At 51.4% G+C, this 115343-nt stretch carries 97 protein-coding genes and 2 riboswitches (2 of these 99 only partly in view); of the genes, 45 read left to right on the top strand and 52 right to left on the bottom strand.

The genetic code is table 11. The features are described 5' to 3' along the window. Together FOA19_RS21205 and FOA19_RS21200 are read right to left on the bottom strand one after the other, a co-directional pair. Positions 1 to 306, bottom strand: partial view of a type III secretion system chaperone family protein gene (locus FOA19_RS21205; RefSeq protein ID WP_149092836.1) — the 5' portion only. It extends 102 nt beyond the left edge of the window; 306 of the gene's 408 nt are visible here — the first part of the coding sequence; its start codon is at positions 304 to 306; the stop codon falls past the left edge of the window. A gap of 40 nt (positions 307 to 346) precedes the next feature. Next, on the bottom strand, positions 347 to 562 hold the full coding sequence (locus tag FOA19_RS21200; RefSeq protein WP_149092835.1) for a hypothetical protein: 216 nt from the start codon (positions 560 to 562) through the stop codon (positions 347 to 349). A 305-nt stretch (positions 563 to 867) separates the two neighbouring features. Between FOA19_RS21200 and FOA19_RS21195 the strand changes: the two genes are divergently transcribed. After that, a complete protein-coding gene (locus FOA19_RS21195) occupies positions 868 to 1644 on the top strand; it encodes a helix-turn-helix domain-containing protein (RefSeq protein ID WP_149092834.1) in 777 nt (258 codons plus the stop codon). Positions 1645 to 2114: 470 nt separating this feature from the next. Here the strand turns inward: FOA19_RS21195 and FOA19_RS21190 are convergent, their stop codons facing one another. After that, entirely contained in the window at positions 2115 to 3857 is a 1743-nt protein-coding gene (locus tag FOA19_RS21190) for an AMP-dependent synthetase/ligase (protein WP_149092833.1), read from the bottom strand. Between the two features lie 518 nt (positions 3858 to 4375). Next, positions 4376 to 4481, top strand: a riboswitch (SAM riboswitch). Positions 4482 to 4874: 393 nt separating this feature from the next. Between FOA19_RS21190 and FOA19_RS21185 the strand changes: the two genes are divergently transcribed. After that, complete coding sequence (locus FOA19_RS21185) at positions 4875 to 7478, top strand: M14 family metallopeptidase (protein ID WP_149092832.1); 2604 nt, start codon at positions 4875 to 4877, stop codon at positions 7476 to 7478. Positions 7479 to 8369: 891 nt separating this feature from the next. Here FOA19_RS21185 and FOA19_RS21180 read toward each other — a convergent pair. Together FOA19_RS21180 and FOA19_RS21175 are read right to left on the bottom strand one after the other, a co-directional pair. Beyond that, on the bottom strand, positions 8370 to 9749 hold the full coding sequence (locus FOA19_RS21180) for a RagB/SusD family nutrient uptake outer membrane protein (RefSeq protein ID WP_149092831.1): 1380 nt from the start codon (positions 9747 to 9749) through the stop codon (positions 8370 to 8372). Between the two features lie 9 nt (positions 9750 to 9758). Further along, positions 9759 to 12770, bottom strand: coding sequence for a SusC/RagA family TonB-linked outer membrane protein (locus FOA19_RS21175; protein WP_149092830.1), 3012 nt, complete (start codon positions 12768 to 12770; stop codon positions 9759 to 9761). 425 nt (positions 12771 to 13195) lie between these two features. Then, a riboswitch (SAM riboswitch) is annotated at positions 13196 to 13300 on the bottom strand. 705 nt (positions 13301 to 14005) lie between these two features. On the opposite strand from FOA19_RS21175, the gene FOA19_RS21170 reads away from it, so the two are divergent. After that, complete coding sequence (locus FOA19_RS21170) at positions 14006 to 14491, top strand: phospholipase D-like domain-containing protein (RefSeq protein ID WP_190300505.1); 486 nt, start codon at positions 14006 to 14008, stop codon at positions 14489 to 14491. Between the two features lie 11 nt (positions 14492 to 14502). Here the strand turns inward: FOA19_RS21170 and FOA19_RS21165 are convergent, their stop codons facing one another. From FOA19_RS21165 to FOA19_RS23465, 3 genes are all read right to left on the bottom strand, one after another. After that, positions 14503 to 14844 carry a hypothetical protein gene (locus FOA19_RS21165; protein WP_149092828.1) on the bottom strand — a complete coding sequence of 114 codons (342 nt, stop codon included), beginning with the start codon at positions 14842 to 14844 and terminating at the stop codon, positions 14503 to 14505. Positions 14845 to 14961: 117 nt separating this feature from the next. After that, entirely contained in the window at positions 14962 to 15294 is a 333-nt protein-coding gene (locus FOA19_RS21160; RefSeq protein ID WP_149092827.1) for a hypothetical protein, read from the bottom strand. 19 nt (positions 15295 to 15313) lie between these two features. Then, positions 15314 to 15478: a hypothetical protein gene (locus tag FOA19_RS23465; protein ID WP_190300504.1), complete on the bottom strand. Its 165-nt coding sequence runs from the start codon at positions 15476 to 15478 to the stop codon at positions 15314 to 15316. A gap of 380 nt (positions 15479 to 15858) precedes the next feature. On the opposite strand from FOA19_RS23465, the gene FOA19_RS21155 reads away from it, so the two are divergent. The 3 genes from FOA19_RS21155 (at position 15859) to FOA19_RS21145 (ending at position 18944) form a co-directional block, all read left to right on the top strand. Further along, the gene (locus tag FOA19_RS21155) at positions 15859 to 16794 is read left to right on the top strand and encodes an isoaspartyl peptidase/L-asparaginase family protein (RefSeq protein ID WP_149092826.1); all 936 of its coding nucleotides are present in this window, start codon (positions 15859 to 15861) and stop codon (positions 16792 to 16794) included. 341 nt (positions 16795 to 17135) lie between these two features. Next, positions 17136 to 18086, top strand: coding sequence for an isoaspartyl peptidase/L-asparaginase family protein (locus tag FOA19_RS21150; RefSeq protein ID WP_149092825.1), 951 nt, complete (start codon positions 17136 to 17138; stop codon positions 18084 to 18086). Positions 18087 to 18572: 486 nt separating this feature from the next. Beyond that, complete coding sequence (locus tag FOA19_RS21145) at positions 18573 to 18944, top strand: endonuclease domain-containing protein (protein ID WP_149092824.1); 372 nt, start codon at positions 18573 to 18575, stop codon at positions 18942 to 18944. Between the two features lie 338 nt (positions 18945 to 19282). Here the strand turns inward: FOA19_RS21145 and FOA19_RS21140 are convergent, their stop codons facing one another. From FOA19_RS21140 to FOA19_RS21125, 4 genes are all read right to left on the bottom strand, one after another. Then, positions 19283 to 19576, bottom strand: coding sequence for a hypothetical protein (locus tag FOA19_RS21140; protein ID WP_149092823.1), 294 nt, complete (start codon positions 19574 to 19576; stop codon positions 19283 to 19285). A gap of 268 nt (positions 19577 to 19844) precedes the next feature. Next, the gene (locus FOA19_RS21135) at positions 19845 to 20243 is read right to left on the bottom strand and encodes a hypothetical protein (RefSeq protein WP_149092822.1); all 399 of its coding nucleotides are present in this window, start codon (positions 20241 to 20243) and stop codon (positions 19845 to 19847) included. A gap of 25 nt (positions 20244 to 20268) precedes the next feature. After that, positions 20269 to 20778: a GAF domain-containing protein gene (locus FOA19_RS21130; protein ID WP_149092821.1), complete on the bottom strand. Its 510-nt coding sequence runs from the start codon at positions 20776 to 20778 to the stop codon at positions 20269 to 20271. Positions 20779 to 21141: 363 nt separating this feature from the next. Beyond that, positions 21142 to 22182 (bottom strand): chemotaxis protein CheB, encoded by a 1041-nt coding sequence (locus tag FOA19_RS21125; RefSeq protein WP_149092820.1) that lies wholly within the window; start codon positions 22180 to 22182, stop codon positions 21142 to 21144. Between the two features lie 309 nt (positions 22183 to 22491). Between FOA19_RS21125 and FOA19_RS21120 the strand changes: the two genes are divergently transcribed. Further along, entirely contained in the window at positions 22492 to 25473 is a 2982-nt protein-coding gene (locus FOA19_RS21120; RefSeq protein WP_190300503.1) for a CheR family methyltransferase, read from the top strand. Between the two features lie 47 nt (positions 25474 to 25520). Next, a complete protein-coding gene (locus tag FOA19_RS21115) occupies positions 25521 to 28607 on the top strand; it encodes a PAS domain-containing sensor histidine kinase (RefSeq protein ID WP_149092818.1) in 3087 nt (1028 codons plus the stop codon). Between the two features lie 744 nt (positions 28608 to 29351). On the opposite strand, the gene FOA19_RS21110 is transcribed toward FOA19_RS21115, so the two are convergent. Together FOA19_RS21110 and FOA19_RS21105 are read right to left on the bottom strand one after the other, a co-directional pair. Next, complete coding sequence (locus tag FOA19_RS21110) at positions 29352 to 29687, bottom strand: STAS domain-containing protein (protein ID WP_149092817.1); 336 nt, start codon at positions 29685 to 29687, stop codon at positions 29352 to 29354. A 63-nt stretch (positions 29688 to 29750) separates the two neighbouring features. Further along, on the bottom strand, positions 29751 to 30101 hold the full coding sequence (locus tag FOA19_RS21105; RefSeq protein WP_149092816.1) for an STAS domain-containing protein: 351 nt from the start codon (positions 30099 to 30101) through the stop codon (positions 29751 to 29753). Positions 30102 to 30396: 295 nt separating this feature from the next. Here FOA19_RS21105 and FOA19_RS21100 point away from each other — a divergent pair, with 295 nt between their 5' ends. Next, positions 30397 to 31047, top strand: coding sequence for a response regulator (locus FOA19_RS21100; protein ID WP_149092815.1), 651 nt, complete (start codon positions 30397 to 30399; stop codon positions 31045 to 31047). Between the two features lie 397 nt (positions 31048 to 31444). Here FOA19_RS21100 and FOA19_RS21095 read toward each other — a convergent pair whose 3' ends face one another. Then, positions 31445 to 31636, bottom strand: coding sequence for a hypothetical protein (locus FOA19_RS21095; protein ID WP_149092814.1), 192 nt, complete (start codon positions 31634 to 31636; stop codon positions 31445 to 31447). Between the two features lie 433 nt (positions 31637 to 32069). On the opposite strand from FOA19_RS21095, the gene FOA19_RS21090 reads away from it, so the two are divergent. Then, complete coding sequence (locus FOA19_RS21090; protein ID WP_190300502.1) at positions 32070 to 33065, top strand: cation diffusion facilitator family transporter; 996 nt, start codon at positions 32070 to 32072, stop codon at positions 33063 to 33065. Positions 33066 to 34055: 990 nt separating this feature from the next. Here FOA19_RS21090 and FOA19_RS21085 read toward each other — a convergent pair. Beyond that, positions 34056 to 35150, bottom strand: a complete 1095-nt coding sequence (locus tag FOA19_RS21085) for an endonuclease/exonuclease/phosphatase family protein (protein WP_190300501.1) — start codon at positions 35148 to 35150, stop codon at positions 34056 to 34058. A gap of 639 nt (positions 35151 to 35789) precedes the next feature. Then, a complete protein-coding gene (locus FOA19_RS21080) occupies positions 35790 to 36893 on the bottom strand; it encodes a PA0069 family radical SAM protein (RefSeq protein WP_149092812.1) in 1104 nt (367 codons plus the stop codon). Positions 36894 to 37191: 298 nt separating this feature from the next. On the opposite strand from FOA19_RS21080, the gene FOA19_RS23460 reads away from it, so the two are divergent. Beyond that, the gene (locus tag FOA19_RS23460) at positions 37192 to 37653 is read left to right on the top strand and encodes a hypothetical protein (protein ID WP_190300500.1); all 462 of its coding nucleotides are present in this window, start codon (positions 37192 to 37194) and stop codon (positions 37651 to 37653) included. A gap of 99 nt (positions 37654 to 37752) precedes the next feature. Here the strand turns inward: FOA19_RS23460 and FOA19_RS21070 are convergent, their stop codons facing one another. From FOA19_RS21070 to FOA19_RS21045, 6 genes are all read right to left on the bottom strand, one after another. After that, complete coding sequence (locus FOA19_RS21070) at positions 37753 to 38154, bottom strand: c-type cytochrome (RefSeq protein ID WP_149092811.1); 402 nt, start codon at positions 38152 to 38154, stop codon at positions 37753 to 37755. A gap of 4 nt (positions 38155 to 38158) precedes the next feature. After that, complete coding sequence (locus FOA19_RS21065; RefSeq protein ID WP_149092810.1) at positions 38159 to 38803, bottom strand: SCO family protein; 645 nt, start codon at positions 38801 to 38803, stop codon at positions 38159 to 38161. Further along, positions 38800 to 39222 (bottom strand): hypothetical protein, encoded by a 423-nt coding sequence (locus FOA19_RS21060; RefSeq protein WP_149092809.1) that lies wholly within the window; start codon positions 39220 to 39222, stop codon positions 38800 to 38802. Before FOA19_RS21060 ends, FOA19_RS21065 begins: the two co-directional genes overlap by 4 nt. Before the next feature lie 547 nt (positions 39223 to 39769). Next, positions 39770 to 40762 (bottom strand): hypothetical protein, encoded by a 993-nt coding sequence (locus tag FOA19_RS21055; RefSeq protein WP_149092808.1) that lies wholly within the window; start codon positions 40760 to 40762, stop codon positions 39770 to 39772. Between the two features lie 113 nt (positions 40763 to 40875). Next, the gene (locus FOA19_RS21050) at positions 40876 to 41142 is read right to left on the bottom strand and encodes a hypothetical protein (RefSeq protein WP_149092807.1); all 267 of its coding nucleotides are present in this window, start codon (positions 41140 to 41142) and stop codon (positions 40876 to 40878) included. Between the two features lie 159 nt (positions 41143 to 41301). Further along, the gene (locus FOA19_RS21045; protein WP_149092806.1) at positions 41302 to 41934 is read right to left on the bottom strand and encodes a hypothetical protein; all 633 of its coding nucleotides are present in this window, start codon (positions 41932 to 41934) and stop codon (positions 41302 to 41304) included. A 261-nt stretch (positions 41935 to 42195) separates the two neighbouring features. Here FOA19_RS21045 and FOA19_RS23605 point away from each other — a divergent pair, with 261 nt between their 5' ends. The 8 genes from FOA19_RS23605 (at position 42196) to FOA19_RS21015 (ending at position 52667) form a co-directional block, all read left to right on the top strand. Continuing rightward, complete coding sequence (locus tag FOA19_RS23605; RefSeq protein ID WP_223809006.1) at positions 42196 to 42336, top strand: hypothetical protein; 141 nt, start codon at positions 42196 to 42198, stop codon at positions 42334 to 42336. Between the two features lie 639 nt (positions 42337 to 42975). Next, positions 42976 to 43113 carry a hypothetical protein gene (locus FOA19_RS23455; RefSeq protein WP_190300499.1) on the top strand — a complete coding sequence of 46 codons (138 nt, stop codon included), beginning with the start codon at positions 42976 to 42978 and terminating at the stop codon, positions 43111 to 43113. A 104-nt stretch (positions 43114 to 43217) separates the two neighbouring features. After that, a complete protein-coding gene (locus FOA19_RS21040; RefSeq protein ID WP_149092805.1) occupies positions 43218 to 48401 on the top strand; it encodes a gliding motility-associated C-terminal domain-containing protein in 5184 nt (1727 codons plus the stop codon). A 6-nt stretch (positions 48402 to 48407) separates the two neighbouring features. Continuing rightward, positions 48408 to 49430 carry a PorP/SprF family type IX secretion system membrane protein gene (locus FOA19_RS21035; protein ID WP_149092804.1) on the top strand — a complete coding sequence of 341 codons (1023 nt, stop codon included), beginning with the start codon at positions 48408 to 48410 and terminating at the stop codon, positions 49428 to 49430. Between the two features lie 502 nt (positions 49431 to 49932). Beyond that, the gene (locus tag FOA19_RS21030) at positions 49933 to 50325 is read left to right on the top strand and encodes a hypothetical protein (protein WP_149092803.1); all 393 of its coding nucleotides are present in this window, start codon (positions 49933 to 49935) and stop codon (positions 50323 to 50325) included. Between the two features lie 251 nt (positions 50326 to 50576). Beyond that, complete coding sequence (locus FOA19_RS21025) at positions 50577 to 50813, top strand: hypothetical protein (RefSeq protein WP_149092802.1); 237 nt, start codon at positions 50577 to 50579, stop codon at positions 50811 to 50813. Positions 50814 to 51104: 291 nt separating this feature from the next. Beyond that, positions 51105 to 51668: an HD domain-containing protein gene (locus tag FOA19_RS21020; protein ID WP_149092801.1), complete on the top strand. Its 564-nt coding sequence runs from the start codon at positions 51105 to 51107 to the stop codon at positions 51666 to 51668. Positions 51669 to 51677: 9 nt separating this feature from the next. After that, positions 51678 to 52667, top strand: a complete 990-nt coding sequence (locus FOA19_RS21015) for an ABC transporter ATP-binding protein (RefSeq protein WP_149092800.1) — start codon at positions 51678 to 51680, stop codon at positions 52665 to 52667. Between the two features lie 287 nt (positions 52668 to 52954). On the opposite strand, the gene FOA19_RS21010 is transcribed toward FOA19_RS21015, so the two are convergent. Continuing rightward, positions 52955 to 53245, bottom strand: coding sequence for a YciI family protein (locus FOA19_RS21010; protein ID WP_223809005.1), 291 nt, complete (start codon positions 53243 to 53245; stop codon positions 52955 to 52957). A 529-nt stretch (positions 53246 to 53774) separates the two neighbouring features. Here FOA19_RS21010 and FOA19_RS21005 point away from each other — a divergent pair. From FOA19_RS21005 to FOA19_RS20980, 6 genes are all read left to right on the top strand, one after another. Continuing rightward, entirely contained in the window at positions 53775 to 56198 is a 2424-nt protein-coding gene (locus tag FOA19_RS21005) for an outer membrane beta-barrel family protein (protein WP_190300498.1), read from the top strand. A 768-nt stretch (positions 56199 to 56966) separates the two neighbouring features. Next, the gene (locus FOA19_RS21000; RefSeq protein ID WP_149092795.1) at positions 56967 to 57254 is read left to right on the top strand and encodes a DUF1456 family protein; all 288 of its coding nucleotides are present in this window, start codon (positions 56967 to 56969) and stop codon (positions 57252 to 57254) included. A gap of 281 nt (positions 57255 to 57535) precedes the next feature. Beyond that, positions 57536 to 57958 (top strand): DUF5655 domain-containing protein, encoded by a 423-nt coding sequence (locus FOA19_RS20995; RefSeq protein WP_149092794.1) that lies wholly within the window; start codon positions 57536 to 57538, stop codon positions 57956 to 57958. Between the two features lie 569 nt (positions 57959 to 58527). Then, the gene (locus tag FOA19_RS20990; RefSeq protein ID WP_149092793.1) at positions 58528 to 58917 is read left to right on the top strand and encodes a YybH family protein; all 390 of its coding nucleotides are present in this window, start codon (positions 58528 to 58530) and stop codon (positions 58915 to 58917) included. 370 nt (positions 58918 to 59287) lie between these two features. Next, positions 59288 to 60388, top strand: a complete 1101-nt coding sequence (gene lepB / locus FOA19_RS20985; protein ID WP_149092792.1) for a signal peptidase I — start codon at positions 59288 to 59290, stop codon at positions 60386 to 60388. 693 nt (positions 60389 to 61081) lie between these two features. Next, the gene (locus FOA19_RS20980; RefSeq protein ID WP_149092791.1) at positions 61082 to 61777 is read left to right on the top strand and encodes a hypothetical protein; all 696 of its coding nucleotides are present in this window, start codon (positions 61082 to 61084) and stop codon (positions 61775 to 61777) included. 140 nt (positions 61778 to 61917) lie between these two features. On the opposite strand, the gene FOA19_RS20975 is transcribed toward FOA19_RS20980, so the two are convergent. The 10 genes from FOA19_RS20975 to FOA19_RS20930 form a co-directional block, all read right to left on the bottom strand. Beyond that, the gene (locus tag FOA19_RS20975) at positions 61918 to 63633 is read right to left on the bottom strand and encodes a GMC oxidoreductase (protein ID WP_149092790.1); all 1716 of its coding nucleotides are present in this window, start codon (positions 63631 to 63633) and stop codon (positions 61918 to 61920) included. A gap of 2 nt (positions 63634 to 63635) precedes the next feature. Further along, positions 63636 to 64172 carry a gluconate 2-dehydrogenase subunit 3 family protein gene (locus FOA19_RS20970; protein WP_149092789.1) on the bottom strand — a complete coding sequence of 179 codons (537 nt, stop codon included), beginning with the start codon at positions 64170 to 64172 and terminating at the stop codon, positions 63636 to 63638. Between the two features lie 548 nt (positions 64173 to 64720). Next, positions 64721 to 65080, bottom strand: coding sequence for a DUF805 domain-containing protein (locus FOA19_RS20965; RefSeq protein ID WP_149092788.1), 360 nt, complete (start codon positions 65078 to 65080; stop codon positions 64721 to 64723). A 195-nt stretch (positions 65081 to 65275) separates the two neighbouring features. After that, complete coding sequence (locus FOA19_RS20960) at positions 65276 to 65524, bottom strand: hypothetical protein (RefSeq protein ID WP_149092787.1); 249 nt, start codon at positions 65522 to 65524, stop codon at positions 65276 to 65278. A 141-nt stretch (positions 65525 to 65665) separates the two neighbouring features. After that, complete coding sequence (locus tag FOA19_RS20955) at positions 65666 to 66472, bottom strand: HAD family hydrolase (protein ID WP_149092786.1); 807 nt, start codon at positions 66470 to 66472, stop codon at positions 65666 to 65668. 163 nt (positions 66473 to 66635) lie between these two features. Beyond that, entirely contained in the window at positions 66636 to 69173 is a 2538-nt protein-coding gene (locus tag FOA19_RS20950; RefSeq protein WP_149092785.1) for a PAS domain-containing sensor histidine kinase, read from the bottom strand. 213 nt (positions 69174 to 69386) lie between these two features. After that, the gene (locus FOA19_RS20945; RefSeq protein ID WP_149092784.1) at positions 69387 to 70067 is read right to left on the bottom strand and encodes a Rossmann-fold NAD(P)-binding domain-containing protein; all 681 of its coding nucleotides are present in this window, start codon (positions 70065 to 70067) and stop codon (positions 69387 to 69389) included. Between the two features lie 105 nt (positions 70068 to 70172). Beyond that, the gene (locus FOA19_RS20940; protein ID WP_149092783.1) at positions 70173 to 70760 is read right to left on the bottom strand and encodes a hypothetical protein; all 588 of its coding nucleotides are present in this window, start codon (positions 70758 to 70760) and stop codon (positions 70173 to 70175) included. A 100-nt stretch (positions 70761 to 70860) separates the two neighbouring features. Beyond that, entirely contained in the window at positions 70861 to 71340 is a 480-nt protein-coding gene (locus FOA19_RS20935; protein WP_149092782.1) for a hypothetical protein, read from the bottom strand. A gap of 165 nt (positions 71341 to 71505) precedes the next feature. Next, positions 71506 to 71757 carry a CBU_0592 family membrane protein gene (locus FOA19_RS20930; protein WP_149092781.1) on the bottom strand — a complete coding sequence of 84 codons (252 nt, stop codon included), beginning with the start codon at positions 71755 to 71757 and terminating at the stop codon, positions 71506 to 71508. Between the two features lie 95 nt (positions 71758 to 71852). Between FOA19_RS20930 and FOA19_RS20925 the strand changes: the two genes are divergently transcribed. Beyond that, positions 71853 to 72746 carry a LysR family transcriptional regulator gene (locus FOA19_RS20925; RefSeq protein ID WP_149092780.1) on the top strand — a complete coding sequence of 298 codons (894 nt, stop codon included), beginning with the start codon at positions 71853 to 71855 and terminating at the stop codon, positions 72744 to 72746. A gap of 90 nt (positions 72747 to 72836) precedes the next feature. Here the strand turns inward: FOA19_RS20925 and FOA19_RS20920 are convergent, their stop codons facing one another. After that, entirely contained in the window at positions 72837 to 73415 is a 579-nt protein-coding gene (locus tag FOA19_RS20920) for a glutathione peroxidase (protein WP_223809004.1), read from the bottom strand. Between the two features lie 101 nt (positions 73416 to 73516). Then, positions 73517 to 74224 carry a dienelactone hydrolase family protein gene (locus tag FOA19_RS20915; RefSeq protein ID WP_149092778.1) on the bottom strand — a complete coding sequence of 236 codons (708 nt, stop codon included), beginning with the start codon at positions 74222 to 74224 and terminating at the stop codon, positions 73517 to 73519. Positions 74225 to 74503: 279 nt separating this feature from the next. On the opposite strand from FOA19_RS20915, the gene FOA19_RS20910 reads away from it, so the two are divergent. After that, positions 74504 to 74800, top strand: a complete 297-nt coding sequence (locus FOA19_RS20910) for a hypothetical protein (protein ID WP_149092777.1) — start codon at positions 74504 to 74506, stop codon at positions 74798 to 74800. A 70-nt stretch (positions 74801 to 74870) separates the two neighbouring features. Here FOA19_RS20910 and FOA19_RS20905 read toward each other — a convergent pair whose 3' ends face one another. Continuing rightward, the gene (locus FOA19_RS20905) at positions 74871 to 75869 is read right to left on the bottom strand and encodes a cation diffusion facilitator family transporter (protein ID WP_149092776.1); all 999 of its coding nucleotides are present in this window, start codon (positions 75867 to 75869) and stop codon (positions 74871 to 74873) included. Next, the gene (locus FOA19_RS20900) at positions 75866 to 76345 is read right to left on the bottom strand and encodes a transporter substrate-binding domain-containing protein (protein ID WP_149092775.1); all 480 of its coding nucleotides are present in this window, start codon (positions 76343 to 76345) and stop codon (positions 75866 to 75868) included. The genes FOA19_RS20905 and FOA19_RS20900 overlap by 4 nt, the downstream gene beginning before the upstream one ends. A gap of 642 nt (positions 76346 to 76987) precedes the next feature. On the opposite strand from FOA19_RS20900, the gene FOA19_RS20895 reads away from it, so the two are divergent. Next, positions 76988 to 77455 (top strand): hypothetical protein, encoded by a 468-nt coding sequence (locus FOA19_RS20895; protein ID WP_149092774.1) that lies wholly within the window; start codon positions 76988 to 76990, stop codon positions 77453 to 77455. A gap of 90 nt (positions 77456 to 77545) precedes the next feature. On the opposite strand, the gene FOA19_RS20890 is transcribed toward FOA19_RS20895, so the two are convergent. The 7 genes from FOA19_RS20890 to FOA19_RS20860 form a co-directional block, all read right to left on the bottom strand. Beyond that, positions 77546 to 78103, bottom strand: coding sequence for a hypothetical protein (locus FOA19_RS20890; protein WP_149092773.1), 558 nt, complete (start codon positions 78101 to 78103; stop codon positions 77546 to 77548). A gap of 220 nt (positions 78104 to 78323) precedes the next feature. Next, positions 78324 to 78932, bottom strand: a complete 609-nt coding sequence (locus tag FOA19_RS20885; RefSeq protein ID WP_149092772.1) for a DapH/DapD/GlmU-related protein — start codon at positions 78930 to 78932, stop codon at positions 78324 to 78326. A 125-nt stretch (positions 78933 to 79057) separates the two neighbouring features. After that, complete coding sequence (locus FOA19_RS20880) at positions 79058 to 79468, bottom strand: hypothetical protein (protein ID WP_149092771.1); 411 nt, start codon at positions 79466 to 79468, stop codon at positions 79058 to 79060. A gap of 83 nt (positions 79469 to 79551) precedes the next feature. After that, positions 79552 to 79974: a hypothetical protein gene (locus FOA19_RS20875; RefSeq protein ID WP_149092770.1), complete on the bottom strand. Its 423-nt coding sequence runs from the start codon at positions 79972 to 79974 to the stop codon at positions 79552 to 79554. A 95-nt stretch (positions 79975 to 80069) separates the two neighbouring features. Further along, positions 80070 to 80525 (bottom strand): hypothetical protein, encoded by a 456-nt coding sequence (locus FOA19_RS20870; RefSeq protein ID WP_149092769.1) that lies wholly within the window; start codon positions 80523 to 80525, stop codon positions 80070 to 80072. 34 nt (positions 80526 to 80559) lie between these two features. Further along, positions 80560 to 81114 carry a hypothetical protein gene (locus tag FOA19_RS20865; protein WP_149092768.1) on the bottom strand — a complete coding sequence of 185 codons (555 nt, stop codon included), beginning with the start codon at positions 81112 to 81114 and terminating at the stop codon, positions 80560 to 80562. Positions 81115 to 81203: 89 nt separating this feature from the next. After that, the gene (locus FOA19_RS20860; RefSeq protein ID WP_149092767.1) at positions 81204 to 81824 is read right to left on the bottom strand and encodes a hypothetical protein; all 621 of its coding nucleotides are present in this window, start codon (positions 81822 to 81824) and stop codon (positions 81204 to 81206) included. A gap of 326 nt (positions 81825 to 82150) precedes the next feature. On the opposite strand from FOA19_RS20860, the gene FOA19_RS20855 reads away from it, so the two are divergent. Both FOA19_RS20855 and FOA19_RS20850 read left to right on the top strand, forming a co-directional pair. Continuing rightward, a complete protein-coding gene (locus FOA19_RS20855) occupies positions 82151 to 83119 on the top strand; it encodes a hypothetical protein (protein ID WP_149092766.1) in 969 nt (322 codons plus the stop codon). Between the two features lie 117 nt (positions 83120 to 83236). Beyond that, the gene (locus tag FOA19_RS20850) at positions 83237 to 85903 is read left to right on the top strand and encodes a SusC/RagA family TonB-linked outer membrane protein (protein ID WP_149092765.1); all 2667 of its coding nucleotides are present in this window, start codon (positions 83237 to 83239) and stop codon (positions 85901 to 85903) included. A 93-nt stretch (positions 85904 to 85996) separates the two neighbouring features. Here FOA19_RS20850 and FOA19_RS20845 read toward each other — a convergent pair whose 3' ends face one another. Both FOA19_RS20845 and FOA19_RS20840 read right to left on the bottom strand, forming a co-directional pair. Then, the gene (locus tag FOA19_RS20845; RefSeq protein WP_149092764.1) at positions 85997 to 86707 is read right to left on the bottom strand and encodes a response regulator transcription factor; all 711 of its coding nucleotides are present in this window, start codon (positions 86705 to 86707) and stop codon (positions 85997 to 85999) included. 217 nt (positions 86708 to 86924) lie between these two features. Further along, positions 86925 to 88127, bottom strand: coding sequence for an alpha/beta hydrolase family protein (locus FOA19_RS20840; RefSeq protein ID WP_149092763.1), 1203 nt, complete (start codon positions 88125 to 88127; stop codon positions 86925 to 86927). Positions 88128 to 88375: 248 nt separating this feature from the next. Here FOA19_RS20840 and FOA19_RS20835 point away from each other — a divergent pair, with 248 nt between their 5' ends. Continuing rightward, positions 88376 to 88726 (top strand): hypothetical protein, encoded by a 351-nt coding sequence (locus tag FOA19_RS20835; protein ID WP_149092762.1) that lies wholly within the window; start codon positions 88376 to 88378, stop codon positions 88724 to 88726. On the opposite strand, the gene FOA19_RS20830 is transcribed toward FOA19_RS20835, so the two are convergent. After that, positions 88723 to 90000 carry a sensor histidine kinase gene (locus FOA19_RS20830; RefSeq protein ID WP_149092761.1) on the bottom strand — a complete coding sequence of 426 codons (1278 nt, stop codon included), beginning with the start codon at positions 89998 to 90000 and terminating at the stop codon, positions 88723 to 88725. The two genes, FOA19_RS20835 and FOA19_RS20830, sit on opposite strands and share 4 nt — an antisense overlap. Before the next feature lie 131 nt (positions 90001 to 90131). On the opposite strand from FOA19_RS20830, the gene FOA19_RS20825 reads away from it, so the two are divergent. Then, positions 90132 to 93374 carry a glycosyltransferase family 117 protein gene (locus FOA19_RS20825; RefSeq protein ID WP_149092760.1) on the top strand — a complete coding sequence of 1081 codons (3243 nt, stop codon included), beginning with the start codon at positions 90132 to 90134 and terminating at the stop codon, positions 93372 to 93374. A 15-nt stretch (positions 93375 to 93389) separates the two neighbouring features. Here the strand turns inward: FOA19_RS20825 and FOA19_RS20820 are convergent, their stop codons facing one another. Further along, positions 93390 to 94031, bottom strand: coding sequence for a DsbA family protein (locus tag FOA19_RS20820; RefSeq protein ID WP_149092759.1), 642 nt, complete (start codon positions 94029 to 94031; stop codon positions 93390 to 93392). A gap of 139 nt (positions 94032 to 94170) precedes the next feature. Then, positions 94171 to 94953, bottom strand: coding sequence for an SDR family NAD(P)-dependent oxidoreductase (locus FOA19_RS20815; protein ID WP_149092758.1), 783 nt, complete (start codon positions 94951 to 94953; stop codon positions 94171 to 94173). Between the two features lie 171 nt (positions 94954 to 95124). Between FOA19_RS20815 and FOA19_RS20810 the strand changes: the two genes are divergently transcribed. After that, entirely contained in the window at positions 95125 to 96747 is a 1623-nt protein-coding gene (locus tag FOA19_RS20810; RefSeq protein WP_149092757.1) for an FAD-dependent oxidoreductase, read from the top strand. A gap of 178 nt (positions 96748 to 96925) precedes the next feature. Here FOA19_RS20810 and FOA19_RS20805 read toward each other — a convergent pair whose 3' ends face one another. Continuing rightward, positions 96926 to 98173 (bottom strand): DEAD/DEAH box helicase, encoded by a 1248-nt coding sequence (locus FOA19_RS20805; protein WP_149092756.1) that lies wholly within the window; start codon positions 98171 to 98173, stop codon positions 96926 to 96928. A gap of 234 nt (positions 98174 to 98407) precedes the next feature. Here FOA19_RS20805 and FOA19_RS20800 point away from each other — a divergent pair, with 234 nt between their 5' ends. The 11 genes from FOA19_RS20800 (at position 98408) to FOA19_RS20750 (ending at position 110818) form a co-directional block, all read left to right on the top strand. Next, on the top strand, positions 98408 to 99250 hold the full coding sequence (locus tag FOA19_RS20800) for a DUF4279 domain-containing protein (protein WP_149092755.1): 843 nt from the start codon (positions 98408 to 98410) through the stop codon (positions 99248 to 99250). Between the two features lie 649 nt (positions 99251 to 99899). Further along, on the top strand, positions 99900 to 102995 hold the full coding sequence (locus tag FOA19_RS20795; protein ID WP_149092754.1) for a PAS domain S-box protein: 3096 nt from the start codon (positions 99900 to 99902) through the stop codon (positions 102993 to 102995). A gap of 258 nt (positions 102996 to 103253) precedes the next feature. After that, complete coding sequence (locus FOA19_RS20790; protein ID WP_149092753.1) at positions 103254 to 104045, top strand: hypothetical protein; 792 nt, start codon at positions 103254 to 103256, stop codon at positions 104043 to 104045. A 224-nt stretch (positions 104046 to 104269) separates the two neighbouring features. Further along, on the top strand, positions 104270 to 104665 hold the full coding sequence (locus tag FOA19_RS20785; protein WP_149092752.1) for a hypothetical protein: 396 nt from the start codon (positions 104270 to 104272) through the stop codon (positions 104663 to 104665). Positions 104666 to 104898: 233 nt separating this feature from the next. Continuing rightward, positions 104899 to 105294 carry a hypothetical protein gene (locus tag FOA19_RS20780; protein WP_149092751.1) on the top strand — a complete coding sequence of 132 codons (396 nt, stop codon included), beginning with the start codon at positions 104899 to 104901 and terminating at the stop codon, positions 105292 to 105294. A gap of 147 nt (positions 105295 to 105441) precedes the next feature. Further along, the gene (locus FOA19_RS20775; protein WP_190300497.1) at positions 105442 to 106245 is read left to right on the top strand and encodes a glutaminyl-peptide cyclotransferase; all 804 of its coding nucleotides are present in this window, start codon (positions 105442 to 105444) and stop codon (positions 106243 to 106245) included. A 136-nt stretch (positions 106246 to 106381) separates the two neighbouring features. Next, a complete protein-coding gene (locus FOA19_RS20770) occupies positions 106382 to 107047 on the top strand; it encodes a TetR/AcrR family transcriptional regulator (RefSeq protein WP_149092749.1) in 666 nt (221 codons plus the stop codon). A gap of 5 nt (positions 107048 to 107052) precedes the next feature. Then, positions 107053 to 108372: an ABC1 kinase family protein gene (locus tag FOA19_RS20765; RefSeq protein ID WP_149092748.1), complete on the top strand. Its 1320-nt coding sequence runs from the start codon at positions 107053 to 107055 to the stop codon at positions 108370 to 108372. A gap of 85 nt (positions 108373 to 108457) precedes the next feature. Next, complete coding sequence (gene rlmF / locus FOA19_RS20760; RefSeq protein ID WP_149092747.1) at positions 108458 to 109429, top strand: 23S rRNA (adenine(1618)-N(6))-methyltransferase RlmF; 972 nt, start codon at positions 108458 to 108460, stop codon at positions 109427 to 109429. A gap of 385 nt (positions 109430 to 109814) precedes the next feature. Continuing rightward, positions 109815 to 110087 carry a DUF4242 domain-containing protein gene (locus FOA19_RS20755; protein WP_149092746.1) on the top strand — a complete coding sequence of 91 codons (273 nt, stop codon included), beginning with the start codon at positions 109815 to 109817 and terminating at the stop codon, positions 110085 to 110087. Between the two features lie 329 nt (positions 110088 to 110416). Next, positions 110417 to 110818 (top strand): DUF4383 domain-containing protein, encoded by a 402-nt coding sequence (locus FOA19_RS20750; protein ID WP_149092745.1) that lies wholly within the window; start codon positions 110417 to 110419, stop codon positions 110816 to 110818. 164 nt (positions 110819 to 110982) lie between these two features. Here the strand turns inward: FOA19_RS20750 and FOA19_RS20745 are convergent, their stop codons facing one another. Next, on the bottom strand, positions 110983 to 114426 hold the full coding sequence (locus FOA19_RS20745; RefSeq protein ID WP_149092744.1) for a pyruvate carboxylase: 3444 nt from the start codon (positions 114424 to 114426) through the stop codon (positions 110983 to 110985). A 464-nt stretch (positions 114427 to 114890) separates the two neighbouring features. Between FOA19_RS20745 and FOA19_RS20740 the strand changes: the two genes are divergently transcribed. Then, on the top strand, positions 114891 to 115343 hold the beginning of the coding sequence (locus tag FOA19_RS20740; RefSeq protein WP_149092743.1) for a class I SAM-dependent methyltransferase. Its footprint extends 630 nt past the window's final position; 453 of the gene's 1083 nt are visible here — the first part of the coding sequence; the start codon lies at positions 114891 to 114893; its stop codon lies beyond the right edge, outside the window.

Raw genomic sequence — 115343 nt, 5'->3', positions numbered from 1 at the left:
TTTGCTCATCTGCAGGGTGTCCCGGAAAATGAGCCGCCGCCCAGACTCATCCAGCACGAAGGCGCCGTGGATGATGTCGCGGTTTTTCTGAAGCAGGTTTTGGCAGATCTCCACCGTCACCATGGGTAGTTCCAGGATGTACTGCTCCATGATCAGGAGCGGATCTGTACAGCCAATAACCAGGTTCTTGATGCCTAGGCTTTCCTTTTCCACCACAAACACGCAATCCCTGGGATCTTCGTGGGTGATGCGGAAATCCAGTTCCACCAAATATTCTTTCACTTTCAGGAAGTAGTTGTTTTCCATCTTTAGAAGCTAGTTCGTGTTCTAAGTGCTATTTAATGCTTTACTCTGATGTATTCCTAGAAAACACTCTCAGCAGGAGGTAAGAAAAGCCTGCATACCCAACTGCAAATGACATAATATCAATCACAAAACCCAGGTTGAAAATACCTTCCACGAAGAGATCATATTCAAACCCAACCGCGTTGTGCACCACTTTCACCGCTACAAATGTGAGTATGGGCGCTACCACTTTAAGGAGTGTGTTTCTGGTTTCCATGGTGCTTCTTAATTGTTGGTAAACAAAGTACTATTTTAAACCTGTCTTTTAACATCAGCACTACTTTCTGGCAGGGAAAAACCGTTCTCCTGAATCGAGGGTAACATTGCTCATAATCCTGACCTTCGCTCCTGAGTGATTTCTCTTTTAATCTTCATCAATCTGGAATGGTTAGCTTTGTTTCTGCTCTTAATTGTAGCAACATTGAAAATTAGTGCTTATCTTGTCCTGATTTCGAAGGCAATTATACTACAAAAAATAGATACGCTCAAAATTGTAGCATGTTTATTTTTAAATTATTTTTTATGTCGTGCATCGGGAAGAACATTAAGAAAATCAGGACGGTCAAGAATTTGAGCCAAGCCGCCTTTGCGCAACTCTTTGATTTGGCGCGCCCTAGCGTAGGCGCGTATGAAGAAGGCAGGTCTGAACCCAAGATTGACACGCTGGTACAGATTGCCAGGCACTTTGGAGTCAGTTTGGACCTTCTGATTACCAAAGAACTTACTGTCAATGATTTATATGGGTTTGATATCTTCAAGCGGGACCTTCACCCAGATCACCTGCTCATAAAAGTAGCAGACGCTACGGAGGCTCCGGTTTACCGCACCGCTTTGGTTATGGCGGTAGAGCAAACGGCCTATTTCACCCATCGGCAGGAAAAGCAGTTTATAGACGGGCTTCCGTCCCTCATTTTGCCCGGCGAAGCACAGGTGTTACACCGCGCCTTTGAGCATACCGGCTCTGAGATGCAGTACCAGCAGCACGGCCTGCGCCACGGTGATATCCTTTACTGCTCGGCAGTAGCCGTAGACGCTTCCCAACTCAAGCCCAACGAGGTCTACGTGGTCCTGACCCAGAACAAATTGGTTACCCGCCGCTTCCAGGGCCTCACCGAGAGTAGCGCCCTCCTGCTTAAAGCCGATAATCCCGACTATGACCATCTCTCCCTCCCTGTAGCGGAAGTAACCGAGCTTTGGCACGTAGAAGGCGTATACAGCACTTACCTCAAATCACCCTCATCTTTGGAAGAAAGGCTTACCCGTTTAGAGTCTTTGGTTCGGAAGCTGACAGGTGAGTGAGTGAATAAATGAGTGAGAGATTGAGCGGATGAGAGATTGTCTGAATAGGTTAAGGATTAGGCAAGGATGTTTGGTAATGGAATAGTTAACCCATGATTTAGGACTGTTTTTGGAAAAACGTGGTTAAAACAGTCGGATCATCTTATTAAAAATAAAGCTTCAGTTTTCAAAATGTTCCCCTTTGAAGGGGGTAGGGGGATGATTACTCGTGCTGATCACACGCATTCCAATAAGTAGGGGCAATCCCTTGTGGTTGCCCTAACGAATCCTGCCAACGGCTCAATTTGAGGCTCTCGCCTCACTGAAGTTGAAAACTTCAGCCCAGTATGGGTCCAAGTTAGAAACTTGAACCAGAGAGATATAAAAAACCATTCCCCTACTCTCCCTTCTAAGGGGGACGAAATGCGTGCAAAGCTTGTCACCATATAAAGTAAAAGCGGCTCCTATTTTGGTAGAAGCCGCTTTTACTTTTATGCTTGGGTGTAGATTTCCTGGATGAAGTTCTGGTATTTCTCAAAAAGGACCTTACGTTTCAGTTTGAGAGTGGGCGTGAGTTCACCGCCGGCAACGGTCCATTCCTGGGGCAGAAGGGCAAACTTTTTGAGCTGTTCCACCGGGTTAAAGTAGTGGTTGTACGTCTTAATGGCTTCTGAGATGAGGGCGCGCACCCGCTTATCAGCAACGGCGGCCAGGTTTCCGGGATACGGCAGACCCTGGCCCGCGTACCACTCCTGTAAGGCCTGGAAAGCGGGCACAATCAGAGCACCCACAAACTTCTGCGACTCCCCTACCACCATGATCTGCTCAATCCAGGGGCTTTCTACCATTTTGTTCTCAATGGGTTGGGGCGCTACGTACTTACCTCCGCTGGTCTTGAAAAGCTCTTTCTTGCGGTCGGTGATCTTGAGAAACTTGCCGCTCACCAGGGTTCCTATGTCGCCGGTGTGGAGCCAACCGTTTTGCAGCACCTCGGCGGTGAGGTCGGGGCGCTTGTAGTAACCCATCATGATGTTAGGACCTTTGCAGAGGATTTCACCGTCCTCGGCAATCTTCACCTCCACATCCCGCAGCAGCGGACCCACAGTGCCAAACATACGGTTCTCCTCGGGATACCGGTTTCCGCTGATGATGGGCGATGCCTCGGTAAGACCATAGCCTTCCTGGATCACAATCTCGGCGGCGGTAAAGACTTTGAGCAACCGCACCTGGCAAGCCGCCGCCCCGGTGATGATGGATTTCACCTCGCCGCCCATGGCCTCGCGCCATTTACTGAACACCAGCTTGTTCGCCAGGGCCAGTTGCATTCTGTAGGTGAGGGGGAGTGGTGTATTGATCTCATACCGCTCGGCCAACCGAAGGGCCCAGTTAAACAAGGATTTTTTCACCCCGGTGAGTTCGCTTCCTTTCCGCACGATGGTCTCGTACACTTTTTCCAAAAGGCGTGGCACGGTGGTGAAAATGGTGGGTTTTACCTCGCGCAGGTTCTCGGCAATGGAGTCCATGCTCTCAGCGTAGTACACAGAAACGCTGGCGTAGATAAAGCAGTAGGTGGCCATGCGCTCAAAGGCGTGGTTCAGGGGCAGGAAGCTGATGGCTCTTTTCCCCCGGACGCCCACCTCATCTATCACCTCGGTACTGTTGAACATGTTGCTCAGGATGTTTCGGTGCGAGAGCATGACGCCTTTGGGTGTGCCGGTGGTCCCAGAGGTATAGAGAATAGTAGCCAAATCCTCTGGCCGGATGCTTTCTTTGCTCTGGGCCAGTTGTCGCTCCAGGTTTGGGGAAACCTCAAAGAGCAGTTCTTTCCAGTGAAGGGCTTCTGGCACCGGGCTGAACGTGTAGATTTTCTGCAAATCCGGCAAGTCTGCCTTTACGCTCTCCACTTTCCGGCAAAGGTTTTTCTCCCCTACAAACACCATTTTCACGGCGGCATCCTGCAGCACAAACTTCAGTTCCTCATTGTTGATGGTGGGGTAAATGGGCACGGAGATGGCCCCGATCTGCTGGATGGCCAGATCCACCATCATCCACTCGGGCCGGTTGGCGCTGATAATGGCAATCTTTTCCCGGTTTTCAGCGGTGCCGTCTCCGGAAGAGATCCCTTGCGCCAATAAACCCACGCTTAACTGGTTCACAGTATCAACTACTTCCTGGGTGGAGTACTTGCGCCAGGCACCGTTCTCTTTGGCGCTGAACATGTCTTCCAAGGGCATGTTTTTCAATTGGTAAGCCAGGCAATCAAACAATCTGGTTGGCTCTTCTGATGAGCCTTTCTTCGGAGTCAGCACGTGTTCCAGGAAGTTTTAAGGTTTAAAAAGGCACAGAACCTTTGTCGCCCAGCTTTTCGGGCCAAAAGTACTCCTTTAGTACGGCTTAAAGAAGAAAGCAGATACCCACTCTGCAGAACACCTATCTGGAATTTTCCAGGCCTGGCACTTAGCCCAAAACTCGCTTTGAAACTTCAAATGGGCTATGAATTGCATCTACCTAGCAGCCTGCATTTTCTAACCTCCTTAAAATTCTGATAAGTCCTCTCCGCTCCTCCCCATCGAGTCATCTTTATAACTTCTTGCTGATTCAAGGCTGTTTTTGGAAAAATAGCTACAAAATGCTTTTGCAGTCAATGTCCTTCAAGGGTTGTAGCTTCAGGTTTCGCCTGGTCTGTATTCCTGCAGTAAATAATGTATAAATCTTTTGCTATATACCCACCCGCTTTCTACCTTAGCCTCTGAAATTATACCGAAGAGGGGAGAGAGCAGGCTCTGAGAACCTCTAGCAACCGTTAACTGAGTTAAAAAGGTGCTAACTCCTGCCCAGCCAAATGGGAAATATAAGTTTTCAGACCATGAGTAGCAGCAACCACAGTACCCTTTCCAACACCAATCTTCTTTCATTACCTACTGCTTCAGGCTACTCCGCTGCCTGTATGCACTTTTGTTGTTGCTGTTAGCTTATTTAGATTTTCCGGGCTCCCGGGGTTCTATCCTTCTGCGCTGAGGCAGCGCTCCTTCTTTTTCTAAGTTCCTTTTTCAGTTTCACACCTTATGTACACGGCACTTGCGCAGGCAAGGGCAAAGAAACCGGCGATTGCCTGGGGTATTTCTTTGCACGCATGCCTCTCCTCTACCCTGGCGGCGCTCTATCGCTTCCTCTCTCTTTGCTGTTGGGGAAATGTCTTTTTTCGTCCTTCCGCTTTTAACCCATTTTTTAATATTCACCTTTAAAACACCATGAGATCATCGTTACATACTTACAGGGCGCTTCTGGTCCTGACTGCCTGGGTTCTGACCCTTGTTCCGGCCCTGGCGCAAAGCAGCTACTATTTCCCTAAGACGAAGAATTTTGACGCCGCTATTCCCACACCCGAGCAGTTCCTGGGCTACGGCATCGGCGAGCGCCACAGCCGCTACGAGCAATCGGTGGCTTATCTAAAAGAGCTGGACCGGTTATCGGACAAAGTGAAAGTGCAGACCATCGGGTTTACTTATGAACTGCGGCCGCAGGTGGTGGCCATCATCACCTCGCCCGAGAACCACGCGAAGTTGGAAGATATCCGGAAAGAGCACCTTCAACTCGCCGATGTTACCAAGCCGCTGCCCAACCTGACTAACGCGCCGGTGTTCGTGAACCTGGGCTACAGCGTGCACGGCAACGAGGCCTCCAGCCTGGAAGCCTCTCTGCTCACAGCCTATTACTACACCGCCAACCAGGACCCTGAAACCCAGCGTGCGTTAAAAGAAGCCGTAATTCTGCTGGACCCCGCCCACAACCCCGATGGCCGCGACCGGCATGCGAACTGGATCAACGTGCACCAGAGCGACCCTTCCGTGGCTGACCCCGCCGATTGGGAACACAACGAGGTATGGCCCGGAGGCCGCGGCAATCACTACTGGTTTGACCTGAACCGCGATTGGCTGCCCATTGCACACGTGGAAAGCAAAAACCGCCTAAAATTCTACCATGAGTGGCTGCCCAACGTGGTCATTGACTTCCACGAGATGGGCACCAATTCCACCTATTATTTTGAGCCCAGCAAGCCCTACGGCTCTGAGAACTACCTGGTGCCCCGCAGCACCTATGATAACCTGAACGTGATCATCGCCAAGTACCACGCGGCCGCGCTGGACGAGATCGGGTCGCTGTATTTCACCAAGGAGCAGTATGACAACATCTACCCTGGCTACGGCTCCACTTATCCTGATTTCCAGGGCGGGGTGGGCATCACCACCGAACAAGCCAGCTCCCGAGGAAACCGCCAGGAGAATTCTACCGGCGTGTTGACCTTTGCCTTTGGGATCAGGAACCACCTGAGCACCGGCTTAGCTACGGTGAAAGGCGCAATGGAGAACCGCGAGACCTTCCTGAAACACCAGCGCGAGTTCTACAAATCCGGCCTCGCCGATGGTCGCAAGAATCCGGTGAAAGCCTACGTGTACGGCGAGAAGCACGATGCCACCCGCCTGCGCAATTTCACCGAGTTGCTGCTGGCCCACAAAATTGAGGTGTATGAATTACCCGGCAACCAGACCATCAATGGCACCCCTTTTGAGAAAGGAAAATCCTTTGTCGTGCCAACCGAGCAACCGCAGTACCGCCTGGTGGAATCTATCTTCGCGAAGAACACCAATCTGCCCGACAGCGTCTTCTACGATGCCTCCACCTGGACCCTCGCCCTGGCGTATGGCCTGCCGCACGTGGGCGCTACTAAACCCGTGAACCGCGGGAACAAAGTAACGGCTCTGCCCACCCTTGCCGCTAATGCGCCTTCTAAAAGCAACTACGCCTACCTACTGGACTGGACCGATTACAACACCGCCGGGGCCTTGTATCAACTGCAATCACTGGGGGTAACCGCCCAAACCGCCCTGAAACCTTTCACGGCCAATACCACAGCGGGCGCCAAAGACTACCTACCCGGCGCCATCACAATTCCGGTTGCTTCCCAGAAAATCTCGTCTGACTCGCTGTACAAAGCCGTCCAGAAAGTAGTTGCGGATCGCAAAGTCAACATCGCGTCAGTGAACAGCGGTTTCAGCGCCAAAGGCATTGACCTGGGCAGCAGCAACATCCAGACCATCCGGAAACCCGAGGCCCTGATGTTGGTAGGCACTGGCGTGCAGGGTCCCGAGGCCGGGGAAGTCTGGTTCCTGCTGGATTCCCAGTTTAAAATGCCTATTACCAAAGCCGAACTGAGTTCTTTCCCGCGCCTTAGCCTGGCCCGCTACAATACCATCGTGCTGGTGAGCGGCTCCTACAACAGCCTGGACAAAAACACCGTGGACAAACTGAAGCGCTGGGTTACCGAGGGCGGCACCCTGATTACCTTCAAATCTGCCTCAGAGTGGGCCATCAAACAAGGAATAGCCAATGCGCGCCTGATCTCTCCCGCTGATACCGCCACCAAAACCACGCGCCAGGCTTACATCAATGCCCGCGAACTGGAAGGTGCCAAATCAGTCGGCGGTTCTATTTACGAGACCGACCTGGACATCACGCACCCGCTAGCCTTCGGCTACACCTCGCGTAAACTGAGCGTGTACCGCAACAGCAGCGTGTTCTTGGCCCCCAGCAAAAACTCGTATGAAACCGTAGCCCAGTACACCGCCAATCCGCTGCAGAGTGGCTACGTGTCCAAAGCCAACCTGAAGAAAATCTCCAACTCGGCTTCTCTATTAGCGCAAAACCAAGGCCAGGGCACCGTGGTCCTCTTCGCCGACAACCCTAATTTTCGCGGGAGTTGGTACGGCACCAACCGCCTGTTCTTCAACGCCCTGTTCTTCGGCAACATCATCAAAACTGTTGGAGGTATACCTGCGGCGGAAGAAGAAGAGTAATAGTGTTTTCTCCCCCTGTCATCCTGAAAGCACCTTGGCGGCAAACGGCAATAGCATTTGCTAAAGGCCTTTCTAGCTTGCCCACAAAATCCTTCCAAGATGACAGAGGGAGGTTATGATTTGCAAGACTATTTATTTGAAAGCGGCTACCCTTTGGTAGCCACTTTTTTTGTGCTGTTCTAATTGTGAAAGGCAGTATGGGTAACCCACAATAACTTCAGCAAAGACAATCAGCATGTCGGCAAAGTAGGTAAATCACCAAGTGGCATTAGGATGTTTAGAGCCTCTTTTTGGGAAAAGACAATAAAACGTACCACCACATTTATCCTCTAATTGAGAGGAAGTTAAAAGCTAGACAACAAAAATACAGCTTGTACGGCTCTTCGGGGTAGAACTCTGGAAGAGCAAACACATTCAATTTTCACTTTACTGTTGTTACAATGTTCAACCCTTCAATTACAGTAGATTCCGAAAGCAGGGAATGACCAATGTCAAGTGAATCCAAGTGATGTCTTGTAATTGGCGCTTTAAGATTGTGTTCAGCATAAAATCTACTATCCATTAGATAATGGCATTCACCTTCACCGTCCTGAAACTTAAATAGCCACTCATGCTCAGTAGTAAAACTGCATTCTATAACTTTTAATCTAATCATTATGCTTTTATTTGATCAATTTACAACCCCAATTTACTCACAACTAAAGTATCAATAAAATACACATCACTCCAAAGCCCTAATCTCTTCCAAGTCTACTACCTTAATTAAGAAATCCTATCGAATCCCGCCTGCTTCAATCCTACTTTCTCAAAAACAGCCCCAAAACAGCAGGTAAAAAAGAAAGGAGTACCGCCCTGCGGTACTCCTTATCAAAAGCATAGAAAGAATGACAATTAATACCCGGGGTTCTGGTCTTCCGGTCCTAAGTCTGGGTCTGCGACGATGTCGGCGTTGGGGATGGGGTACAGGAACTTGTTGGGGTTGGTGATGCCTAGGACGGCTTGGGCGCGGCCGGTACGGATGAGGTCAAACCAGCGGTGACCTTCAAAGGCGAGCTCCAGTTTGCGTTCCTGCTCAATGGCCAGCAACAAGCCAGGGGCATCCAGTAAGGTCAGTTTCTCTACCCGGGCTCTCTCCCGGATGGCGTTCACATCGGATAGGGCGCCTACCAGGTCTAGGGCTGCTTTCTTTACGCGGGCTTCGGCGCGGATGAGGTACTGCTCGGAGATTCTCAGCAGGAATGCGGGGTCATCGCTGGTACCGTTGCGGAAGTACTTTTTGCCGTAGACAATGGTGCCGGAAGTCCCGATGAGGATGCTGCGGGCGCCGCCCACGGCTGGGTTGCGCAACTCGCTGGTGATGGCTTGGCCAGGAATCCACTCCAGGCGACCGCCACTGGAACTGGGCAGCCAGTAAGAGGCGTGGCTGTTGCCGTTGGCGGTGGTGTAGGCCAGTTCCAGGATGCTTTCGGGGGTGAGCAGGCCTTGGATGGTTTGCTCGTACGGGTACACCAACTGGGCTTTCTTCGCATCAATCACCTTGGTGGCGAAGTTCTCGGCCTCAGTCCAGTTTTCCTGGTAGAGGTAGAAACGGGCTTTCAGGGCCCAGACGGCCAGCAAGGAGGCACGGGCGGGTGTGGTATAGGAAGAACCTACGGCACCCTTCTCCACCTCGGTGAAAAGCTGCTCGGCCTGGTTTAAATCAGAAAGTACCTGGGCGTAGGTTTCGGCTTTGGTGGAGCGGCCGATGCCTTGCCCGTCCAGTTTGGACTCGGTGGGCGTGAGAACCATTTGGGCACCGCCCCAGGCGCGGGCGATGTCAAAGTACGCGAGACCGCGCAGAAAATGAGCCTCGGCCAGAATGCTTCTCCGGAGGTTATCAGTTAGGGTAGGATCCTGGATGGCCGGCACATCTGCGATGAGGTTGTTGGACAGGTTGATCACGCGGTAAATCTGGCGCCAAGTGCTCAGGATAGAGCTGTTCTCAGACTGAATGCCGTTGCGGTCGAACTGCCTGTAAAAGTCAAAGGACCCGATGGACTCCGCCTCGTCTGAGGAGAGGTACGACAAAGCCGGGTAATCCAAGCCATAGTAGTTGTTGCTTTGAAGCTCGCTGTAGGTACCCAGCAAGGCAGCCTGGGCGCCGCGGGCATCTACTAAAGCGGTGGAAGACAAGACTTCGGTGGCGGGGTCCGGCTCCAGCAAATCGCAACTGGAGAACAAAACGGCGGCGGCTAAGACAAAGGTTTTATAGGAAGTAAGAATCGTTTTCATGGCTGTTTTTTAGAAAGTAACATTGGCACCTATCTGGAAACTTCTGGGCTGCGGCACCACGGCGTGGTCAATGCCCAGCACGTTCTGGTTGTTCGCGGCTACGTTTACCTCGGGGTCAAGGCCGCTGTAGTTGGTGAGCGTCCAGAGGTTGGTAGCCAGGGCGTACAGGCGCAGGTTGGAGATTTTGAAGCGGTTCACTAACTCCGTAGGCACATTGTAGCCCAAGGTGATGGAGCGCAGGCGCAGGAAAGAACCGTCTTCCAGGTAGCGGCTGCTGGGCAGCGTGTAGTTGTTGCCTCGTTTGGTCAGGCGCGGCACATCGGTGATGTCGCCGGGCTTCTGCCATCTATTCAGCTGGTTCGGGAAGAAGGTGATACCACTCTGGGTACCGCCGTGCTCCATGAAAAAGCGGTTCAGGTTGATGATGTCGTTTCCGGACTGAAAATACAAAAGGGCCCCTACATCGAACCGTTTGAAGCGCACGGTGTTGTTCAAGCTTCCAAAGAAATCCGGTGCGCCGTTGCCCAGAATCTTGCGGTCGGCAGTAGTGATGGTGCCGTTCTTGTCAACGTCATCGTACACGGCATCGCCGGTCTGCGGGTCTACATACAGTTGGTCATACACCCAGAAAGCGAAGAGCGAATTTCCTTCTTCCATGCGCACCCAGTCACGGGAGTGGGCGGTGATAGGCGTAGGAAGTTTCTCAATGCGGTTTTTGTTCCTGGCGATGTTGAAATCAGTGGACCACTGGAAATCATCTTTCTGGATGTTCACGGAGGAAATGCTCAGCTCCACCCCTTTGTTGCTCACCTCGCCCAGGTTCTCATACACGCTGGAATAGCCCAGTTTGGAAGGCACCGGCACCTGAATGAGCAAGTCTTTGGTGTATTTGCTGTAGTAATTGGCCTCCACTTTGATGCGGTTCTGCAGGAACGCCAAGTCCAGTCCCACGTTCCACTGGCGGGTGGTTTCCCAGGTTAAATCTGGGTTGCCCAGCTGGCTGGGGCTGATGCCGGGGTTGTTCTGGTAATTTCTACCGGCTCTCCACAAACTCTGCGAAGGGAAATCACTGATACCATTCTGGTTACCGGACAACCCGATGTTGGCGCGCAGCTTTATCTGGTCAAACGGCAGGCTTTTCGCGAACGCCTCTTCTGAGATAATCCAGGCTGCCCCTACTGATGGGAAGTAACCCCATTTGTTACCGGCGGCAAACTTAGAGGAACCATCGGCGCGCAGGCTACCATCCAGGCTGTACTTGTCTCTGAACGTGTAACTCGCCCGCCCGAAGAAAGACACCAACCCGTTCTGGCTCGAAGAAGTGCTCCCCGTCTGGATGGACGAAGAAGCGATTTCCTGGAAATTATCGCTTGGGAATTTCTGGCCCGAGAGGGTCAGGAAATTGTATTTGGTGCTTTGGAGGGTATTTCCCAAAACCAGGTTCAAACGGTGGTCATCGCCTAACGCTTTGTTATAGGTCAAAACCTGCTCGTTGATGAGCGTCACCAGACTGGATTGCGTGTTGCTGCCGTTCCCGGCCGGAAGGCCTACGCTGATTTGGGTGTTGTTATAGACTTTGTCAATGTAGCTGTTGTAGTCCAGGCTCCAGCTAGATTTGAACGACAGGCCCGGCAGAATCTCGTACTCGGCGTACAGGTTACCGATGAGGCGGTTGCTGTGCCCCTGCATGTTCAGGTTCTCAATAAGGGCTAGGTGGTTATCAAAGATGCTGTGGCGGGCGTAGCTGCCGTCTTCGTTGAACACGGGCAAGAACGTCTGCACGTACAGAGAGGAGTTAATCACGCCTTGGGCGCTATTGTCATTGCGGCTCACGTTGCGGTGGCTGTACGCGCCCGAGGCACTGATGCCCACCGTCAGCTTCTCGCTCAGGTTATGGTCAAAGTTAAACCGCCCGCTGAAACGCTCGAACAAAGCCGGTTTCACAATCCCTTCCTGCGAGAAATAGCTGCCGCCAATAAAGTACCGGCTTTTGTCTGACCCACCCGAGGCCGACAGGTCATAGCTCTGGGTTTTGGCGGTCTGGAACACATCCGGAATGCGGGAGTACGTGGTCTGCTCCTCGGGTAACCCACGTCCTCCTTCGGCTTTCGGACGGAACGGACGGGAAGCGAAAGCACCGCCATCGTTCAGGAAAGCTTCGTTGATGAGTTCGGCTTCCTGCTGGGCGTTCACGGTTTCATAGAGCTTAGGTGCCTTGGCCCAACCGAAGTAGGTCTGGAAACTGATTTTAGAACCCGCGTTCAACTTGCCGCGCTTGGTGGTAATCAGCACCACCCCGTTGGCTCCTCTTGACCCGTAAATGGCTGTGGCGTTGGCATCTTTCAGTACCTGAATACTCTCAATATCCGCGGGGTTCAAATCGGCCAGCGGGTTGAACGTCTGTCCACCCAAGCCCAGGTTGCTCAGTGACTGGTTGTTGATGAACACGCCGTCAATCACGTACAACGGCGAGTTACTGGCGTTGATGGAAGTGGCCCCGCGCACGCTCACGCTGATACCGCCCCCCGGTGCGCCACTGGCCGAGGAAATCTGCACCCCGGCGGCTTTCCCCTGAATCAGTTGGTCTGGAGAAGTAACCGGCAAACCCCTCAGGTCTTCCACGTTCACCGTACTCACCGAGCTGGAAACCGCCTTTTGTGACTGCGTTCCGTAGCCCACCACCACAATTTCCTCCAGGCTTTTGGTGTCTTCTTTCAGGGTCACGTTTACGGTGCTTCCGTTCACCACCGCCTCTACCGGCGTATACCCAATACTGGAAAACACCAGTGTCTGACCGGCTTTGGCCGGAATGGAATAACGCCCCTCGGCGTTGGTGAAGGTGCCGCTGGTGGTGCCCTTCAGCACCACGCTCACGCCCGCCAGAGCCTCGGTTCCTTTAGTATTGGTCACTAAGCCCGTCACCTGTTGGCCTTGGGCAAAGGCAGCATGGGCCAGCAATATGGCTAATAATACCCCCAGACTTACTAGACTTTTCAGAGTACTACTTGTATTCGTTTGCATTTTTATAAAATTATAAAGACAAGACAATTCCTACCCGGCATCAGGACGACACCGGCATTTTAAAAATAGAAAGGTTGCTATCGGATTAGTGCAACGAAACAGTGTTTAACAACAACACATTCGGGCGCAGAGGGGCATGGCGCTCACAGGAAGAGCAGCGGTTGAAAACTGGAAGGATACTCCCGCAGGAGCACCGTTCTCCATAGAAGAGAAGGGTAAAGAATAGCTCATATACATTTGAGTTTGAAAAAACAGGAGGACATCAGCGCGCCTCACCGCAGGGTGAACAAGGCTATGCCAATAAAGAAAGAGGTGGCGCTAGGACTTAACAGCAACAACAAGCCTGCATTCGCAGGATCTGCCGGGAAGCAGGATGGCTGTAAGTGGTCAAGCGAGGGTGCAAAATCTGTGGTTGCATGGTCAATTATTTATAGTTCCCAAAAATTGGGCAGGTGTTAGCACCTTTTCGGCCGGGCCGAAGGTTGCTAGAGGGTCCCGGAGCCTGCTCTCTCGCCTCTTCTTTATAAATCTCCAATAAAGATGCCCTAAAGGTAAGGGCACAACTTTTACAAAAACAACCTTTTTGCAGAAAATAATTTTTCCAAGTTTTAAGATTACTTCCTTGAAATTCAAATAATACAATGTAATCAAAATGAATCATGAGTTCTGCTGCTAAAAATTCAAATCCGCTTTTTGCAAAGTTTTTCCGGTGCCAAGGTTTTAGGTGGCAAGATTTTAACCAAAAGTAGAACCCAATCTGGTTTGAGCTTCTTTTCAACAAAAGAGATGAAAAACGCCATGGTTTCTCTTGATCTCCGTGTTGATTGTTCTTGCTGGGTTAGTGGCCAAGGTACGTTTATAGGTTCTGCTTAGCAGGTGTTTGTTGGTTCTTTGCCTGGCTTGTCATCCCCCTACCCCTTCAAAGGGGGACAGAATGCGTGCTATCTTAGGGAAGAAAGCACCTCAAGTCGTAAGGCCTTTGAGTTATGGCTAGAAGAAACTAGGAGGTTATAGGGAGGCTTGTAATTTCAGATAGTCCTGCATTACGGGAATTAGTCAGGCAACAAATGCAAGGATGACTGACTTTATAGGATCAGTAAATTTGATTTCTGTTTAGTGGCCATTTTGGAAAAACAGTTGGGAAACGGCCTTACTTAGGAGGTATAGGCGATTGGCCTTAACTGAGTATGCGGTTAGTTTGTATCTTACGCCTCAGAACCCTTAATTTTTCCCCTGTGAAATCTGTCCTTTCTTTGTTCAAGAGTGCCCCCAAAGTAAAAAATGCCACTTATTTCAGCCCTGGTGAAGATTGTTTGAAGGCTATTCTGGCCTTCATTGGATCGGCTACAACATCGCTTAAAATCTGCGTGTTCACCATTTCAGATGACCGTATCACCAACGCCATTCTGGCGGCTCACCGCAAGGGGATAGACATTCAACTGCTCACCGACAATGAAAAGCTTTTTGACAAGGGCTCAGACATCAGGCAGCTGTCACAAGCAGGCATAAGCACCAAGATAGACAACACCCCTAACCACATGCACCACAAGTTCGCTATCATGGACCATGCGCATGTGCTCACCGGCTCCTACAACTGGACCCGAAGCGCCGCCTTGTACAACCATGAGAACATTCTGGTGACGTCAGATGCCCACGTGGTGGCAGATTACTCTAAGGAATTCAACCGCCTGTGGAAGGAGATGGATCCCTTCCGGTCATAGGCAAACCGAGGTCAGTTATTGGCTTGTTTTGGAAGAATGGGCTGAATCTGGTGAAGCTTCATGCGCACCAGAAATTCCCCAAACTGGGCGTTGCCGTAGGTAGAGCAATTGTCTATGATAATGCCCTTGAGGCCGTTTCTTGCCTGCACTGCGTAAAGAACCGCCACGCTTCGGGCGCCGCCGTAGTGCTGAAACCGGTGGCAAGCCTCCACCTGCATTTCTTCCGGGGCGAAGGCCTGCCGGGTTTCCGGGCAAAGCCACCCCTCCGGGCAGTATTGAAACGTATGGATATATCCTTGCTGGTTCAGATAGGCCAGCCCCTCTTTCATATCGGTAAATTCTTCCAGCCTCATTCTGTTTCTACTCTCCTTGCTTTCTGTTTTTTTGAAGCGTTTGCAAACTTCAAACCTTGCCGTGTAGACTAACCTTCCCAATGAAAAGGTAAGACGCGGAAACCTTTTCTTTAGCGCTTATTCTGATGAAGGGGCTTCCCCAAGATCTGGTATCACGTGAAAGAACGGCTCCACCTGCAAAAGCCGCAGAATATGTTGCTGCTTCTGGCTTAGGTTCAGCAGGGCAATGTCTACCTCGTAGACCTTCAACAAGAGCAATTGGTTCACAAAATGGCAGAAACCCAAGGTTTTAATGCATTCCAGACTGGCGCAGTCCACCAAAATGCTTAGGTGGCCGCCGTGCCGGGTACGCTGCAACTGGTGCGCTAACTGCTGGTCAGATGCATCCAGGTCATTCTGCAACAGAATAACCAAGTTATCGCCTCTCTCCTCTGTGATGATCTTTTGCATGGCTCTGGGTTCTCCTTGATTATTTCTGCGTAGTGGCGGTAGCCGTATGGTGATCTTTTCCTGCCTGCTCACCTGCGGCAAAATGGTTCCCGGTATGACTAACCCAATCCCACTGGCGCAGCCACTTCTTGGCTTTCTCGGGTAGCCTAAGCCAGGTTTTGCCGTATTTGGGATGTAAGGTCATCTGCTATACTTTGGATGGTTTTTCCATGGGGCACTTCTAAAAATACCCTGCGGCCGTCATTTATTAGATCTCTTAATAGTACTATGCATACGTTCTTCCCCTCCTGGAAAGTGCCGGAACAAACACTGGAAATCTGATGATAAAACACTGAATTTTCTCAATCAAGGCGGTTTTGTGTTTGGTTGCCAAGCTGCAAGAACCAGCTGAAACCCCTCTTCCGTTTAGCGCCTGAAATCAGAAAAAGTACCCAAAACCGCGCTTCCGTAAATCCCCGGCTTTCTTTCAGTACTTATCTAACCAACCGCATTCTGTAGGCGCCGTACATTTAAACAACGGGGATAGAACCACGCGCATACCCTACAACCAAAGACACTACCGTTATGAAGAAGAACTTCGTCATTGCCATCCATGGAGGAGCCGAGAACCAAAGCCGCGAGGAATTAGGAGAGGCCAAAGAGGCAGCCTACCGGCATGGACTGGACAACGCCCTCATGGCCGGTTGGCACATCCTGGAAATGGGCGGCAGCGCCATTGATGCCGTGGAAGCCGCCGTGAAAAGCATGGAAAACAACCAACTTTTTAATGCCGGTCGCGGCGGCAGCCTGGCCAAAGACGAAAGCATAGAATTTGATGCCTCCATCATGGACGGAAAAAACATGCAGGCTGGGGCCGTGTCTGGGGTGAAACACGTGAAGCACCCCATTACCCTGGCCAAAACCATCATGCAGCGCTCCCCGCACGTATTTCTCACCAGCATTGGGGCCGAGAACTTTGCCCGGGAGCAGGATCTGGAGATGAAAAGCGAGGAGTATTTCAAAACCGAGGAAAAAATAAAGTCTCTGAAGAAGGCCAAAAAGAAGGAAAAGGATGAGCTCCTGAAAGACACCGTGGGCGCCGTGGCCCTGGACATGGACGGCAACCTGGCCGCGGCTACCTCTACCGGAGGCCTGGAAAACCAGTACCCGGGCCGAGTGGGTGACTCGCCCATCATCGGTTCCGGCACCTACGCCAACAACGAGGTAGTAGCCGTCTCCTGCACCGGCGATGGCGAAGGCATCATGCGCGCCAACGTGGCCCATGAAGTGTACGCCCTCATGAAATACAAAAACCTGTCATTGAAGGAGGCCTCCCAGGAAGCCATGACCGTATACAAAGACCGCATTGAGGGCGACCGCAACTTCATCGCCTTAGACCCAGAGGGAAACGTGGAATTCAGCTTTGAGACGGCTCTTATGTTCCGGGCCTGCAAAAAGAACAATGACCCCACCTACCTGGCCATCTGGCGAGATGACACCGGCGAGTGGGATACAGAATAAGCCTTCTCCGTCTTCAAACTTCGTCTAAGGTAGGAGAGACAAATAAAATCAACCATAAAATGCGAAAAGCGTTTCGGGCCTGTTTTGCATAAAGCAGGCCTGAAACGCTTTTTACTTAGGCCATCATCCTGGTGTTTGGCTTCAACAGGCAAATGCTGATTCTATTTCTAATTGAATTTTGTTTTCAAGCCGATTTTCAGGAAATGGCCTGAAAACAGCACCTTATCTTCATCGGGGGTTTACATTCTTCCCACACCTTCCTCAGGATTGAACATCATGGGCTGGAAAGCGGCGGCAAAGCTGTAACTTGCCCATCTGATTTCATAAATCAAACACCTGAAATGTCTCAATCTTCACCCTCTACCTCTGCTCCGGCCCTTGTTGTGCACGGCGGCTGCGGCAACGTCTACCCAGAACCCTTGCCTGTCCCACGCAGAACTGCCTACGAGGCCAAATTGCGCGAGGCGGCGCAGGCCGGTTACCAGGCCTTGCTGGAAGGCAAAAGCAGTGTGGAGGCCGTAGAAACCAGCATCAGGATTCTGGAGGATTCTCCTTTATTCAACGCCGCGCATGGGGCGGTTTTCTCTAATGACGAGACCGTAGAATTGGACGCCTCCATCATGGACGGTGCTGCGTTTCTAGCGGGTGCGGTGGCCGGGGTGCGCACCATCAAGAACCCCATCTCCGCGGCCCGCAAGGTCATGGAAGCCTCGGCCCACGTGATGATGGTGGGCTCCGGCGCCGAGGCGTTTGCCGCCACCGTGGGCCTGGAGCTGGTGCCTCCCTCCTATTTTGAGTTGGAAGAGCGCCGCACCCAGATACAACAAGTGAAAGCCGCCGAGGCCCAAGGTCAGCCGCAACCCTCCACTAAACTGGGCACCGTGGGTGCCGTGGCTTTGGACCTGGATGGCCGACTGGCGGCGGGCACCTCCACCGGCGGCATGCTCAACAAACGTTTCGGGCGGGTGGGCGATTCCCCTATCATTGGCGCGGGCACCTACGCGAACCACGTCTGCGCAGTCTCAGGCACAGGTCACGGCGAGTTTTTCATGCGCCACACCGTTGCCCATGACATTGCGGCTCTCATGGAATATAAAGGCCTCACCGTGGAACAGGCAGTACAGGAGGTCATTCACCAGAAAGTAGCCAAAGCCGGCGGAGAAGGCGGTGTCATCGCACTGGATGCCCAGGGAAACACCGGCATCACCTTCAGCACCCAAGGCATGTTCTGGGCCAGCGTTGACATTAACGGAACAGTGCAGGTCCACGTGGACAACGTGGTGGTGGAGTAAGCCCTTGAAAATTCGGCGGAGGTGGTACTAAGCAGAAAGCTGGTAGATGGGGATTCATCCGTTGGTAAAATACCAATGACAGCCTGTTTCCTATGGCATCATGCTTGTCTTTCAAGCAACCAACGTGTCTTAGGAATTCCCCTCCTGGGAGGGGTTGGGGTGGGTTTACATTTGCTGTACTCTGCTGTTTTCCGAAGGGAAGTGCGGTCAAGTAGTAAGGAGCGGCCGGAGGTGCTATACTTTTAAAAACATGGGTTGTTGGGGGAGCAGTCTTTACCCACCCCTACCCCTCCCAGGAGGGGAATCTCTGGTAATTTTATTTGAATGGTGAACAGACTTGTTATGCGGGTGGTGAATAGACTTGGCTTTTACTATTTGTAAGTAGTTGGCTTGCAGGGGCAAACAACAACTCAAAAGCTTTGACTTGCCGATTGGTAGTGAACTATTCCCCTCCTGGGAGGGGTTGGGGTGGGTAAACGGTGGCCTATGCGACGTACCATCATTCCCTACAAACCGTACTTGAAGGAGTTGGCCAAAAAGCTCCGCAAGAACAGTACTCTTGCTGAGGTGCTCCTCTGGGATGAATTGAAAAACAGAAAGATGCAGGGCCTTGATTTTGACCGACAGAAACCCCTGGATACCTTCATCGTGGACTTCTATTGCAAAGAAGTACGTCTCGCCATTGAGGTAGACGGTGACAGCCACGACTATGCTTTTGAAGAGGATGTGGCCCGGCAGCGGAGACTGGAGGACCTGGGGGTGCGTTTCCTGCGCTTTTCAGACAGAGAGGTAAAGCAGGACATGCAGAACGTGCTGCGTACGATTGAGATCTGGGTAGAGGAGAACCGGCGGCAGTAGGGACCCACCCCTACCCCTCCAAGGAGGGGATTTTTGCTTTTGGGTAGGTGCTTTGGCTACTGCGTAATAATGAGTTGTTGGTGTGGGAAAAGGTGGGATTGTTGGCCGAGTACAGATGCTTCCTTCCCAACCTGAAACAGGTGAGCCAGGGGTTGAACCTACAAAAATCCAGTACAAGAAATTAAATCAACCTCAGAAAAACGAACCATACTAACCATCGGTCTGGCTGCTATGGTGACTTAAACGCTTGAAAATACGAACTCCCGTTTAGGGCTTGTTTATATATAAACGGGCCTTAAACGGGAGTTTGGTTTTGTTTTGGGTTGGTGATAGGGGTATTAGGCTCGGTTTCTGGGCCGGGGGTTTGACGCAGAATAAATGTAAAAGGGCAATGTGGGGTTGAGGGCCTCATCTACGCCTGTTTTGGTGATGTAATACACCGGCTCGGCGATACCTTTGGTGCTGGTGAGGTACCCGTGGCTTTCCAGGGCTTTGCAGCAGGCCTCCACTTGCTCCAGAGGCAGATCGGTGGCCTGGCTCATTTTGGTGGGCGTTACCGGCAAGTGAACCGGTGACGGGTCTCCTTTTACTAAACTAAATACGGTTTTCAGAATTTTTTCTTCCACTCTCATACCTTCTCCTTTCCTGATTATGCTCACTTATAACGGGTATTTCACCAGCAGGTTGTAGTAATACGCATATTTAAATAGAGTAAATACGGTATTTATCAGAAACCAGGTATAAACAAGCAATCTAGTTCACAGGATAAGGAAGAGGACTACCCGGTTTAGGCTTTCTGGGGTTTTAAAGAAAAAGGGGCTGAAAGCCCCAATTCATTTCAACTATTGATGAAAAAGATAACAGGCCCGCACCTGGTTTAAGCACCTTGGCCGTCTGAGGCTACACGGCACAGAGCCATTCCTCGGCGGCCTTTTTACCCTGGAAAGTAGTGACCAGAATGCCTTTGATCCCGAAATCAATGGTCTTATCTACAGACAGCCTGGCGTAAATATCTGGGGAGTAGACATGGGCGATAAACCGGCAGCCGGCTTTTTCCATTCTGGGAACCCAGTTCAGCGCTACCCACTCCGCCGCGTCTGACCACATGCCCGCTACCTGGGTGTTGTCGTTCAGCAGTTTAACGCAGCGGTACGCGGTCATGAACTGCAGGATCTTTTCGCAACCATCGTGCACGGTTTCCTCGGTCTGCTCGCCTTTCCAGTCGGCGGTGAGGGTGTCGTTGATCACGTCGTATTGGATGGTGAGGTGGGGGTCTTGCGCCAGTAGTTTCCCGTCCATGACTGCGTTCTTTAGTTGTTAGTGTTTAGGTGGTGCCCCGCTCAATGTTATCCATGACCACCGAGGCAAGGTTCTCCAGCACCCGCTTCTCAGCTTCTGAGAATTCCCGGGGCTCGGTGTCTATAAGGCAGAGCGCCCCTATGTTGAACCCATCGCTGGTGGTGAGGGGAGCGGCCGCGTAGAAACGCAACCCCATGCCGCCGGTCACCATGGGGTTGGCCAAAAGGCAGGGTTCTGACAGTGCGTTCTCAAACACGGTGGCTTCTTGCCGAAGCACGGCCAGCGAGCAGAGGCTGGTGCCTCTGGGCACGGCCTCAGTAACGTCTAAGCCCGCGTTGCTTTTGGTGTGCACGTACTCGCCTTCTACCAGGTTCACCAGGGCAATGGGCACGTTGAACATGCGGGCGGCCATGCTGGCGATGTGCTTGAAGGGCCCTTCCTCGCGGTGGGTATCTAAAAGATTAAGGCTGCGCAACTTGGCCAGCCGCTCGTCTTCATTGTCTGGGATGATCGGTATCCCTAAGGTATTCTCCATGATAGATGGTAAGGGAAAAGAAAAGCTTTTGTGTTGCCCTGTCGTTCAGGGGTACCTTGCGCTTTCTTCTGTTCAGTAAGGTAGGCGAACAAAGGTAGGGCGGGTTTTCGGTTTACCGGGCATACATTAACCGCGGGGTCAGGTTCATTCTTCAACTCAGGGTACCGGCGGGGGCAAACCCGCGGCAACCTTTTGCAGCTCAGCTCTCTACCGCCAACCCAGCGTGGTAGTTACTTTTGTGAAACCTGCCGTTCTGTGAAGCCATCGGTTATCCAATCCCTAGTGCCCTGCCAGGATAGAACAACAAAAAGGGAGAAGTGTTTTAGGCCCGTTTAGTGAAAAAAAGGCCTAAAACCCTTGGCATCAGCTGGCTTCTTTCTCGTCAGAATCAAATTGGTTCTTGGCGTTGGCGTTGGCCATGAGCAGGTGGCGGATGCGGGCAATGTGGACCTTCAGCTCGTTGGCGCGCTCTTGCTGCGACTCTGACCAATGGTTGTGGCCTTTGCGCCGGTCTTGGTCGGCCATGGCGCTGAGCATGGTGCGGCGTTCCTCCAGCATGCGCAGGGCAATCCAGAGGGTTTCTTCAATAGACTCTACGTTGGCGTTGAGATAGGCCTCGGGGGTAAAGGCGTGGCCGGCGTGGCACCGGAAATGCTTTACGTGCCCCTGGTTCAACTCCCAAAGCGCCCCGCCGCAGGACGGGCAGGAATACGGAGAGCGCGGCCCCATGAGCTCTGTGTCTTCAATCTCCCCGGTGTCCAGCATCAGGCGCTCGGCAATGGAGGCCTCATAAGTGATGTCCTCGGGAATATCGGCCTCTGAAGAGGCCGGCACAAACACCAGTTCCTGCAAAAGCTCGCCCATCTCAGAGACCGGCACCACGTAGTCTACCTCAATCTCGGTTAAAACACTCTGGGGCATGTCTGGGTACTCGGCGTCCTCGGGTTTCTGCACCAGCGTGATGCCGCCGCTGCGCTTGATCATCTCCATGCCCACAGTGCCGTCTTGCAGCATGCCGGTGAGCACAATGCCAATGACCCGGGGGCCGTAGGCGGCGGCGGCAGACCGGAACAACGGGTCAATGGCGGGCCTGAACAGGTTCTCCCGCGGGCCTTTGGTGATAAGGATTCTGCCTTTCTGCAGCAGCATGTGGTTGTCTTGGGGCACAAAGTACACTTTTCCCTGCTCAATGGTCTGTTCATGCTGGCCTACCAGACATGTAAGCTTGGAAATCTTGTTCAGGCGCTCTACCAGCACCCCAGAATTAGAGTCTCTGGCCAGGTGCTGCACAATGAAAATAGAAGCCGGCAGGTCTGGGGGCAGTTGTTGCAGCAGTTCACAAAGCACGGCCATGCCTCCGGCCGATGTACCTATTACAATAATATCGTGGTGCGGAAGTGTCATACAAAAGGGGGTTAGTCTTGTACCATTTAGTACGGCCACGGCCGGAAAACAGCCAAAAGCCAGCTGAATATAGTATTTCACCTATCTTATAGGAACATTACGGATTGGAGCGCTACGTATTAATGCGGTATCTTAAGAAGAAGGAATGGCACCTACCCGGTTTATGCCATAATAATTGTACCTTGGAAGATGGAGGAGGTGCCAGGTTTTACGGACCTGGCGGGCGTCTGGAAAATATCATATCGCTGGTTTTGGAAAGATAATGCCCGCCCAGGAACGTGGCGGCCCTCCTTATTACGTACACACTTTATGGACAGCACAGAAACAGAAAACCCCGCCGCCGCCAACACCCATGAGCCAGAAGCGCCCAAGCTCCAGGTGATAAAAGGGATTGTGACGCCGCCTAAACCCGCCCCTGAGTTCCAGGTAGTGGGCCTGGGAGGCTCGGCGGGTTCTTTGGAGGGGTATGAGACCTTCTTCCAGCATTTACCCACCGGCACCAACATGGCCTACGTGGTGGTCCCGCACCTGGACCCTACCCAGAAAGGCATGATGACCGACATCATCAAGCGCTATACCACTTTGCCCGTGCTGCAGATTGAAGACGGCATGCAAGTAGAGCCAGAGCACGTGTACGTGGTGCCCTCCAACAAAGAGACCTCCCTGGAGAGGGGGATTTTCAGACTGCACGAGCCGGACCTGCCCAACGGCCAGCGCATGCCCATTGATTTCTTTTTCCAGAGCCTGGCCGTGAACCGCCGCGAGCACGCCATCGGGGCTATACTCTCGGGCATGGGGGCAGACGGTACGCTGGGCGTGAAGATGATCATGGAGAATTTTGGCATGGTCATGGTGCAGGACCCCAACACCGCCCGCTTTGACGCCATGCCGCGCAACGCCATCAAGACCGAGTTTGTAGACTACGTGCTGCCAGTAGAGGAAATGCCCAACAAACTGGTGTCTTACGCCCACATGCCTTCCATCAAAACCAAGAACATGGTGGAGGCGCACAAGTCTACCCAAATGCTGCAGAAGGTTTTCACCCTCATTCGGCACAAAACGGGGCATGACTTCTCGCTGTACAAACGCAACACCATTTTCCGGCGCATTGAGCGCCGCATGAACAGCCACCAAATCATCCAGTTTTCTGAGTACGTGCGGTTTCTGCAGGAAAACCCGCTGGAAGTAGAGCACCTTTTCAAGGAACTGCTCATTGGCGTGACCAAGTTTTTCAGGGATGCCGAGGCCTTCGCTCTTCTGCAGGAGAAATACCTGCCAGAGTTGCTCAAGCAGAAAAAAGAGGGCGACTACCTACGGGTGTGGGTGGCAGCCTGCTCTACCGGCGAAGAAGCGTATTCCATAGCCATTCTGCTGCAGGAAACCCTGGAGAAACTGGACATGCACCTGAAAATACAGATCTTTGCCACCGACATTGACCCCGAGGCCATTGCCCGCGCCCGTGCGGCTACCTACCTGGAGAACATCTCCGCCGATGTCTCACCGGCGCGTTTAAAGCGCTTTTTCACCAAATCAGAGAATAACTACATCGTGAAGAAAGAGCTGCGCGAGATGGTGGTGTTTGCCGTGCACAACATCAACCGTGACGCGCCCTTCACCAAGCTAGACCTGCTCACCTGCCGCAACATGCTCATTTACCTGTCTGCTGAGCTGCAGAAAAAGCTGTTCCCGGTTTTCCATTACTCGCTCAACCCCAACGGACTGCTGTTCCTGGGTTCCTCAGAGACCCTTTCCGGCTTCCCAGATATGTTCACCACGCTTGATACCAAATGGAAGATCTCCCGCCGCGAGGAAGCCGCTTTGCCCCTGGCGCGCCTGGTAGAGTTTCCGTTTACCTTTAACGCCGTAGAAACCGTGAAACCGAACCCAGAACCACAAGCATCTGTGAAGAGAGAGTCTAGCATGGGCCGCGTGGTACAACGCCTCATGCTCAACCACTTTGCCCCGCCTACCCTGATCATTAACCCCAACGGCGAGATTTTCTACGTGCACGGGCGCACGGGCAAGTACCTGGAGCCGGCGCAGGGCCAGGCCACGCTCAACATCTTTGACATGGCCCGCGAGGGACTCACCTTTGAGCTGAACAACCTGGTGAACCGGGCAGCGGTGCTGAAGGAGCAGGTAAGGGCCGAGAACATCCAGATCAAGACCGACCACGGCACCCAATTTGTACGCATCACGGTCACGCCTTTAGAGGAGCCAGACCAGTTGCGGGGCATGCTCATGGTGGTGCTGGAAGACATGCCCAAGCCCAAACCGCGCAAAAACCGCAAAGAGACCTCAGAAGAAGCCTCGCGCAAAGACGCCCGCATTGCAGAACTGGAGAAAGAGCTGGTGTACACCAAGCAGCGCCTGCAGAACACCATTGAAGAGATGAACTCCTCGCTGGAAGAGCTCAAGTCTACCAATGAGGAGCTGCAGAGCGCCAATGAAGAACTGCAGAGCACCAATGAAGAGTCAATGACCAACAAAGAGGAGATGCAGTCGCTCAACGAGGAGCTCATGACCATCAACCTCCAGTACCAGACTAAGACCGAGGAGCTGGTGAATTCCAACAATGACATGAAGAACCTGTTGGACAGCACCGAGATTGCCACCATCTTCCTGGACAACGAACTCCGCATCAAGAACTTCACCCCGCAGGTCACCCAGATCTTCAACCTCATCAGGGCCGATGTGGGCCGCTCCATCACGCACATTGCCTCTAACCTCAAATACCAGCACATTGCCGAGGATGTGCGCGAGGTGCTGGACCGGCTCCGGAGCAAAGAAGTGCACCTGCAAACCATGGATGGGCAGCACTGGTATTCCATGCGCGTGCTGCCTTACCGTACGGCAGACAATTTCATTGACGGCGCGGTGGTCACCTTCACCAACATCACCAGCTACAAACAACTAGAGGCCAGCGTAACGGCCACCAGCCTGTACGCGGCCAACATCATTGACCTCATTCAGCAGCCCCTGGTGGTGCTGGACGGTCAACTGCGGGTAGAAAGCGCCAGCAACGCCTTCGCCCAGACGTTCCAGCTTATTCCAGAGCAGCTCAAAGGCCAGTGGCTCTACCACCTGGGCAACGGCCAATGGGACATTCCAGAGCTGAAGCGGCTTATGAGTCAGTTGATTAATACCGGCACCGAACTGCAAAACGTGGAACTGGAACACGAGTTCTCCGTATTGGGCTACCGCAGAATGGTCTTGAATACCCGGCGGGTAGAACAAACAGAAAACAAGCCGTTCAAAATCTTGCTGGCCCTGGAGGTCTTTGAGAATTAGCGTATTGCCCAATTGGTCCCCTACCCCTGACCCAGAACGCAGACTATATGAATAACGAGGAGAGAGCTTCCCTGAACCAGGCCCATGATTTTTCCCTGTTGCGGCAAGAGGCTGAGAAGTTGCAGCGGCCCATCACGCCCATTGAGGTGGAGAACATGCCCCCCCAGGAGATTCAGCGCCTGATTCAGGAATTGCAGATTCACCAGGTAGAGTTGGAGATGCAGAACCATCAGCTGCAACTGGCCGCGCAGGAACTGGAGCAAGCCACCGCCAAGTACCAAGACCTGTACCATCATTCGCCCTTTGGGTACGTGACCCTTGATGAGCACGGCGTCATAGAGGAGGCCAACGCCAAAGGCGTGCAGTTGCTGGCTTCTTCCAAAGAGCAGTTGGTGGCCCGGCGGTTCAGCCAGTTCATCCACTCAGACAGCCTTGACGCATACTACGGGTTCTTCAGGAAAGTACTAACCTCAGACGGCCCCCAAACGGTAGAACTGCAGGTGGTTTCCAACGCAGGAACCGTTTTCTACGCCCAACTGGAGGCCCTGCTCCTGCGGCGCACCAATGAAACGGACCAATGCCGCATTGCGTTTGTAGATGTCACCGAGCGCAAAACCGCCCACCTGGAGCTTTCCCAGAAAGAGGAATTGCTCTCGGCGGTGCTCAACTCCTCGCTCAACGCCATACAGGTGTTCAAAGCCGTGCGCGACAGCGATGGCACGCTCATTGACTTTGAGTGGCTCCTGCTCAACCGTACCGCCGAGCTCTTCCTGGACTACACCCTTGAGCAGCTGCGCCGCCGCCGCCTCACAGAGCTGCTGCCTTCGCTTTTAATAGACGGGCACTTCTTTACTTTCATTCATGTGGTGGAGAACGGGCAGCCCGCCACGTTTACAGCCCATTTTAAAGAAAACAACCGGGAACGGTGGCTCAACTGCGTGGCCGTGAAACTGGAAGACGGTTTTGTGCTCACTTTTGAGGATGTGACCCAACAACGCATTGCCAATGAGAAACTGCAGGAAAGCCAGTTGCTGGTAAAAAAGACCGCCGAGGCCATGGCTGATTTCCTGTACGTGGAAGACCTGATCCTGGGCCGCAACCTCTACAACAACCGCGATTTTCTGGCGTATCTGGGCTACACCCTGGCAGACATCAAAGGCCACCCGCGCGACCTGCTGGATTCCCTCTACCACCCCGATGACGCCCACCTGATCCAGAACCGGGCCGCCCGGTTTGAGGAAGTGAGAAAAGGCGATTGCCTTATCTCTGAGGTGCGCATCAAAGCCAAGGACGGCACCTGGCGGCACATCATGTTCAGGGAGACGGTCTTCAAGCGCGGCACCTCGGGCAGGCCCGTGCAACTGGTGGGAGTGGCCATGGACTTAACGGAACGCAACAAAAAAGACCAGAAACTGCGCCAACTGCACGAGACCGTTACCGCCATTCTGCAGAACCTGCCTGTTACCCTCTGGCGCTTAGACCAACAGGGTTGCATCTTAGAATGCCAGGGCGAAGGATTGAAAACCCTTAACCTGCAGGAGGCCCAGCTCCTGGGCAAACCCCTGTCTTTTCTTCACCCAGACCTGGAAGAACAGGTGCAACTAGCCCTCAAGGGGCACAAAGTCTCTGTCACCACCCAGTTTGAGGTAGACGGCGAGAAGGTCTACAAACAGATGTTCCTCTTCCAGGACTCCGTCTCTGGAGGCATTATTGGGCTCAGCCTTGACTTAACTGACCAGCGACAAGCCCAGGAAATGGCCCAACACCAGAAAATGCTGCTGGAACAGCTGCTTCAGAACCTGCCTTTGGTTTTAACCGTGGTAAACCAGCAAGGGTATTACACAGAGGTAAAAGGCCATGGCCTCCGCAGCCTGGGCTTAGAAGACAATTCCCTGGCCGGCCAAAGCATTTACGAGAGTTACCCCTACCTAAAAGATAACGTGGATGACATTTTGCAGGGCCATACCAAAACCTTCATCTCTGAGTTCACGCACGAGGGCAAACAAATTTATTTCCAGAATTTCGGGTTTCTAGACAAGCAGAACCAGAACGGGATTGCCTTTGCCTTTGACATCACCGAGGTAAAAGAGGCCCAAAACCAGTTGATTGCCGAGAAGGAGTTTTCTGAAAACCTGCTGGAAACCCACATCCACGGCATCATTGCCCTGGACCACCAATTACAGATCACCTCCTGGAACCGCGCCATTGAACAGATATCTTCCATCAAGCGCCAGCAGGTCATTGGTGAGCCTGTTTCTACGCTGTTTCCTCCAAGAACCAAGGCCCGGCTGCATAAAAAGCTGGAACAGGTGCTGGAGGGCAAGCAAGTCACCCTCACCAAATTGCCCTTTCTGCCAGAAGACCGTTCTTTTGAGGTGAACCTTACGCCCGTGTATAACGCCGCCCGCGAGGTAGCCGGCATCTTGGGCATCGTACGTGACAACACCATGCAAAAACTGCAGCACAAAGCCGACACCCAGTACCGGTTAGACCAGCAGAAAGCCGTGATGGATGCCATTCTCACCACCCAGAACGAAGAGCGCAAACGCATTGCCGAGGCCCTGCACAACAGCCTGGCCCAGCTTCTGTACGCCGCCAAACTGAACCTGGAAGAACTGGAGTCTGAAAAAGAGGAAGCTGACCTGCACGACACGTCGTTCAAAAAGGTGGCGGGCTTTCTGGAAGAGGCGATCAAGGAAACCCGTACGTTGGCCCATGAACTCATCCCGAGGGTGCTGGTGGATTTCGGGCTCAAGTCTGCGCTCAAAGACCTGGCTACGCGGCTTACCACCAACTCCTTCTGCGTGGAAAGCGTGATCACCGGCTTTGACAAACCCACTGACTACGGCCTGGAAACCCACCTGTTCCGGTTTGTGCAGGAGCTCCTGAACAACATCATGAAACACGCCGAGGCCACCGAGGCCCTGGTACAGGTGGTGGACAAAGGCAAAGCCGTGCGCGTGCGCGTGCAGGACAATGGCAAAGGCATGCCCCAGGATGTTCAAGAGAAGTCGGCCTCTAAAGGCATTGGTCTCACCACCATCCGGAACCGCGTGAAACTCCTGCAAGGCACCATGACCATTGACTCCTCCCCCGGCGACGGCACCTGCATCACCATTGACATCCCGCATTAAAGGAAAATGCTATTAGGGTAGATTTTCGGAAAAAGGCCCTAAAACCCAACGACCTACTTTTAATATATAATCTCTAAGCATCGAGGGCAGCCTTCCCACAGGAAGGCTGCCCTCGATGCTTAACTTCTTACCTGTCATTCCCAGCCCTCATAAACCAAGCGGCGGAAACAGAAAAGCACTATTTCAAGGCTATTCTTTTGATCTAAGATTAGGCAAACGACACGTTATTCAAAATAATGCAAAACTTACTGCAAGCCTTGGTTATCAGTTACCAATACCTGAGCACCTTTCGCTAAAACAATACTAAACTCAGGAAATCAGAGAAAGAAGGTAAGGAGCCCAGCCTAAGCGGCTGAGAAAAGATTTGTCGGGAGGAAAACAAACAGGCCAGACCTAGCACTAGAACGCTGAAAACTTAGGCAAGAACGGAGATTGGCGCTACTTTAGATTACCGGAAGGAATCTTTGAAACGGTATTGAGAGGAGATAATTAACAGCGCGATTATGGTCAACAGTAAAGCAATTCGCCTTTCGTATTAGCCTTACTTCTTTGACAATAAGTCACAGTGCTAGCTTTGTTAGTGGGAGTGTCTGGCCTAAGGTCTTTTAGGCCTGAAAATCTAAAAAGAGGCGAAAAGGAAGAAGGATGCTGTTATATCCTTAGCAGACGGCTCTAAAGGGCTTTTCTAGCGGAAACGGATGAGGAGGAGAAGCTGACAGGGTAGAAAAGAGACAGCTTTGAAGGCTATTTTTCCTGCAGCAAGGCGTCTTTCTTAGAAGCGACGATGGTCATAATCAGGTGCAGGCCCAGGAGCTCAAACACGTTTTTGACATGGGCACTCATGCCGTACAGCACCAGACTGATGTTTCTGGCCTCCAGGGTACCCAAATGGGAAATCAGTACGCCTAAGCCGGCAGATGAGATGTACTTCAACCCTTCACAGTCAATCCATAGCTGTTCAATGGGCTTGCAGAGAGCCAACTCAATTTCCCTATCCACCTCCAGACACGTAGAGGCATCCAGCTCTCCGTTCAGGCGCAGGATATAGGCAGTAGACTCTTCTTCAACAACTATGTTCATTCCCTTTTTTTATATAAAGTAAAGAATTTTTTTCTAATAATCCATATTAATTAAAGGTAAATTTTAGGTTAAATTCTTGGCTCGAACATACTTAATTGCAGTATCCAAAGAATCAACTACTTTCACCAGAGAATCAAATCCGGAGGACTTTACCAGACCATGAATATTGTCTTTCAGGTTATAGAGAATAAGCTCTTTCTTCTGTTGTTGCACCTGTTGCACATAGGGCAGCAGGTTGCGTAATCCGGCGGGGGTTACATCGGTCACGCCCGCGAAATCCAGAAACAAAAATTTCCTATTCTGCTGCAGCACTACCTTCAGTTGGTTCTTTATTTTCTCCTCAGAAAGCCCGTCTAGCGCCCCTTTCATGGAAACCAACAATCCTGCGTTCGTCATTTGGGTATAGATTTCCATTGGCTTAGGTAACCAGCTAACTACATGCGAGATACATTTATAGGCAAGAACTAAGCAAATATAGGCTGGTGTATTTTGCAATAAAACGTCAATAATACCCTATTTTTCAAATACGTATTTATACTGATATTTCATCATTAATACTGTTAATTGCAGGGGAGCAGAGACTAAACATCGGCATCTCCGTATTAATACTAAATATCATATATTTTATCAAAGGAACTCCGCTTAAATTAGCTTAAAATAGAAATTCTTGATTTATTTAACCCCTCAGTCAAATAACACTAAACCGGTGATGATAAAAGTAATTCTAGTAGATGATCATACGCTGATCAGAGACGGGTTGAAGTCTTTACTTAAATCTGAAAGAACTATTCAAATAGTTGGAGAGGCAGAGAACGGACAGCAACTTTTGGACCTTCTGGAAACTACCACCCCAGACGTGATTATGTTAGACTTGAACATGCCCGTGATGGATGGTTTTGAAACCTTACAGCACCTGCAGCAAAAGCACCCTGACATAAAGGTTTTGATCCTGACCATGCTGGACCAGGAAAGCTACGTACACAAAGTGCGGTCGTCTGGCGCCATGGGTTACGTCTTGAAAACGGCCGGTAGAGATGAGTTGGTACACGCCATCAAAACCGTGGCCAATGACAACTCCTTCATTTCTTCTGAGGTGGCCCTTAACCTTCTGAATAAAGCCAACAACCCAGAGGGCACTTCCCTTAGCACCAAATCAAAGAACAACCCAGAGCTCTCCAAACGCGAGATGGAAGTTCTTAAACTTATTGCCGAAGGGTACACCAACGCCGAGATCGCCGATAAACTCTTCGCCAGCAAGCGTACCATTGAGTCTCACCGCCAACACCTGATTGAGAAAACCAAAGCGCGCAATACCGCTACGTTGATCAAGTACGCCATTCAGGAAGGACTCATAGACTAACAGCATCAGTACCAAAAGCAGAACGGGCACTTCCGTTTTGGGGCAATTTCCTCTAAAGGAGCCCCAAAACGGAAGTGCCCGTTTCTATTTAGAACATCGGCCTTCCTAATTTTTTCAACACACCACCGCCATGATTAAGCCTATCTTTTCTACCTTAAACAGGAATAGGGCTAGTCTCTTTCTGATTCACTAAATTCGGATAAACCCTTACCCGGCAAGACGCACCTGGCAAACACCTTCTGTTTAGAGGCCATTTTAGCTAAAACAAGGCCAAAGCAGGATTCCACTCTTACAGGACCCACTTTCGCACAGAAGCACCCTGAAACAGAAAAGGCTTTGCCGTTTGAAAGCAAAGCCTGAGCTTTTATGAACAGAAATAGTTGGGGTATGGGAAGAGTTACTTCTTCAACTCGGGTAACCGCAGCACGTTTTTGCCTGATCCCTGCGTTTGGATATACTTTTGACGCAGATCCTGCAATCTGGCTAAGGAGTCACTGATACTGCCGTTGTCAACGGGTAACAATTGGCTGTTCTTCAATATCTTCTCTATGGGTTTGCCTACCACGACTTTTTTAACAGAAGAGTTCATAAGATCTCGTCAAGAAGTAAAAGTAAATTCATGTACAAACAGCGAAATTATGCTATTGAACTTGTTCTTACAATAGTACTTATATGAAGTATCTAAGGTATTTGTTGCAAGAATTTTACATTTGCTGCATTTATTTTAAATTTTTATCTTTACTCAACTTAACGCCTACCAAAATGCATCCAATACTGGGGTTCCTGTTTTTCTTTTTGGGTCTGCTTGCCTCCTTTGTTTCCTGGCTTTTGTCTTTCCTGTTTAGTTAAGCCTTACCTACCGGGCAACACCTGCCCCTCTTCCTTGTAGCGAACCCTCCCAGGTTTACCATATTTCTTCTTGTCCGGTACTTGCCGGCGGGTTAAAAAAAGCCGTACTTTTGCACCCCCTTTTGCCGCCCTTCTCGTTTGTAAGGCAAAAGTTTTTTTTAACCCAAAGCCCTATGCCCTCCACTTCACCGGCGGTTTCTTCTACCCGTATCATGGCCCTTATGCTGGTGCTGGCCCTGATACTGCTCAGCGTTAAGTTCGGGGCCTTTTTCCTCACCAACTCCAACGCCATCTTAACCGATGCCCTGGAGTCTATCATCAACTTTGTGACCGGCGGCGTGGCTTTGTACAGTGTCTACCTGGCAGCCAAACCCAAAGACAAAGACCACCCCTATGGGCATGGCAAGATAGAATTCATTTCCTCGGGGCTGGAAGGGTCGCTCATTACGCTGGCGGGCCTGGCCATTATTGTCAAGTCTGTCTACAACCTCCTGTACCCGCAACCCATCCACGCCATGGACGTGGGGATCTTCCTGACGCTGGTAACCGGTCTGGTCAATTACCTGGCTGGCCGCTACCTGATCAAGCGCGGCACGCAGCACCACTCCCTCACCATCATTGCCAACGGCAAGCACCTGCTCTCAGACGCTTACTCCAGCCTAGGGCTGGTCATTGGTCTGGGTTGCATCTACTTCACCAACATTCTGTGGCTAGACTCGGTGGTGGCCATTATTTTTGGGTCCATTATCACCTACACCGGCTACGGCATTGTGCGCAATTCCATCTCCGGGGTCATGGACGAGGCCGACCACGAGCTCATGGAACGCATTATCGTGGTCCTGAACCAGCGCCGCCGCGAGAACTGGATTGACCTCCACAACATGCGGGTGATCAAGTACGGCAGCCAACTGCACATAGACTGCCACCTCACCCTGCCCTGGTACTTCAACTTGCAGGAAGCCCACAAAGAGGTGGAGATGCTCCAGGACATGATCTCCGAGGAAATGGGCGATGTGGTAGAACTCTTCGTCCACCTGGACCCCTGCCTCCCGCCCGCCAGTTGCCGCCTCTGCACCAAGTCAGACTGCCACGTACGCGAGCACGCCTTCGTAGGCCGCGTAGAATGGACCCTCTCCAACGTAAGCGAAAACGAAAAACACGCCTTGTAAGAAAACAGCCCGCTTCAATCTTTGCCTTAGGCTCAAACCCAAGACAAGGTAAGCATACAAGGAGGAGCTGATTTAAGCCTGTTTCATTAAAAACAGCCTCAAATCAGCTCCTTCATATTTAAATCAGGTGCCTCGCTGGCTGGAGAATGGAGAGATAAAGTAGGCGCACTTCTTTTGATTGTCCTCACAGGTACTGCTGAAAGACATCGCCCAAGCCAGCTACATACTCCACAATAACCCACATTCATCTATCTCCTGCGGCGGGCCGGGGCGAAGGCCTACAGTGAGGCCGAGACACGGCCTGCCGTAAGCAGTGGCCGTGCAAATGACAGTGGCCTGCGTTAACGATGCAATATAGGACGGCAGCGGGGTGGTACCGGATTGAAGCCTCACTGTCCGAGCGTCAGCGAGTTTGAGGCTTCTTGATTCTTTTGGTTACTTTTCTCATCAAGGAGAAAAGTGACAAACGCCCGCAGGCTGCGACTGCAACCAGAAGGTTGTAAGGAAAGGATTAGTAAGTAAAGGCAGAAGAAAGAAAGTCACTATCTCCAAAGTGGTTTTGAGGCTAGCGCCTCACTGCAGTTGCAAACTGCAGACCATGGTAGGTCCAAGTCACAGACTTGAACCAGGAAAGGGAGAGGAAGAGGGAGAATCAGCAATCGTCGTCATCCCACTCCCCCCTTCAAAGGGGGACATGTGCACCGACACGCCTTACTATATAACTTACTATATACAAAACGGCAACCTACTTCAACCAACAAGAAGAACAGTTTAAGGATTGATTAAGACCAAACAAAAAGGCAAGCTCATCTTCAACCAACCAGCAAAAACAAAGAAGGAAAACAAGAAAAAGTAAACTTCCTTTCGCTCCCACCTACCTTGAAAACGAACTATTCCACAAGAAGCAGCAGAAAAGAACCTTGCTTGTTTCACCAGCGATTTCTACAAAACAGCCTTAAATCAGAAAGGGAGCAGCGTCCCGAGAATATACTATTCTTTGCGACCAGCGCCCGCTGGTTTCAGCCATAAATCACTCACAATGGCATAGTGATCGGAGAGGTTCTGGCGGATGGTTTTATAGCCGGAGCCCACCATACGAGGGTCATGCAGGAGGTAGTCAATGCGCAGGATGGAGAAGAGTCCATTGTAGGTGTTGCCCAAGCCCCAGCCGCTTTCCCCGAAGGAATCTTGCAGGCCTTTGCTAATTTTATTATACGTGAACGAGGCCGGCGGATCATTGAAATCTCCGCAAACAATCACCGGGTAAGGCGAGCTTTCGATATGGTCCGCGACTACTTTGACCTGGCGCGCGCGCTTTACGGCCCCTACCTGCAGGCGCCGGATGATGTTGCGGGAGGCTGTGATTTTCTCGTCGTTGGAGGGCTTGGCGTTGGGGTTGCCCAGGAACTCATAGTCTTCCCGCTTGAACCGGTTAGACTGGAAATGGACGTTGTACACCCGCACCGTATCCTGGCCCACCTTCAGGTCTGTGAAGATGCAGAGGTTGTTTGTTTGCTCATGGAAAAGGATGTTGCCCTTGTTCACCACCGGGTAGGTACTGAAGGTAGCAATGCCCCAGTGGTCGCTGTTACGGAGGGTCTCGGTATAGGCGACGTGGTGGTTGGTGGCCTTTTGTAAACGCAGCAAGGTATCCAGGTTGTTTCGGCCGGATTTAGACGAGGTATAGAACTCCTGAAAGCAGATAATATCAGGGGTCTCGTCCTGCACCATCTTGAAAATCTTGTGCCGGGTGAGGGGGTTGCCGGTCCATTCGTAGAGGTCGAACAGACGGGCATTGAAACTAAGCACCCGTAGCTTCTGGGCATTAGCCGGCACCTCGGTCTGGAACAGGTTCAGTTGGATTTGGTTCTGCAGATTGTCAAAACCAACCAGCACCGCGAAGAGGGAAATGAACAAGGCCCGGCTTTTGACCAGGAGCCAGTACAGGATAAAGAGCAGGTTCACCAGCAGCAACCCTGGGTACGCCAAGGCCACAAGGCTAGCCACCCAGAAAATACTGGGGCTAACATAGGAGGCCACATGGGAGAGAATCAACAACACCGCTGCCCCTATGTTTAAAAACACAATGAGTTTAAACAAGAAACTTCGTTTGATCCTCCTTCCAGCCACAGTGCTTGCTTGCGTAAGGGTATTCCCCATGGCTAAAGATACAAAGACCCTCTCTTTTTAGAAAAAGTTATATTCATAAAGAAGCAAAGGAGAACACGACTGGTGCCCTTACCCGGCAACTCACTTCTTTAAGTTAACGTAATAGCATGAAATATCTTTTCTGCCTCCAGATTTATTTCCAGCTGGTTTCCTTTTGGCCTATTAAACCCAAAATACAAATAAGCCAACTTAATCTTCTGGATGAAAACCCATTATCCGTCCTCACATTCTGCTTCTCATTAACCGTGGAACGCTGGTTCCGGGCCTTTGATTCCTTTGAATTCCGCTGCAGTTGGTTTTACGGCTTACCTTCTCTAAAAGACTTAATTCGGCGTAGGGCAAACCTTGCTTCTCTAGATTGTCAAAACGCACGTACTACAATTCCATCATCACACTTTAACCAAATTCATAGACTGACAGGCTGTCACAGCACCCAAGCTTCACTAATTAAAATCAGCGAGTTAACCACCTTCTTTAAAACCAAAGCTTCAGCCTAAAAACAGGTCAATGCCTGGCCTGACAAGAAGACGAAGGAATCTTCTGCCAAGACTTCACTTAGAAGATGGAAAGCTGTTTACCAGTGCGCGGCGTGAAGGCGGTGAAGTCATAGGGCGGCATGGCCCGGCCTTGGAAATACTTGTGTTTGGTGACCTTGAAAAGCGATTGAATGGTCTCGGCCCATCTCCCCTCCCCTGCCATTCGCCTCCCAAATTGGCTGTCGTTGAGGGTACCGCCGTGGCAGGCTTTGATCTGGTTCAAGACTTTGTTGGCCCGGTCTGGGTAGGCTTTATGGATCCAATCCTCAAAGGTTTCACCCACGGCTCCGTTCAGACGCACGATGGTATAAGCCGCCGACAGCGCACCGGCCGCCGCCGAGGCTTCCAAAATAGCGGGCACCTCATGGTCGTTCAACCCTGGAATAATGGGTGCTACCATCACGTTTACTGGCAGGCCCGCCTCAGACAATTGCCGTACCACCTGCAGGCGTTTGGCCCCAGTGGAGGTACGCGGCTCCATTTTCAGGCGCAGTTCTTCGTCTAAGGTTGTGATGGAGATATTGAGGTGCAACAGCCGGTGCCGGTGCAACTCGGTGAGTAGGTCAAGGTCGCGTAAGACCAGAGCGTTTTTAGTGATCAAACTCACCGGGTGACGGTACTGCAGCAGTACTTCCAGCAAGCGCCACGTGATTTTCTTTTTGGCTTCAATGGGTTGGTAGCAGTCTGTATTGCCCGCCAGCATAATGGGTTTCACCACCCACTTCGGATGCTCCAACTGGGCCCGCAGCACTTCGGGGGCATTCTCCTTTACAATGATCTTTTGTTCAAAATCCACTCCGGCTCCCAGGCCCCAATAGGCATGCGTATTGCGGGCGTAGCAGTAGATGCATCCGTGCTCGCATCCCTGGTATGGGTTCATGGAATAGCCCTGCCCCAGGTCTGGAGAGTTGATCTCGTTTACAATGGTTTTAGGAAATTCCTTGAAAAACTGGGTAGCGGCTTTCTGCTCCCAAGGCTCATCAATTCCCTCTAGGTGCTCCACCACGTAATCATTTTTAAGGAACGGATAGGTGGGGTTGTATTGGGCACCTCTTCCCTTCCTTAGGCTCTGGTCCTGAAAAGGCCTTCCCTCTTTCCTCTCTTTAGAAGCGTCGTTTTCCATAGCTAAAATTATTAGCTTTAAACGTCATTGCCAAATAATACCATTTTTTTTAGCTACGGCATTTTGGGCATGTCTTGCAGATTTTAGCTCCAGAACTTCTACGGTAAAGGCCTGCTATCTTTTCCAGGCCGTACCTGAGACATTCTTTTTTCAGGGTTTTTAACCGAAGCCCTTGTACGGGTAAATACGTATTTTTCTACAATTTCTCAGATTATTTTCATTAAGTCCAGACTAAATAAATTGCAATCACGTAGGAAGATTCATGTGAATAAAGTCAAACTTAACCTTTCACTTAGCTATGAAAATTAACGCATTGAATTGGGGTGCAGCTTGCGCTCTGGTAGCCATGATGGCTTTCTCCTCCTGCAGTGGTGGAAACAAAGAAGACCAAGCAAACGGCACCACCACAGACAACAGTACAGTAGACAGCAACACCATGGATGATGGTACCAGCACTACCACTGACATGAGCTCAGACACCATGGGCACTACTACTGGAACCACCACCGGCACCACTGGTACTACCGGCACCACAGGTACCACCGGATCAACCGGCGGCACTACCGGAATGACTGGTACAACCGGTACTACGGGCACCACAGGTACCACCGGAACAACGGGTACTACTGGCACCACGGGTACTACTGGCACCACGGGTACTACTGGAACCACAGGTACTACGGGTACTACTGCCGGCACCACTGGTACAACCGGAGGAACTACTGGGGGCACCACTGGCGGAACAACAACTGGCCGTTAATCCCTAAGGCAGGCAGGCCTTCCCTTTCTGCCCGAAAACAAAAAAGCGCAACTGGTTTCTTAACCAATTGCGCTTTTGCTTTTCAGGGGCCTTATGGTTTTAAGGACAGTTCTTCACCTGCTCTCTGATCTCCCCGAAAGAAACCCGGCGGGCCGGTGATTTGAATTCCTTCTGCATGTAGTTGATGATGTTGGTGAGGTCGGCTTCTGATAGCTTCGCATTGCCCGGCATGGGCTGGTTATACTGCCGGCCGTTCACCATGATGGGCCCCGTGATGCCTTTCCGGAGGAGGCAGGCCAAGATGTCTCGGTTCTTCTCCACGTAGTCAGACTTCACCAGCGGAGGAATGACTCCCCGCAACCCTTCTCCGTTCTCCAGGTGGCAACTGGCGCAGTGCCGCCCATAGAGCAATGCTCCTTCCTGGCCCCTTTCCGTAAAACAGCCCGAAAGGAATACACCCAGGAAAAGGAAAATCAGCAGGTACTTCGCACGGATGGCCATACTGCTACTTTTTTTCTGCGAGTAGCACTTCCATATCCCGCATCAGTTTGTCCACGTCCTCGGCATTGGTTCCGTCATAGTGACCACGCAGGCGGCGCTGCTCGTCTACCAACAAAAAGGCCCCGCTGTGCTCAAATCCGCCGGGTACGGTCTTGTCCACCATGGCGCTGGTGAAGTAGTATTTTTGGGCCATATCTAAGATGGTGTCACGGTCGCCGGTCAAGAAGTGCCAGGTATTGCTTTTCACCCCCAGCCTATCGGCGTAGTCCCGCAGCACGGCCACGGTATCATGAGTAGGATCAATGGAATGCGAAAGCAAGGTCACCCTAGGGTTGTCTTTGTACTTTTCATACACCCGCAAAAGCTGGCTTTTCATTTTAGGACAGATAGACGGGCACGAGGTGAAAAAGAAGTCTGCCACGTAGATCTTGTTGGCTACCGTCTGCTGGGTGACCATCTGGCTGTCTTGGTCCAGGAAGGCGAAATCAGGGATGGAATGATAGAGGGTATCCACGGTTGGCTTTCCGTCTACCGTGGTCACCTTGGGCTCGCGCGGCCCCAGAATAGGCAATTGCTTGTTCTCCGGAGCCGAGGTACAGGCGGTGGCCAATACTACTCCTAAGCCAAGCGCTAAAAGGGTATTTTTCATTTAGAAGTTCTGTAAAGGGAATTGAGGGAATCGGCGGACCGGAGGCTTTGGGCAATGGCGCGGCGCACCTCTTCTATTTTTACTTTTTGCTGCTCCAGATAAACCATTGCCTCTTCCGGCGCTTTTCCTTCCGGAGACTTGTACTGATGCATCCACTGCATCATGCGCTCATCGGCGCGCACCAACCCAGAGATACCGTTTGTCAGGCTCCGGCGGGCCAGCGTGTCCTGCACCACCACCGAGTCTTTCAGGTAGGTAAGTTCTTTGCGGCGGGTATAAAGATCGCCCATTTTGGCCATGGCCGAGTCATGGAGCGCCAGCACCTCTGTTTGCAGCACCTCAACCTTCTTTTCCGGCGAAGGCGCGCAGGACGCCAAACCCAAAGCCAGGAAAAACAGCGGAAGCCGTGAAGTCTTCATATAGGAATACATTTACAGGTGCAAAGGTAGATGCTACACCCATAGAACGCACTGCTTTCCGGTAGATTATGAAGGATTCCGTTTTAAGGCATCCCGTTTCTGGCCTGTTTTGCAAAAAGTAGGGGCAATCCATTGTGGTTGCCCTTGCATGAGGAGCATCAGTGAAGTCTCCAACCTGTAGAAAGGTCAACGGTTTTTGGGGCGGCCTTGTCATCCCCCTACCCTCTTCAATGGGGGACGGAATGCTTGGTTTTTTATGATTTTACCACCTTCTTTGGTATTACTGCCATTGTTGGTGTTTTCACCAACAACCCAGACTGCGGTGGCATGCGCTAGGGCAACCACAAGGGATTGCCTCTACAGTTCAAAAATTATCAGGCAATGTAAGAGACAAAACGGTGCCTGGCCTCTACACAAAACAGGCATTTTGTTTTGGACCGGTTTTCCCAAAAGAAGACGTAAAACAAAATTCCGGCTATCATACCTATAGAAACAAAGAGCGGCTGCCCACTAGGCAGCCGCTCTTTGTTTCTATAGGTATTTCCAATTACCAGCTGAAATCCTCGCGGGAAGGGGGTTGTGAGCCCTGGCCTCTCACGTGGCCGCTGCTTGGGTCGTAGCGCCGGTGCTCGCCTTCTTCTGAGCGGTAGTCTCGGTCATTGCCCCAGCTCAGGGAGCCGGCCATGTTGCCGTAGTTCTCGCTTCTGTTGCCTTCGCCCTGCTGGTTGTGGTGTTCCCGGCGGGGTCTGTTGTAGTCAAAGTTCGCGCTGCCTTCGGCTTGGGTTCTGCGGTCGTGGCCGCTGCTCATGTAACCCAGCTGCCGCCCGCGCTCATACTCGCCGCGATTGTAGTGTGATTGGGAATCGTCATAGATCTCGTAGCGGCTGTCATCGCCCCGGCGCGAGGTATCGTTGGTGCCGATGTCCCGCACGCCGCCTCTGGAGCCGGCCCGGTCTGCTGGTTCCCAGCCTCTGGTGTTGTCTGCGCCGCGGCTACCCGCACGGCCGGAGCCATCGTACTGCTCGCGCTCGCCGGGGGCAAAGCTGTTGTGGTCGCGGTAGGCGCCGTAGACCTGGCGGTTCACGTGGCGGTCATCTTCGCGGCCGTGGCCACTGCTCCAGCGGGAACCATCTCCTGAGTTCTGGTTGTGCGATCCGCCTCTGGAAGAGCCGAAGCCTTGAGCTCCGCCGTAGCTGCCCATGTTCCCGAAGTTGCGGGTAGAGTGCTCCAGCCCGTTGTTGTCTTCGTGGGCGCCCATGTTATCGAAGCGCTCTCCGCGGCGGTTTTGGTCCCGACCGTAGTCACGGGGCAGCTCGTGGTCTCTTTCGCGGCGACGGTCCTCGTTAGAGCCTTGGTACTGGCTGCTGCGGTAATCATTGCTGATATCGCGGTCGTTGAAGTTGTTCCGGCGGTCCAAGCGGTCGTAGTCCCGGTCGCGGTCATCGTCTAAGCGGTAAGATCCGCGGTATTGGTCTTCATCGGCACGCCGATTATCTGAACGGTGATGACTGCGGTCATCTGGTCTCTGATTTCTGTTCATGGTGTTAGACTTTTGGTGTAACAAACAGGTTATCTTAACGACAAGAAAGGCGATCCGGTTTTAGGCCCGCTTTCAGAAAAGGGGCTTAAAACCGGATCGCCTTTGCTTCTGCGCTATTTGGTGCGCAGGTTGTTGGCGTTGCTGCCGTCCAGCTCGGTGGTGTCTTCCTCATCCTCGGCGGCTACGTTCCCTTCTGAGAAACGGCCTTCGGGCTCATGGTCCAGGAAGTCGGCCTCTATGGCCTGCAGGCGGCTGCCGCCCAGGTCGGGCTTGGCGGTCTGATCATCCTCCGTCTTGCTTCCTTTTACCGGATCGGGGTTTTCATCTGGCAGGCGTTTGCTCTCGTCAGAATTGGTGATGTTGTTGTTTTGGATAGGCATAGGTTGGGTCTGTATATAGAAAGCAGCCACTGCAGCTACTATGTTATTTGTACGCACCCAGTTGAAAATGTTTGTTACCAATTCATGAAGAAGCCCGTTTCCAGGCTGTTTTACAGAAAACAACCTGGAAACGGGCTTCTATTTAAAAGGCTCTGACTTTTAGTTCTCGCTGAAGGGCTCCATTTTGATTTTCTCAATCATGAGGTACTTTTTGAACTCGTGCAACATGCGGGCCATCTCCTTGTCCTGTTCCTCCATCTGGTGCTTCTCTGTGTCTGCCGAATGGATGGCGGAGCGGAGCTGCTCTAAACTGATGGCCATGTGGTCACGGGCTTCCTGGGCACGGGCACGCAGCTCCTCCTCAGCCTGGAGGGCGGCAATGTTGTCGTCCAATTCCTGAAGGCAGACCTCCAGGAAGGGGATCATGTCCCAGGGGTTGTTGGGGCGATTCCAGGTGAACTCTATGTTGCAGCGGCGGCACTTGTACCGGTTAGATTTCCAGCCCAACTCGTTGGTGGCCACGCTGGTTTTCTTCAAAAGATCGGCTTTGCCGCAGGTGGGGCACTGGGCATGGTCTTCAATGATGCCCTTGAGGGTTTCGTGCTTGTCCATGACCTGCTGCCTGAAATCGGCGTGGCTGTATATTTTCTCAGTGAGTCGTTCACAGGCGGCATTCAACTCCTGGTGCTCCTGTGTCAAGGTGCCTTCCGCAGCCAACCGCTCGCCCCGTTTTTTGAAGAAGGTGATGAGCTTGATGACTTCTCTCTCGTTTTCGGTGATATGCTGCTTCATGTGATGGATCCAGATTCTTATTTACCCAAAGATACAAAAAAGCATCCGTACCCCGATTGCCTGGCTTACTGCCACAGTACCCTTGCTGACCACTTTCCCCAGCCTACTTAATGGAATTGCCAAGAGTTACACCTTTCCAACTTCCAGCTCAAACCAGGAGAGATTACTACCGGCGATAGGCTACATAAAGGAGAACCCTCCAGGCAGGTAGAAGCAAAGCATGGTTTTTGGCTTGTTTCCTAAAAACAGCCTTAAAACACAATGGCTGATTTCAACGATGCACTTTCCGAGAACAAACCCGAGGAGATCAGGCTGCAACATGCCTGGCGGCTTAAAAGCACCAAGGTGTTTAAGGCTTTAAAATTTGAAATGCAAGTGAAAGTAAACGAGAGGGAATATTAGGAGAGAGGCCGGAAAGGCATAAAATAAAAAAAGCCTCTCCTTCCGTCAGGAAGAAGAGGCTAAAAAAGAAGGGGCAGGCGGCTCATATGTCATCAGCATCTGTAGCATATCCCCCAATAAGCACCAGAACTTTTGACGCCTCTGCAATGCAGAAGTGCTCCGCCGCCCCTTTATATCTTCTATGTTGTGACCAACAAACTGTCTTTGTTGTTTTAACTGTGTCAAAGGTAACAGGTATTTTCTGCTCTGCTAGTGCATTTCGGTGAGCACCCTGTTTTTCCGGTTGAACCTGCCAGATTTACGGTTGAAAGATTTTTCTGGTTTTTTCAGACTGTGAATCATACCATTCCTCCCTTTTCTCACCTCCCCGCTTCTCCTTTTTTGCAATTAACGTGTCTAATGTAGGAAATATTAACGAAGGCTTAAATAGTTCCAATCATTTTGTTAAAATAATTATATTACAATATTGAATGCAAAAAATGTAACTTTGACGCAAAAGTTGAACTAAAGGTTACAACAAATTTGTTAGACCCCCATAAACCTAGCATATAACATGATTTTTTTAGTCTAGATACTTTTTAAAAACAAGAACAACCCGACACAAAAACACCAGCTTAGTACAATTTAAAAATACTATATATGAAACAACTATACACTCCCTATCTCTTACAATCCTCTGCTTTCTACAGCAAACCCCACCAGAAAAATAATTTTGGTTTCCCAGAGAAGACTCCTTCTCAGATCGTGATCGGGCAGACCTCACCACAATTGGTGTAATCACCCCTTTTCAGCGCAAAACACAACACATGGCAGTAGGTGCCCTGGGTCTGCTTTTGCCTGGCCTAAATACTCCTTAACCAACTTTATTCTTTTCTGGCACCATGGCGCCTTTAAAAAAGTTCTTTTATTCACTGGGCTTCCTGTTCCTGCTGAGCTTTGTCTCCTATGCCCAAAATTGCCCCGACAAACCAGATGTCTCCCTGGCCGATGCCAACGAGGAGAATTTCACCCGGTGTAGCTCGGTAGGCGGATCAATTGAATACAATCTGTCGGTGTCTAACATCTCCACCACTTCCTCTAAAAACAAAGAGTACACCATTGAGTGGGGAGACGGCACCTCCAACACGTATCCGGCCTCGTTCACCAATGCCAGCCACACCTATAAAACCCAGGGAAGTTTCAACCTGAAGTTCACCATCACCAGCCAAAACGGCTGCTCTGACAGCAGAACGTACTCGGTGTTCAACGGCAGCACGCCAGGGATTGGTATCCAAAGCCCCAACAACACCTCAGACTGCGCTCCGGCGGCCTTTACTTTCGGGATTACCGGAACCCAGGGCAACGCTCCCAATACCACCTACGCCATCTGGTTTGATGACGGCACTGACACCCTTCGCTACACCCAAGCCACCCTTCCTTCCACCATCACCCACGCTTTCACCAAATCATCTGAGGGCAAGCCCAAGGGTTTCACCATGTACGCGGTAGCGTATGGTTGTATCCCTAAACAAGCAGAGGTAAGCGGAATCATCATTTCGGCAAAACCTATTCCGGCCTTCAGCATGACTCCTGAAAGTCCTTTCTGCGCAAACCAAGTGGTGACGTTGAATGACCAAACCAAAGGAGGATTCAACGGAAACAATGTAGGCGGCAATACCAGCGGGTACCGTAGACTTTGGACCATTTTGCCAAATACCGGTTGGGAGTTCACCAATTCCACCAATGCTTCTTCCGCCAATCCTTCTATTCTATTCAAACAGAACGGCTCCTACAAAATCACCTTGGCAGTAACGCCGTCGGGTACCAGCACCACCTGCCAAGGCGACTCAATTATTAAAGTTGTGGAAGTGCGCGATATTCCTTCTGCGCCCACCGCTACACCAGCCACTATCTGTTTAGGCAGTACTGCCACCCTACAAGCCCAAGGAGATGCCCCATTCTTTAATTGGTATGCCACTGCCACCGCTACTACTCCACTGGCTACAGGCGCCACATTCACTACGCCGATTCTGAAAGCCACCACTACGTATTATGTAGAGGCTGCCCTAAATAGCAGCGGATGCGCCAACCCTACACGTGTCCCAGTTATTGTAACGGTAACCCCATTACCAGCAATTCCTTCCGCTCCCAACGTAACCGCCTGCGCAGGAAGCAGTGCTACTCTAAAAGCTACCCCACCTGCCAGTGGTAAAGTGTATTGGTATGCTACTGCCACTGGAGGCGATACCCTGGCCACTGGCAACACCTTCATCACACCAGCTATTAACGGCACCGTTACCTATTACGCGGCTACCCTTTCTGCCCAGGGCTGTTTCTCTTCCACCCGCAGAGCGGTAAGAGTAACCGTTCAATCAGCAATAGCCGGCAATAAAGTAACTGCCCCTCAGACATTATGCGTAGGAGAAACCGCAGCTACCCTGGTGGGTGAAACTCTTACCGGCGGATCTGGCACCTATACGTTCCTTTGGGAAAGCAGCACAGATGGCAATACTTTTGCCAAGGCGACAGGTACCAACAATGCGGCTACCTACACCTCAGCTGGACTAAGCCAGACAACCTGGTTTAGACGCGTAGTCATCTCTGGAAGCTGTACCAGCGTTTCTGAGCCTGTGCAGATTACGGTTGTACCGGTAGTGACCAATAATACCGTTGTGCCAGCATTAGAGAACATCTGTTTTGGGGCAACCACTACCATTAACGGCTCCGCTCCAGCAGGCGGAAACGGCGGCACTCCTGCTTACTTATGGGAATCCAGTACTACTAGCGCAACTGCAGGCTTTACCGTAGCGGCAGGCACGAACACTGGTCAATCTTACCAGACAGAGGGCATCTCTGCCAATACATGGTTCCGGCGGAAAGTAATAATTGATGGCTGTGCACAGGTTTCTCCAGCAGTTCTAGTATCTGTTATCACCAACTCCTTTCCCCCAACTGTTGCTAATGCCACCATCTGTAGCGGCGGCAGCGCCACTTTGACAGCAACAGCCCCGGGCGGTCCTTACGAATGGTATACCAGTGCTGCCGGAGGCTCTCCGTTCTTTACCGGTGACCAGTACACCACTCCGGCCCTTACGGCCAACACTTCTTACTTTGTGCAAAGCCGAGCCATTGGCAACTGCTCAGAGGCACGTACCGAGGTGAAAGTGACCGTATTGCCGGTGATCTCCAATAACACCATTGCCGGGGAGCAGGTCGTCTGCCATGGCAGCATTCCTACGTCCCTCACAGGGTCAAATCCCACAGGAGGAAACGAAATACCGGTGTATACCTGGGAAAGCAGCCTGAATGGAACAAATTTTACAGCTGCCGCTGGCACTAACACAAATCAGAACTATGCGCCAGGCGCATTAACCCAACCTACCTGGTTCCGGCGCAAGGTGACCATGGGGCCTTGCGAGGATTACTCACCTGCCTTAAAAGTGGACGTAACACCGGCCCTTCTCCCGGTTACCATGCCTGCAGACCTAACGGTATGTGACAATTCTTCATCGCCTATTATCCAGGCACCAGCTGCCACCGGTGGAAATGGCACTTATACCTACAAGTGGGAAAAAAGCATCACCAGCGCCACTGCCGGATTTATCTCTGCCAATGGTGCTTTTGAAGAAACCACTTATGCTCCGGGGATTCTGCGCACCACTACTTGGTTCCGGAGAATTACCTTCTCGGGAAGCTGCCAGATTGTGAGCTCAGCGGTGAAAGTTACCGTGCTTCCTTTGCCGGCGCTGCCTATCACCAAAGATGTAGTGACCTGCCAGAACGCAACCGCTACCTTAACAGCCACACCGGCTTCTACAGGACAGAAAATCCAGTGGTTTGATGCGGCTACCGGCGGCAACCTGCTGGCCGAGGGCAACACCTTCACTACTCCGGTTTTACAAGCCAATACTTCTTACTTTGCCCAAGCCCTTACCTCAAACGGCTGTTTAGCCCCTACCAGGGTAGAAGTGAAGGTAACGGTAACACCGCTTCCAACTGCACCTGAAGGAATTGCCGCCACGGTTTGCCATTCTGAAAAGGCGGTCATCAGCGTTAAGAATCCAGCTACCGACATTACTTATGAATGGTTTGCGGGTTCAACCGGAGGTACCGCTCTGTTCAGAGGACCATCTTATACCACGGCTTCCCTTACCCAAACTACTACCTATTATGTACAGGCTACGGTGGGTGGCTGCGCTGGCCCTAGAACAGCAGTAGTAGTAACGGTTCAGGACCCGGTGGGCAACAACGTACTCTCTGGTACGCAGGAAGTTTGCGCAGGCACAGGTACCACTACCCTTACCGGTACCCAGCCAACTGGTGGAACCGGCGCCTATACATATCAATGGCAAAGCAGCACCGATGGTGTTTCTTTCTATACCCTTCCTGGCGCAAGCCAGACTGAAAACTACTCTCCAGGCACGCTGTACCAGACTACATGGTATCGCAGAGTTGTGAAATCAGGGACCTGTGTGCCGCATACTAGCGCAGCTATCAAGGTGACCGTGAGTGAGTCCATCATCAACAACTTCATCCAGGACAACCAGGTAATCTTCATCAACACCGTACCGGCGGCTTTTACCGGCACTTCGCCTACTGGCGGCACAGGTACTTACCGCTACCAGTGGGAAAGCAGCTTGAATGGCCAATCGTTTACGGTTATTGCAGGCGCAACAGGTAAGACGTATGCTTCGGGTGCTTTAAGCCAGACAACCTGGTTCCGGAGAGTGGTGGAATCTGGAGGATGCCAGGTGATCAGTAACGTGGTGAAGGTATCGGTGAACTCAGCCATCACGGAGAATACGATCTACGAGGACCAGAACATCTGTACAGGCACGGCTCCTTTGACCTTATCCGGCACCGACCCCATTGGCGGTGATGGCACCTTCAGTTACTTGTGGGAAATGAGCACCAAAGGCGCTTCTTCAGGGTTTGTGACTGCTACTGGCAACGCCTCCGGCAAAAACTATAACGCACCAGCCCTTACCCAAACCACTTGGTTCCGGAGAAAAGTGACTTCTGGTGGTGTAATCTCTACCTCTAATGCCGTGAAAGTAACGGTATTCTCGGCAGTGACCAGAAACACGATCTCCACAGACCAAACGGTTTGCATCGGATCGGTTCCTGCCCGCCTGACAGGCACTATCCCCGCCGGAGGAAGCAACTCCTATGCCTACGTGTGGGAAAGCAGCACCAGCGGACCAACGGCTGGATTTGGAACGGCCTTTGGCACCAGCACAGAACAGAATTACACTCCGGGCACTTTGCAGCGCACTACCTGGTTCCGCAGAAAAGTGGTGTCTGGAAGTTGTTCAGACAATGTGAGTAACGTGGTACAGGTAACCGTTACCGCACCGCAACCACCATCTGTTCAGGAAGCGTTCATTTGCGCCGGCACCACCGCTACCTTAACTGCGGTTCCTGCCGCAGGTGCTACCGTGGTGGAATGGTTTGACAAGCCGGAAGGCGGAAGACTGATAGGCTCAGGCTTAACGTTCAGTACCCCAATTCTGAAGGAAACGACTACGTTCTACGTGCGTTCAGTGACCCAAAACTGCGCCAGCGTAAGAATCCCGGTACAGGTGAATATACCGGCCCCAACGGCCGATGCTGGTCCAGACCAAAATATTGTATTAGGGAACTTCGCCACGCTGGAGGCGAAAGGAGGGTTAACCTATAGATGGTCACCCGCCACAGGCTTGAACAACGCCCAGATCGCGACGCCGGTGGCTAAGCCAACTGTGACGACCACCTACACGGTGACGGTAACTACCCAAGATGGCTGTACCTCCACTGATCAGGTGACCATTACAGTGTTGAGCCCAGTGGAAGTGCCCAACGGCTTTACCCCGAATGGTGACGGCATCAACGATAACTGGGAACTACCTAACCTCAAGAGCTATCCGAATTGCCAGGTGGAGGTCTTCAACCGTTGGGGCAACAAGGTCTTTGAATCTAGAGGCTATGACAAGCCGTGGGAAGGACGCCTGAACGGACAACCGCTGCCGGCTGCCACTTACTACTACATCATCCGCTTGGGTGAGAAACAGAACCCTATCACCGGAAACGTAACCATTATCAAGTAAGCGGATATGAAAAAGCTTGCCATCATAGTTCTATTCATGGGTGTCCTGGCTCCGGCCATGGCGCAGCAGAAAGCCCAGTACAGCCAGTACCTGTTCAATAACTTTCTGCTTAATCCGGCCTTGTCTGGGATTGAAAGCTACACCGATGTACGCATGGGTACGCGCCGCCAGTGGGTGGGCGTAGACGGAGCCCCGGTGACGTATTACATCAGCGGCCACTCTTCCTTCGGAATGAGTGACCGGAATGCCCCGGTGGGGCCTGGAGCCGGCAAAGGGTTTATTCCCAAACTGCCGTCCAAGAACCCGCGCTCTACCAAGTACCACAAGTCGCGGCCGCACCACGGGTTTGGCGCGGTGGCGCAGGTAGACAAAACCGGACCGCTGAGCACGACCAACCTGAACCTGACTTACGCCTACCACCACCCTATCACCCGGAAGGTAAACATGTCGGTAGGATTATCGGGTGGAATGATCCAGACCCGTCTGAACGGGAACGAATTGCACCTGATCAACCAGAACGACCCTACGGTAAGGCCAAACACCATGGGCCGGACCAACTTTGACCTGGGCCTGGGAACCTGGGTGTACTCAGACTACTTCTACGTGGGTGCCTCGGCAGCCCAGCTCCTGACCAACTCATTTGCTTCCCAGAACGAGGGTGCCAATGATCCGGAGCAGAAGCTGCAGCCGCACTTTTTCCTGACAGGCGGGTACCGCATCAGAATCAGGTACGATTTCTCGCTGGAGCCTTCGGTGATGCTGAAGCTGGCCAGCCCCAGTCCGCTGTCGGTGGATGTGAATTTCAAGGCCACGTATGCCAACCGCATTTGGGCCGGCATGTCTTACCGCCACGGCGATGCGGTAGCGGCGCTGGCGGGTATGAACGTAAACCATATCCTGGACGTAGGCTACTCCTATGACCTGACCACCTCGGGCCTGAACGCCGCCAGCGCTGGTAGTCACGAGTTGATTGTAGGCATCAAGCTTCGCAACAAATCCCGGATGCTGTGCCCTGAATGGCTCTGGTAATCTACTAGAGTACCCTAATCATTAAGAAGCCCGCTTTATGCCTCTTTTTAGAAAAAGAGGCATAAAGCGGGCTTCTTCGTTTTGCGGCCATTTGCGCAAATCAGGTTCAAAACCAACCAGCTTCCCTTGGTGAAGGGAAGTTAAAGAGGTGAATCTCGACAAACCAGGCATTCAGTTTTTGATGATCCTTTTAGCCAATCATCCCTTGGCTACCTAATCAACTACTCCCCTTGTTCTCTGGTATAATTGCCTGCTCTGAAAACTCAAAACCAGCAACTATACTTTTCATATATCAGGAAGAAAACCGGGCCTTATCTTACTTTAATCAGAATTGCACTTTAAAAACTTTATAGCTTAAATAATCTAATAAATGACCTTCGTCAGGCTTTTGGCTAAAACATGGTTTTCACTTAACCGTAAAACCTACAAAAGAACAAAGTAAGACATTCCTAAGATTACAGACCTCATAAAAATCTCTACTTACCTACAAATTCCACAACCCATGAAAAACTTTACTCTTTCCCTTTGCTTTGTATTTGCCCTGGCTTTCTCTGCCACTGCGCAAGTAGCACCCCAGAATGAATCCGTTGAGAAGACAGCCGTTTCCATCAGCAGATTAATGGTTCAGTCCATGGGGTTAAATGAAGTGGAGTACATTCAGGTTCGCAACCTAAACCAGGAGCGTCTGGCCAAGGCTGCCGAGGTAACGAGAAAATACGCCAATGACGATTCCAGCTTGGAGTCTTCTTTGCGCGAGATTGATGAAGCGTTTGAGAACAAGCTTTTCACCATCTTGAACAACCGTCAATTGGAGGCTTACGCCGACTTCAAAACCAAACCAGAAGCTAATTTTCTTTCCTTGGTAGAGCAGGTTACTCCTAAGGCAAAGAAGTAAGAAACCATATCCTCCTAAATAAGAAGAGGGCTCCTAAATAAGGGGCCCTCTTCTCGTTTAAGGAAACGGTTACCATAGTAATTCAAGCAAAAAGAAAGCGCTACCTTTACTTCCTCAATCACCTGATTGACTAACCTTATTTTTGAGAACGGTTTCCCACTTGTCTTTCTGTACCCTTTTACACGTATACAAGTTTTTTGAAGAACCCTGGTCTATTCTGCTAGCAGACAAGGCCACAACCCTTTTAGCCTATGGAATGGTTTAAAATATACAATCCCAAAGCCATGAATTCCTTCCAGTTCATTGCTGTGACGGGATTAGTGATGTCAGCGGTGGCGCATATCCTGATGCACCTGTGGGGCAAGGAAGTAGATTCCTTCAATTACCTGTATGTCTGCTGGGGAGTGCTTTTCGTCTTCGGGTCTATCCAGAACCTGCGCCACAAACCGGAAGACGATGATCATCACCATCACCATCATCACCATTAATGAGTGAAGGATTGAAGGCGTGTTTGAGAGAATGGTGAGTTTCCCTTTGGCTTCCTCCTACAATCTAATGGAGACATCGTGGCAATCCGGTTCCCTACTGCCTTACTTTAATATAATTCAGTTTAAGAGTTTCACGCCTGTTTTCATGAAAGGAAGGTCAAACCACTGGGTGACCTTCCTTTTGTTTTGGGGCCATTTTTTGGAAAATAGCCTCAAAAGAGCCCGGGCAACAGGCTTTTCTTGTGCATCTGCGGCAACCGGGCTAACTTACTCGTTTAAACTCCATTTAAGATGACCAGAGAAGAAGCCTCCCAGATCTTACACCAATATACCAAAGGCGAAAGCCTCTTACGCCATGCCCGCACCGTTGAACTGGTGATGCGCGCCTACGCCCAGAAGTTAGACCAGGACCCCGAACGATGGGGCAACACCGGCCTGCTCCACGACGCCGACTACGAAGCCTTCCCCGACCGACACCCACACGTAGTAGTAGAACTCCTGCGTGAGCGCGGCGAGGAAGAAATGGCCCATGCCATCTCGGGACACTACAGCCACTGGGGCGTACCGCACGAAAGTTTGCTGGACAAAGCCCTGCTGGGTTGCGATGAGATCACTGGTTTTGTGGTGGCCTGCGCCCAGGTGCGTCCGCAGCGCCTATCGGGGTTGGAAGCCAAGTCGGTGCTGAAGAAGCTGAAACAGGCCAGCTTTGCGGCTTCGGTAGACCGCGGCGAGGTGCGCCTGGGGGCCGAGCTGCTCCAGGTAGACTTAGCCGCCCACATTGATTTCATCATCCAGACCCTGCAACCCCACGCCGAGGAACTGCAACTGACGCCGGTCTCTTCTGAGGCTTCCTGAGGAAAGTATATGACGTTTTTAGAAGTAGCCGGCATTTACAAGCAGGGAGAAAAGGAAGCGGTTCTGCAGGACATCAGCTTTAGCCAGGCCAAGTTTCAGAAGATTGCCATTGCCGGGGAGACGGGTTCAGGGAAAAGCACTTTGCTCAAGATCATCGCGGGCCTCATCCAGCCCGATGCCGGTACCGTCACGTTTGAGGGAGACCGGGTAAAAGGCCCCGCCGAGAAACTGGTGGCCGGTCACCCCGGCATCGCCTACCATTCCCAGCAGTATGAGTTGCCCGAGTTTCTGCGCGTGGAGCAAGTCTTGCGCTACGCCAATTCGCTTCCGCAGGAAGACGCCGAGGAACTGTACGCCGTGTGCCACATCCATCACCTGCTCTCCCGCAGAACCGATCAGCTCTCCGGTGGCGAGCGCCAGCGCATTGCCCTGGCCCGGCTGCTCCTCACCTCGCCCAAATTGCTTTTGCTGGATGAGCCTTTCTCCAACCTGGACACCGGCCACAAGAACCTCCTGAAAACCATTATCCAGAACCTCAGCGAGCAACTGGACATCACCTGCATCCTGATCTCGCATGACCCGCTGGATAGCCTCTCCTGGGCCGATGAAATCCTGGTGATGCAAGCTGGTACCGTATCGCAAAAAGGCACCCCGCAGGAAATTTACCAACAACCCGCCAATGAGTACATCGCCGGGCTCTTCGGGAAGTACACGCTGCTCAACCCTGAACAGGCCCAAGCTTTTCTGGGCAGGTCTGTGGCGAGTTTAAAAGGAAAAAGCATGCTGGTGCGGCCGGAAAGCTTTCAGATTGCAACTAAGGAAAACGGTGCGCTGGAAGGAAAAATCAAATCCGTGACCTTCTTCGGGAGCCACTACGAATTGCAGGTAACGCTTCCCACCGGCGATATTCTGGTCAGAACCGGGCAAGGCAAGTTCAACATTGGAGATACTCTATATCTAACTCTTGCTCTTGATAAAGTGTGGCAGTTTTCGGCGTAGCGGTTTATCCACTTTAGAGAGTTTACTACTTCTTCGTCCCCCTTTGAAGGGGGTAGGGGGATGATTTCTTCTGCTGATCACGGCATTTCAGAAATGTAGGGGCAATCCCTTGTTGTTGCCCTTGCTCATAGCATCAGGTAAGCGGTTCTTGTAACGGATTTATCATCCCCCTACCCCCTTCAAAGGGGGACGGAATGCGTGAATGAAAGCCAAAGGCGCTTCGGGCCTGTTTTTCAGAAAACTGCCCCGAAGCGCCTTTGGCATTAGATGAATCTAAATGAGTCCGGTTAGACTACGGCTACTCTGAAAGGCTTGATGTCTACCTTCTCCCAAACTTTCTGAAGCAGGTAAGGCTCTTGGTCAAGATAGGCTTGCAGGGCAGCTTCGTTCTCGAATTCAACCACTAGGGTGGAGCCGATCATCTTTTCTTCGGGGCTGAGCATGGCGCCCCCTAAAACAAAGTTTCCGGAGGCTTTCAGCTTTGTAACCATTTCCAGGTGGTCTGGGCGGGTAGCCAGGCGGCGGTCAAGAGCTTGGGCATCGGTGTAATCAAAGGCGGTGATGAGGTATTGTGGCACGGGAATTAGCGTTAGTTCTGGCTTTGAAGGTACAGAAAATACCCAAATCATGTTTCATAACGGCCCTATTCATCTTACGCCACGGCCACTTTTGAATCGTGTTCTCTTTATTGATAGCCAAATTCCAGCTGAAGCAAGAAGTTTGTTGATACTACATTGGCGTGGTGAACCTGAACGGCCTCCCAAATCACGGGTCAGAAAAGAGGATTTAGTTAGAAACTGGGTCATTCCCAATGACCCAGTTTCTATTTCTAGCCTGTTTTGCGTGAAACAGCTTTAATTCCGAGGCAAGTGATTAAGAATTTAGCTACTTGCGTTTAAACCATCGGGGGTGATCGATGTCAAAGAAACTGCGGCAGTGATAGGAAGAAGTCTTTGGGGAGAAGGTAAGCTGTTGGCGCAGGACCTTTCATGTTGCTCTAGTTTCCCCTTGCCCAGATTTGTCTGTATGCTTCACCTAAAACGGCTTTTTTTTCAATCTATCCTAGCCTTTCTGGCCGTGCCAGCGATTGTTTGCCCCCGTAACGGAATGGCAACGCCGGCGGTAGCGGCCATTTGGCAAACCAGCGGGGTTCCGGTCTCAGGAACGGTGGTGGATGCCGTGATCAAGGCGCCCGTAGACTTCGCCACGGTAGCGCTGCAGGACAAAAGTGGCAAACTCATTACGGGGGTTCCCTGCGACCAGAACGGCCATTTCACCTTCCCCAAAGTTGCCCCCGGCGAGTATAATTTGGTCATCAGCTTTATCGGGTATAGAACCAAAATCCATCCTATTCAGGTCTCAGGAGGCACGGCACCCATTCAATTAGGACAGATTCTGCTGGAGACCGACAGCAAGGCACTGGAGGAAGTGGTGGTGACCGGTGAAAAGAACCTCATCCAGGAAACCGATGACGGCATGGTGTACAATGCCGAGAACGACATCACCAACATTGGGGGTACCGCTGCCGATGTGCTTAAAAAAGTGCCTTCGCTTTCTATTGACATGGATGGCAACGTGGAGATGCGGGGCAGCAACAAGATCAAAATCCTGATCAACGGGAAACCATCTACCATGCTCGCCGATAACTTGGCCGAGGCCCTCCAGCAGATTCCGGCGGATATGATCAAAAGCGTGGAAGTGATTACCAGCCCCTCGGCGAAGTACGATGCCGAGGGCACCGCCGGAGTAGTGAACATCATCACGAAGCAAAGCACCATTGAAGGGATGACCGGCCAGGTGACCGCTACCGCCGGAAACCGCAGCAACAACCTGAACACCAACCTGAACGTGCGCAAAAAGAAACTGGGCGTGCGGGCCAGCGTGGGCGGCAACTTCAATGACCGCCTCGGCGATTCAGAGTCGGACCAGGTGTATTTCCGGGAGGAGAACCTCATCCAGACGCCTACCAAGCTCATCCGGCAGAGCAGCGCCTTTGAGAACAACGGCCGCTCGTTCTTCTCGCAACTGGGCGCCGACTATGACTTCAACGAGCACCACAACCTCAGCGCCAGCATCAGGGTGAACCGCTCCCGCAACCTGAGTGACCGAACGCTCTCCACCGCCCAGTTCACGCCCTCCGGCGAGGAACAGACAGAGAATTACCGGTTCCGGGACATCGACAACCTGAACCGCAACAACGGCGTGGAAACGAACCTGCACTACAAAAAGCGGTTCAAGCAGAAAGGCCAGGAACTGGATGTGATGGCCATCTTCAACAGCAACGCCAGCGACAGCGACTACCGCCTGACCGAGGAAAACCGCACCGCCTACATTACCCGCCTGGAGCAGAGCGACAACCACAGCACCGGCCGCGAGTTCACGTTCCAAGCCGATTACGCGCATCCCTTTGAGAAACTGGGTCGGCTGGAAGGCGGCATCAGGGCGGTGCTGCGCAACTCGGGCAGTGACTACAACTTCCTTTACTCCCGCTCGGCCGACGCGCCGCTGACCGAGGACCCGGCCCGTTCCAACCTGTTCAGCTATCACCAGGACGTGTACTCCTCCTACCTGTCCTACACCCTGCGGTGGAAGGAAAAGTACACCCTGCGCGTGGGCGGCCGCTATGAATACACTTCGGTGCTGGGAGACTTTGCCACGAACAACGTGGAAACGAACCTGGACAGGCCTTTTCACAATTTCATGCCCAATGTGATGCTGATGAAGCGGTTCAGCAAAGACCAGCGCCTGCGCCTGAGCTACGCCACCCGCATCCAACGGCCGGGCATGAACCAACTGAACCCGTACCGCAACGAGAGCAACCAACTCAACATCCGCTACGGCAATCCCAACCTGGAGGCCGAGATCACCCACAATACAGAACTGAACTACAGCTGGCTTCTGAAAACCACCAGCTTCAACGCCTCCCTCTACTGGCGGCAGACGAACAATGACATCAACCAGTACCAATTCCCCATCCGGGAGAATAACGATACCCTGAACACCACTTTCGCCAACCTGGGCAAGAACGCCACCTACGGCACCAGCCTCAATGCCACCACCCGCTTCAAAGAAAAAGGCCAGATTGGCGTGAACCTGAACCTGTTCTACAATGACCTGAACAGCTTTGTGGGCCGTAACCGCATCTATCGCTCGGGCTTCATGTATAACCTGAGCGGCAACGCCTCTTACCGTTTCGTGAACGACCTGAGTGTACAAACGGCCGGTTCCTTTAACTCCCCCCGGCTTTCCCTGCAGAGCCGCAGCACCTACAACTACTCTTACAGCCTGGGCCTGCGCAAGGAGTTCTGGAAGCGGAAAGGCGGCGTGAGCCTCAACGTGGAAAACTTCCTGTTCAGCAACAACTCCATCCGGACGACGGTCACCAACACCAACTCCAGCAACTTCAACCTTAACAACAACTACAACCGCGTGGTGCGGGTGAGTTTTAACTATCGTTTCGGGAAAATGGAATTTAAACGGGAGAAGGCTTTGGAGAAGTTTACCGGAGGGGAAGGGAAGAGGAAAGGGTAACTTATTTTTCTTACACTTCTCTTTCTCTGGTTCAAGTCTGTGACTTGGACCTACAATGATCTGCAGTTTGCAACTGCAGTGAGGCGCTAGCCTCAAATTCACTTTATAGGTTATTACTTTCTATATCTGTTCTTACCTCTCAAGGTTGCATTCGCGGTCTGCGGGCGTTTGTCACTTTTCTCCTTGATGAGAAAAGTAACCAAAAGAATCAAGAAGCCTCAAACTCGCTGACGCTCGGACAGTGAGGCTTCAGTAAAGGTACCACCTGGCTAAAGCTATCTATTATATAGTCTACGCAGGCCACTACCACCTGAACTGTCCTTCCGTGCGGCGGGCCGTGCCTCGGCCTCACTGTAGGCCTTCTCCCCGGCCCGCCGCAGGTGCCTTTCTCCTGATAATATGCATCGATCTGCCTTACTCTTTTTAATGGTTCAAGTCTGCGACTTGGACCCAAAATGATCGGCAGTTTGCAACTGCCGTGATGCGAGAGCCTCAGCTAGGCTGGATAGCGTTTCTTGAGTGTTATCCGATAATCTTATCTGAAACAAGCCTGCATTTCTGCCATGGTTAGAGTACTTAACAAGAGCCAAATGGGCTCTATAACTTCTTTCTGAAAGTTTCAACAAACAGGCTTTTGCAAGAATGAAAACAGGTCTAGCAGGCCTACGTAGTCTAGGAGGAGGGTGTCAAATTATTTTGAGCTTCGGGGTGCATGCTTACTTTTCTGCTGCGTATATGTACTTTCGCGGACAGATAAAACGAGAGACTATGACCAACAACGATATCATGAAGAAACTGCGCGTGGCGCTTCAGCTCCGGGATGATGACATCATCGATATTCTGGGGTTGGTTGATTTCAAGGTAACCAAAAGCGAACTAGGCGCCATTTTCAGGAAAGAGGACCACCCCAACTACAAACCCTGCGGCGATCAGCTTCTCCGCAATTTTCTCAATGGCCTGGTCATTCACATGCGCGGCACGCCTGAGGAAAAGAAACCAGCGGCTGCTCCTGCCCAAGCCCGGAAGCCCATGTCTTACCCGCCCCGTAAAAAATAGAAACCATTATATTTTCAGAAGCCGTTTCGGCGCTGTTTTCCTATAACAGCGCCGAAACGGCTTTTTTGTTTTCCACCCAATCTGAGTTTCGCCACAAACGGCTGCGCCAGTGAACGGGTATTTTCCTATCTTGATTTCAATTTTTGAACCACCTACTGATTATTAGAACTAATTACTGATTCTATTCACTCTGTGCCACGAAGAACCCAAACTCATCCATTGGCCAGCCATTGTGTTTCCGGCTTGTTTTGCTGTAATTGAGCTTGAAACAACTTTCTTTTATGTGGACCTGCCCCACCTGCACCCAATCTTTCCTGCGAGCCAACCAGACCCACTCCTGCCTGGAGAAAACCGAGGCTGATTTTCTGCGCGGCAAGTCTGCGGTGACCGTTGGGCTGTACCACCACTTTCTGGCGCAATACCGCACCATTGGTGATTTTAAGATACATCCGGCTAAAACCATGATCTCGCTGGCCAAGAACACGCGTTTCTGCTCCGTCTTCCAGTTCGGGAGAAACTTTCTGGACGTGTGCCTTCCGCTAAACCAAGTGTACGACCAAACGCTCTGCTTCCACAAAATAGGCCACGTAGGCGAAAAAGACATCAACCACTATGTGCGCTTCTATGACAAGGAAGACCTCAATGAGGAGGTGCTACATTTCATGCGGCTAGCCTACGCCTTAGATGCGGAGAAAGGAAAGTAAGCGGCACAATTCTATGATGACCACAGAAAAACCGAAAGGTTAATCAAACTAAAAATCAATCATTTACGGATGCTTTAAGCAAGAGTCATAAGTCTAGGGGGAGGTAATGGTATTGGCTAGTTTCTTTTAAATTGGCTTAAAACCCGATGAGAGAACCAGTATCCACCTTTTTAAAGGATTTCTCACCCAAGTTTCCTTCGGGTGCCGTATATGCTGTTACCTGATTTATTTATATCTTCCTTTATCCAAGTTATTTCGCGGTTCAAGAAGGGAAAGGTGTAGGTGAAAGGTTGTGCCTTTCCCGTAGACCGAGCTCCTGTTTCTGGTCCGTTTTCAGAAAATCACCCTGGAAAGGGATGGCACTTCGGGCGCTTGCGTCAACCATGGCCTACTACATTGCATTCTCATATAGCGGCTCTGGTCCCTAAAGAACAAGCTGCCGTGATTAGCTTGACAGTTCCTCCAGACACCCCGGCGGGGAGTACACGCTATAGGCCAAGCGGCTCCGGGCATTGCTCTCAGGTTATTGCTTCTACGTTTTTTCCTCACCACAAGAAAACCGGAACCCTATGCAAACAGTCCACCAAGACATCACCGATGAGATTAAAACCCTTTGCCGAGATTTTGAGAGCGCCTTTGCCAAAGGAGACGCCGCGGGGATAGCTGCCCTGTATACCCAGGATGGCATGCTGCTCCCCTCCGGCAGCGACATTGTGCAAGGCCAGGAAGCCATCAGCCAATACTGGCAGGGTGCTATCAACGCCGGCATGAAAGAATGCCATCTGGAAACCGTTGAGGTGGAACTACTGGAGGATACCGCCATCGAACTGGGCCGCTACGTTTTGCTGGGCGACGGTGGCCGCACCCTGGACCAAGGGAAAAACATGGTAGTCTGGAAAAAAATCTCCGGCGATTGGAGAATCCAGAAAGATATTTGGAACAGCAACTCGGGCAATTAGCGCCTCTGCCGTCCATTCCTTACAACCCATCAAAGCCTTAGAACAGCCGTTGCCTTTTTCATTTGGGCCAGCTGTTTTAAGGCTTCTTTTCTAGAAACCGGCCTAAAACCGAACCGGTGTTCCTGCCGCCGCACTTTCCTTCATGGCTTTTATTATGGACTGTTTTGCGCCAGCACCGGTCAACCTCATCAGCCTAAGGGCTGTAATCCTTATTGGTCCAAGCAAGGGGAATCAGAGTAGTTACTCCTGGAAGAAGGATTTTGCTCTTCTTGTCATACAACCACTAGGATTTAGGAAAGATGAAACACAATAAACCCAAGAAGATATAGTTCTATTCTATATTCCGGGCTCCGGTTAACTTCTTACGCATATGGCTGTTAAATTCTGGGGAAAGAAAGAGAAACCCGTTTCTCCCAAAAAGAAAAAATCCTTCCTGCGCGAGTGGGCTGATGCAGCCATGTTTGCCGTGGTCTGCGCTACGCTCATCAGGTGGCTCACCTTTGAAGCCTTCGCCATCCCTAGCTCGTCTATGGAGCAATCGTTGCTCACCGGCGACTACCTTTTTGTGAGCAAGCTCCACTATGGCTCGCGCACGCCTATGACGCCGCTGCAGGTACCCTTGACCCACCAAACCATCTGGGGCACCAACCTCCCCTCTTTCTCAGACCTGGTGCAACTGCCTTCTTATCGCCTGCCCGGCTTTACCAATATCAAGCACAACGATCCAGTAGTGTTCAACCATCCGCAGGAAGTGGAGCGCCCGGTAGACCTGAAAACCTACCTCATCAAACGCTGCATAGGCGTGGCCGGAGACACTCTCCAGATCAAACAAAAGCAGGTTTACCTCAACGGTAACCTTACCCATAGCCCCGGCAAGATCCAGTACAGCTACTTTCTCAGAACCGAGGGCTACGTACAAGAGAAGTTCTTCAAGAAACACGGCATCACTGATGTGTATCCGGCCCAGGGAGGGTATATAGTCCACACTTTGCCCCAAACCGCCGAGGTACTCCGTTCATTTGATTTCATCAAGGAGGTGGCTTTACTGGAGACTCCGCCGGGCGTAACCGATCCGGCGGTATTCCCCCAAGCCCCGGCCACCCACGCCTGGAACCAGGATAACTTCGGGCCGTTGTATATCCCTAAAGCCGGCGCCACCGTGGTCCTCACCCCACAAACGCTGCCCCTGTACGAAAAGATCATCCGGGTTTATGAGCACAACCCCCACCTGGAGGTAAAAGACGGCCGGGTGTACCAGAACGGGAAAGAACTCACGCAGTACACTTTCAAACAGAACTACTATTTCATGATGGGCGACAACCGCCACAACTCCCTTGACTCCAGGTTCTGGGGATTCGTGCCGGAGGAATATGTGGTAGGCAAAGCCGTCCTGGTTTGGATGTCTTCCGATTCCAGCGCCTCCTTCACCGATAAAATCCGTTGGAACCGTCTGTTCCACACCATCAAGTAAAGGCGGTATTCTTTTCCCGATGACGCAAACGGGTGACCCGGATAGGCCGCTCCGGTGTTCTATTTCCTCCCTTTCCAGGTTTCTTTCCCCAAGAGGTTTCGGGCTTATTTTCACCAAAATCGCTCTAAACGAGCATACTACATTTTCTTTCCCTACACCTCAGTTACCTACATCTGAAAACAACAGCCCTGCTTCCACGAGGTTGAAAGTTTATTCCTATTTATTTTCTCAATCGCTACCACTTGTACTTTAATTGTATTAAATTATCCTTTAATAACAAGAACCTTGATCTAAACTGATTCCCTGTTCAGGCCTTGCTTTCAAGGAAATTGCCGATTTCGCGGTGTAGACCTACTATGGGCTTCTACAAACATGACTTCTGATGGATGCTTCTGGGGTAACGCGCTCCTTTTGGGGAGGCCTGGCAACCGGAAGCTGTGGTGAAATAAACAAGCGCTTTCCTGCTTTTACATGGTGTCAACTACGGACAGAACCTACTCTCCTTTCCGACAGCCCTTTTCCAACCTAAGGTACGCCTCCTCTGCTGTGGAGCCCCTCTTTCAACTGTCAAAAGGCTTCCTCAAAGAGACTTGCTGCCGGTTGTCTGTTCTGGCTGTGCTTTTCTTGGTGTTGATACCAAGCTATGCTAATGCCCAAGGCCAGGCTTCTGATATTCCGGTGCTCAAACAGAACATGAAGTACGTTTTCGAGGACGCCTATAAACTCACGTTAACCGCTAGCGGCGGAATCACCGTCATGAACAGCGACTACCAGGCCGGAAACGTGGGCATCATTGAAAAAGCAAAAATCAAGGGCTACGGCTATAACTTTGGTCTGGGCGCCATGTACCAGTTCTCGCCTTACATTGGAGGCATGGTCAACCTTGACTATCTCACCATCAAAGGGAAAAGACCCGAGGCCGGTTGTTCTTTTTGCTCTGAGATGGTGACGGGTACCATCTCTGGGGTGATGCTCCTGGCCACCAGAGCCACCCTGACCAAGCTCTATTCCAGATCCTTCAGGAGAGGGATTTTCCTGGTTCCGTACCTGAGGGGGGGCGTGGGGTTCATGAGTTACCAAGCCTATTCTTACCGCAGCGAGCAATCAGAGAACCCGGTGACGGATTATCCCGGCCTCACCATGGTCATTCCCGCAGGCGGCGGGCTCAGGATACGGGTCACCGACCAGATCAGCCTGGCCACGGAAGCGGTCGTGCTCCTGCCCTTCTCCGACTACCTGGATAACCGGACTGGGGCCGGCAATTTCCTGGGCGGCTATGACCAACTTCTCTCCTTTTCCCTTAAAGGCCTGTACTACCTGGGCAGCAAACGATCCTCGGCCGTGAATGGCTCCGTCTTCAAGAAATTCGGCTTCAAAAAGAAAAAGTAACCCTCGCCAAGGAAGCAATACACTCCATCAATCGGAAGTAATTTCCTAACAGTAGATTTTCTAGGATAGCTTTTCTGAGGTTACAACTTCGTAATCCATCCACCAGAGTAGGATAGCTTATAAACTGTCTAATCAGCTGCTTAGATGTTCTGCTTTTTCATTTCGCTTACGGCATGGTCTACGGCGCGGGCGGTGAGGGCCATGTAAGTGAGCGAGGGGTTTTGGGTAGAGGTGGAAGTCATGCAGGCGCCATCTGTCACGTAGACGTTGGGGCAGGCATGCAGCTGGTTGTACTTGTTCAGCAGCGAGGTCTTGGGATCATGGCCCATGCGCACGCCGCCCATCTCGTGGATGTCCAGCCCCGGGGCCTGGTGCGAATCTGTCTTCTGGATGTTGGTGAAACCGGCTTTGGTGAACATCTCCTCCATCTGAGCATGGTAATCGGCGACCATCTTATCATCATTGGCGTCGTAGTCCAGGTTGATGTTCAGGAGCGGAATACCCCAGGCATCTTTCTTGAATTTGCTCAAACTCAGTTGGCTTTCGGCTTTGGGAATGGTTTCGCCCATCATGTGGGAGCCCACCTTCCAGATACCCCAGGAAGGGTTTAGGAGCTGGTTTTTCAGATCGGCCCCGAAACCAGACGTGTCTGAATTCTTACTGCGATCGGCACGGAAACCGGCGGCATACCCGCGCAGGAAGTCGGTTTCCTGTTTGTGCAGGTTCCGGAAACGAGGAATGTAGCCGCCGCCCGCTGGGTTACGGCCATCGGTGGCGTACTCTTGAAAGCCTTCGTATTCGGCGGTGATGCGGGCGCGGTAGTTATGGAAGGCCACGTACTTGCCTAATAAGCCGCTGTCGTTGCCTAACCCGTTGGGAAACCGTGAAGAGGTGGAGTTCAGCAGGATCTGGTTTGTGCTGAACGCCGAGGCATTCACGAAAATCACCGGCGCAAAATACTCGGTGGCTTCCTTTGTCTGGGCATTGATCACGCGCACCCCGGTGGCTTTGCCGGCTTTCTCATCATAGATCACTTCCTGTACCACCGAGTGCGGCAGCAGGGTCATGAGCCCCGTGCGCTCGGCCCACGGAATGGTAGAAGCATTGCTGCTGAAGTACCCCCCGAACGGGCATCCGCGTTGGCACAGGACCCGGTTCTGACACTGCGCCCGACCCTGCTCCAAGTGAATCTGGTTGGGTTTGGACAGGTGCGCGCAGCGGGCACTGATCACGTGGCGGTTGCCGTAATGGGCTTTGAGTTGCTTTTTGAAGTGGTCTTCCACGCTGTTGAGCGGAAAGGCGGGCAGAAAGTCGCCGTCGGGCAGTTCGGCCAGGCCATCGTTGTTGCCCGAGATACCCGCGAATTTCTCCACATAGCTGTACCAGGGCGCCAGGTCTTTGTAACGGATGGGCCAGTCTACGGCAAAGCCGTCGCGGGCGGGGCCTTCAAAATCAAAATCGCTCCAGCGCTGCGTCTGCCGGGCCCACAACAGGGATTTGCCGCCCACTTGTTGCCCCCTGATCCAGTCAAAGGGTTTTTCCTGCACGTAGGGCTGCTCAGTGTCTTTCACGAAGAAGTGCATGGCATCCTCGCGGAACGCGTAGCAACGGCTCACCACCGGGTTTTTCTCCCTGATCTCGGCGGTGAGTTCTCCCCTGTGCTCAAACTCATAGGGCAACATATTGGTGGTGGGGTAATCTTTGAGGTGCTTCACATCGCGCCCGCGCTCCAGCACCAGCGTTTTCAGGCCCTTGCCGGTGAATTCCTTCGCGGCCCACCCGCCGCTCATCCCAGACCCGATCACGATGGCGTCAAAGGTGCGCTGCTTTACACTGTCTACATTCAGATTGGCCATGGTTAGCTCTGCTGTTTTGTTTTTACTGGAAAATAAGGATTGTAGCGGCCGGGCACCAGTTCATAGACCCGCAGTTTGGTCATGACCAGTTCTGAGTTGAGGTAGCCGGTAATGGTGTGGTCTTTGAGAAGCTTGTAAAAGGCAAGCACGTCCTGGGGGGCTTTGCCGGCGTTCACCGCCGCTATCAGTTCCTGGCGCTTTTGTGGGCTGGCCTCCATAAAGGAACTGCCCAACTCCTTTTTGGCCAATTTCTTGAATGCGTCCAAGCCGTCTGTAAAGGCTTTCTGGTCTTTCTCGCCGCGCAGATCATCTACCATTTTAAGCGTGAAGCGGTGCAGCCCCAGGGTTCTGCCGCCGGGCGTGTCGGTGGTGGGGAGAATGGTTTCCACCACCTCGCCCAGCAGTTTCTCGTCTTCGCCGGAGATATCCAGGTTCTTTAGCCGGATAGAGGCTTTGCTGGTTTCCATCACGCAAGACGGTGCCAGCACCAGCCCACCCGTAAACAGCAGCAACCCTTTGACAACAGTACGCCTGTTCATAAATCTCTTAGTTAACCTATTATAGAAGAAGTCTTCGGTATCAGAATGCTTTTAACCCATCAATTTAGCGCAAAGAATGTTACCGCCGGAGTATTTGCCAATTTCTAAGCAGTTTTTGCTAAATAAGTACCAAAACGGAGGTAACTTTCTTGAGGCTGGGCAGATTTTCAACCTGAATTTAAGAAAATAAGTGCAAAACGTCAGCAGGAACCGGTTCTTTGGGCAGAGGAATTTCCAGAGAAGACCTTAGGCACGCATTTGAGTTTCAGCAATTTTTAGCTAAGTTCAAAAACAGGTATTCTCTATATAAAAGATTTTATATATGAACCTCCCCCGCCTTTTTCTGTGTCTCCCCTTTCTGGCGTTCTTATCCCTTGAAAGTGCCTCTGCGCAACCCTAGGTATCTCACGAAAGCAGCGGATTAAACTTCTCTGAAGATTCCTGTAAAAACCATCTCAGAGTCAACCTTATGGGTTCAAAGCATTTCGGGCCCGTTTTACAGAAAACGGGCCCGAAATGCTTATAGATCAATCTGAAGTTCCGGTTGGTTAAGCCTCCAGAGCAGGCTCCTCTTCAAAGAAATTCGCTTGGGGTTCCTCTTTGCCTTTGGGGCTTCTGCCAAACCTGTTGGTGTAAGGGTCACCGTCGTTAAAAATCAGGACTAGAAAATAGAACGGAATGATCTGGAACCAGCCGGACCGGTCCTTGTCATGGCATCTTTTGGCACCTTGCGCCCAAAGGAACCAGACCAACGGAACATACAGGAGTAGCACCACCAATAAGGAGGCCACATCTTCAGATCCGGCCAAGATATTAAAAGTAAAGATAAGAGCCGTGTAAGCCAGAACGCTCAGGCCATACTCCAGTCTTCTGATTCTTCCTCTAAAGGAAAACGGGGCTTTAAACATGATAAAAGGGTTGGTTGGGTAGTTTGGTTTATTTTGGGTTTCCAAGATAGGAATTTTGCCCCAACCTCAAACGCACCTCGCCTCCTTTTACCCAACCAGGTACCTCCCTTTTGTTTTATGGTTATTTTTGAAAAATGCTTTACATCTGTCAACCAGTTAAAAGGAAGAATCTCTCTGGAAGATCAGCCTCCAGACTTAGCAGTCACAGGTGAAATCGCGGCTGATGAATTGGTTGGAGGCCACGTCGCCTACTTTCACCAAGTGGTCAAACCTGATCTCTTCTCCGGTGACCAACTCCAGCACCGGGGCTCCCTCCTTCTCCTCCACTTTCTTGATCATGGCAGTCACAGTGAGGAATTCATTCAGATCAGTGCGGTACTGGATCTTCAGGGACTTCCGTTTAGAAACTGCCTCGTTTACCGCTTGCATTAAGGTCTCATCCATGGGTCATTGGCTTTAAGCTGAAAAATGAAGTTGAGGTACATTTAGTGTTTTACGGCTGTTTTCACCAAAACGGGGCAAAAAAGCAACCTTTGGGTTCTTTCTTGAGCTTGCCACCCAAATTTTTGGATGCTCCACCGGGATTTACACCGTGGCGCCTACCAGCTGCTGTAAGATTTCTACCACGCCGTTCTGGCTGTTGCTTTTGGCCCTGAACCTTGATACTTTCTTGATCTCTGGGTGGGCGTTCTCCATGGCGTAGCTGAAATAGGCTTTCTCCATCATCTTCAGGTCGTTGAGGTAATCCCCGAAGACCATGGTCTCTTCCGGGGAGATGTTGAATCTCTCCTGGATCACTTCCATGCCGCGGCCTTTGTTGGCTTGCTTGTCGCAGATGTCCAGCCAGATCTTGCCGGATACGGTGACCTGCAGGTGCGCCTTTTCTTCTTGGAAATAGGTGTTGCTGTTGCTTTCTGACCCGGCCAAATCACAGAGCGCGATCTTCAGGAACTGGTCATCTTCCACGGCCAGTAGGTCATCCACCACTTCCACGGCATCATAATACAGGTTTACCTGGTCCATGAACTCTTGGGCGGTGTTTTCCACGTAGGCAGATTTCTTGCCGCAGAGCACAATGTACACGCCAGGAATGGTTCTGGCTTTCTGCAGGAGTTGCCTGGTGATGCCGTGGTCCATGGCTTGCACCAAAAGTTCCTGCCCCTGGTGCACCACGTAGCTGCCGTTCTCGGCCAGGAAAATGATTTCGTCTTTGATGGGGGTAAACAGGTTTACCAGGTTGTAGTACTGCCGGCCACTGGCGGCGGCGAACAAAATGCCCTTCTCTTTCAGGGCTTGGTACACCGGGTAAAAATCTTCGCTGAGGGTATGGTGGGGGTCTAGCAGGGTGCCGTCCATGTCAGAGGCGACCAGCTTAATGTTTGAAAAATCCATAGGTACATATTCTCCAGGCGGCGCTGGTTCATCCGTTTGCCGCAAGGTACTCAATACCGGTTAGCCTTCCTGAAAGTTGTGCTATTTCCCCTTGAAAACCTGTTCTTGGCTCATTTTTTCTATAATAGGCGAAAAACAGGGTCTAGCCGTGGATTGAAATTAACTACCTGAAAAGCGGGTTCCGGAGGTAGACTTTGAAGGTGGTGCCCTCGCCCAGGTTGCTTTCCACCTCTATCTTGCCGCCGGCATTGTCCACGATGCGTTTCACCATGTACAGCCCCACGCCGGAGCCTTCTACGTGGTCATGGAAGCGGCGGAACATAGAGAACATTTGCTTTTGCTGGGTTTCCCCCAGCCCCAATCCGTTGTCCTGGACCTGGAGCACCATGTACTCGTCACTCTGCTGGCAGCTTACCTCTACCTGGGGGGTACGGTCTGGGTGGCGGTACTTAATGGCGTTGGAAAGCAGGTTGTAGATAATGCTGCGCAGGTTCTTCTCTGAGAAAGAGACGTGCTTGCAGCTGAATACGGTGGCTTTAATCTGGGCCTTGGACTTCTGGATGCTCTGGTCCAGGTCCAGAATCACTTCTTTCACTAATTCCTCCAGGTTCACCACCTTGGCTTCAGACAAGTGGTCTTTCTGCAGACGGGTAATCTCGGTGAGGTTATTGATGGTTTTCTTGAAGCGCTCAATAGATCCTTTTATCATGCCCAAAATGTTGCCTACCTCATCTAGCTCCAGACTTTCAGGGGGCAGTTCCAGCAACAGCTCGCCCATGAGCATCTCTATGTTAGAGATGGGTGCCCGCAAGTCATGGGAGGCCGTGTAGATGAAGTTATCCAGGTCTGAGTTGGTGTGGAGGAGTTGCTGGTTTGTGGCCTGCAGGTCCTCGTTGGCGGTGGCAAGTTCCTCGGCAATGGCCTTGGCCTCCTGCTCGCTCTTCTCCAGCGCCCGGCGAGCCTCTACCCGCTCGGTGACATCGGTGACCAACGTATAAAATCCTTCCACCACGCCGTTTCGGATATCGGGCACGTAGCTGGTCTGGATGTGTTTCTTGAAACCTAGCCGATAGGGCATCTCGGCCTCAAAGTCCAGCCGCTCCCCAGATAAGGCCCTTTCTATGTAGCCTTTCACGTTTTGGTAGGCTTTTTCGCCAATTACCTCCAAAACACTGCGTCCTATCAGCTCCTCTGCCCTGAGCGGGAACCAGGTTTCATAGGCCTTGTTCGTGAAGCGGTACACTTCATTCTTGTCCAGGTAGCCAATGAGCACCGGTAATGAATCTGTGATGAGCTGCAGTTGCCTAGCTCCGGCCTCCACCGCTCTGCGGGCTTCAATCTGCTCGGTCACCTCAAAGGCCAGCACCAGAATGCCGTCTATGAGGCCGTGCTCATTGTAGCGCGCCTGCTGGATGTATTTAAAGTACCTGTCCTCCAGAACACCGTCGCCGGGCCGGGCAATGGGGATGTGCATTTCCTCCTCCTCGTGGGTTTTGCCGGTCTCATACACTTCCCTGATGGTGCGGTACACATCATTGTGCTCAATCTCGGGCAGAGCCTCCAGAATAGACTTGCCCAGGAGCTCACGGTCGGGGAACAACTGTTGGTAGATGGGGTTCACCAGTTCAAACACCAGGTTGGGTCCGTCCAGGATGCAGATGGCCGCCGGGGCATCGGTGAAGAGACGCTCCAGGCGCTGTTTCTGCTTCTCGGCGATGGATTGGGCCAGTTGCAGGGCTTTGGTGCGCCGCTCTACGCGGGCCTCCAGTTCCTGGTTTAAGGCCTGCAGGGCTTCTGAGTTTTTCTCCAGTTGCCGCCTTGAGTTCACCATCTCCGTCATGTCCAGCGCGAAGATCAGGATCCCGTTTATTTTACCCTGGGCGTCATAAAGCGCCTGGTAGATGAAGTTCCAGTAAATGTCCTCGGGCTCCTTATCGGCGAAGCGGGCCACCGGAATGAGCACCTCCTTCCCTTCAAAGGTCTCGCCGGTGTCATACACGTGCCGGATAATGGCTTCTACGGGCTGACCTTTGAGCTCTGGAAGCGCCTCAAACAAGGGCAGGTTCATGAGTTTGCGGCCCGGAAACAGCTGTTGGTAGCTTTCATTGAATACTTTGAACACCAGATCGGGCCCTTCCAGCATGGCCAGGGCGGCGGGGGCCTGCTCAAACAGGCGCTCCAGCCTGGTGCGTTGGAGCTCGGCGTTAGCCAAGGCCTTCTGTTCCCGCTCCTGGCTTTCCTTCAGTTGGCGCCGGGCTTTCTCCCTTTCCGTTACATTGAAAGTCTCGTGGATGATGCAGTTGATGTTGCCCTGGTCATCCAGCACTGCAGAGTTGACGGTGTGCCAGTAGCGCTCCAGAAACTTGCCTTCGTGCTCAGGATCAGGGATATCGTACCGGAAGATCTCCATTTTTTGGGCCTTGCCCGTGGCAAGCACCTGCTCAATGGAGGCTCTCAAGCTTTGGGAGGAAGAGGCTTCCGTCACCTCCGGATTATCGGGAAAAACGTCAAATACATGCTTGCCAATGATCTCCTCCCTTACCGTGAGCGTTTCGCGCAGGTAGCTGTCCGTAGCCGCCCGGACCCGCAGATCAGGCGAAAGGATCAGAAGCGAACCCAATTGGGCCTCAAAAATCTGGCGAAAGGGCAGACTTTCTTCTGTTGCTGTGCCCTTTACAGCGGGGGAAGTTTGGTTATTCATGTATCAAACGCCAAGGTAACGGGTGAAGATGTCCGCTATACGTGTTTCTGGGCCCGGCGGTCACCTTGCAGCCCTCGTTTATTTCAGCTTCCAGGCCTTCAAAGAAAGCTTAGACACCTACGGCTTAAATAAGCAAAAGATTTGGATAAGGTTGCCACTCCCGGTAGAGATTCTTATGACCGGCAGGATGGAGACAAGCGATTGCCCGAGTTGTTAAGCGTTGGCCAGCGCCTTGATATCGGGCACCTCCAGTATTGGTTTGTGGTAGCCTTTGGTGGACACGTAGACCATGGCCTTGCCCAGGTCTTGCAGGGTGGAGATGTAGCGGGGCGCCAACGTCCTTACCACGGGTGCTAGCCAGCCGATGTATTTGTAGTAGGTACTGGTGTTTTTCATGCCCGGCGTGGGTTCCAGAAACGCCGGCCTAAAATTGTAGACACTTTTGAAGGGAAGTTTCAGGAGGTCGTTCTCTGTTTTGCCTTTGACCCGGGCCCACATGGAACTTCCTTTTTCTGAGCTGTCTGTACCAGCCCCCGAGACATAACAGAAAACCATCTGGGTGTTCTGCCGGGCCAGGGTTTGTGCCGCGTGCAGAGTAAGGTCATAGGTGAGATGGCGGTACTCCGCCTCTTTCATGCCCACCGACGATACGCCCAGACAAAAGAAACAGGCATCATAACCGGCCAACTGGTTTTCAATGGGCGAAAGGTCAAAGAAATTCTGGTGGATGATCTCCTTCAGTTTGGGATGGGATACACCGCAGGGCCGTCTGTTCACCACCAATACCTGTGCTATCTTTGCCTCCTGCAGACACTCAAAAAGCACGCCTTCTCCCACCATTCCGGTTACGCCGGTGATGATGACATTGATGCCGGAGGATGGGCTGGTGTCCATAGGAAGACTTATTTAGAAGCTTGAAACTGAAACTACCGGCAAATAAGTGAAAGTGCTGCTGAAGCCACCATTTAGGGTTATTTACCACTACCTTGTCCTGAGCTTCTATTTGAAATAGTAATTGAATCTAATTGGGTACTGCTTTTCTTGCAGGGTTATTTTTCCCTCGAAAGTATTCACCCCAACTTGCGGCGATTTAGCCTTATAGATAAACTTTACCCCAAATTCACCTTCTTCCTTTTCAACACTATAATCTTCTGGGTGGCTGATTGTCACGTAGGCACTCTCGCCTTCAACAGAACTTAAACTGATAGATGCTTTGAATGGCGTGGAAGCAGATACTGTATCGTTACTGAAAGTGACATAATAATCCTCCTTTCTGTAATCATACTTAAAAACTTCTGTCTTTACGTATCCCTTGTTTTTGCCGTGTGCTAATTTGTAGAATACCAAACCATTTAATGAAGTGTTCACCTGTTTTGTGGTCTCCCTTGCAGTGTCTTGTCGGGAATACTCAAGATTTCCATCTTCATCAAAAACCGCAACTATTGAAGGGTCCAATGATGGGTCTGATATTATCTCTTCTTCATAATTTATAGATATGGTTTCTGTTTGACTGTTAGCCCTAAAAAGATATACTGAGAGTAACACCAAAGTGGCAAATAACCCGGCGGCGATGAATCCTTTTGTCAATTATTCTAAATGTGTGCTTAATACCAAATAATTTCCCTGAAGCGCCCGTAACTGCTATATACTCTTTTGAAAAACAAGCCCAAATCCGCGCAGCGCCTTTCTATTGAAAATGGATGACCGCTTTGTAGCGAAGGCGGCGGCAGGAGGCGTACAGTTTCTCATTTTGGGTGAGGAGGTCGTAGAGCAGGTGGTCTTCAAAGCCGTTGCGCCAGAAATCGCCGTTGTTGGGATTGTAGGGATTCAGGACGCAGGTGGGCTGCCTGGCCTCGTTCACGTAGATAAGTCCCCAGTTGGCGGGCACCTCGGTTTCCTGTATCTCATCGGTGGGGACGCACAGGAAACGGTACCTTCCCATCTCTTGGCCGGGCGTTTGCCAGGCGTTGTTTTGCACGTCTTTTTCAAAATCTGCCCTGGAAACGTAGGCCTTCAGGAAAATACTCCGGCCAAAAGAGCCAATCCCAATCACATCCGGGAGCGGCCCGGTTTCCTCTCCATCGGCAAACTCTTTAAAGGCGGCGGCGCAACTGCCCTCCGTCAGAATCCATTTACAGGCACTCGTAACTAAGTCTTCGTAAGTCATCCTTCTTGATTTCCTGATTCACGCCCTGGCCATGAACATGAGTCAGAAACTCTTTTAATCTACGTAAAAAATTCTAAAACCACTTTCTGCGGTAACAGAAGCGGTCTGGGTCCCTCCTCTCAGGCAGGCGAAAAGGATGTTCCTTTTCTAGCCTCCCGCTGGAAATCAGGTCAAAAAAGCCTTCACCAAGGCCACCGCCGTCATGAGCAGCCAGATGGAGTTCAAGACCCAACTGGCGTGCGCGTTCTTGTTTACCGCATAGATAATCAAGAAAAAGCAACCAATCATGTTCATGGACAAATATTCCACAGACTGGCTGCCGATGACGTTGAGGCTGTTGAGGCTAAAGGCCGACAGGGAAAAAAGCGCCCCGGTCCAACCAATGGCTTCTTGTATGTATTTTGGGAGCGTTACCATCTTATCTTTGTTTGTTTAAGGCAAAGGAAAGGCGGCTGCTTCGTTCTAAAAATGCCAATATCGGGTTGACTAATGCATAAACCAAATCAGGGGCCATGGAGCTGCAACAAATAAAGTATTTTCTGGCCCTGGCGCAGGAGCTCCATTTCTGGAATACCTCTGAGAAAATGTTCATTACGCAGTCGGCGCTGAGCCGGCAGATCAAGGCGTTGGAAGAGGATTTGGGGGTGCAGCTTTTTGAGCGCAGCAAGCGGAACGTGAAGCTCACCCAGGCTGGCGTTTTCCTGCGCGACCGGTGGCTGCCCCTGCTGGAGGAGATCAACCGCATGCACCGGCAGGCCCGCAAAATTCACGAGGGCGCCTATGGGTCCATTTCCATCGGGTACCCGGGATCGGTGGCGTACGGTTTCCTGCCCGAGTTCATCACCGGCATCGCGCAGACCTTGCCCGAACTGAAGGTGGAACTGGTGGAACCCACCGACATCAGCTTTGAGCAACTGCTGCTCAACTACCAGATAGACCTGGCCTTCAGGAGAGACCCCGCCGAGAACCCCGCCCTGCAGTCTATCAGCCTGTACTCAGAGCATTTTGCCCTGGTGGTGCCCCAGCATCACCGGTTGCAGCAGGAGAATTTCCAGGGGCTGCAGGAGGTGAAAGATGAGAAGTTCATCCTCTCTGGCCTGCACCACCAGACGTTCTACGTCAACAGCCTGCGGCAAATCTTCAACGAGTACGGCTTCACGCCCAATGTGTACATTGAATCAGATTTCGGGGGCATGATCTTGAGCCTGGTGGCCCGGGGTTTGGGCGTCACCGTCTTACCCAGTTCCTACTCGTTTGGGGCGCCGCCCGATGTGCGGTTCATCCACCTGCCGCACAAGGCCAACCTGTACGTGACCTGGCGCCGGGAAGACACCAGCCCAGTGCTCACCAACGTGCTGAGGCAAGTGCAGGAAACCGCCCAGAAATTCAACACCGAACAAATCTGAGCCCCCGAGAAAAGGCTCTTTCAACAAAAACGCCCCTAAAACGCACTGTAATCGCGTTTTAGGGGCGTTTTCTGTAAAACAGGCTTAGATCTAGCGCTTTGGCTTCTGTTGGAGCGCGGCCTTGATTTCCTCGCCTACCGGCGACACGGCCGGCCCGAAGTAATGCGTGAGGTTGCCTTGCTCGTCCACCAGATACTTGCTGAAGTTCCAGTCGGGTTGGTGCTCGTTCCAGCCGTTTTTCTGGGCGTGCGAAAGCCAGTCATACACCGGGTTCTGCCCTTGATTTTTCACCACCACGCTCTTTTTGGCCAGCGGAAACGTCACCCCGAAATTCACCTGGCAGAACTGGGAGATGGCGGCATCATTGTCTTTCTCCTGCTCCTTAAAATCATTGGCCGGAAACCCGATGATCACCAGATTCTCTTTCTGCTCTTCATGCAGCTGCTGCAACTCCTCGTACTGGCCGGTGTACCCGCAGTTGGAAGCCGTGTTCACCAGCAAGACTTTCTTGTTTCTGAACTGACTGAAATCCAGCGGGCTGCCGTTATTGAGGGTGGCCTGTAGCGCGTAGAAAGGCTGGGCCGGCGGCACCTGCTGCCGGTTCTCCAGAATCTTCCCGTTCTTGGTTGACTTAGACAACCGCATGACCAACGGGTACAGCCATTTCATAATTCTTTGTCTTAACTCCATGGGGTAAAGGTAAGGTTACTTTGGTTCAGGTCTGCGCACTGCGGCTTCAGACTGGATAAATCCGATTTATTCCAGAGAAATCAGGCTTTTAACCGATTGGCGAGGAAAGTAAGGGTAGTGGCCCAGGCTTCTTTGGCGGCCAGCGGGTGGTAGCTGGCTCGTTCATCGCAGTGGAAACCATGGTCTGCGTACGAGATTACAGTATTGATGTAGTCTTTGCCGGCTTCTTTCACCGCATTGATGATGGTGTCAATTTTCTCCTGCGGAATATGCGCGTCTTTGCCGCCCCAGAAGAACAGGTGCGGCCCGTGCAGGTGAACCGCCTCAGAAGCCAGCGTGTCCAGCCCACCGCCGTAGTAAGACACCGCCACCACCAGGGGCAAAACCGTATTGGCAATGAAAGACACCCGTCCGCCCAGGCAAAAACCTATGCTGCCGATTTTATACTGCTGCACGGCAGGTTGTTCCTGTAGCCAGGCATAGGAAGCCTGCAAATCAGCGGTTAGGCCTTCTTTTGTGATGGCCTGGTAATGCGGCATGGCCGAGGCAAAATCTGCGTAGTTGATCTCCAGCCGTCTGCCGGTGCGGTGAAACAGATCTGGGGCGATGACGGCGTACCCTTCCCCGCAAAGCCGGTCCGCAATACTCCTGATGTGGCCGTTCACCCCGAAAGCCTCCTGTAAAACAATGATGGCAGGGAAAGGACCTGCTCCCTCGGGCAGCGCCACGTAGGCCTCCATGGGGGTGCCATCAGTGACGGACAAAGTTATAAAATCGTGGTTGGTCATTCTTTGGTTCTTTTGGTTTCAGCGCCAGGATCAACTGGCAGGTCATTTTCTGAACTCCCGTTTCAGGGCCAGTTTATCAGAAACACCTCCAAAACGAAAAGGTTACATTTTGGCACATGCCAGAGTCTCCATCTGCTTTGCACAGGTTTCGGTAAAATTGGCTTTAAAACGGCACGCTCGAAAGCGCAAAATGGGCCTAAGAGGCAAATATGGAGCAACCATCCGGTTTTCAATTCGTTTTATAACCTGCAATTGATGTAGAACTTAACTCTAAAGGATATGAAAAAGGTAACATTTTTGGCGGCTTTGTTTTTGGCGGCCGGTCTGCAAATGAATACGGCGCAAGCCTCTGATCACCCGGTGCAAGATACCACTCAGGTGAAAACCACTAACAAGGAGCGGGCAAAAACCGGGGTGAACCAGGTAGGCCACGGCGCTAAATCTGTGGGCAAAGGCACCAAGAACCTGGCGGTAAGCGGCGCCAAGGCTACAGCCAAAGGCGCGAAGAAAGCCGGAAAAGCCGTGAAGAACACCACCAAAAAAGGAGTGAAAAAGGTAGACGAGAAGATTGACTAAGCTCATCCACCTAGCCATAAAAAATGCCTTCCTGAGTTTCAGGAAGGCTTTTTTTATGGCGTATGGGCCATCAGGTGATCTCGGGGTTGTTCTGGCCGGGTCTCCCCTCCTGGGCGTTGGTTTGGGGAAGTTCTTGCACCGGCATGATCAGGAATTCCTGAATCCGCCAGTTGAGGTCACTGACCTCCTGGGCCAGTTTCTCTATGCGCATGGTCAGTTGCCCATCGTGCTCATGGGGCACCACAAACGCCTCGCCCAGGTAAATGTGCCCTTCCTCGCGCATCCTGAACGCGTGTTCCTTTATCCAGGGTTGGTGCTTCAGCTTCTGTTCCACCTGTAAGAGCAAAGGATCTGTGTGCCGGTCATCCACGTTTTTAGGAATCTGGTTCATGAGATCGAAAATGGCCTGTTTCAGGTTAGTGTAGCCGTCCCATAAAATGTCCAGGGCAATGATGAGGGCCGCCACCGAGTCTGCCCACCACCAGCCCATACCAATCCCCAGAATACCGGGAATGGCGGCGGCCCCGGTCATCCAATCGGCTTTGTTCATATCCGCGTCTGTGTAGAGGTTTTTCTCGTTCAGCTTTTTGGCCAAGGGCAGCTTCATGCGGCCCAGGATCATAGACGGGATGGTGCTGTACACCATGGCCGCAATCATGAGGTATCCCAGCCACACTTCATGCCCGAAGATGACCTTGATCCCGATGGTGGGGTGCTCCTGTTTGATGAGCGTGGAGGCGGCATCGAAAATAAGGAACGCGCCTACCGAGAACAAGGCCAGCGCCCCGCACAGAAAAGCAATGGTCACTACCCGGTGGTAGCCATAGGGAAAATCCTTGTTGGGGCGCTTGTGGAAAATGCGCGCGGCAATCAGGAAAGAGATGGACGGAGTAAGACTGAGGATATCCTCAAAATAAGCCGTTTTCATGGCCTGGGAGTTGCCCATGGTCAGGTACACCACCACCGAGGTGGAGATGAGGTAGAACACGCTGATCCACTCCAGTTTCTTGGCTTTGGCGAAAACCGGCTGCAGTTCTGGGGGGTACTCAAATCGGTTGATCGGTTTCATGGCTGCAAACGGTTTTCAAGGGTGGACTGCTGCTGGTGCAGGAACTTCTCTAGCTTCACGATGAAGGCATTCTCGCCCATGACCACGCAGAGAACGTGTTTCTTTTTAGCCATTTCGGTGTAAGGCCGGGTAAAGGAGATTTTGGATTTCCAGGGAGAATCGTCGGTGATGCCGGCAATGACCAGGTGCAGTTTTTTTTCCTCCAGGTCCTCCAGCAGGTTCTGCTCAGTATCGTTCTGCCACTCTACTTTGGCGTTGAGGGTTTTGGCGAATCCCCTGACCAGCTCTGCCTCAATGCCGGTGGGCCCCTCGGGACCTTTCACCACCCAGGGCGGATTCTCTGAGTAGCCCACCTTAAGGGTACCATTGGAGACCTGCTCCAGCGTTTTCTCCGGATCTTTGGGAAAATCCTGACAACTGGTAGCCAGCAGGAGAAAGCAAGACAGGTAAAAGATAAAATAGCCGCTGCGATGCATGCGAAGTCTTTTAGGGTTGAGGGAAATAGCTGGGCGATGCTCTACCTCTATTACTATATAGGACTAAAACAATTTACCCAAATTGCTGTTATTACGCGCCCCGCCCCAGATTGGTTGATACCTGCCAGCGACTCCCCAGAAGGCAGCTCCTAAATTCCTTTTAAGGAAAATCTAGGATTGAAGGCCTATTTTTTTATCTCCTCGGCCTATCATCCTGTACCTCAAAGCCCTTTTCTAGTCCAAGTCTCGCTTACCCTATTTTGTTGAGTTTGCTTAGAGCCTCCATAAATTGAATATCAGCAAACCATTGATTTTGTAAGATTCCATTTCGAGGCTCTTTTCAGGAAAACGGCAGTAAAACGCTGCTTATCCGGAATCAGCCTTTATTGCGGATGCCTTACGTGATCTGTCATAATTATCTCTAAGTAGCGAGAGTGGAAAACAGGGCATGATGTCCGCTAGTTGAAATCAGGCCACCACATTAACTTGCTGCCTGTTAATTTTGCGAATGAAAGGAAGCCTCAGAATTGGAAAGAAGTAATGGTTTTAGGGCTGATTTCCGGAAAACAACCTTAAAACCCGTTCTTTCCACAATGTTTACTGGCTGCACTCAGAACTCAAGACTCAGAACTATCTAACTTCATGCGTTCCCATCCCCTTACGTTCGTTACCATTGCCGCCTTGCTCCTCTGGGCCGGGATGGTTGTTGGCATCTCTTTTATTGAGGCTCCCGTGAAATTCACCGCGCCCGGGATTACCCTGGCTCTAGGATTGGGAATAGGACGGCTGGTATTTGGGGTGATGAACAAGGTGGAACTTGTGCTGTGCACCGTGGCGCTGCTGGGCTTGTTTTTCAACCATGGCACCAGAAAAGAATGGACTCTGCTTGGCTTGCTGACCGGTATTCTGCTGCTGCAGACGTTCTGGTTATTGCCGGTTCTGGATGTCCGGACGCTGGCTGTCATCGCCGGGAACACGGCGCCAGGGAGTAACCTGCATTACCTTTATATTGGGCTGGAGGTCCTTAAATTGGGATTGTTGGTCACCAGTGCCGCAATTGTGCACAATACCACCATCAAAGCGAAGAACTCTGGTTTACTCTTTGAATAATCAGGATCCATTACTGCTCCACCATACACTGGTCTATAGTGTACTTCAACGTGTTGTAGGTGTTGTTTGTCAAGGTTTATCTGATTCTAATTAATCAATTTCAAAAGGAGGACAGATCCATATCATCTGATTGCTTTTAGAAAACACTCCCTTCACATTGCCATTGTTGCTGTCTACTCTTTGGAAATAGTAAACCTTCTGCTTTTTCCCATCCTCTATCAACTGAAACCTACCAGACTCTAACAGCATGCATATCTGGTCTCGCAACACATACCTAACTACCCGTTGGTCATCTTGCCTTTCAACTTCATCCCACTGGAAAGCATCTTCCGCGGCCCATGACCAGATGTGATCAAAGGCCACCTTCTCTCTTGATACTAAATAATTTATAGAAATTTCAAAAGCCTTTTTATGATCTATAAATTCAAGGCTGTCCGCTTCTGAGGCCAGGAGTCTAAGTTGTTTGATAACATCGTTTTTACCTACTCTTATGATGTAGTTTCCTTCGCTAATTTCTATGGTAGGAGGATTGAAACCTTTGGTGGTTTGGAAGTCAATCTCCTCTCTTTTTATATTGATTATGTCACCTACATAATACTTCTTTGTGTCAAATTCTACTGCTTTAGGCTCCTCTGACCTGCTCTTCATACTATGGCAGCTTGAAAGCAACAGAATCAATAAAATGGCTAGCGCTTGTTTCATATTTGAGAATCATGACCAATGCCTAGTGCATGAGGCATGTAAGGTCATCGGCCGAGAAGCCGTTTATATAATGTTAGGTGCTGGCGTTTTTTGCCTTTATTTATAAAATCTGCCTCTTTCTTTGATAGCCATAAATGCAGAATATAAAAGTCCGGCTAGTTAATTATTAAGCTTTGTACTGCTCTATTAATTCAAGCCTTTTTACAATACTGTTCTTCTTTAGTATGGTACCAGGAGATAGTACCGCATTTGCGCCTATCCTGGAATGATCGCCAACCAAAGATCCGAATTTTTCTGTACCTGTTTCAATAATGGCATCGTCATGTACAACCGAGATTTTCTTTGAAGTTCTTTCGTTATAGTGATTGGCGGCAATAGAACCCGCTTCAAAATTTATGCATTTACCTATTATACTATTGCCAATGTAATTGAAATGCGCCACCGCAGTTTCTGCGCAAATTATACTGCTTTTTATTTCAGAACCTGGCCCGACTTTAACAGCCTTGTCAAGGTAAACGCCTTCTCTGAAATAGGCATTAGCCCCGATATAGCAGTTGCGGTTTACTATTACTGGGCTTTTCATTACAACCCCTTTTTCAACTACAGCGGTTTTATGCACAGCTACACCATCCTCAATGTTATAATCTTCACCAAGCTGTAAAATCATTATATGCAAAATTTCTTTAAGGTTATCGGTTATCTCCCATGGCTGTAAATCCTTTTCATTTGGGAAAGTTTCAGAAAAGCCTTGGATAAAGTCGTCTATGTAAATCATGAATGCTATTTTGTTGATTAAGGATGGAAACCTGATTACAGTAAAAAACTAGCTTTTACGGTTAGCATATGCAAAGACCGCAGCGGAGCAAGATTTTTGCATATGCCTCTTTAGGCAATGTTTTTTTATAATTCACTCCAGTACACAAGTTCTAGTTTTTCACCGTCATAAATAAAATCATCAAGGTCGTCTACATCCTCCGTCAAGAAATACCCTAGTTCACTTGAATAAACTATTCTTCTTTTATCCTTAATTATTTCAGTCACAAGTTCAAGTGCTATTTCCAGTTCCTGCCCTGGTGTTTCAGCCCCATACATATTCATATGTATATGCCATTCCAGCTTTCCTGTCTGCGCAGCAAAACCAAGAGTAATTTCATTGCCAAAAGTAGTTAGAATCAATTTTAACTTTCCGCTTTTACTTTGACATTCAAGGTCTGCTGATTTATCATCATTTAATCTTAAAGCGTCAATAAATCCGGGCAGTATTGTTTGAAACTTAGAAATAACTAATTCGGTAAATTTCTCTTGCTCCATTTATAACATCGTTTACACTAGACGTTGGGAGTCGGTGTTTTCCTATCCTATTTTAGGTCTTCTTTCAGGAAAACTGTTTAAAATCATATCGCCTGTAAAACGTTCCTATCTTTAAAAGTTTGAATAATTAATAACGGGCCAATTGAGCAAAGATTGGAAATTAAGTAAAATATGAGGTTTGCTCCCACACTTGAAAGCCTTAAATTAGAAAGAGTTATATCATAATCAGAGCCAAATAGCTGCTCAAGAACGTTTACGGTGAAAGTACCGCCAATTAGGAAACCGAAAAAAGAGAAAATCATTGAGTACAGTATTTTCTCCAGTGTGATGAAGCTTCTCAGGGGGAAGACATAAACAATAGAAGGAGCAGTTATAAAAAAAAGCATGGCATAGTTCATATATCTATCAACTCCTCCCTTTTGTTGGGGTGAATCGGTAAATAATGACCATAGCACCAATATGAGTACTATCAATAGTAATCTTTTTGTAGATAAAATCTTTACCATGATTTTTATTTCATTGTCATCTAACTTGCTTGTGTAAGCGGTGGCAAGGCCGTCGGTCGTAGCTGCCGTTTATACTATATTGTGCGAAGTAGTTTTTAACCGTCTATCAAGACTCCTTGTGGTTCTTTTCCTATGAAGTCCACTGTTACTTGATGGTTTTCATCATGAATTGTGTCAAATGATATATCCCATTCCATAGTTGTTTTGCAATGTCTGGGTATAGTAATTCCTACTAATTTAAATTCTTTGTCGAAGTTCTTGATTTTAAAGCTCTCTTTCCAGTTGCCAAACTCCTCTTCCACTAATGGCGTGAGCCTAGTTATCAACTCTCTGTAATTCTCCTGAACCCAATTATAAAATTCTTTCTGCTTCAGCTCTGGTCCGCTTTCTTTACCCTTGATGATAAATTCTATTTCTTTTCCAGTCGGTCCAAACAAACCTTTACCTTCAAAATAGCTATTTTCAGAGTCATTCGTTTTCCTGAATCTAAGTTTTCCAAAGAAGTCATCTTCTATTATGGTAGGCTTTTTAAAAATGTCTAATATTCCCATTTTTTATAATTTCTATTTTGCCCAACGTACTTTTCTAGTGTTCACTATCCTTTATTGCTTTTCTGTGGCCATTTGAAATATGGCTGTAGAAGTTCTTATCTAAACCTTTTAACTTATGAAGCTGAGTCGGAATAAAATCACGTGGATGTGGGCCACTGAATAGGAAAAAAAAGAAAGATTCTATCTCCATTGGTTGCATTCCCTTCAAGATTTGGTAAGTCAAGTCCACATTTGCCAGTACAAGAGGCTCCAAGTCGTGCTGAAGTTTGCCGATGGCGTCAGCTTCCCACTTTCCGTTTATACCTATGTTTATTGCCTTTTGGAGTTTATCTTTTTTTGAAATCTTGTCAAGTGCATAAAAAGTGGAAATGTAATCGAAGGACTTTTCATACAGCGGCCCTGACTTATCACTCACATAATCGAATGTCCGCTTAAATGCCTGAAAGTCGCAAGGAAATAGGTTGAAGTAATGAATCTGGTTTTCTTTAGTGTCAGCACTTTTCAGCTTGTTGAATGATGATTCCAGCTTTTGAGCGCTAGAGCCTTGGAAAAGTAAAGCTATTGACAAGAACACTAAAAGAGATTTCATATTATATATTTTGGCCAACGGTTAGGCTAAACGGCGGGCGAGGCTGTCAGTCGAAGGCTGACGTTTAGGCGTTGTTAGGTGCTATTCTTTTATTTAAAAAGATTTTTAAGTTTAGAAATAAAACTAATTTTAGATGTATTAGGTAAAGATTCATCTTCAATTAGAGTTATTCCCGTATTCAACATTTCACTAATATGTTGATTGTTCTGCTTTAGTTTATCTTCTGGAACATCCACCATATAAACCCACTCTCTGGAAGGCATAGGGACTTTATCTTTTGATAAATGAAGAATAACATTGTCTAAAAATAATTCCTCCTTCTTCTTTCGATTTACTATTGATTCATCTATCCAAGTAAATACACTATTGATTGTATGCTCTTTCATTGGATAAAAGACAAACTGAACATCTGTAACGCTATCATAGGTGTTGTAATGTTTTCTAGTTTGCAAGGCTAAGTTTTCAAGATACTTAAAAGGTAATTTGAGGTCTTTCCCGTCTAAGCTTATCCAATCGAGTAGTCCGGAATTATTAACTGCGACAAGAGTTTGCTTTAGTCCAAGCTTTGAATCTACTACAAATCTACTTTGGTTTACTCCATCGCTGAATTCTTCGAACTCCGCAATGCGACCTAGACTTAAACTTATTTCTTCAGGAGATTTTTTAGCTTTTACTAATTCCAGAATATTGTTTATTATTTCTTCTCCCATATTATGAATTGCACCTAACTACTATATACAAGTCAACATACGGTTATCTGCACAATGCACGCAACTCCTGTAGTGTGCTTTTGGACTTGCATGTAGGCTGTACAGTCCTATAGGTTAAGCTAATGTAGCAGTTTGTGAGAGATTATCTAAGGGACAGATAATTTCAGGACTGTTGACCGTTGCTCTGCAAACAGACACTCTCCGGTCAAATCCTAGGAAAGCTGAATAAATACCTAATTATCAAGCGTTAATCAACCCTAATTTTACAGAAGCGTAGCCAATAAGTCACAACCTTGGCTCAGAGGGCCACTGAAAATTAGCATGCCATGAAAAAAGGATTCACCATTGCTTTTCTGATATTTTTAGCCCTGGTGGTAGCCGCTGGAGTAGTTATCGCCACTACGCCTACCAAAAAGCTGATCTCCTTTCTAGCACCCAAAATTGACAACATCCGGATCACCGATACCAAAATTGGAGAGAAAACCGCCACCATGAACGTGCTCATGGATGTGGAACCCTCCCTGGTCTCCAGCTTCGTAGACAGCATGTCGTACAACTTCAAGCTCTACAATAAAAGCGTGGCGCACGGCCAGAAGAGTTTTGAGCGCGATGCCAAGCAGGGGAAGCAGACCATCAAATTCCCGATGACCATGGACCACAACAAGACCCGCGAGCTGGTCCGCCGCCAGGTGAAGGAAGGCGAAAAGGTAAGGGCATATATCCAAGCCTATACCGATATCCCGCTGCTGGGCCGCCGCAAATTTGACATAGCTGAATCCCTGGACATGGTGATCCCGGCGGTGCCCGGCGCCGAGGTCACCAACCTCAAGATCACCGATTTTGGCCTGGACGAGATGGAGATGGTTATGACCATGAGCCTGGACAACCCCAATGAGTTTGATTTCTACATCCGGGATATGAAGATGACCCTCAACTTCCCCGACAAGATGAGCTCTGTGGGCGGCACCGTGAAAGACTACCTGATAAAATCCCAAAGCGTAACCCCCATCCAGATTCAGGCTGTGTCTGACGTGAAGAAACCTCTGAAAACCACTTTCAAGACCCTGACGGGAGACCACGTTTGGCGCTACAACATGAAAACCTACATGGTGCTGGAGCCCAAAAGTGATGTGGTGGGCACCATCCACATGGATGCCGTAAAGACCGGCAAGATCAACGTGGTGCAGCAACTGAAGAAAGTGAAGGAAGCCAAAAAGGCCGAGAAGAAAGCCGAAAAGCAGGAAAAGAAAGAAGCCAAAGAGCAGCGCAAAGAAGAAAAGAAAGAAACCAGGTAGCGGCTCTTTTAGGCCTGTTTACCGAAAATCAAGGCTAAAACAGTTCCAGGGTTAGTGGCATAAAAGTTTAAGGACAAAAGTGTATTTTGCTCTGCAAAATCTTTATTCCGCTACCCTATGCCAAACGTCTACTTCGCTCGTTTTCGCAAGACTATCTTTCTTTCCTCAACTGCCTTTACGCTGGCTGCCCTTTGCTTCCCGCAGGCCTCCGCAGCCAGACAAAATACTGTTCAAGATGTCTCAGACTCGGTGCAGGTAGGATATGGCCTCCAGAAAAAACAGCAGACCACCGGCGCCTCGCAAACAATTTCTGCCAGGCAGTTCAACCAGGGTTTGGTGGTGTCTCCCCAGCAACTTATCTCGGGGCAGATCGCGGGGGTACAGATAACGGGTTTGTCGGGAGCACCCGGCGCTGACTTTCTGGTGCAGCAGTACCGAAACGCTACCCTGGCAGGCCGGAATGAGCCTTTAGTTGTGCTGGACGGCGTTCTTCTGGAAAGCGAGGCAGAGGAAGAGTTGGTGTCTGCGCTGGCCCTCCTCAACCCGCAGGATCTTGCCTCTGTCACTTTTCTGAAAGATGCCGCGGCCACGGGGATGTACGGCTCCCGCGGGGTGAACGGGGTGCTGTTCTTAACCTCCAAACGCGGATCAGAGAACAGGAAACTACAGGTAGATTTCCGGTCACAGGTGGCCCTTTCCACCCTGCCCAAAAAAGTAGACGTGCTTTCCGCCGAGGAATTCAGGCAGGTGGTGACCCAACGCGGCACTCAGGAACAAAAAAGCAGGATCGGCTCTGCCAACACAGATTGGCAGGACGTGGTTTACGAGAACGCCGTCAGCCATGACCAGCACCTGAGCCTGGGCGGCACCATAGGTTTCCTTCCTTACCGGGTGGCGGTAGGCTACCTCCATCAAAACGGAATCCTTACCAACAGCTACTTTAAACGGAAGTCCGCGGCCCTTACTTTAAACCCTTCCTTTTTTGAGGACCACCTGAAACTGGATGTCAGTTTAAAAGGGATCAAAGGAGAGACCCGCTCGCCTCACCAACGGCTGATCAATGCCGTGGTGAACTTTAACCCTACTCAACCAGTGTACGGCTCCAACGGCGAATACTTTGAATGGCGCGATGGCGCTGGCAAGCCCGAGGCGTTTGCCCCTTTGAATCCTCTGGGCCTTTTGGAGCGCTCCACCTCGGGCGTAGACTCAGAGAGGAAGTTTGGCAACGCGCACCTGGCGTACCGTCTTCATTTTCTGCCAGCCCTCACCGCCCATATCAATCTGGGCTATAACCATCAAACCGCCGATGGCAGGGACAACAACTACACCTACGCTATCCCACCTGGTTCTTCCATCAACGTAGCTGAGTTTGGGCACACCCGCAAAAACCGACAGACCGAGTTCTACCTCACCTACGCCGCACCGCTGGAGAAGCTTAAAAGCCAGGTAGACCTTACGGCAGGCTATTCGGCCCAGAAAATCACCGACAAATTCTTCCTGAATTCTGTTTCTGAACCGGGGGGTAACCTGGGATCTGGGTACTTCTATGAAACAAACGATGCCTATAAAGCTTTCTTCGGGAGTTTGCAGTACGGGTTCAAAGGACGGTATTTCCTGACCGCCTCCGCCCGGGGTGACCAAAGCCCTCTATTTGCTGAGCAGAACAGAGACTTCACCTCCAAAGCCTTGGGCCTTGGGTGGCTTCTTTCAGAGGAAGAATTTCTAAAAAACCAACCCGTCCTCTCCTATTTGAAACTCAGGACCAGCTACGGCGTGCAAGGCAACACTCCGCTGCTTCCTAGTTTTAACCCTTTCAATACCGGCACCAACTCCAGCGCATATCCCAACCCAGACCTAACCTGGGAGAAAACCACGTCCTTTAATCTGGGGGCTGATGTCGGTCTTTGGGGCACCCGTATCAATGCGAGCCTGGACTTGTTCTTAAAGAAAACCGATGACCTGTTAAGCTATAGAACCTTCCCCAATACCAACAACGGCTTCTCCTACGTGCTGGCCAACGGCGGCGAGGCGCAAACCAAAGGCGGCGAAGTTTCGCTCCAGTACCTGGCGCTGGACTCAGAAAAGACAAAATGGGTTCTGGCATTGAACGCCTCTTACGCCAAGAATAAACTGGTCTCCGGCCCCATGGGGGCTTACGGGGCAAGAACCTTTCTGCTGGCTTTTTCCAATCCCAGGTACGTCAACACCCCCGGACATGAACTGGATGCCTATTCAGTGTATGTGCAGAAATACAATAACGGATCTCCGGTGGAAGGGCAATACGAGGACGTAAACAATAACGGCACCTTCGGCCCCGAAGACCAGCGAATCTACCACAGCGCCAGACCTAAAAGCCTGCTGGGATTTACCTCGCAGGCAACGTACAACCAGTGGAGTTTGGGCTTCATGGTCAGGGCACAGTTGGGAGCCTATGCCTACAACCGCCACGCAGCAGAAACCGGTTTTCATAACAGCTTCAGAAATTCGTCTGGGCTCCAGAACCTATCTTCCAGCGTGCTGGAAACCAACTTCAACTTCCAGCAACCTTTCTCAGACTATTACCTGGAGAACGCCTCTTTCCTCCGGATGGAGTACATCAGCGTAGGCTATGATTTCGGGAAAATCCTGCAAGACAAAGCCCAACTCAACCTTACCGCCACCGTGCAGAACGCCTTTGTTCTCACCGGCTACTCTGGCCAAGACCCTGAGGTGGCCTACGGAAACGGCACGGTGCAGTACCCAAGGGCCCGCACCTTCTCCCTCACCCTGGAGGTAAGCCTGTAACCGAGAACCCTAAACCAAAAAGCACCTTTACCATAGCGGCGCAGGTGTTTTCTGGTTTAGGGCCTGTTTTATAAAATCAGGCGTAAAACCAGCTTACTCTGCTACCTCCAGCTTGTAGCCCCGGCCGTGCACCGTGGTAATTTTCACCGAAGAGTCTGGTTGCAGGTATTTACGCAGGCGCGAAATGAACACATCCAGGCTACGGCCCACAAAGTAACCGTCGTCTTGCCAGAGGCGCTGCAGGATCTCCTCGCGGCGCAGAAGTTGGTGCGGGTGCTGGGCAAAGAGGCGGAGCAGTTCGGCTTCCCTATCCGTGAGGGTGTGGGTTTGGCCGCCCACGTGCAGCAACAGGTTCTTGAACTCCAGCGAGGAGGTGCCAAAAGAGATCACGTCGGCGGGAGCCGTTTTCACCGGTTCAGGGGGCGTGACATTTGAAGCAGGAGCCGTGCGGCGCAAAATGGCTTTCACGCGGTACACCAATTCCTCCAACCCGAAAGGCTTGGTCAGGTAATCGTCGGCGCCCAGTTCAAAGCCTTGCAGGCGATCGGCTTTGAGGGCTTTGGCAGTCAGGAACATGAACGGCACTGGCAGGTTGCGCTGCCGGATTTCCGCTGCCACCGAAAAGCCGTCCCGCTTGGGCAACATCACATCTAGCACACACAAGTCAAAGGTTTCCTGGGCCAGCGCCGATAACCCCGCTTCGCCATCTGGGCAGAGGGTCACCTGGTACCCCGCCGTTTCCAGGCTATCCTGCAGCAGGAAACCAAGGCTGGGATCGTCTTCCACAAGTAAAATACGGGCCATGGGCCTAAGATACGAGAATTACATCAGCCTTGCTGCTTTCCGCTGGGATTAGCCAGGTGCCTCCTTCCGGAGGATATATTTACCTGAAGCGTTTTTGTGCCTGTTTTTGAAAAAGGCCTCCCAAACGCGTCCTCCCGCAGAGGTCACTTTCCTTATCGCAAAAAGCGGGCGCTACCAGCATCTTTCTGGAAGCGCCCGCTCTTGTAAGCTGGGAGTTTTATTGGTTCAAAGACTCGAACCAGGGCAGCACATCCAGCATCATGGGTTCAATGCTGGAGCGGTGGGTACCTCCCTGGATAGGTTTGAACGTGACGTTGGTAGCCCCCGCCGCCACAAACTGGTTGTAGGTGGTCACTGTGGTTTGGTAGAACACCGCCTCATCGTCGGTGCCGTGGTAGAGGCGCGTGGGCGTGGTGGGTTTCCAGTCCAGGAGGCTGTTGCTGGCAAGGGCCTGTTTCAAAGTGGTCTCTCCCGCTGGATTGGTGAGGTTGGCGTAGAACGTAGGGTTGAAGAACTCAGTGGTGGAAGTGGTGAGTTGGGCATCTATCTCCTCCTTGCTTTTGGTTCCGTCCAGCAATCCCGGAAGCCGGTCGGCGTACGGTTGCTGAAAGAAATCGGAGAAAGGACGGTTCCAGCCATAGGTTACGTTGTAGCCGTTCAGGATCTGGGCCAGGAAAGAAGGGGCTGAATACGCATCTACAGAGGCAATGGTGGAGAGCATGGTGTTGAGGTCATATCCGCCGGCGCCGGCAGCCACCGCCGTCAGGTCCAGATCCAACTCGGGGTTAGATTCTATCTCTTTCTGGGCAGCCATGGTCACGTAACCGCCCTCAGAATACCCCACCAGAAAGAGGTTGTCATTGGTGGCGATCTGTTCGCGGTCCAGGTAAAACTCGGCGGCCCGCAGCATGTCCACCACTGCGGCGGCAGAATGCTCCTCGTCATAATAAGGATGCGTGATGTCTTTGGAGGCGCCGTACCCTATAAAATCAGGGAGCACGGTGATGTAGCCCACCGCCGAGAAGAGCTCAAACCCGGAGAAGCTCTTGGGAAAAGCGGAGGGGGCGTCATCGTCCCGGAAAATGGTGCCGTGCTGGGCACTCACCAGTGCCGGGGCGCCCGGCGTGTTCTGCGGAATGCACAGCAGCCCCGAAGCTTGTACCCTGGTGCCTTTGTAGGTGGTGTTGTAAACGAACCGGAAGAACTCAATGTCATAGTCAATGAACGATACAAAGTTGCCGTAACCAGCCGCCACGGCATACGTCTGCAGCCCCAACTTGGGAATCACGCCCAGCGAGGTAGCCGACACGAAGTAATCACTATCCTGCGGTTTGGGATCTTCATCGTCTGAGAAATCGCAACCACTCAAGACAAACAAAGCCAGTACTACCCAGCTAAACTTATTCAGGCTCTTTTTCATATCCTTGTCTATTATGCTTCTCCCATCTGCTTCTTACTTCCCCTTGATAGTCAAGGTATTAATTAATCTTTTCAATTAAAACACAATAATTCCTTATGAACCTTCAAAATAAGGTTCTTCGTTATCAGGATTGGACCTTGAGACGAACCCGGAGGTAACAATAAGGTAACATTGCAGCCGCAAGCATAACATTCCCTTCACATTCACCTCAACAAGAAAGCGTAAATTACTTTCTTACTCTCAAGAATATGAAGGAGATAGCACTTAACACCCTGCTGACAGACCTGGAGCCGCTTATGCTGGAAGTAAAAGTGGTGACGGGCGGATACCTCACCGAGGTGCAGACCCTGGTATGCCAACGGCTGGAGCGCCTGGGCGTAGCCACCGGAAACCAACCGTTGGAGTTCTATTGCACCGAGCAGGACCACGTGCTGGCCTTTCATTTCGCTCGGCGGCTGGACCTGCAGAAATCCATTTGTGCCATAGACTATTTTCCGCAGCATTCGCCCAAGGAGGTAAGCAAAGTCTCAGACAAAATGCTGGAGGCCGTGCGAAAACACCCTGTTTTTACCAAAAAGGCCCTGAAAAACAACGCTTAGTTCACGGGCAACAGCAACCTGAAACAGGTGCCCTGGTGCTCTGCGCTTTCCACGGTTACCTGCCCCTGGTGCGCCTCCATAATTGCCTTTACGTAACTCAGTCCCAGCCCGAAGCCTTTCACGTTGTGCACGTTGCCGCTGGGCACGCGGTAGAATTTATCAAACAGAAACTTCTGGAATTCCTGCTTAATACCGATGCCGCGGTCGCGGATGCTGATCAAGATGCCGGCCTCAGTGTCGCGGGTGGATACCTCAATTTCGGGGGCTTGCGTAGAGTACTTCTCGGCGTTGTCCAGGAGGCTGTAGAAAGCATTGGCCACGTGCAGGCTATCGGCGTGGACCAGGGCGTTGGTGGCCTGAAGGTCTAACCGCAGGTGCCCTGACCGTTGCTGCAACCGCGGGGCCAGGTTCTCACCGGTCTGCTGCAGCAGCGCGTGCAGGTCCACGGTTTCCTTTTTCAAGGCCAGTTCGCGGCTTTCCATGGTTGCCATCTGCAGCACGCGCTCTATCTGGGCGCGCAGGCGTTCTTTTTCAGCGTAAATCAGGTCATGGTAGCGGGTGAGCCGGTCCGGGGACAACGTCTCGGAGCGTTTGCGCAGCACTTCGCTGGCCAACCCGATGTTGGTGATGGGGGTCTGGAGCTCGTGGGTGAGGTTGTTGATAAAATCGGTTTTAAGCTCAGAAAGGCGTTTCTCACGCAAAATCTGCACCATGGTATACGTAAAGAACAGCAGCACCAGCAGCAGCGCGCCCGTAGAGTACCACCAGAATTCCATCTCCCGCAGGATAAACGAAGTCTTGCCCGGAAACACCACCGCCAGGTTGTACAAGGGCGCCGCCCCTGCCCGCTCGTGCCGGACCACCGCCTCCGGGACTGTGTTGCTCACCTGCTGCGAGGCCGGTACATACTGCCCAAACATGAGCGTATCATCCAGGCTGTTGTAGAACCCAAACTCGTAGCGTTCCTGCAGCTGCCGTTTGGCCAGTTCCTGCCGCAGAATCTTACTGGCCTGGGCCGGGTCTACCGGCGCGTTCAGTTCCGCCAGAAAGAAGTTGGAGGCCACCTGTTGCACCGGGGCCGCCGAGGCCGCCGCTTTGCCGCTCTGGGCCAGCAGTTGGTCAGAGACACTGGTGAGCGCCACCTGCACGCTGTGGTTGAACGCGCGCTCCTGGGCGCTGTAGGCTTTGTTCAGCCACACCAGCTGCACAGACAACAGGGCCACCAGCGCCAGGCAGGCCAGCACCAGAATTATTTGGATCTTCACTCGGCTCATGGCTCTAAAGTACAGAATTTCCGGCGCTCTTACATGGCGTTAACATCTCGTTAACATCTTTTTACAAACCATTAACCTGGGTGCATGGCGGTAGCCGGTAAGTTTGCAGGGTCCACCAAAGCACCTTTGCCATGCCCCTGAAAACCCTGCCCACCGCTCCCCCCAGAACCACTCCTTCCCAGACCCAGACGGCTCCTTTCCTGTTCACCAGACGACAGTTCATCCCGCTGCTGGCAGGCATGGCCACCATTGCCTTAGGTTTTGTGCTCATGGCCACCGATGCTGCGCCGCAGGGCTACGGCTTTCAGGGACTCACGCTGGGTCCGCTGCTGGTGGTGCTGGGCCTATTGCTCCCCATTTGGGGTATTTTCCGGAAAAACAGCCCTAAAATAGCCTTGGCTACTCTCCCCGCTTGGCGCACTTTCCGGCGCTGGAATACGGTGCTGGGGTATGCTTCCGGGTTGATGGCCTTGGCGGTATACGTGCGCACGCTGGAGCCCACCACCAGTTTCTGGGATACGGGGGAGTTCATCTCGGCAGCCTACAAACTGCAGGTGCCGCATCCGCCGGGGGCGCCGCTGTTCCTGCTCATAGGGCGGTTGTTCACGCTTTTGAGTTTCGGGGAGGTGACCCAGGTGGCCTGGTGGATGAACTTCCTCTCGGCGGTGAGCAGCGCGGCCACGGTGCTGTTCCTGTTCTGGAGCATCACCTTACTGGCCCAACGGCTGCTGCCCTTATCACCTGATGGTCCCTCTACCGGCCAGCGGATTCTGCTACTGGGCAGCGGAGCCGTGGGCGCACTGGCTTTTGCCTTTACCGATTCTTTCTGGTTCAGTGCGGTAGAGGCCGAGGTCTATGGCATGTCATCCTTCTTCACGGCCATTGTGGTGTGGGCGGCCCTCAAGTGGCAAGCCGAAGCCAACAACCCCGAGGCCGACCGTTGGCTTCTGTTTCTGGGCTATTTGGTGGGGCTTTCCATCGGTGTGCACTTGCTCAACCTGGTGGCTTTGCCGGCCATCGCGCTGCTGGTGTATTTCCAGAAGTACAAGCCCACCAAACTGGGCATCTTCCTGGCTTTGGTGATTGGGGTGGCGCTGGTGCTGGCCGTGATGGAAGGCGTGATTACGGGGCTGCCGTCGGTGGCCGGCGCCCTGGAAGTATTCTTCGTGAACAGTATCGGGTTGCCGTACGGCGCTGGGGCGATTGTCTTTTTGCTGGGGCTGGCGGCAGCCATCTGGTACGGTTTGCGCTGGGCCCAGAGAACCGACCGGTTACTGTGGCACAACGCTTTGGTGGCCCTGGTGCTGGTGTTGGTGGGGTACTCATCTTACCTCATGGTGCCCATCCGGAGCGGCTACAACCCACCCATTGACGAGAACAACCCCGAGAACCTGCTTTCCTTTGTGAGTTACCTCAAGCGCGAGCAGTACGGCAGCCGGCCGCTCTTGTATGGTCCGCAGTTCAACGCCGAGGCCCAGAGCTATGAGAAAGGAAGTCCCATCTACGCGCCGCAAAACGGCAAATACGCGGTAGTGGACTATAAATATGAGGTGGCCTACGCCGACAAAGACAAAACCCTGCTCCCGCGCCTGTACTCAGACGTGCCGCTGCACCTGCGGGCCTACCAAACCTGGGAAAACGTGCAGCAGGGCCAGAAACCAACCTTTGGGCAGAACCTGGGTTTCCTGTGGAACTACCAGCTGAACCACATGTACTGGCGCTACTTCGGGTGGAACTTCGTGGGGCGTGAAAGCGAAGTGCAGGGCGCCGGCGTGCTGTGGCCTTGGGAAGAGAAATTAGAGGTGCCTTCACCTATCGCGCAGAGCAAAGCCCGCAACCAGTTCTTTATGTTGCCGCTGCTCTTAGGTGTTTTAGGGCTGATTTTCCAATTCCGGCGCCGAAACAAGGACGGCTGGACCGTCTTGCTGCTGTTCGTTTTCACGGGCGTGGCCATTGTAGTGTACCTGAACCAACCGCCGGTGGAGCCCCGTGAGCGGGACTACACCTTTGCCGGCTCCTACTACGCCTTCAGTATCTGGATAGGCCTGGGCGTTCTGGCTTTAAGTGATTTGCTGCGGAGGTTGGTAACCTCAGAGCTCCCGGCTTCGGTCCTAGCTATTGTTCTCGCTTTTTCCGCTCCCGTGTTGCTGCTGGCCCAGGGTTGGGATGACCATGACCGCTCAGACCGGTACCACGCGCTTGACTCGGCCAAAAACCTGTTGAGCTCCGTGGCGCCTAACGCCATCCTGTTCACCAACGGCGACAATGACACGTTCCCGCTCTGGTACGCCCAGGAAGTGGAAGGCTTTAGAACCGATGTGCGCGTGCTGGTCATGCCCTACCTCAACACCGACTGGTACCTGGAACAGGCCCGCCGCCAGGTGAATGCCTCCGCTCCGCTGCCCGTTACCCTGCCCATGGCGCAGTACGCGTTCAGCACGAATAATTACCTGCCTTACGTACCCAACCCCAGCGTGCAGGACAGCGGCATGGACCTGAACCAGTACCTCCACCTCCTGAAGCAGAACCACCCTGCCCTGCAAATTCAGACGCAGGACGGCCGCACCTTGAGCGCCTTGCCCACCAAACGGCTCAGCCTAGCTGTAGACCCGAAAGCCGTGCTGCAGAACGGCACCGTTTCTGCGGAGCGCGCAAGCCAGGTAGCCTCCACCATGGCGTGGGAATTGCAGGCCTCGGCCCTGGAGAAAAAGCACCTGTTCATGCTGGACCTGATTGCCTCCAACAACTGGCAGCGCCCCATCTACTTTTCTACCACCGGCAGCGAATCTACGGAGCTTGGTTTGCAGCCGTTCCTCCAACTGGAAGGACAGGCCCTGCGCCTGGTGCCAGCCCGTAACCCAGATCCGCAAGCCGATGCCTACGTGGACCGGAAACGGACCCAGGAGAGCTTGCTGCAGAAGTTCCGCTACACGGGGCTCACAAACCCAGACCAGCCGTATGAAGAGAATTTCGTGTCGCAGATTGTGCCTCAGTACCGCCATAACTTCGCGGAACTAGCCATGGCCCACCTGCAGGCCGGTGAGGTGCCCCAGGCCCGGAAGGTGTTGCAAGCCTGTTTAACCCTGATGCCGGATGCCGGGGCGCCGCACAATTTTGAAAGCGCGAACCTGGTGTTGCCCCTGGCCCAGGCGGGCCTCACGAAAGAAGCCCAGGCCCTTACCCATTTGCTTTCCAGTAGATTCAATGCGCAGCTGAAATACTACCGAACCCAACCGCCCTACTTTGACCGCGAAAAACAGCTGAACCTATTCGGGTTGCAGAACCTGGTACGGGCGGCGCAGACCGCCAACCTTCCCGAGGCAAAGAGACTGGAAGAAATGTTCCTGCGGCAGTATGAAGGGTTAAGGGAGTAAGTGTCAGGCAACAACTCAATACGGAATCTGCATGGCCTGCAGCAGGCGCTCCTCCAACTCAGGGAGTTCGCAGAAGCCGCGGGAGATGAGGCGGGGCCACATGGGATGGTCCAGGTAAACGCTGGGCAGGGTACTGACGCCCATTTCCTCCACCATCTTGAACTCGGACTGGGTTTGCTGGTAGATTTCATCGGTCTCGTAGACGGCCAGAAACAGGTTCTCCGGAATCCCGAAGGGGCGCAGCACTTCCACCAGCACTTGGGTATCGGTGATGTCCCAACCATCGGCGTAGAAGGCTGAGTGGAGGGCCCGGAGGACTTCCAAGGTGAGGCCAGGCCTGAGGTGGCGCACGGTGAGCAAGGCGCGGCAAGCGGGCTCCGTGTCATAAATAGCCTCTTTTTGCAAAAAGAAGCTGTAATCAAAGGGCAGGTTTGATTTTCCCTGGGCACGGTGCCAGCTCACGGCCAGTTTGTCTTTCTCCGGGGAGGTCAAAGGGTCCTGGGCGTACGGATGCAGCCCCCCTACCAACACCTGCACCGAGAGCCGACCGAACCAAAGTGCCTTCAACCTTCTGATTACGGGTGTGAATCCGTAACACCAGGCGCACATAGGATCGGTGACGTACAGCAGCAGGGGGTTTTCGGGGAGCATGGGCATGGGCATTCTTCTTTGGTTTCTCTCTGTTTACCGTGAACCAGGCGCGAAAGGTTTGTTCTGACCTTCATTTTAGACCTGCGTCAACCGGCATCTGTGCCCGGTGTTTAGGGCTTGATTTAGGTAAATTAGCCGCTAAACGCTACTCGTGGTAAATCATTTTCACGGTCATGCCGCCGTCAATGGTCAGGCTCTGGCCGGTGATAAAACCCGCCTTCTCTGAGCAGAGGAAAAGGGCCGCCTCCGCGATGTCCTCGGGGTTGCCCACCCGGCCCACGGGGTGCTGCTCTTTGTCTTCCTGGCTGTGCTGGGGTTCTGTTTTCTTGCCGTCTTTCTGCCAGGGCCCGGTCTCTATCCAGCCGGGGCTGATGGCGTTGACCCTGATGCGCTGGGGCGCCAGGCTGATGGCCATAGAGTGAGTCAGCGACTCCAGCCCGCCTTTGGCCGCGGTGTACCCAAAGGTATCGGGCTCAGACATGAAGGCACGGGTAGAGGTGATGTTCAGGATGGTGGGGTTGGTGCCTTTCTCCAGGAGCGGCAGGGCGTATTTGGCGCACAGGAAAGGTCCCCGGAGGTTCACCGAAAGCACTTTATCAAACTCCTCCACCGGCAACTGGGCCAACGACCTTCTCACCGGCGCCGCAATGCCGGCGTTGTTGATGAGCACATCCAGGCGGCCGTACACTTGCCGTACCTTATTCATAAGTTGCTGCACCTGCTGCTCTTTGCTGACGTCGCAGGGGATAAAGTCAATGGTGAGGTGCTGCTTTCCCAACCACGCCAGGGCATCTGCGCCCGCTTCCCAGTCAAGATCGGTGATCACCACGTGGGCTTTCTCCAACGCGAACGCCTGGGCCAATCCTCGGCCGATGCCTTGGGCGCCACCCGTGATCAGGATGATTTTGGAAGTGTAGTAATTCTGCATGATAGCTGGGGGTAAGGGCCGGTGCTAGGAAACGCGTTAAACCTGTCGGTCGGGTATGCGGTGAACTTTCAATTTATAAACAAGGATGCAATTGTGTCTACCTTTTTTCACATGCCGCGTTAGAAAAGCAAAACAGGCTGATGTCCTTTCTATAAAAGTAAGCTATAAACGATGAAAAAAACGTCTATCTGGCGGCAAGATGCCCAAATAAGTAATTATCCCCGGCTGGAGGGAGAGTTGGAAACCGATGTGGTCATCATTGGCGGCGGCATCACCGGCATCACCACGGCGCACCTGCTGGCCTCCGAGGGCAAGCGGGTAGTGGTGTTGGAAGCCCTGAAGGTGGCCGAGAGCACTACCGGCTACTCCACCGGTAACCTGTACGCGCCCGTGGGCTCTTACCTGAACGTGCTGGAGAAGAAGTACGACCAGGAGACCGTACGGGCATTAACTTCTTCCAGAACTGCGGCCGTGGACTTGATCGAACGCCTGACGCAGCAATTCAACATAGACTGCCATTTCAAACGGGTGCCCTGGTACCTGCTCACCGAGAACGAGGCAGAAAACGCCTTCATCCAAGCCGAAACGGAAACCGCCCAAAGAGTAGGCTTGCCCGCTTTCTTAGATGAAACCAAAACCCCTCTCCCCTACCCGGTCGCCTCGGCCATGCGGGTAGACAACCAGGCCCAGTTCAATCCCATGGCCTACGTGAAAGGATTGGCGGCGCAAATTGCCGGTCCTAACTGCCAGATTTTTGAAAACAGCCAGGTCACCTACGTAAAGGAAAGCAAGACCCATGTGGTGCATACAGAGCAGGGCAAGGTGCGCGCCAAACGGGTAGTACACGCCACCCACACCCCCAAAGGCATTTGGTTTCTGCACACCCTGCTGGGCGCATACCGCGAATACGCCCTGGCAGTTTCTCTGAACTCGGCTTACCCCGAGGGCACGTTCTGGGACTACAGCGCCATGCACCACCACTCCATGCGCACCTACGCCAACGACCAGGGCGAACCGTACCTGTTGATTTTGGGCGAACCGCACAAAGTAGGCCACAAAGAAAACAACGAAGAAGCGTTCCAGAAGCTGGAGCAGTTTGTACGCGAGCGCTTTGACGTGAAAGCCATTGAATACCGCTGGGCCGCCCAGCACTACAAGCCCGCCGACAGTCTCCCCTACATTGGTCGCCGCGACAAAGGCGCTGAGATTTACGTGGGCACCGGGTACGAGGCTGACGGACTCACCTTCGGGACCCTGGCCGCCATGATCATCAGTGACCTCATTCTGGGCCGCGAAAACCCCTATGCCGAGATGTACGCCCCTACCCGCCATAACCCCAAGAAAGCGGCCGGCAAGTTCATCAAGGAAAACGTGGATGTGATGGCCCAATACCTCAAAGACCTGCCCTACCGAAGCCAGGTAGAAAAACTGGCTGACATCTCCGCAGGCGAAGGAAAAAACATTGAGATGGACGGCAAGAACTACGGCGCGTACCGCGATGAAGTTGGCCAACTGCACGTGGTCTCGGCGGTGTGCACGCACATGGCCTGTCTGGTGCATTTCAACAAAGCCGAGAAAAGCTGGGACTGCCCCTGCCACGGCAGCCGCTTCGGCATTGACGGACAGGTTTTGGAAGGCCCTGCTTACTTAGACCTCGCCAAGATGCAGGACAAACCCTCTTCCTATAATCGGTTCAAAAAACTCTCCTCGGCGGCTTTCTTCGGGGCAACCGCCTTAGTAGGTTATTACTTCTACCAGAAGTATTCTGGAAAAGGGAAAAAGAGCAGGAAATAAACGGTATGATGTAGGGGCAATCCCTTGTGGTTGCCCCTCTATTCACGTGGGTTTAGAGCCTGTTAATTGAAAAAGGACACAAAAACAATCCACCGTTTAGGGGCTGATTTTAAGAAATCAGCCCCTAAACGGTGGATTGTTGATTTATGACTACCAAGAAACGGTTCAGGCAGCAAGCTTACTTTTTGCCCTTTGGCTTCTTCTTTTTCTTGGAAGCTTCCTCAAAGTCCTGTACCTCTTTCAGTAGTGATTTCAGGTCGGGTTTTACCTCTGCGGAGAAGTCAATGGTGGCGGAGTAATCCTGTTTCTCAATGTCCAGCACCTTGATGGGCTTGCCCAAGTAGCCTTCGATCTCGTTCAGGATTTCCTTTTCCTCGGGGCTGCAGAACGACACGGATTTCCCTTTTTGGGTACCCCGGCCCGTCCGGCCTACGCGGTGCACGTAGTTTTCAGGCACATCGGGTAAGTCATAGTTCACCACGTATTCCACGCTGGGAATGTCAATGCCGCGCGAGCTCACATCGGTGGCAATGAGTACTTTCACGTCGCCCTTCTTAAAGCGGTTCAATGCGGCCAGGCGGTCTTTCTGGTCTTTGTCGCCGTGCAGGGTATCGGCTTTGATGCCCACGCGGTCCATGGCGGCGTGCACCCGCTCGGCCCGCACCTTCGTGCGCACGAACACCAGTATTTTGCTGCCCTCGTTTTCCTTGATCACCCGCTCCAGGAAAAACCGTTTGTCATCCATTCCGATGTAGGCCACCGAGTGGTCCACGTTCTTGGAAACCGGGTCTTTGGGCGAGATCTGGATGCGGATGGGTTTGGTTACCAGCGAGTACGCCAGGTCTTTGATTTTTTCATTGATGGTGGCCGAGAAGAACAGCGTCTGCCGCTTGCGGGGCAGGTGGCGCAGTACGTCCCTTATGTCTTTGATAAAGCCCAGGTCCAGCATGTGGTCAGCCTCGTCCAGGATAAGCATTTCCACCCGCTCCAGCCTAATATGCCCCTGGCTCACGAGGTCAAACATCCGGCCCGGCGTGGCCACCAGCACATCAATGCCGTCTTCCAGTTTGGTGATTTGCGGTGCCTGTTCCACACCGCCAAACACGGTCATGGTTTCCACGCGGGTGTGCTTGCCCAGGGTATGGAACACCTCGGTGATTTGGATGGCAAGTTCGCGGGTGGGCACCATCACCAGGCACTTGATGCCGTCTTGGCGGGCGTACTGCTTGCGCTCGTGCAGCATGTGCAACACCGGTATGGCGAAAGCCGCCGTCTTGCCTGTACCCGTCTGCGCAATGGCCAACACATCCTCTCCTCTCAAGATAGGCGGAATGGCCTTGAACTGGATATCGGTGGGTTTCTTGAAGCCCAGTTTGTCCAGGGCTTTCTTGATGGCGGGGTTGATATGGTAATCTTCGAATTTCATGATCGCGGGTGTTTCGGCGTGCCGATGTAATGTACTCTTCCCTTCTACGAGAAGCAGAAAAAGAATCAGCCTGCAAAGGTGCGATTTCTTTCCCGCAATTGCAGGCAGATTCCACCGCACCCGTTTTTAAGGTAAAAACTAATTAGGGGAAGGTTTATGAATTAATATCTTGTAGGACTAATAAATTCATGCTCGCTTAAACACCATCTCACAGTAATTTCTAAACTATTCTCAATGAAAATTGAAGATTTAATTGGCAAAGCGAAAACTTCAGAAGTAGTCCAACAATTTCTTAACCTATTCAATACACCTTATAAAATATCGAGATTCCCTGATAGTTACTTTTACATTTTCTCAGAACCAAGTATTGAGATAAAGTTTACTACGTCCCATTACTTGGAATGCCTATTCTTTCACAACACTGGTAATCTATTTACAGATAAGTATCCTATCGAATTTCCTTTTGGGTTGAGCCTTCTTGACACGCGGCAAGCGGTGGAAGAAAAAATTGGCCCTCCAGAACGTGAATCAATAAACAATAAACATTTTGACTTCTGGACTAGTCATCCGGAATTGGGAGTATCCTTCACCTATACTACCTCCGATAAAAACAACTTCCAAACTACTATAAAACACATCTGCTTTTTTGAACCGGAAACAGAACTATCAAGACTATGGTTTTTAAACAAAACCAAAATTCACAACTACCTACAGATTACCAGTAAAACCTACTCTCCTCACCTTATTTCTGACCTACTCCAAGTAGAGCCAAGCAGATTTGCAGAAGCAGGCGGAGGAGACTTTTCAGAAGATGAGTACACCTCTGAGGAGCACTTTTGGGAGCTTTGCCTTTCAGAAAACCAATTTCTTCATTTGAAAGCACAACTTAAAAACACCTTACAGTTTTTACTAGAGAAGGAAAGCATATTGAAGCCTTTGCAAGCGTGCTGCAAACTAAAACTGAAAATTATGTACTACAGTTTACATGCAAACTCAAGCAAAGGCAATTTCAGTCTAGAATTCTTAGAAACCGTCAGTAGACTAGGCATTGAAGTGGATCTAGATATTCAGACATAGCCAGATCGAATAGCAAACATACATCTGCAGTATTCTAACACCTTCCGTTTAATGGAAAGTAGTTTAGTATAGTAAGCTAAGGGGTTGGGCAGCGTACCAGGAACAGCTTAAAGAGAACAGGGGAAAACGAGCTATCCGTTTGCTTGAACTTTCAAGCTTTTTTTTAGCTAATTGCCTTATGTTTTCTTTCAAAATCTGCTTTCCGAAGCTTGTTGAAACACTGTAGATTATAACCAAGGCTTATACTTTGGAAAACGTTGTATGATCTTGGGTATAAGTTACCTTAGACTACGGCATTATTGTTTCATCTTTCCATATTAGGCATTTGCTCCATTGGGAATATAGTTTGTATGCATTCAGGAGCAATCTCTGCCTTAGCCTACTTTTTTTTAATAACTTTCTCTTGTTTCCTTGGCTGAACTGATGTATAGCTGGCTGAACTCAAATAAATCACCTAAGGCAAATCTTAAAATAGTAAAAACATAACCCCGAGGAAACCGTTACCCGCGCAGGCTAGCGGACTTTTATGTTCAAGGAACAGAAAAAAAATTAAATTTGCTTTGGCTTAGGCTTCTCCCAGACTTCAGCCAGCATCATGCAGGCCACTTGCTAAGCAAAGGCTTGTTTACCCAATTTTCACATACTACACATGGCAGATATTTTAGACCCCATTCAGGACACGCCTAAAGCCACAGTCCAGTCTATTCTTGGTGGAGGCGAATTGGGAAACCTGATCAGGGGGTATGCTTGGGACTCTACGCTCTTGGGCCCTATTTCTGAGTGGAGCTTGAGCCTGCGCATGGCCGTCAACCTTATTCTGCAATCGCCCACCCCCATGGTCATGCTGTGGGGCGAGGCCGGCACGGTGCTCTACAACGATGCCTACCGTACCCTGGCGGGCCAAAGGCACCCGTTCATGCTTGGGGTCGAGTTTTCCGAAAGTTGGCCAGAAACGGCTGGGTTTATCAAGGAGGTAATCTCCCAGACGTTACAGGGCAAAGCCCTTACCTACCGGAAACTGCCTTTCACGGTGTACAGAAACAACACTGCCGAAGACATTTGGCTGGACCTGGACTGCAGCCCTATTCTGGGCGATGACGGCCTGCCGGCGGGCACCTTGATCATCACCAACGAAATCACCGGCAAAGTCAAAGCAGACCAGGCGCTGATTGAGCACGAAGAACGCCTGGGTGGGGTGCTCAACCAAAATTCTGTGGGCATTGCAGAATGCGACCTCACCGGTAGGTTCATACTGGTAAACGACCGCTACAGTGAGATGGTGGGGCGTTCAAAAGAAGCGCTTTACCAGATGCGCATGCAGGACATCAGCCACCAGGAAGACCTTCCGCATAACATGGTTTTGCTCAAGGAGGCGATACAGACCGGGGTACCTTTTTCCATTGAGAAACGCTATCTGAGACCAGATGGCACGGAGATCTGGGTGCACAACAACGTTTCCATTGCCAAGAACTCAGCCGGGGTTCCTTCCTTTGTGGTGGCCGTTTGCCACGAGGTCACCGAAAAAAAACTGGCCGAGAAGCACCAGAAGCTTTTCCTGGCCATGAGCGAGAACTCCTCCAACTTCATAGGCATTGCTGACACAGACGGGAAAGTTATCTACGTGAACCCATCGGGCAGAAGAATGGTAGGCCTGGACAGCCCCGAAGAAGCCCAGAACACCACTGTGATTGACTACTTCTCTGAAGAAGACCAACCTTTTGTGCGCGAGGTGATTCTTCCCGCCCAGACAAAAGAGGGCTTCTGGAAAGGAGAATTCCGTTTCCGCAACTTCAAAACGGGCCAATACATAGAGGTGGACTATAACCAGTTCGCGGTTAAAGACCCCAGTACCGGTGAAGTGCTGGGCATAGCCACCGTAAGCCCAGACATCACCGCGCGCAAGCGGGCAGAGGCGGCCCTGACCGAAAGCGAGGAACGCTTCCGGACCATGGCCGAGGCCTCTGGCCTGCTCATTGCCCAGACTGACCTGGAAGGGAATGCCATCTACTTCAACCAAGAATGGATAAGACTCACCGGCCGCACCCTGGAAGAACTGCTTAACTACGGCTGGGGCGAGTTCTTACACCCGGATGACCGCCAGGGCTTTATTGAAGCCTACCAGAATGCCTTTAAGAAAAGAGAAGTCCTGCAGCGCGAATTCAGGCTCCTGAACAAAGAAGGGGAATACCGCTGGCAATACGCCGTGGTCATGCCCAGGTTTGCCTCTGACCAAACGTTTGCCGGGTACATGAGCTCCTGCGTAGACGTAACCGAGAGCAAGAAAACCCAGGAGGCGCTGGTGAAAAGTGAAGAGTGGTTTAAAACATTCGCCAACAACCTCCAAAGCCTGGCTTGGACCGCCAACCCCGATGGCTGGATTACCTGGTACAACCAACGCTGGTACGATTTCACCGGCAGCACCTTTGAGGAAATGCAGAGCCGGGGCTGGGAGAAAATCCATCATCCAGACCATCTTGAGCGGGTAGTCAACTTTGTGCAGGAGGCTTGGACCAAACAGGAAACCTGGGAACTGATCTTCCCCTTGAAAGGGGTAAGCGGAGAGTATCGGTGGTTCCTGACTCGGGGCATTCCGGTGAAAGATGAAGAAGGCAACTTGGTTCGCTGGGTTGGCACCAATACTGACATCACAGAGCAGAAAAAAGCCGAAGCGGAGTTGAGCAAGTTCAAGATCATCAGTGACTACGCTTTTGACGCCTTTATTCTCATGCGCAAAGACGGCACCTTTGCTTACCTCAATGACTTAGCCTTAAAACGCTGGGGCTACACCCAAGAAGAAGCCCTGACGCTGAGATTACCCGATGTAAATCCTATTTACCAGGAAGAGTTATTCAATGCCACCTTCGCTCAGGCCCAGGAACAAGGCGCCCTTCCACCCTTTGAAACCCTACACAAACGCAAAGATGGCACCATCTATCCGGTTGAGATAAGCATGGGCGGCATCACGCTGGATGGGCAGCCCCACCTGTTTGCGGTGGCCCGGGACATCACAGAGCGCAAACAGGCCGAGGAAACCCTGAAGCGGCGAAACGAGGAACTCCAGAGAACGAACAACGACCTGGACAACTTCATCTACACCGCTTCCCATGACCTGAAAGCCCCTATCACCAACATTGAGGGCCTGGTGAACACCTTGGTCATGGACTTACCGCCGGATGTCTTGGAACTGCCTGAGATCGCGCCTATTATTTCCCTTATTGGGGATTCCATCTCCAGATTCAAAAATACCATCAATGACCTCACGGAGTTAACCAAACTCCAGCGCCAAAGCAGCGAGGACGTGAGCATAGTGCCGTTCCAGGAGGTTTTAAACGAAATCTGCCAGGATCTGAAGGACCCCATTCACCAATCCGGGGCCACTTTGGAAATAGACTTCGGTCAATATCCTGCGCTGCAGTTTTCCAGAAAGAACCTCAGGAGCGTGCTGTACAACTTGGTCTCCAATGCCATCAAGTATCGGTCGCCGCAGCGTTCTCCTTTGATCAGGATTACGTCCAGGCAAGAACAGGACGCCTGCATTCTAACGGTAGAAGATAACGGATTGGGGATTGAGGCTTCTCAGCAGAACAAGCTTTTCGCCATGTTCAAGCGCCTGCACGACCACGTAGAAGGCACAGGAATTGGCCTGTACATCGTGAAAAAGATCATTGACAACAGCGGCGGGCAAATAGAAGTGGAAAGCGAAATAGGAAGGGGAACTACCTTTAAGGTTAGTTTCAAGCTTTAAAGTTCTAAAAAGCTCTTGAAGTGTAAATGGCCGTGTTACCTGGTAAGTTGCTATGCGACTACACGCCGGGTAACACGGCCATTTTATATTACAGTGCTCTCCCAGAGAACATCAGCAATAAACCTTTTCAGTTAAGGTCTTCTTTTCAGAATTTAAGCCATAAACGCGTTAAGTTTAAAAGAATAGAATAACTTCCGGTATCAAAGTGGCTATAGCCGGGCGCGCTTTTGGCATGGGAGCCTTAACGTCAGTATCACCATGAAAAGGATACACCTGTTCGAATTTGAAGACTTCCCCTGGTTTCCAGATTGGCTAAGAACTAACCTGACCAGACTTATTGTGGTGATGCACAGATTACTGGGCACAACCACAGATGTCGCCCATTTAGTGAATAGAGCCCTGCAATACTCCACAAGGCCATCCATCATCGATTTATGTTCGGGCAGCGGAGGACCCATGTTAGGAGTAGCGGAAACCCTCAGGAATGACCATCAACTACAGGACTTAACCCTCACCTTAACAGATCTGTATCCCAACAAAGCCTTAGCCGATAAAATAAACCAGCCAGGAAACCCTTACACTACTTACATCACCCATCCCATTGATGCCGCAAACGTGCCCTCTGATTTAACGGGTGTCAGGACCATGGTTTGCAGTTTTCACCACATGAAACCTAATGCCGCCAGGCACATCTTGCGCAACGCGAAAGAAAGGAAGCAGCCCATCTGTATCTATGAAATAAGCGACAACAGCTTTCCAACACTTTTGTGGTGGGTGGCCTTGCCCATGAATTTTCTCATGGCTTTCCTGATCACCCCGTTCGCGAGACCCCTCAACTGGCAACAGGTACTCTTTACTTACCTAATTCCCATCATCCCCTTCTTTTTCGCTTGGGACGGCGCCGTTTCCAACGTCCGGACCTACACATTAGAGGATTTGGATGAGCTTCTGGAAGGTTTGAATTCTGAGGAGTACAGGTGGGAAAAAGGCATTATGGGTAACAAAGCCAAAAAGATATATCTCCTTGGCTTTCCTGTTGCGCATAGCTAACACATAGATTGTAACAATAGTGAATAGCAATTAATAACCCATTCAACGGAAAGAAATTACTCCATCATCAGCTAACGAATTCACCATTTTATACATTTAAATTCTAATACATGGCAACTGGTAAGATAAAGGTACTGCTACTCCTGTGTGTTGTTTTAAAACTATACGGCTGTGTAGAGCCTCCAATAGATTCTTTGGTTCTACAAGCCAATTCACCTTTTACCTTGGTAGGCGATACCTTATACCACAAAGAGCATTGGAAGATCTTTCCTGGCAAAAAGCTGAAGTCCGGCAAAGGCAGTGCTGAAAACGGATGGTATAAATCTATCTTCTTTAAGAATCCGGCCAACTGGGCTAATGTATTATGGAGAGACACCGAAATCAGAAACAACTCTGAGTATCAATTTGACGAGGGAATCAGGGATAGAGACAAAGTCAAAGAATACCTGAATCCCGGAGATACCTTGGAGGTGACTAAAATTGAGAAAAGGGGCAGCAAGAAAGCCGGTTACTGGTATGTGGTGAACATGAGGCAAGCCCAAGGCCTTCTATCCCTTCACTACCGATGCTACATTGCCGATGCCCTGCAGTCTGAAGAGGTCCTACCTGTAAGCAACTAAGCCATTGATGCATCTTAGATCAACTGCCATGAGTTTAGTTCTGTGGTAAGTTGATACGTAGTTCGGGCAACACACCCCTCTAGGAGGTTTGCCCACCATAAACTGATAAAGACAGCCAGGATGCGTTAGAAGAATTTTGGAACACCAGAAACATAGGCTATTGCTACTATTAAGGATAATCCATAGTTTCAGGTCCGCTTCGTTTACCTTCTACACGAACTTCTACACGTCTTATGAGCCGGATTGCATCAAAAGGCATGGTCCTCATCTTTGCCTGCACTATCGTTTTTCACCTATTGGTTCTCACCTTGGTGGTTCCGTTTACCATTGTGGGCGGCGGCAGAATCACAAACCAAGGCGAGATGTACCAGGTAGAAACGGCGGCCCTCCTACTCAACATTCTTTTCCTGTTTATTGCCTTGATTCAGGCGGGTTATTTGCGCTGGAGAATCCCTGCCAGGGTTTTAACCGGGGCACTCTGGTTCATGTTCGGAATTTTTCTGGTGAACACCGTGGGCAATCTGTTTTCCGTGAGCCAGACAGAGAAGCTTGTCTTCACCCCCATCACCCTGATCTTAGCAGCTTTCTCTGCCATTCTGGCCATGCACAGAAGCGGTAGAATTGCCTGATCACCAACCTTGTTTTAGGGCAGATTTCACAAAAACGAAGGCAAAACAAAAAGTTCTTTTCTACCTTACCTGGGCCTTTAATCCCGTGAAATACCATCGTTTATTTTAAAAAACTTGAGACATAAGAACAAGAGCCTTCTAACCTTTGTGTTGCTACTCATTATAGCAGGATGCGGCAATGCCCAAACAGATGGGGCCAACCATGCAAAGGGGCAGAACAGCGGTATATCTGATCCTGCTTTGATCAATTATGGGGTGGTGAAAGCGCACCCGCATGACACTACGGCGTTTACCGAAGGTTTTCTGGTTCATGATGGCAAATTGTATGAAAGCACCGGCTCTCCCGCAGACCTCACCCAAACCAAATCACTCATTGGCGTGGTAGATCTAGCCACGGGCAAAATGGAGGTCAAGGCAGAGCTAGACCGAAGCAAGTACTTCGGGGAGGGAATCGCCATTCTGAAAGACAGGTTGTACCAACTCACCTATGTAAGCAAAGTCGGGTTTGTGTACGATGTGAAGACCTTCCGGCAAGTGGATGATTTCACCTTCGAAAGCAAAGAAGGTTGGGGACTGACCACCGATGGAACGCACCTGATCATGAGCGATGGCACAAGCAAATTAACGTACCTTCATCCTGGCACCTTCAAAACAGAGAAAACAATCACCGTCCAAGACCCTGACGGTCCGGTAGAGAACCTCAATGAGTTAGAGTTCATCAAGGGCTACTTGTATGCCAATGTGTACACCACCAATACCATCGTCAAGATTGACCCTAGTTCCGGGAAAGTAGTCGGGAAACTGGATTTGACCTCTCTGGAGCAGGACGCCAAATCCAAGAAGCCAGACGCCCTTGAGCTGAACGGCATCGCCTTTGATAGTACCGCTGGCAAAGTCTACGTGACCGGCAAACTGTGGCCAAACATCTACGAGATCAAGTTCAGCTACTAAGAAAGTTCCTTCTACACCAGGGCTCTCCCCTGTCTTTCAGAGCTATATTTTAATTTTCAGAAACTTGTGAAATAATCGTGTTTTACTAAACCTCTCCCCCTCTCTGGTTGTTTAATTTATAGACAAGCAGAAGAAGATGGAAAACACAGATTTCAATACAAATCAGCAGGCTGAGACCCGCAACAGAATCATCAATGCCTTCATAGAACATGTGCTGGAGACCGGAAAGCCACCGGTATCGGTGTACAAGTTTGCCCAGAGCCTGGGTATTCCCGAAGAGGAGTTCTACAGCTACTTCACCTCGTTCCAGGGAGTGAAAGGCGCCGTGTGGGACCGCATCTTTGACGAAACCTACGCCACCATGCGCGCCCAGGAAGTGTACCCATCGTACTCGGCCAAAGAAAAGCTTCTGGCCTTCTACTACACATGGATAGAGGTTTTGAAGAAGAACCGAAGTTACCTGCTCGCCCTGTATGAAGGCCACGCTGACTTTAAGAAAGTAACGCCCCAGGAGGTCAGAAGCTTCAGACTCAAGTTCAAGAACTTCGCCAAAGGCATTATTCAGGAAGGCAAGGCCGAAGGCGAGATCGTGGACCGCAAATACATCTCAGACAAGTACGACGAGGCCCTGTGGCTGGAGACGCTCTTTATCTTCCAGTTCTGGCTCAAAGACACTTCCGTTTCCTTTGAGAAAACCGATGTGGCCATTGAAAAATCCGTGCGCCTGGCCTTCGACCTGATTGGCAGAACCGCCGTGGACTCTTTCGTGGATTTGGCCAAATTCCTTTACCAGTCTAAATAACCTTCATGAGCAGTAGCCAACCAGAGCAAAACCATATCCCTACCTCCAAAGTACAGCGCGCCACCAAATTCATAGGAACGGGCGCCAAAGTAGGCGGGAACTACATCAAGCATTACGCCAAGAAGATGGTGAACCCCTCTTTGAGCAAAGAGGAACTGCACACCAGCAACGCCGAGGACATCTATGCCTCCCTGAGCGAGCTCAAAGGCAGTGCCCTCAAAGTGGCCCAGATGATGTCCATGGACAAGAACATCTTGCCGCGCGCGTACCAGGACAAATTCACCATGGCGCAGTACAGCGCGCCGCCGCTCTCCTATCCGTTGGTGGTGAGAACCTTCCAGAAATCCTTCGGGAAAGCGCCTGAGGCGATGTTTGACACCTTTACCACGTCGGCGGTGAATGCCGCTTCTATTGGGCAGGTGCACAAAGCCACCAAGAACGGCAAGACGTTCGCGGTGAAGGTGCAGTACCCCGGCGTAGCCGATAGCGTGACCTCAGACCTGCGCATGGTGAAGCCATTTGCCTACCGTTTACTCAACATGAACGAGAAGGAGATGGACCACTACATGGAGGAGGTGGAAGAGAAACTGCTGGAAGAAACCGACTACAAACTGGAGGTAAAACGGTCCACCGAAATCTCGCAAGCCTGTAGCCATATCCCGCACCTGAACTTCCCGGTGTATTACCCAGAACTCAGCAGCGAGCGCATCATCACCATGGATTGGCTGGAGGGCGACCACCTGAAAGAATGGCTCGAGACCAACCCCACGCAGGAAGCCCGGAACCAGATTGGCCAGGCGCTCTGGGACTTTTACCACCACCAGGTACACAACCTCAGACAAGTCCACGCTGATCCGCATCCAGGAAATTTCATCGTTCAGGATGGTGTGACCTTGGGCGTGATTGACTTCGGCTGCGTGAAAGAGATTCCGGAGGATTTTTACCGAGGCTACTTCTCGCTGTTAAAGAGAAACGCGCATCTGAACGAGGCTGAACTAGACCAGATTTTCTTTCAGCTGGACTTTCTCAGCGACTTGGACTCTCCGGAGGAACAAGCCTATTTTAAGGGTGTTTTCAAGGAAATGATGCTTTTGTTGGGCCAGCCTTTCCACACAGAAACGTTTGACTTCGCAGATGACGCGTACTTCAACCAGATTTACGCGTTAGGTGACCGGGTTTCCAGGGATAAAATGTTCAGGAACTCTAGGCAGGCGCGGGGTTCCAGGCACGGTCTTTTTGTGAACAGAACCTATTTTGGCTTGTACAGCCTGCTCAACCAACTCAGGGCCAAGATCAACACCACCAAACCAGATTGGTTGAAATAAAGGAAAACAGTGCTGTTGCCCCAAGGCTTGCCCAATTGTGGTACCTTTGCCCCAGGCGACAGCACTGTTTTTTCATTTCCGTTTCATGCTTCCAAAAAAGAAAGAGCACCCCAAAGAGAAATCGGGTTTACACCCCCGCAACAAGCACCGCGAGCGTTATGATTTCAAGAAGCTGATGGCGAGTTGTCCTGAGTTGCGCCCTTTTGTGCGGGTGAATGAGTTCAAAGATGAATCGGTGGATTTCTTCAACCCCGAGGCGGTGAAGACGCTGAACAAGGCGCTGCTGAAGCATTTTTACGGCATCCAACACTGGGACATTCCCAAAAACTACCTGTGTCCGCCCATTCCGGGCAGGGCAGATTACATCCACCACATCGCAGATCTGCTGGCCAACCTGAATCCTAGAGGAAGCAAAGTACCCAGAGGCAACCGCATCAACTGCCTAGACATTGGCGTGGGCGCCAACTGCGTCTATCCTATCATCGGGCACCATGAGTACGGCTGGTCTTTTGTGGGTGCTGATATTGACCCAATTTCCATAAAATCGGCTGAAAACATCATTGAGAAGAACCCAGCGCTGAAAGGCGAAATAGAACTCCGGTTGCAGCCAAACCCCAAGGACATTTTCAGGGGCATAATCCGGCAGGACGAGCGCTTTGACCTGACGCTTTGCAACCCTCCCTTCCATGCCTCGGCGGCAGACGCTCAGGCCGGTACGGTACGCAAACTCAGAAACCTGAAACAGCAGAAAGCCGTGAAACCTTCCCTCAACTTCGGCGGGCAGCAGAATGAACTGTGGTGCGAGGGCGGCGAAGAAAGGTTCATTGGCGACATGGTCAGGCAGAGCCGGCAGTTTGCTCATTCCTGCCTGTGGTTCACCACGCTGGTCTCCAAAAGCGCCAACCTAAAGGGCGCCTACAAAGCCCTGCAGCAAGCCCAGGCCGTAGACGTGAAAACCATCTCCATGAGCCAGGGAAACAAAACCAGCCGCCTTGTCGCCTGGACTTTCCTTTCCCCCGATCAGCAAAAAGCCTGGGCAACTACCCGGTGGAGGTAGTCAATTCTACTTGGGCTCGCGCTTTCTTTTCTTTCGCACCAATCCGCTGTTTTGGGCTGGTTTTCTGAAAATCAGGTCTTAAACAGGAAGTACACCTTGCCTAAATTCAGGGGGCAACTCCATGTTTATTCCATACTTTTAAGTATCTTCATCCTGCTCTCCAACGTCCCTCCTGTCTTTCTTTTTGAGGCCCAGTTCAGGTAAAAAACAGCCGAAAGAAAGCATCTCCCCTGCCAACACTTAGCCGCCGCGCAAGTCTGAATTAGCCTGTAGTCTTTTCTTCTCCGCAGTTAAAGCCAACACCAGGTGGAGACCAGAAACCACCCAAAAAACGGGGCAGTCCCGAAAAGCCAGACGAGTAGGATAAACCCAAAAACGCTAAGCCATGCCGAAGTATGTGATTGAAAGGGAAATTCCCGGAGCCAGCAAACTCACCACTGCGCAACTGAAGGAGATATCCCAGACCTCCAACGGAGTAATCCATGATATGGGACCCGAGATCCAGTGGCTGCACAGCTATGTGGCCGGTGACAAAATCTACTGCGTGTATATCTCGCCAGATGAAGAAACGATCAGAGAACATGCCAAACGGGGAGGATTCCCGGCCAATACGATAAGTGAAGTAGCTAACATCATTGACCCCGTCACCGCAGAATAAATCACTTCTGGGCGCATCCTTTTCTGCGCCTGTTTTCTTGAAAATAGCCCCAAAACAGCGAAGCCCATTCTACCAATAACCTGGCAGAATGGGCTTTGCTGTTTTGGGATAAACAACCCTTGAACAGTACCATCTTTTCCTTGCGACTACCCTCATAAACTACCTTCCTTTTCAGGTACACTTTATACAGCTTAGATAAATCATGATTTAACCCTTACCAGATGAAACAGAAGAAGTTGAACACTTAGATGATGTGAAATGATTTATAACATCACCATCTATAATTATAATATTTCCGTAAATAAATATAAACCATCTACTACATAACTATGACTACCAAAACTGCTTCTCTTCTCATTGGATTCACTTTCTTGGCTGTGGGTTTACTGGGTTTTGTACCCAACCCGATTGTGGGTGATACCCACAGCGCCATTTTCCACGCCGATGCCGTGCACAATATGGTCCACATTGTAAGCGGTGCATTGTTTATTTTAGTAGCATTGGCGGCTCCCGCCCAGGCCGCAACTTTTCTCAAAGTATTCGGGGTAGTCTACTTACTACTTGGCGTGATCGGGTTCATTACCATCGGGGATTCTGGCATGACCAAACTCTTGGGTTTCTTGCCTGTCAATGGCGCCGATAACTACTTGCACGTGGCCCTGGGTATCGTCATCTTCCTGGCAGGAATGCTACCCCGAGCAAGAATCGCTGGCATTGGTACGAGGATGTAATTCAAGATTTATTACCGCACTTGAGTACCATCTTCTGAATCACGAAACACCATATCAAAGCCCACTTTCAGGGGATAACTAATTCTTAAATTCAGTAAACGATTAGGGGCTGTTTTCTAGAAAACAGCCCCTAATCGTTTAACAAAGTTGGGTTATGAAATGGCTTAGTTCAGGCTCAAAACCAGGTCATCGGCGGAGACCAGGGTGCCGTCTTGGAGGTGGATATCCGCCACTACCATATCATTAGGCGCGGTGACGGTGGTCTCCATTTTCATGGCTTCGATGATGAAGAGCGGCGTGTTTTTCTTCACCATCTGGTCTTTCTGCACCAATACTTTGGAGAGCAGTCCCTGCAGCGGGGCGCCTAGTTGTTTGGTATTGCCCGCCTCTGCTTTGCGGTGAGAGACTTTCTCCACTTTCACGGTTTCGTCGCGCACCTCTATGTTGCGGGTCTGGCCGTTGAGCTTGAAGAACACGGTGCGGTTGCCGTCCTCGTCGGGCTCGGTCATAGACATGTATTGCACAATGATGGACTTGCCGCGGGCCATGTCAATGATGTATTCCTCGCCTTGGCGCATGCCGTAGAAGAAGATGCGCGTGGGAATTTTGGAGACATCGCCGAACCGGATCTGGTGCTGGCGGTATTCTTCCCACACCTTGGGGTAGAGCTGATAGGAAAGGAAATCCAGGAACGTTCTGTTTAGGCCGTGTTTTTTCTGAAACATGGCAAAACCAGCGTCCAGGTCAATGGGCGGCAGGTGCTCGTTCGGCCGATCGGTGTAGGGTTGTTCTTCTTTGAGTACCAGCTTCTGCAGCTTCCTGGGGAAACCACCCTCAGGCTGCCCGATATCGCCGCGGAAGAAGCTCTGCACGCTCTCGGGGAAGGAGATCTGCTCGCCGCGCTCCAGCACATCCACGGTGGTCAGGTTGTTGGAGACCAGGTACAGCGCCATGTCGCCCACCACTTTGGAGCTGGGCGTCACTTTGATCACATCGCCAAAAAGCTGGTTCACCTCGGTGTACGTTTGCTTGATCTGTTCCCACTTCTCCCCTAATCCCAGTGCCTGGGCCTGCGGCCGAAGGTTGGAATACTGCCCACCCGGAATCTCGTGCTGGTAGACCTCGGCGGTACCGGCTTTGAGGCCACTCTCAAAAGGATAATAGTACTCGCGCACCGTTTCCCAGTAATTGGAGAACTCGTTCAGGCTTTTGATGTCAAATTCCTGATGCCGCTCCTGGAACCGCATCATCTCCACCACCGCGTTGAAGTTGGGTTGCGACGTGAGGCCCGACATAGAACCCAGGCAAACATCCACCACGTCCACGCCCGCTTCAATGGCTTTCAGGTACGTAGCCGCCTGCACCGAGGCCGTGTCATGGGTATGCAAATGGATGGGCAGTTTCACCGTATCGCGCAGCGCCTCTACCAACACCTGGGCAGCATAAGGCTTGAGCAAACCGGCCATGTCTTTGATCGCGATGAGGTGCGCGCCCGCGTCTTCCAGTTGTTTGCCCAACCTCAGGTAATAGGCCAGGTTGTACTTGGTCTTGGCGGGGTCCAGAATATCGCCGGTGTAGCAGATGGAGCCCTCGGCCAGGCCGCCGGTGCGCTTCCGTACGAAGTTGATGCAGGAATCCATGCCTTTCATCCAGTTGAGCGAATCAAAGATACGGAACACGTCCACGCCCGTTTCCCAGGATTTCTCCACGAAAGCCTCAATCAGGTTGTCTGGATACGCTTTGTAGCCCACCCCATTGGAGCCCCTGATGAGCATCTGCAGCAGAATGTTGGGAATGGCCTGCCGGAGTTGCGCCAAGCGGTCCCAGGGATCTTCGTGCAGGAAGCGCAGGCAGACGTCAAAAGTGGCGCCGCCCCAGACTTCCATGCTGAAGGTCTGCGGGTGCATCTTGGCGTAGCCCTCGGCCACTTTCATTAAATCAAAGGTTCGCATGCGGGTAGCCAACAGACTTTGGTGCGCATCACGGAAAGTGGTATCGGTGTAGTGGATTTTCTTTTCCTGCCGCAGCCACTTGGAGAACGCATCGGGGCCGAGTTCAGTGACCAAATCTTTGGTGCCTTTGGGGTACTCGGCGGCTTTGGGAAAGGCAGGGATATGGGGTTTCTCCAGCGCGCGGTAAGGGCCTTTCACCTTGATGTCTGGGTTGCCGTTCACCATGGTCTCGGCGATGAAATGGAGGAGGCGCGTGGCGCGGTCTTGCCGTTTCTGGAAGAAGAACAGCTCGGGATGGTCTTTCACGAAGTCCACGGTGGCATGGCCCTTGATGAACTCGGGGTGCGACACGATGTTGTGCAGAAACGGCATGTTGTGGCGCACGCCGCGCAGCCGGAACTCGTCCAGCGTACGCTGCATCTTAATGGCCGCGCCCTGCAGGGTATTGTCATGGGCCAGCACTTTCACCAGAAGCGAGTCAAAGAACGGACTCACCTTGGCGCCCTGGTACACGCTGCCTTGGTCCAGCCGGATGCCGAAACCGCCCGCGCTGCGGTACGCGATGATGGTACCGTAATCGGGTTTGAAGTCGTTCTCGGGATCCTCGGTGGTGATGCGGCACTGGATGGCGAATCCCGTGGGAATGATGCGCCGTTCCGGGCCCAGGTTGATCTCCGGCGCCGAGAGCGGATAACCGGCCGCAATGTAAATCTGGGTTTTGATGAGGTCCACGCCTGTTACCATCTCCGTGACCGTGTGCTCCACCTGGATGCGCGGGTTCACCTCAATGAAGAAGATTTCCTCGGTCTGCGGGTTCACCAGAAACTCCACGGTGCCCACGTTATTGTAGTTCACCGCCCGGCAGATGCGCAGGGCGTAGTCATAGAGTTCCTCGCGCAAACGTTCCGATAAGCCCATGGCCGGCGCCACTTCCACTACTTTCTGGAAACGCCGCTGCACCGAGCAATCTCGTTCAAACAGGTGCGTGAGGTTGCCGTGGTTATCAGCGACTACCTGCACCTCAATATGCTTAGGCCGCTCCACAAACTTCTCCAGGAACAGCGTGTCATCGCCGAAGGCTTTGGCGGCCTCGTTCCTGGCCTCAAAGAAACCTTTCTCCAGTTGCTCGTCGTCACGGAGGATACGCATGCCCCGACCTCCGCCCCCGGCGGCCGCTTTCAGCATCACCGGGTACCCGATGCGGTTCGCCTCGGCCAGCGCGATGGTGCTGTTAACTAAATCCTGCTGATTGCTCTGGATAAGCGGCACGTTGTTTTCCCGGGCTACATTCTTCGCAGCGATCTTGTCTCCCAGCGCCGCCATGGCCTCGGGCTTGGGTCCGATGAAGAGGATGCCGTTATCAGCGCAAGCCTGGGAGAAATCTTTGTTCTCTGACAGGAAACCGTAACCCGGATGGATGGCGTCTACGTCGTTCTCTTTCGCGATCTGGATGATCTCCTGGATGTTGAGGTACGGCTGCAGCGGCTGGTTTTCCTTGCCCACCTGGTAGGCCTCATCGGCTTTGTAACGGTGCAGCGAGTAGCGGTCTTCGTAGGTGTAGATGGCCACGGTTTTGATGCCCAGCTCATTGCAGGCCCGCAGAACCCTGATGGCAATTTCGCCGCGGTTGGCGACAAGCAGTTTTCTGATGTTCATAGAAATAGGATTAGGAGTGGAGACGCGGACGCATGCCAGGCTTCCCTCCTCCTTCAATTTCCATCAACTCACCTAGCTAACGTCTGTTAGTTACCAATTCCCCAGACCAAAGTCCAGCTTTCCGGGTAATAAATTTCGCATCAACCTTTAGACTAATTATTGTTTTTCAGACACTTACAACAATATTAACCTAAACAAGACTATCCAACTTGTTCACTTTAAATCACTGCACCTTTGGACTGTCCTTGCACCACTTTCAAGGCTGATTTTAGGAAAAGAGCCTTGAAACGCCTTTTCTTTTGAGTTACCCAAATTGGTAACTAGCGTATAACTACTTAACAGAATACCAACCGCGTACGCTCCCTTAGAACAGCCCGGAAGAATTCCCATCTCCTCCTTTACAACCGTAAGACCGGGCTGCTGACTCTGACCTGGTGGATGTAGCATCATTTAAGCGTATCCTTATGAGAGTAGATCAGGAATTTGATACTTCCCGGGCCCAGGCGTTTGAGAATGCCCTGGTAGACACCATGAACAAAAGCGCCCTCTCCTTCATGATCTCCATCGGGCACCGGGTGGGCTTGTTTGACACCATGAGCCAGATGGACTTTGCCAGTTCCATGGACATTGCCGAGCGGGCCCGCCTAGACGAGCGCTACGTGCGGGAGTGGCTGGGTGCCATGGTCACCGGCGGCATTGTCATCTACGCCCCCGAAACCCGCACCTATTACCTGCCTCCTGAGCATGCTGCTTACCTTACCCGCCAGGCCGGATCGGATAACCTGGCGGTGTTTGCGCAGTACAGTGCCGTGATGGGCCAGGTGGAAAACCAGATTGTGGAATGCTTCAAACACGGCGGCGGCGTGCCTTACGAAGAATTCCACCGGTTCCATGAAGTCATGGCTGAGGACAGCGGG

The organism is Rufibacter hautae (assembly GCF_008271695.1).
GTDB classification, from domain to species: Bacteria; Bacteroidota; Bacteroidia; order Cytophagales; family Hymenobacteraceae; genus Nibribacter; species Nibribacter hautae.
The sequence above is the reverse complement of the archived record's forward strand: the minus strand, read 5'-3'. Positions and strand labels throughout refer to the sequence as shown.

What these genes read in the sequence shown, in the direction of transcription:
- FOA19_RS21200 (WP_149092835.1), bottom strand. Translation starts at nt 562, where the DNA reads ATGGAAACCAGAAACACACTCCTTAAAGTGGTAGCGCCCATACTCACA.
- FOA19_RS21195 (WP_149092834.1), top strand. Translation starts at nt 868, where the DNA reads ATGTCGTGCATCGGGAAGAACATTAAGAAAATCAGGACGGTCAAGAAT.
- FOA19_RS21190 (WP_149092833.1), bottom strand. Translation starts at nt 3,857, where the DNA reads ATGCCCTTGGAAGACATGTTCAGCGCCAAAGAGAACGGTGCCTGGCGC.
- FOA19_RS21185 (WP_149092832.1), top strand. Translation starts at nt 4,875, where the DNA reads ATGAGATCATCGTTACATACTTACAGGGCGCTTCTGGTCCTGACTGCC.
- FOA19_RS21180 (WP_149092831.1), bottom strand. Translation starts at nt 9,749, where the DNA reads ATGAAAACGATTCTTACTTCCTATAAAACCTTTGTCTTAGCCGCCGCC.
- FOA19_RS21175 (WP_149092830.1), bottom strand. Translation starts at nt 12,770, where the DNA reads ATGCAAACGAATACAAGTAGTACTCTGAAAAGTCTAGTAAGTCTGGGG.
- FOA19_RS21165 (WP_149092828.1), bottom strand. Translation starts at nt 14,844, where the DNA reads ATGAGGCTGGAAGAATTTACCGATATGAAAGAGGGGCTGGCCTATCTG.
- FOA19_RS21160 (WP_149092827.1), bottom strand. Translation starts at nt 15,294, where the DNA reads ATGCAAAAGATCATCACAGAGGAGAGAGGCGATAACTTGGTTATTCTG.
- FOA19_RS23465 (WP_190300504.1), bottom strand. Translation starts at nt 15,478, where the DNA reads ATGACCTTACATCCCAAATACGGCAAAACCTGGCTTAGGCTACCCGAG.
- FOA19_RS21155 (WP_149092826.1), top strand. Translation starts at nt 15,859, where the DNA reads ATGAAGAAGAACTTCGTCATTGCCATCCATGGAGGAGCCGAGAACCAA.
- FOA19_RS21150 (WP_149092825.1), top strand. Translation starts at nt 17,136, where the DNA reads ATGTCTCAATCTTCACCCTCTACCTCTGCTCCGGCCCTTGTTGTGCAC.
- FOA19_RS21145 (WP_149092824.1), top strand. Translation starts at nt 18,573, where the DNA reads ATGCGACGTACCATCATTCCCTACAAACCGTACTTGAAGGAGTTGGCC.
- FOA19_RS21140 (WP_149092823.1), bottom strand. Translation starts at nt 19,576, where the DNA reads ATGAGAGTGGAAGAAAAAATTCTGAAAACCGTATTTAGTTTAGTAAAA.
- FOA19_RS21135 (WP_149092822.1), bottom strand. Translation starts at nt 20,243, where the DNA reads ATGGACGGGAAACTACTGGCGCAAGACCCCCACCTCACCATCCAATAC.
- FOA19_RS21130 (WP_149092821.1), bottom strand. Translation starts at nt 20,778, where the DNA reads ATGGAGAATACCTTAGGGATACCGATCATCCCAGACAATGAAGACGAG.
- FOA19_RS21125 (WP_149092820.1), bottom strand. Translation starts at nt 22,182, where the DNA reads ATGACACTTCCGCACCACGATATTATTGTAATAGGTACATCGGCCGGA.
- FOA19_RS21120 (WP_190300503.1), top strand. Translation starts at nt 22,492, where the DNA reads ATGGACAGCACAGAAACAGAAAACCCCGCCGCCGCCAACACCCATGAG.
- FOA19_RS21115 (WP_149092818.1), top strand. Translation starts at nt 25,521, where the DNA reads ATGAATAACGAGGAGAGAGCTTCCCTGAACCAGGCCCATGATTTTTCC.
- FOA19_RS21110 (WP_149092817.1), bottom strand. Translation starts at nt 29,687, where the DNA reads ATGAACATAGTTGTTGAAGAAGAGTCTACTGCCTATATCCTGCGCCTG.
- FOA19_RS21105 (WP_149092816.1), bottom strand. Translation starts at nt 30,101, where the DNA reads ATGGAAATCTATACCCAAATGACGAACGCAGGATTGTTGGTTTCCATG.
- FOA19_RS21100 (WP_149092815.1), top strand. Translation starts at nt 30,397, where the DNA reads ATGATAAAAGTAATTCTAGTAGATGATCATACGCTGATCAGAGACGGG.
- FOA19_RS21095 (WP_149092814.1), bottom strand. Translation starts at nt 31,636, where the DNA reads ATGAACTCTTCTGTTAAAAAAGTCGTGGTAGGCAAACCCATAGAGAAG.
- FOA19_RS21090 (WP_190300502.1), top strand. Translation starts at nt 32,070, where the DNA reads ATGCCCTCCACTTCACCGGCGGTTTCTTCTACCCGTATCATGGCCCTT.
- FOA19_RS21080 (WP_149092812.1), bottom strand. Translation starts at nt 36,893, where the DNA reads ATGGAAAACGACGCTTCTAAAGAGAGGAAAGAGGGAAGGCCTTTTCAG.
- FOA19_RS23460 (WP_190300500.1), top strand. Translation starts at nt 37,192, where the DNA reads ATGAAAATTAACGCATTGAATTGGGGTGCAGCTTGCGCTCTGGTAGCC.
- FOA19_RS21070 (WP_149092811.1), bottom strand. Translation starts at nt 38,154, where the DNA reads ATGGCCATCCGTGCGAAGTACCTGCTGATTTTCCTTTTCCTGGGTGTA.
- FOA19_RS21065 (WP_149092810.1), bottom strand. Translation starts at nt 38,803, where the DNA reads ATGAAAAATACCCTTTTAGCGCTTGGCTTAGGAGTAGTATTGGCCACC.
- FOA19_RS21060 (WP_149092809.1), bottom strand. Translation starts at nt 39,222, where the DNA reads ATGAAGACTTCACGGCTTCCGCTGTTTTTCCTGGCTTTGGGTTTGGCG.
- FOA19_RS21055 (WP_149092808.1), bottom strand. Translation starts at nt 40,762, where the DNA reads ATGAACAGAAATCAGAGACCAGATGACCGCAGTCATCACCGTTCAGAT.
- FOA19_RS21050 (WP_149092807.1), bottom strand. Translation starts at nt 41,142, where the DNA reads ATGCCTATCCAAAACAACAACATCACCAATTCTGACGAGAGCAAACGC.
- FOA19_RS21045 (WP_149092806.1), bottom strand. Translation starts at nt 41,934, where the DNA reads ATGAAGCAGCATATCACCGAAAACGAGAGAGAAGTCATCAAGCTCATC.
- FOA19_RS23605 (WP_223809006.1), top strand. Translation starts at nt 42,196, where the DNA reads ATGGCTGATTTCAACGATGCACTTTCCGAGAACAAACCCGAGGAGATC.
- FOA19_RS23455 (WP_190300499.1), top strand. Translation starts at nt 42,976, where the DNA reads ATGAAACAACTATACACTCCCTATCTCTTACAATCCTCTGCTTTCTAC.
- FOA19_RS21040 (WP_149092805.1), top strand. Translation starts at nt 43,218, where the DNA reads ATGGCGCCTTTAAAAAAGTTCTTTTATTCACTGGGCTTCCTGTTCCTG.
- FOA19_RS21035 (WP_149092804.1), top strand. Translation starts at nt 48,408, where the DNA reads ATGAAAAAGCTTGCCATCATAGTTCTATTCATGGGTGTCCTGGCTCCG.
- FOA19_RS21030 (WP_149092803.1), top strand. Translation starts at nt 49,933, where the DNA reads ATGAAAAACTTTACTCTTTCCCTTTGCTTTGTATTTGCCCTGGCTTTC.
- FOA19_RS21025 (WP_149092802.1), top strand. Translation starts at nt 50,577, where the DNA reads ATGGAATGGTTTAAAATATACAATCCCAAAGCCATGAATTCCTTCCAG.
- FOA19_RS21020 (WP_149092801.1), top strand. Translation starts at nt 51,105, where the DNA reads ATGACCAGAGAAGAAGCCTCCCAGATCTTACACCAATATACCAAAGGC.
- FOA19_RS21015 (WP_149092800.1), top strand. Translation starts at nt 51,678, where the DNA reads ATGACGTTTTTAGAAGTAGCCGGCATTTACAAGCAGGGAGAAAAGGAA.
- FOA19_RS21005 (WP_190300498.1), top strand. Translation starts at nt 53,775, where the DNA reads ATGGCAACGCCGGCGGTAGCGGCCATTTGGCAAACCAGCGGGGTTCCG.
- FOA19_RS21000 (WP_149092795.1), top strand. Translation starts at nt 56,967, where the DNA reads ATGACCAACAACGATATCATGAAGAAACTGCGCGTGGCGCTTCAGCTC.
- FOA19_RS20995 (WP_149092794.1), top strand. Translation starts at nt 57,536, where the DNA reads ATGTGGACCTGCCCCACCTGCACCCAATCTTTCCTGCGAGCCAACCAG.
- FOA19_RS20990 (WP_149092793.1), top strand. Translation starts at nt 58,528, where the DNA reads ATGCAAACAGTCCACCAAGACATCACCGATGAGATTAAAACCCTTTGC.
- lepB (WP_149092792.1), top strand. Translation starts at nt 59,288, where the DNA reads ATGGCTGTTAAATTCTGGGGAAAGAAAGAGAAACCCGTTTCTCCCAAA.
- FOA19_RS20980 (WP_149092791.1), top strand. Translation starts at nt 61,082, where the DNA reads ATGAAGTACGTTTTCGAGGACGCCTATAAACTCACGTTAACCGCTAGC.
- FOA19_RS20975 (WP_149092790.1), bottom strand. Translation starts at nt 63,633, where the DNA reads ATGGCCAATCTGAATGTAGACAGTGTAAAGCAGCGCACCTTTGACGCC.
- FOA19_RS20970 (WP_149092789.1), bottom strand. Translation starts at nt 64,172, where the DNA reads ATGAACAGGCGTACTGTTGTCAAAGGGTTGCTGCTGTTTACGGGTGGG.
- FOA19_RS20965 (WP_149092788.1), bottom strand. Translation starts at nt 65,080, where the DNA reads ATGTTTAAAGCCCCGTTTTCCTTTAGAGGAAGAATCAGAAGACTGGAG.
- FOA19_RS20960 (WP_149092787.1), bottom strand. Translation starts at nt 65,524, where the DNA reads ATGGATGAGACCTTAATGCAAGCGGTAAACGAGGCAGTTTCTAAACGG.
- FOA19_RS20955 (WP_149092786.1), bottom strand. Translation starts at nt 66,472, where the DNA reads ATGGATTTTTCAAACATTAAGCTGGTCGCCTCTGACATGGACGGCACC.
- FOA19_RS20950 (WP_149092785.1), bottom strand. Translation starts at nt 69,173, where the DNA reads ATGAATAACCAAACTTCCCCCGCTGTAAAGGGCACAGCAACAGAAGAA.
- FOA19_RS20945 (WP_149092784.1), bottom strand. Translation starts at nt 70,067, where the DNA reads ATGGACACCAGCCCATCCTCCGGCATCAATGTCATCATCACCGGCGTA.
- FOA19_RS20935 (WP_149092782.1), bottom strand. Translation starts at nt 71,340, where the DNA reads ATGACTTACGAAGACTTAGTTACGAGTGCCTGTAAATGGATTCTGACG.
- FOA19_RS20930 (WP_149092781.1), bottom strand. Translation starts at nt 71,757, where the DNA reads ATGGTAACGCTCCCAAAATACATACAAGAAGCCATTGGTTGGACCGGG.
- FOA19_RS20925 (WP_149092780.1), top strand. Translation starts at nt 71,853, where the DNA reads ATGGAGCTGCAACAAATAAAGTATTTTCTGGCCCTGGCGCAGGAGCTC.
- FOA19_RS20920 (WP_223809004.1), bottom strand. Translation starts at nt 73,415, where the DNA reads ATGAAATGGCTGTACCCGTTGGTCATGCGGTTGTCTAAGTCAACCAAG.
- FOA19_RS20915 (WP_149092778.1), bottom strand. Translation starts at nt 74,224, where the DNA reads ATGACCAACCACGATTTTATAACTTTGTCCGTCACTGATGGCACCCCC.
- FOA19_RS20910 (WP_149092777.1), top strand. Translation starts at nt 74,504, where the DNA reads ATGAAAAAGGTAACATTTTTGGCGGCTTTGTTTTTGGCGGCCGGTCTG.
- FOA19_RS20905 (WP_149092776.1), bottom strand. Translation starts at nt 75,869, where the DNA reads ATGAAACCGATCAACCGATTTGAGTACCCCCCAGAACTGCAGCCGGTT.
- FOA19_RS20900 (WP_149092775.1), bottom strand. Translation starts at nt 76,345, where the DNA reads ATGCATCGCAGCGGCTATTTTATCTTTTACCTGTCTTGCTTTCTCCTG.
- FOA19_RS20895 (WP_149092774.1), top strand. Translation starts at nt 76,988, where the DNA reads ATGCGTTCCCATCCCCTTACGTTCGTTACCATTGCCGCCTTGCTCCTC.
- FOA19_RS20890 (WP_149092773.1), bottom strand. Translation starts at nt 78,103, where the DNA reads ATGAAGAGCAGGTCAGAGGAGCCTAAAGCAGTAGAATTTGACACAAAG.
- FOA19_RS20885 (WP_149092772.1), bottom strand. Translation starts at nt 78,932, where the DNA reads ATGATTTACATAGACGACTTTATCCAAGGCTTTTCTGAAACTTTCCCA.
- FOA19_RS20880 (WP_149092771.1), bottom strand. Translation starts at nt 79,468, where the DNA reads ATGGAGCAAGAGAAATTTACCGAATTAGTTATTTCTAAGTTTCAAACA.
- FOA19_RS20875 (WP_149092770.1), bottom strand. Translation starts at nt 79,974, where the DNA reads ATGGTAAAGATTTTATCTACAAAAAGATTACTATTGATAGTACTCATA.
- FOA19_RS20870 (WP_149092769.1), bottom strand. Translation starts at nt 80,525, where the DNA reads ATGGGAATATTAGACATTTTTAAAAAGCCTACCATAATAGAAGATGAC.
- FOA19_RS20865 (WP_149092768.1), bottom strand. Translation starts at nt 81,114, where the DNA reads ATGAAATCTCTTTTAGTGTTCTTGTCAATAGCTTTACTTTTCCAAGGC.
- FOA19_RS20860 (WP_149092767.1), bottom strand. Translation starts at nt 81,824, where the DNA reads ATGGGAGAAGAAATAATAAACAATATTCTGGAATTAGTAAAAGCTAAA.
- FOA19_RS20855 (WP_149092766.1), top strand. Translation starts at nt 82,151, where the DNA reads ATGAAAAAAGGATTCACCATTGCTTTTCTGATATTTTTAGCCCTGGTG.
- FOA19_RS20850 (WP_149092765.1), top strand. Translation starts at nt 83,237, where the DNA reads ATGCCAAACGTCTACTTCGCTCGTTTTCGCAAGACTATCTTTCTTTCC.
- FOA19_RS20845 (WP_149092764.1), bottom strand. Translation starts at nt 86,707, where the DNA reads ATGGCCCGTATTTTACTTGTGGAAGACGATCCCAGCCTTGGTTTCCTG.
- FOA19_RS20840 (WP_149092763.1), bottom strand. Translation starts at nt 88,127, where the DNA reads ATGAAAAAGAGCCTGAATAAGTTTAGCTGGGTAGTACTGGCTTTGTTT.
- FOA19_RS20835 (WP_149092762.1), top strand. Translation starts at nt 88,376, where the DNA reads ATGAAGGAGATAGCACTTAACACCCTGCTGACAGACCTGGAGCCGCTT.
- FOA19_RS20830 (WP_149092761.1), bottom strand. Translation starts at nt 90,000, where the DNA reads ATGAGCCGAGTGAAGATCCAAATAATTCTGGTGCTGGCCTGCCTGGCG.
- FOA19_RS20825 (WP_149092760.1), top strand. Translation starts at nt 90,132, where the DNA reads ATGCCCCTGAAAACCCTGCCCACCGCTCCCCCCAGAACCACTCCTTCC.
- FOA19_RS20820 (WP_149092759.1), bottom strand. Translation starts at nt 94,031, where the DNA reads ATGCCCATGCTCCCCGAAAACCCCCTGCTGCTGTACGTCACCGATCCT.
- FOA19_RS20815 (WP_149092758.1), bottom strand. Translation starts at nt 94,953, where the DNA reads ATGCAGAATTACTACACTTCCAAAATCATCCTGATCACGGGTGGCGCC.
- FOA19_RS20810 (WP_149092757.1), top strand. Translation starts at nt 95,125, where the DNA reads ATGAAAAAAACGTCTATCTGGCGGCAAGATGCCCAAATAAGTAATTAT.
- FOA19_RS20805 (WP_149092756.1), bottom strand. Translation starts at nt 98,173, where the DNA reads ATGAAATTCGAAGATTACCATATCAACCCCGCCATCAAGAAAGCCCTG.
- FOA19_RS20800 (WP_149092755.1), top strand. Translation starts at nt 98,408, where the DNA reads ATGAAAATTGAAGATTTAATTGGCAAAGCGAAAACTTCAGAAGTAGTC.
- FOA19_RS20795 (WP_149092754.1), top strand. Translation starts at nt 99,900, where the DNA reads ATGGCAGATATTTTAGACCCCATTCAGGACACGCCTAAAGCCACAGTC.
- FOA19_RS20790 (WP_149092753.1), top strand. Translation starts at nt 103,254, where the DNA reads ATGAAAAGGATACACCTGTTCGAATTTGAAGACTTCCCCTGGTTTCCA.
- FOA19_RS20780 (WP_149092751.1), top strand. Translation starts at nt 104,899, where the DNA reads ATGAGCCGGATTGCATCAAAAGGCATGGTCCTCATCTTTGCCTGCACT.
- FOA19_RS20770 (WP_149092749.1), top strand. Translation starts at nt 106,382, where the DNA reads ATGGAAAACACAGATTTCAATACAAATCAGCAGGCTGAGACCCGCAAC.
- FOA19_RS20765 (WP_149092748.1), top strand. Translation starts at nt 107,053, where the DNA reads ATGAGCAGTAGCCAACCAGAGCAAAACCATATCCCTACCTCCAAAGTA.
- rlmF (WP_149092747.1), top strand. Translation starts at nt 108,458, where the DNA reads ATGCTTCCAAAAAAGAAAGAGCACCCCAAAGAGAAATCGGGTTTACAC.
- FOA19_RS20755 (WP_149092746.1), top strand. Translation starts at nt 109,815, where the DNA reads ATGCCGAAGTATGTGATTGAAAGGGAAATTCCCGGAGCCAGCAAACTC.
- FOA19_RS20750 (WP_149092745.1), top strand. Translation starts at nt 110,417, where the DNA reads ATGACTACCAAAACTGCTTCTCTTCTCATTGGATTCACTTTCTTGGCT.
- FOA19_RS20745 (WP_149092744.1), bottom strand. Translation starts at nt 114,426, where the DNA reads ATGAACATCAGAAAACTGCTTGTCGCCAACCGCGGCGAAATTGCCATC.